Annotated in this window: 105 protein-coding genes, 4 tRNA genes, 1 pseudogene and 1 other annotated feature (1 of these 111 cut by a window edge); of the genes and pseudogenes, 20 read left to right on the top strand and 90 right to left on the bottom strand. The window is 51.1% G+C overall.

Translation table 11 applies throughout. The features are described 5' to 3' along the window. Positions 1-130: 130 nt before the first annotated feature. From NR121_RS11210 to NR121_RS11180, 7 genes are all read right to left on the bottom strand, one after another. Positions 131-988: an ATP-dependent DNA ligase gene (locus NR121_RS11210; RefSeq protein ID WP_062410867.1), complete on the bottom strand. Its 858-nt coding sequence runs from the start codon at positions 986-988 to the stop codon at positions 131-133. Positions 989-1361: 373 nt separating this feature from the next. Continuing rightward, positions 1362-1709, bottom strand: a complete 348-nt coding sequence (locus NR121_RS11205; RefSeq protein ID WP_054820047.1) for a hypothetical protein — start codon at positions 1707-1709, stop codon at positions 1362-1364. Between the two features lie 35 nt (positions 1710-1744). Beyond that, positions 1745-2683, bottom strand: coding sequence for a C40 family peptidase (locus NR121_RS11200; protein WP_160327347.1), 939 nt, complete (start codon positions 2681-2683; stop codon positions 1745-1747). Between the two features lie 255 nt (positions 2684-2938). After that, positions 2939-3529: a TRAP transporter substrate-binding protein DctP gene (dctP, locus tag NR121_RS11195; protein WP_054820049.1), complete on the bottom strand. Its 591-nt coding sequence runs from the start codon at positions 3527-3529 to the stop codon at positions 2939-2941. Between the two features lie 841 nt (positions 3530-4370). Beyond that, positions 4371-5663, bottom strand: coding sequence for an O-antigen ligase family protein (locus NR121_RS11190; RefSeq protein ID WP_335338489.1), 1293 nt, complete (start codon positions 5661-5663; stop codon positions 4371-4373). Between the two features lie 379 nt (positions 5664-6042). Beyond that, positions 6043-6630: an acyltransferase gene (locus tag NR121_RS11185; RefSeq protein WP_235594257.1), complete on the bottom strand. Its 588-nt coding sequence runs from the start codon at positions 6628-6630 to the stop codon at positions 6043-6045. A 227-nt stretch (positions 6631-6857) separates the two neighbouring features. Continuing rightward, complete coding sequence (locus NR121_RS11180) at positions 6858-7031, bottom strand: hypothetical protein (protein WP_160327346.1); 174 nt, start codon at positions 7029-7031, stop codon at positions 6858-6860. Positions 7032-7547: 516 nt separating this feature from the next. Here NR121_RS11180 and NR121_RS11175 point away from each other — a divergent pair. Next, a pseudogene (locus NR121_RS11175) lies at positions 7548-8356 on the top strand (transposase); the annotation flags it as partial. 82 nt (positions 8357-8438) lie between these two features. Here NR121_RS11175 and NR121_RS11170 read toward each other — a convergent pair. Beyond that, positions 8439-8511 (bottom strand) — tRNA-Val (locus tag NR121_RS11170). A gap of 218 nt (positions 8512-8729) precedes the next feature. On the opposite strand from NR121_RS11170, the gene NR121_RS25315 reads away from it, so the two are divergent. Next, on the top strand, positions 8730-8894 hold the full coding sequence (locus NR121_RS25315; protein WP_137671281.1) for a DUF3973 domain-containing protein: 165 nt from the start codon (positions 8730-8732) through the stop codon (positions 8892-8894). Positions 8895-8907: 13 nt separating this feature from the next. Here NR121_RS25315 and NR121_RS11165 read toward each other — a convergent pair whose 3' ends face one another. Next, entirely contained in the window at positions 8908-9156 is a 249-nt protein-coding gene (locus NR121_RS11165) for a hypothetical protein (RefSeq protein WP_054820057.1), read from the bottom strand. Positions 9157-9306: 150 nt separating this feature from the next. Between NR121_RS11165 and NR121_RS11160 the strand changes: the two genes are divergently transcribed. Both NR121_RS11160 and NR121_RS11155 read left to right on the top strand, forming a co-directional pair. Next, positions 9307-9465, top strand: a complete 159-nt coding sequence (locus NR121_RS11160) for a hypothetical protein (protein WP_171006050.1) — start codon at positions 9307-9309, stop codon at positions 9463-9465. 12 nt (positions 9466-9477) lie between these two features. Beyond that, positions 9478-9699 carry a DUF2905 domain-containing protein gene (locus tag NR121_RS11155; protein WP_054820058.1) on the top strand — a complete coding sequence of 74 codons (222 nt, stop codon included), beginning with the start codon at positions 9478-9480 and terminating at the stop codon, positions 9697-9699. A 452-nt stretch (positions 9700-10151) separates the two neighbouring features. On the opposite strand, the gene NR121_RS11145 is transcribed toward NR121_RS11155, so the two are convergent. The 6 genes from NR121_RS11145 to NR121_RS11120 all read right to left on the bottom strand — a co-directional run bounded on the left by NR121_RS11145 (position 10152) and on the right by NR121_RS11120 (position 12390). Beyond that, positions 10152-10547 (bottom strand): VOC family protein, encoded by a 396-nt coding sequence (locus NR121_RS11145; protein ID WP_054820060.1) that lies wholly within the window; start codon positions 10545-10547, stop codon positions 10152-10154. A 196-nt stretch (positions 10548-10743) separates the two neighbouring features. Further along, positions 10744-11130, bottom strand: a complete 387-nt coding sequence (locus NR121_RS11140; RefSeq protein WP_054820061.1) for a spore germination protein GerPE — start codon at positions 11128-11130, stop codon at positions 10744-10746. A gap of 2 nt (positions 11131-11132) precedes the next feature. Next, positions 11133-11312, bottom strand: coding sequence for a hypothetical protein (locus NR121_RS11135; RefSeq protein WP_054820062.1), 180 nt, complete (start codon positions 11310-11312; stop codon positions 11133-11135). Beyond that, the gene (gerPC, locus tag NR121_RS11130) at positions 11290-11916 is read right to left on the bottom strand and encodes a spore germination protein GerPC (protein WP_062407758.1); all 627 of its coding nucleotides are present in this window, start codon (positions 11914-11916) and stop codon (positions 11290-11292) included. Before gerPC ends, NR121_RS11135 begins: the two co-directional genes overlap by 23 nt. A 14-nt stretch (positions 11917-11930) precedes the next feature. After that, on the bottom strand, positions 11931-12149 hold the full coding sequence (locus tag NR121_RS11125) for a spore germination protein GerPB (RefSeq protein WP_054820063.1): 219 nt from the start codon (positions 12147-12149) through the stop codon (positions 11931-11933). A 4-nt stretch (positions 12150-12153) separates the two neighbouring features. Continuing rightward, complete coding sequence (locus NR121_RS11120) at positions 12154-12390, bottom strand: spore germination protein (RefSeq protein WP_054820064.1); 237 nt, start codon at positions 12388-12390, stop codon at positions 12154-12156. Between the two features lie 137 nt (positions 12391-12527). Here NR121_RS11120 and NR121_RS11115 point away from each other — a divergent pair, with 137 nt between their 5' ends. Beyond that, positions 12528-13001: an Hsp20/alpha crystallin family protein gene (locus tag NR121_RS11115; RefSeq protein ID WP_062407754.1), complete on the top strand. Its 474-nt coding sequence runs from the start codon at positions 12528-12530 to the stop codon at positions 12999-13001. Between the two features lie 88 nt (positions 13002-13089). Here NR121_RS11115 and NR121_RS11110 read toward each other — a convergent pair whose 3' ends face one another. The 22 genes from NR121_RS11110 to leuC form a co-directional block, all read right to left on the bottom strand. Continuing rightward, entirely contained in the window at positions 13090-13308 is a 219-nt protein-coding gene (locus NR121_RS11110) for a spore germination protein (RefSeq protein WP_062407752.1), read from the bottom strand. A 143-nt stretch (positions 13309-13451) separates the two neighbouring features. Beyond that, positions 13452-13537 (bottom strand) — tRNA-Leu (locus tag NR121_RS11105). Between the two features lie 11 nt (positions 13538-13548). Further along, positions 13549-13625: transfer RNA gene (locus NR121_RS11100), tRNA-Ile, on the bottom strand. Between the two features lie 9 nt (positions 13626-13634). Continuing rightward, positions 13635-13711, bottom strand: a tRNA-Met gene (locus NR121_RS11095). A gap of 70 nt (positions 13712-13781) precedes the next feature. Next, positions 13782-13946, bottom strand: coding sequence for a hypothetical protein (locus tag NR121_RS11090; RefSeq protein WP_171006049.1), 165 nt, complete (start codon positions 13944-13946; stop codon positions 13782-13784). A 131-nt stretch (positions 13947-14077) separates the two neighbouring features. Continuing rightward, complete coding sequence (locus tag NR121_RS11085) at positions 14078-14632, bottom strand: phosphatidylglycerophosphatase A family protein (protein ID WP_054820066.1); 555 nt, start codon at positions 14630-14632, stop codon at positions 14078-14080. A 472-nt stretch (positions 14633-15104) separates the two neighbouring features. Beyond that, a complete protein-coding gene (locus NR121_RS11080) occupies positions 15105-16832 on the bottom strand; it encodes a hypothetical protein (RefSeq protein WP_145862498.1) in 1728 nt (575 codons plus the stop codon). A 31-nt stretch (positions 16833-16863) separates the two neighbouring features. Beyond that, the gene (locus NR121_RS11075) at positions 16864-18117 is read right to left on the bottom strand and encodes an efflux RND transporter periplasmic adaptor subunit (protein ID WP_062407747.1); all 1254 of its coding nucleotides are present in this window, start codon (positions 18115-18117) and stop codon (positions 16864-16866) included. A gap of 51 nt (positions 18118-18168) precedes the next feature. Further along, positions 18169-21276 carry an efflux RND transporter permease subunit gene (locus NR121_RS11070; protein WP_062407745.1) on the bottom strand — a complete coding sequence of 1036 codons (3108 nt, stop codon included), beginning with the start codon at positions 21274-21276 and terminating at the stop codon, positions 18169-18171. 84 nt (positions 21277-21360) lie between these two features. After that, entirely contained in the window at positions 21361-21870 is a 510-nt protein-coding gene (locus tag NR121_RS11065) for a GbsR/MarR family transcriptional regulator (RefSeq protein ID WP_054819954.1), read from the bottom strand. A 223-nt stretch (positions 21871-22093) separates the two neighbouring features. Beyond that, complete coding sequence (locus NR121_RS11060; RefSeq protein WP_062407743.1) at positions 22094-24262, bottom strand: hypothetical protein; 2169 nt, start codon at positions 24260-24262, stop codon at positions 22094-22096. A gap of 47 nt (positions 24263-24309) precedes the next feature. Next, the gene (locus NR121_RS11055) at positions 24310-25782 is read right to left on the bottom strand and encodes an ABC transporter substrate-binding protein (RefSeq protein ID WP_062407741.1); all 1473 of its coding nucleotides are present in this window, start codon (positions 25780-25782) and stop codon (positions 24310-24312) included. Positions 25783-25820: 38 nt separating this feature from the next. Continuing rightward, a complete protein-coding gene (locus NR121_RS11050; RefSeq protein ID WP_062407739.1) occupies positions 25821-26711 on the bottom strand; it encodes an ABC transporter ATP-binding protein in 891 nt (296 codons plus the stop codon). Positions 26712-26715: 4 nt separating this feature from the next. Further along, on the bottom strand, positions 26716-29652 hold the full coding sequence (locus NR121_RS11045; protein ID WP_062407737.1) for an ABC transporter permease: 2937 nt from the start codon (positions 29650-29652) through the stop codon (positions 26716-26718). Further along, on the bottom strand, positions 29652-30752 hold the full coding sequence (locus NR121_RS11040; protein WP_373864976.1) for an efflux RND transporter periplasmic adaptor subunit: 1101 nt from the start codon (positions 30750-30752) through the stop codon (positions 29652-29654). Before NR121_RS11040 ends, NR121_RS11045 begins: the two co-directional genes overlap by 1 nt. Further along, positions 30712-31566 (bottom strand): ABC transporter ATP-binding protein, encoded by an 855-nt coding sequence (locus NR121_RS11035; protein WP_254611366.1) that lies wholly within the window; start codon positions 31564-31566, stop codon positions 30712-30714. Before NR121_RS11035 ends, NR121_RS11040 begins: the two co-directional genes overlap by 41 nt. 279 nt (positions 31567-31845) lie before the next feature. Then, positions 31846-32526 carry a DnaD domain-containing protein gene (locus tag NR121_RS11030; RefSeq protein WP_054819953.1) on the bottom strand — a complete coding sequence of 227 codons (681 nt, stop codon included), beginning with the start codon at positions 32524-32526 and terminating at the stop codon, positions 31846-31848. Between the two features lie 21 nt (positions 32527-32547). After that, positions 32548-33846, bottom strand: a complete 1299-nt coding sequence (gene asnS, locus NR121_RS11025; RefSeq protein ID WP_137670521.1) for an asparagine--tRNA ligase — start codon at positions 33844-33846, stop codon at positions 32548-32550. Between the two features lie 73 nt (positions 33847-33919). Then, positions 33920-35134: an acetate/propionate family kinase gene (locus tag NR121_RS11020; RefSeq protein ID WP_062407730.1), complete on the bottom strand. Its 1215-nt coding sequence runs from the start codon at positions 35132-35134 to the stop codon at positions 33920-33922. Then, complete coding sequence (locus NR121_RS11015; RefSeq protein WP_054818096.1) at positions 35131-36003, bottom strand: 3-hydroxyacyl-CoA dehydrogenase family protein; 873 nt, start codon at positions 36001-36003, stop codon at positions 35131-35133. Before NR121_RS11015 ends, NR121_RS11020 begins: the two co-directional genes overlap by 4 nt. 394 nt (positions 36004-36397) lie before the next feature. Beyond that, positions 36398-36991 (bottom strand): 3-isopropylmalate dehydratase small subunit, encoded by a 594-nt coding sequence (gene leuD, locus NR121_RS11010; protein ID WP_062407728.1) that lies wholly within the window; start codon positions 36989-36991, stop codon positions 36398-36400. 32 nt (positions 36992-37023) lie between these two features. After that, a complete protein-coding gene (gene leuC, locus NR121_RS11005) occupies positions 37024-38442 on the bottom strand; it encodes a 3-isopropylmalate dehydratase large subunit (protein WP_062407726.1) in 1419 nt (472 codons plus the stop codon). Positions 38443-38574: 132 nt separating this feature from the next. On the opposite strand from leuC, the gene NR121_RS11000 reads away from it, so the two are divergent. After that, on the top strand, positions 38575-39507 hold the full coding sequence (locus NR121_RS11000) for a LysR family transcriptional regulator (protein ID WP_062407725.1): 933 nt from the start codon (positions 38575-38577) through the stop codon (positions 39505-39507). Positions 39508-39607: 100 nt separating this feature from the next. Here the strand turns inward: NR121_RS11000 and NR121_RS10995 are convergent, their stop codons facing one another. The 9 genes from NR121_RS10995 to NR121_RS10955 form a co-directional block, all read right to left on the bottom strand. Further along, on the bottom strand, positions 39608-40963 hold the full coding sequence (locus NR121_RS10995) for an MFS transporter (RefSeq protein WP_062407723.1): 1356 nt from the start codon (positions 40961-40963) through the stop codon (positions 39608-39610). Positions 40964-41076: 113 nt separating this feature from the next. After that, positions 41077-41448 (bottom strand): Rieske (2Fe-2S) protein, encoded by a 372-nt coding sequence (locus NR121_RS10990; RefSeq protein ID WP_054818095.1) that lies wholly within the window; start codon positions 41446-41448, stop codon positions 41077-41079. After that, positions 41448-42578 carry an amidohydrolase family protein gene (locus tag NR121_RS10985; protein ID WP_062407721.1) on the bottom strand — a complete coding sequence of 377 codons (1131 nt, stop codon included), beginning with the start codon at positions 42576-42578 and terminating at the stop codon, positions 41448-41450. Before NR121_RS10985 ends, NR121_RS10990 begins: the two co-directional genes overlap by 1 nt. A gap of 73 nt (positions 42579-42651) precedes the next feature. Further along, complete coding sequence (locus tag NR121_RS10980) at positions 42652-43002, bottom strand: Rieske (2Fe-2S) protein (protein ID WP_054818094.1); 351 nt, start codon at positions 43000-43002, stop codon at positions 42652-42654. Then, positions 42999-44120 (bottom strand): amidohydrolase family protein, encoded by a 1122-nt coding sequence (locus NR121_RS10975; RefSeq protein ID WP_062407719.1) that lies wholly within the window; start codon positions 44118-44120, stop codon positions 42999-43001. Before NR121_RS10975 ends, NR121_RS10980 begins: the two co-directional genes overlap by 4 nt. Before the next feature lie 61 nt (positions 44121-44181). Continuing rightward, the gene (locus tag NR121_RS10970) at positions 44182-45624 is read right to left on the bottom strand and encodes an aldehyde dehydrogenase family protein (RefSeq protein ID WP_256831193.1); all 1443 of its coding nucleotides are present in this window, start codon (positions 45622-45624) and stop codon (positions 44182-44184) included. A gap of 25 nt (positions 45625-45649) precedes the next feature. Then, positions 45650-46816: an iron-containing alcohol dehydrogenase gene (locus NR121_RS10965; protein ID WP_160327345.1), complete on the bottom strand. Its 1167-nt coding sequence runs from the start codon at positions 46814-46816 to the stop codon at positions 45650-45652. 72 nt (positions 46817-46888) lie between these two features. Then, positions 46889-48193, bottom strand: coding sequence for an MFS transporter (locus tag NR121_RS10960; protein WP_256831192.1), 1305 nt, complete (start codon positions 48191-48193; stop codon positions 46889-46891). 249 nt (positions 48194-48442) lie between these two features. Next, positions 48443-49225, bottom strand: coding sequence for an IclR family transcriptional regulator (locus NR121_RS10955; RefSeq protein ID WP_054818089.1), 783 nt, complete (start codon positions 49223-49225; stop codon positions 48443-48445). 508 nt (positions 49226-49733) lie between these two features. Between NR121_RS10955 and NR121_RS10950 the strand changes: the two genes are divergently transcribed. From NR121_RS10950 to NR121_RS10900, 11 genes are all read left to right on the top strand, one after another. After that, the gene (locus tag NR121_RS10950; protein ID WP_054818086.1) at positions 49734-50939 is read left to right on the top strand and encodes a pyridoxal phosphate-dependent aminotransferase; all 1206 of its coding nucleotides are present in this window, start codon (positions 49734-49736) and stop codon (positions 50937-50939) included. 338 nt (positions 50940-51277) lie between these two features. Next, entirely contained in the window at positions 51278-52390 is a 1113-nt protein-coding gene (proB, locus tag NR121_RS10945; RefSeq protein ID WP_062407712.1) for a glutamate 5-kinase, read from the top strand. Between the two features lie 55 nt (positions 52391-52445). Beyond that, entirely contained in the window at positions 52446-53711 is a 1266-nt protein-coding gene (locus NR121_RS10940) for a glutamate-5-semialdehyde dehydrogenase (protein ID WP_201023619.1), read from the top strand. Between the two features lie 50 nt (positions 53712-53761). Then, complete coding sequence (gene proC, locus NR121_RS10935; protein WP_062407707.1) at positions 53762-54631, top strand: pyrroline-5-carboxylate reductase; 870 nt, start codon at positions 53762-53764, stop codon at positions 54629-54631. A gap of 15 nt (positions 54632-54646) precedes the next feature. Then, a complete protein-coding gene (locus NR121_RS10930; RefSeq protein WP_062407706.1) occupies positions 54647-55924 on the top strand; it encodes a 2,3-diketo-5-methylthiopentyl-1-phosphate enolase in 1278 nt (425 codons plus the stop codon). Beyond that, on the top strand, positions 55921-56583 hold the full coding sequence (locus tag NR121_RS10925) for a 2-hydroxy-3-keto-5-methylthiopentenyl-1-phosphate phosphatase (RefSeq protein ID WP_062407705.1): 663 nt from the start codon (positions 55921-55923) through the stop codon (positions 56581-56583). Before NR121_RS10930 ends, NR121_RS10925 begins: the two co-directional genes overlap by 4 nt. Beyond that, on the top strand, positions 56580-57224 hold the full coding sequence (gene mtnB / locus NR121_RS10920) for a methylthioribulose 1-phosphate dehydratase (RefSeq protein ID WP_062407704.1): 645 nt from the start codon (positions 56580-56582) through the stop codon (positions 57222-57224). The genes NR121_RS10925 and mtnB overlap by 4 nt, the downstream gene beginning before the upstream one ends. A 358-nt stretch (positions 57225-57582) precedes the next feature. Continuing rightward, positions 57583-59133 (top strand): spore germination protein, encoded by a 1551-nt coding sequence (locus NR121_RS10915; protein ID WP_375162523.1) that lies wholly within the window; start codon positions 57583-57585, stop codon positions 59131-59133. A gap of 16 nt (positions 59134-59149) precedes the next feature. After that, a complete protein-coding gene (locus NR121_RS10910) occupies positions 59150-60334 on the top strand; it encodes a Ger(x)C family spore germination protein (protein ID WP_062407703.1) in 1185 nt (394 codons plus the stop codon). 6 nt (positions 60335-60340) lie between these two features. Beyond that, the gene (locus NR121_RS10905; protein WP_054818085.1) at positions 60341-60589 is read left to right on the top strand and encodes a hypothetical protein; all 249 of its coding nucleotides are present in this window, start codon (positions 60341-60343) and stop codon (positions 60587-60589) included. A gap of 5 nt (positions 60590-60594) precedes the next feature. Beyond that, positions 60595-61686, top strand: coding sequence for a GerAB/ArcD/ProY family transporter (locus NR121_RS10900; RefSeq protein ID WP_062407702.1), 1092 nt, complete (start codon positions 60595-60597; stop codon positions 61684-61686). 160 nt (positions 61687-61846) lie between these two features. On the opposite strand, the gene pyrE is transcribed toward NR121_RS10900, so the two are convergent. The 7 genes from pyrE to pyrR all read right to left on the bottom strand — a co-directional run bounded on the left by pyrE (position 61847) and on the right by pyrR (position 70579). Next, the gene (gene pyrE / locus NR121_RS10895) at positions 61847-62488 is read right to left on the bottom strand and encodes an orotate phosphoribosyltransferase (protein WP_269465279.1); all 642 of its coding nucleotides are present in this window, start codon (positions 62486-62488) and stop codon (positions 61847-61849) included. Positions 62489-62545: 57 nt separating this feature from the next. Continuing rightward, on the bottom strand, positions 62546-63262 hold the full coding sequence (gene pyrF, locus NR121_RS10890; protein ID WP_054818084.1) for an orotidine-5'-phosphate decarboxylase: 717 nt from the start codon (positions 63260-63262) through the stop codon (positions 62546-62548). Between the two features lie 104 nt (positions 63263-63366). Next, positions 63367-66582: a carbamoyl-phosphate synthase large subunit gene (gene carB / locus NR121_RS10885; protein ID WP_062407700.1), complete on the bottom strand. Its 3216-nt coding sequence runs from the start codon at positions 66580-66582 to the stop codon at positions 63367-63369. Next, on the bottom strand, positions 66569-67747 hold the full coding sequence (locus NR121_RS10880; RefSeq protein ID WP_062407699.1) for a carbamoyl phosphate synthase small subunit: 1179 nt from the start codon (positions 67745-67747) through the stop codon (positions 66569-66571). The genes carB and NR121_RS10880 overlap by 14 nt, the downstream gene beginning before the upstream one ends. Before the next feature lie 56 nt (positions 67748-67803). Further along, positions 67804-69087: a dihydroorotase gene (locus NR121_RS10875; protein ID WP_062407697.1), complete on the bottom strand. Its 1284-nt coding sequence runs from the start codon at positions 69085-69087 to the stop codon at positions 67804-67806. 23 nt (positions 69088-69110) lie between these two features. Next, positions 69111-70016, bottom strand: coding sequence for an aspartate carbamoyltransferase catalytic subunit (locus NR121_RS10870; RefSeq protein ID WP_062407695.1), 906 nt, complete (start codon positions 70014-70016; stop codon positions 69111-69113). Next, entirely contained in the window at positions 70013-70579 is a 567-nt protein-coding gene (pyrR, locus tag NR121_RS10865; RefSeq protein ID WP_054818103.1) for a bifunctional pyr operon transcriptional regulator/uracil phosphoribosyltransferase PyrR, read from the bottom strand. The genes NR121_RS10870 and pyrR overlap by 4 nt, the downstream gene beginning before the upstream one ends. 414 nt (positions 70580-70993) lie before the next feature. On the opposite strand from pyrR, the gene dapD reads away from it, so the two are divergent. Both dapD and NR121_RS10855 read left to right on the top strand, forming a co-directional pair. After that, entirely contained in the window at positions 70994-71707 is a 714-nt protein-coding gene (dapD, locus tag NR121_RS10860; protein WP_256831191.1) for a 2,3,4,5-tetrahydropyridine-2,6-dicarboxylate N-acetyltransferase, read from the top strand. Between the two features lie 96 nt (positions 71708-71803). Beyond that, entirely contained in the window at positions 71804-72952 is a 1149-nt protein-coding gene (locus tag NR121_RS10855) for an N-acetyldiaminopimelate deacetylase (protein WP_054818083.1), read from the top strand. A 46-nt stretch (positions 72953-72998) separates the two neighbouring features. On the opposite strand, the gene NR121_RS10850 is transcribed toward NR121_RS10855, so the two are convergent. The 8 genes from NR121_RS10850 to lspA form a co-directional block, all read right to left on the bottom strand. After that, a complete protein-coding gene (locus NR121_RS10850) occupies positions 72999-73982 on the bottom strand; it encodes a siderophore ABC transporter substrate-binding protein (protein ID WP_054818082.1) in 984 nt (327 codons plus the stop codon). Between the two features lie 108 nt (positions 73983-74090). Continuing rightward, positions 74091-74849, bottom strand: a complete 759-nt coding sequence (locus NR121_RS10845; protein WP_062407692.1) for an iron ABC transporter ATP-binding protein — start codon at positions 74847-74849, stop codon at positions 74091-74093. Continuing rightward, the gene (locus tag NR121_RS10840) at positions 74843-75793 is read right to left on the bottom strand and encodes an iron chelate uptake ABC transporter family permease subunit (RefSeq protein WP_256831190.1); all 951 of its coding nucleotides are present in this window, start codon (positions 75791-75793) and stop codon (positions 74843-74845) included. Before NR121_RS10840 ends, NR121_RS10845 begins: the two co-directional genes overlap by 7 nt. Continuing rightward, a complete protein-coding gene (locus NR121_RS10835; RefSeq protein ID WP_256831189.1) occupies positions 75783-76736 on the bottom strand; it encodes an ABC transporter permease in 954 nt (317 codons plus the stop codon). The genes NR121_RS10840 and NR121_RS10835 overlap by 11 nt, the downstream gene beginning before the upstream one ends. 274 nt (positions 76737-77010) lie before the next feature. After that, a complete protein-coding gene (locus NR121_RS10830; protein WP_256831188.1) occupies positions 77011-78576 on the bottom strand; it encodes an AraC family transcriptional regulator in 1566 nt (521 codons plus the stop codon). A gap of 144 nt (positions 78577-78720) precedes the next feature. Then, positions 78721-79890, bottom strand: a complete 1170-nt coding sequence (locus NR121_RS10825; protein WP_256831187.1) for an aminotransferase A — start codon at positions 79888-79890, stop codon at positions 78721-78723. Between the two features lie 16 nt (positions 79891-79906). Then, entirely contained in the window at positions 79907-80857 is a 951-nt protein-coding gene (locus tag NR121_RS10820) for an RluA family pseudouridine synthase (RefSeq protein ID WP_137670507.1), read from the bottom strand. Between the two features lie 3 nt (positions 80858-80860). After that, positions 80861-81382, bottom strand: coding sequence for a signal peptidase II (gene lspA, locus NR121_RS10815; protein ID WP_074726955.1), 522 nt, complete (start codon positions 81380-81382; stop codon positions 80861-80863). 111 nt (positions 81383-81493) lie between these two features. On the opposite strand from lspA, the gene NR121_RS10810 reads away from it, so the two are divergent. Continuing rightward, positions 81494-82258 (top strand): TraR/DksA C4-type zinc finger protein, encoded by a 765-nt coding sequence (locus tag NR121_RS10810; protein WP_054818079.1) that lies wholly within the window; start codon positions 81494-81496, stop codon positions 82256-82258. Positions 82259-82313: 55 nt separating this feature from the next. On the opposite strand, the gene ileS is transcribed toward NR121_RS10810, so the two are convergent. The 29 genes from ileS to bshC form a co-directional block, all read right to left on the bottom strand. Next, positions 82314-85082 carry an isoleucine--tRNA ligase gene (gene ileS, locus NR121_RS10805; protein WP_256831199.1) on the bottom strand — a complete coding sequence of 923 codons (2769 nt, stop codon included), beginning with the start codon at positions 85080-85082 and terminating at the stop codon, positions 82314-82316. A gap of 56 nt (positions 85083-85138) precedes the next feature. Then, positions 85139-85412 (bottom strand) — a binding site (T-box leader). A gap of 120 nt (positions 85413-85532) precedes the next feature. Then, positions 85533-86012, bottom strand: coding sequence for a DivIVA domain-containing protein (locus tag NR121_RS10800; RefSeq protein ID WP_054818078.1), 480 nt, complete (start codon positions 86010-86012; stop codon positions 85533-85535). A gap of 100 nt (positions 86013-86112) precedes the next feature. Beyond that, complete coding sequence (locus NR121_RS10795; RefSeq protein ID WP_054818077.1) at positions 86113-86892, bottom strand: YlmH family RNA-binding protein; 780 nt, start codon at positions 86890-86892, stop codon at positions 86113-86115. A 45-nt stretch (positions 86893-86937) separates the two neighbouring features. After that, positions 86938-87207: a YggT family protein gene (locus tag NR121_RS10790; protein ID WP_062407672.1), complete on the bottom strand. Its 270-nt coding sequence runs from the start codon at positions 87205-87207 to the stop codon at positions 86938-86940. A 20-nt stretch (positions 87208-87227) separates the two neighbouring features. Further along, on the bottom strand, positions 87228-87650 hold the full coding sequence (locus NR121_RS10785; protein WP_256831186.1) for a cell division protein SepF: 423 nt from the start codon (positions 87648-87650) through the stop codon (positions 87228-87230). Positions 87651-87680: 30 nt separating this feature from the next. Next, on the bottom strand, positions 87681-88364 hold the full coding sequence (locus NR121_RS10780; protein ID WP_256831198.1) for a YggS family pyridoxal phosphate-dependent enzyme: 684 nt from the start codon (positions 88362-88364) through the stop codon (positions 87681-87683). An 83-nt stretch (positions 88365-88447) separates the two neighbouring features. Then, on the bottom strand, positions 88448-89320 hold the full coding sequence (gene pgeF, locus NR121_RS10775) for a peptidoglycan editing factor PgeF (protein ID WP_054818102.1): 873 nt from the start codon (positions 89318-89320) through the stop codon (positions 88448-88450). A gap of 133 nt (positions 89321-89453) precedes the next feature. Beyond that, entirely contained in the window at positions 89454-89753 is a 300-nt protein-coding gene (locus NR121_RS10770; RefSeq protein ID WP_054818101.1) for a YlmC/YmxH family sporulation protein, read from the bottom strand. Between the two features lie 147 nt (positions 89754-89900). Then, a complete protein-coding gene (gene sigG / locus NR121_RS10765) occupies positions 89901-90683 on the bottom strand; it encodes an RNA polymerase sporulation sigma factor SigG (protein WP_054818100.1) in 783 nt (260 codons plus the stop codon). A gap of 171 nt (positions 90684-90854) precedes the next feature. After that, the gene (gene sigE / locus NR121_RS10760; protein WP_062407662.1) at positions 90855-91577 is read right to left on the bottom strand and encodes an RNA polymerase sporulation sigma factor SigE; all 723 of its coding nucleotides are present in this window, start codon (positions 91575-91577) and stop codon (positions 90855-90857) included. 151 nt (positions 91578-91728) lie between these two features. After that, the gene (spoIIGA, locus tag NR121_RS10755; protein WP_054818074.1) at positions 91729-92637 is read right to left on the bottom strand and encodes a sigma-E processing peptidase SpoIIGA; all 909 of its coding nucleotides are present in this window, start codon (positions 92635-92637) and stop codon (positions 91729-91731) included. A 235-nt stretch (positions 92638-92872) separates the two neighbouring features. Next, positions 92873-93997 (bottom strand): cell division protein FtsZ, encoded by a 1125-nt coding sequence (gene ftsZ / locus NR121_RS10750; RefSeq protein ID WP_174350707.1) that lies wholly within the window; start codon positions 93995-93997, stop codon positions 92873-92875. 48 nt (positions 93998-94045) lie between these two features. Further along, a complete protein-coding gene (ftsA, locus tag NR121_RS10745; RefSeq protein ID WP_062407658.1) occupies positions 94046-95290 on the bottom strand; it encodes a cell division protein FtsA in 1245 nt (414 codons plus the stop codon). Positions 95291-95469: 179 nt separating this feature from the next. Continuing rightward, a complete protein-coding gene (locus NR121_RS10740; RefSeq protein ID WP_062407656.1) occupies positions 95470-96264 on the bottom strand; it encodes a cell division protein FtsQ/DivIB in 795 nt (264 codons plus the stop codon). Between the two features lie 102 nt (positions 96265-96366). Further along, entirely contained in the window at positions 96367-97635 is a 1269-nt protein-coding gene (murA, locus tag NR121_RS10735; RefSeq protein ID WP_062407654.1) for a UDP-N-acetylglucosamine 1-carboxyvinyltransferase, read from the bottom strand. A gap of 15 nt (positions 97636-97650) precedes the next feature. Beyond that, positions 97651-98556 carry a UDP-N-acetylmuramate dehydrogenase gene (murB, locus tag NR121_RS10730; RefSeq protein ID WP_054818072.1) on the bottom strand — a complete coding sequence of 302 codons (906 nt, stop codon included), beginning with the start codon at positions 98554-98556 and terminating at the stop codon, positions 97651-97653. A gap of 194 nt (positions 98557-98750) precedes the next feature. After that, entirely contained in the window at positions 98751-99824 is a 1074-nt protein-coding gene (locus NR121_RS10725) for an undecaprenyldiphospho-muramoylpentapeptide beta-N-acetylglucosaminyltransferase (RefSeq protein WP_174350710.1), read from the bottom strand. Positions 99825-99831: 7 nt separating this feature from the next. Further along, on the bottom strand, positions 99832-100929 hold the full coding sequence (spoVE, locus tag NR121_RS10720) for a stage V sporulation protein E (RefSeq protein ID WP_054818071.1): 1098 nt from the start codon (positions 100927-100929) through the stop codon (positions 99832-99834). Positions 100930-101039: 110 nt separating this feature from the next. Next, a complete protein-coding gene (murD, locus tag NR121_RS10715; protein WP_256831197.1) occupies positions 101040-102455 on the bottom strand; it encodes a UDP-N-acetylmuramoyl-L-alanine--D-glutamate ligase in 1416 nt (471 codons plus the stop codon). A 2-nt stretch (positions 102456-102457) separates the two neighbouring features. Beyond that, positions 102458-103420 (bottom strand): phospho-N-acetylmuramoyl-pentapeptide-transferase, encoded by a 963-nt coding sequence (gene mraY / locus NR121_RS10710; protein ID WP_062407650.1) that lies wholly within the window; start codon positions 103418-103420, stop codon positions 102458-102460. A 19-nt stretch (positions 103421-103439) separates the two neighbouring features. Continuing rightward, positions 103440-104954: a UDP-N-acetylmuramoyl-L-alanyl-D-glutamate--2,6-diaminopimelate ligase gene (locus tag NR121_RS10705; RefSeq protein WP_174350711.1), complete on the bottom strand. Its 1515-nt coding sequence runs from the start codon at positions 104952-104954 to the stop codon at positions 103440-103442. A gap of 249 nt (positions 104955-105203) precedes the next feature. Then, positions 105204-107159, bottom strand: coding sequence for a stage V sporulation protein D (locus NR121_RS10700; RefSeq protein WP_174350712.1), 1956 nt, complete (start codon positions 107157-107159; stop codon positions 105204-105206). A gap of 196 nt (positions 107160-107355) precedes the next feature. Then, on the bottom strand, positions 107356-109662 hold the full coding sequence (locus NR121_RS10695; RefSeq protein WP_256831185.1) for a penicillin-binding transpeptidase domain-containing protein: 2307 nt from the start codon (positions 109660-109662) through the stop codon (positions 107356-107358). 29 nt (positions 109663-109691) lie between these two features. After that, entirely contained in the window at positions 109692-110138 is a 447-nt protein-coding gene (gene ftsL / locus NR121_RS10690) for a cell division protein FtsL (protein WP_235594256.1), read from the bottom strand. Between the two features lie 7 nt (positions 110139-110145). Then, complete coding sequence (gene rsmH, locus NR121_RS10685; protein WP_054818070.1) at positions 110146-111102, bottom strand: 16S rRNA (cytosine(1402)-N(4))-methyltransferase RsmH; 957 nt, start codon at positions 111100-111102, stop codon at positions 110146-110148. 36 nt (positions 111103-111138) lie between these two features. Next, positions 111139-111576, bottom strand: a complete 438-nt coding sequence (gene mraZ / locus NR121_RS10680) for a division/cell wall cluster transcriptional repressor MraZ (protein ID WP_054818069.1) — start codon at positions 111574-111576, stop codon at positions 111139-111141. Between the two features lie 122 nt (positions 111577-111698). Beyond that, positions 111699-112727, bottom strand: coding sequence for a DUF4349 domain-containing protein (locus NR121_RS10675; protein ID WP_054818068.1), 1029 nt, complete (start codon positions 112725-112727; stop codon positions 111699-111701). A 229-nt stretch (positions 112728-112956) separates the two neighbouring features. Beyond that, a complete protein-coding gene (locus NR121_RS10670; RefSeq protein ID WP_062407638.1) occupies positions 112957-114222 on the bottom strand; it encodes an adenosylhomocysteinase in 1266 nt (421 codons plus the stop codon). Between the two features lie 40 nt (positions 114223-114262). Then, positions 114263-114453, bottom strand: the 3' portion of a protein-coding gene (bshC, locus tag NR121_RS10665; RefSeq protein ID WP_054818099.1) for a bacillithiol biosynthesis cysteine-adding enzyme BshC. It continues 1447 nt past the right edge of the window; the window shows 191 of its 1638 coding nt (coding positions 1448-1638); its start codon lies beyond the right edge, outside the window — the gene reads right to left on this strand; the stop codon is at positions 114263-114265.

Raw genomic sequence — 114453 nt, 5'->3', positions numbered from 1 at the left:
GGTTTAGAGACTTGCGTTGGGTGTAGATGGAACTAATCTTGTTCAGCAAGCCCTATATAAAAAGATGGGGTACGTTATTCATTATGGCCGGTGATCATGAAAGTAATCTTTAAAACAGATGAAAAGAACATTAAAATTTTAATTCAACCAAGGAAGGCTTCCTTAAAAAACCGTGGCGAGTCCAATGGTAAAATTTTACTTTGGCCTTGATCAAAGGTTGAATATAAACAAATTGATTGTCCTCGCCTGTAATCAGCTGTTGAGTGACATCATAAAACTCCTTCTTCTGCAGCGGGGATATATCGGATTCAATCATCCCGACCGGCCGCTTTCGCCCATGATCTTCCACCTCCGCCAACCAGCCAATGCCCTCTTTTCGATACCCTGTAATCCACACATCCTCGTACTTGTAATTCATGATCTTTAACCAGTCATGAGAGCGCCTGGAAACGTACGGACTGTCTTTTTTCTTGGCAACCATCCCCTGCATGGATTGTTCAACCAACAGATTGTAAAGCTCCTCGCCTCTTTCATTTACTTGAAGTATGATGTGAAACCGCTCATTTGTCACCATAACGGATTCAAGGATAGACCTTCTTTTCATTAATGAAAGATTGCGCAAGTCGCGGCCTTTATGTTGAAGGATATCCCAGACCACATAATGCACCGGACGCTGCTTGGCAAAAAAGTGGATTTTCTCCCGCTTTGTTAACTGCAAACGTTCCATGACAAGCTCGAAATCCGAAGCTCCCGTATCCGGATCAATACAGCAGACCTCGCCGTCAAGAATAACGTCACCTTCCACAGGAACATCATGAAGTTCGGGATACTGGCGTGTACATTCCGTCTGCTCTCTTGTAAACAGCCGTGTTTCATCACCCTTCTTGATCAAGATTAGCCGGTGCCCATCCATTTTCGGTTCGAATATAAAAGCCGGGTCTGAGAAAGGATTGTCTTGAGACTCAAGGAGCATAGGACTAATCAGCATATGCATCACCCGAATCCATTTTATCATGGAAAATTCATTGAATAAGCAGGAAAAAGAAGGAGACCTTAAGGCAGCACAAAATAGAAAAAGGACCCCTTTCGGAGTCCTTTTCAACGGTGAGTGTTTGGTATTTGCCTTGAATCTTTCCATTAGCTCGGGTTTTACACCTCATTCACATCTTGCAGTACGTGTACTACAGTAACGTGTCTTTGGCACACACCTCCGCTTCTATCTCGATTCAACAACAACTTCCACGGTATTGCTCGTTAGATCGCCCAACGGAACCACACCTCTCTTGTCACCGTTAATAGTATGATGTCCAAACCGAAAATCTTTATGCGCATTTTTTTTGCCGCCGCGGCCCCGCCATATTTCATCGATTCAACGGCTCATATCCTAAATAAGCATCCAGCTTTTCTTTGATCAGCTTCATGCCTTCCTTCACCGCTCTTTGTATAAGTAAATTGGTTTTATGCGCCTCATAATCCTCCTGCTCATACTGCACCCTGATCTCCGCATGTTCCCCCTTGACAATGCCTATAATGACCGATACAACTTCCCCGCGCTCATCGGGTCTGCCTGGATTCTCATGCTCGCTGCGGCCTTCCTCGATCATGGAATCCCACGCCAAAACATCTATGCTGCATTTGTAATCATAATCCGGATGCTTAGAATAGGATTTGATGGTGTCGGCTAACTTCACCTTCATCCAGATCTTCATCTTGTCCCCCTTCAACCGTTCCCAAGCTAATCTAGTTAAACAACACGCTTGGCAAACAAAAAACGATTTCTCCAGTATGTATCAAATTCCGTTAACGTAACCCCCGGATCGCCGTAGGTATGAATGATTTGTCCGTTACCCGCATAGATCCCCACATGACCTACCGTTTGGTTGCTGGCAAACCGGCCAGGGGTATAAAAGAACAGGAGATCCCCGGGCTGCAGCTGATTTACGGATACGCTTTGACCAACCTCCGCCTGAGCACGTGAAGACCTGGGAAGCTTGATTCCGAAGTGGCCGTACACATACTGGACGAAGGAAGAGCAATCGAATGTATGTGTACTTTCGTAAGGTCCGGCAGCAAATTGATAGGGCGTTCCTACCAACCCTTCGGCAAAGCGGATCAAGTCATTTTTGTTCACCGAGATTCCTGCTGCTCGTAGGGTTTCCGTTTCAGATTGCTCCAATGGGAATGTGTTTTGCCGGTCGGACAGCCGTCGATCATCGATCGGGGAGAAAATAACCTGCGACCGTTCCCCGTTCCAGTTCACCGGGACTCCGAACAGCGCGGACAACGCCTGTGTAGTTAGATGCGGTTTATGATCAATATATTTGGGGGCCTGCGGCAGTTCGACGGGCATATCACCTGCCATGGCCCGGGTTTGGTTCATGTTGACGGAATAAGCCGCATCCGTGCCGCCCATGGCGAAACAACCGTTGGCGTAATGCAGATCATAATTCATCGATTTCGCCGTTTCCTCCAGCGGCACCCAGACCAGCCCGCCGCTTTCCCTGTATACCGGGACATTGGACAAGGTCGATACGTTGGCTACATACATGGTAGCCGTATGGCCGGTTGGCGTAGGCTCTTGAAGTCCGATATGCTCGGTTTGCCTGTTCGTACAACCTCCCGTAATAAATATTGTCACAATAAAAAGTATGTAAACAACCTGTCGCGCTTTCTTGGATACCATCGCCATAACCGCCTTTTTTTCAATGTTTTTCCGGTAAGTGTTTACCAAGGAAAATAATTTATGCATGAAAAATGACGGCATGAAACAGCAAAGGCCCGCAAGCTTAACTTGCCGGCTTCCATTGTACCACATTCCTTGCCAACCTGCTTAACCGGAGCTTGGCGGACAAGACCGCCCGTCTGGTATATTTTACAACCTACAAGCGGAAGAACCACCTCCTCATGTTCCCAGGCAGGCGGTCCTTCTTTTCCATTCTTATTTGGCAAAATGTTCTTTAATGTGATCAATCCATTCTTTGGAGTCCGGAACTCTGGCGTATAATTTGGTATAAACCTGTTCCGACGCCTCAACGAGCTCTTTATGGAATTCAGGGGGAGCCGAAATTCCCTTTGCATTTAATTTGTCTTCCAAAGCCCGCTTCCCTTCCGCATTCAAATATTCCGTTGCCGCTCGAACATCAGGAAAGAGATAAGGCAGGTCGATCACCGTCATTAACGGCTCTATGCCGGATAAAAATGCGGTAGGCGTAACAAAAATGTGCACGTTGCCCGCGATCACTTGCTGCACCATCTGATCACTGCTGCCCAGCTGGCAGGATGGATAAACCTCCACCTTGAATCGGCCATCCATTTTCGCTTCATGTTTTTGTTTAAATTGCTCCATGCTGTAAGTAATCGGATCATGGCTCGTACAGGAAGTAATCTTGACTACAAGCGGCACCGCATCGTTGGAAGAAGCGCCGGCAGGCTGCGCACCCGGCGTACCGCTGCTTCCGCACGCCGCGATCACAAGAAGTACTGCAGCCAGCACAAGGACACCCCATCGCTGCATCCGTTTTCTTTTCATCTTTTTCCCTCCTGTTCCCGTTATTGTTGGTCAGCCTTATAACATCTTGAAGGGGTCTGTAATGACATTCCCGGTGTCGACCCAAACGCTTTTCACCCGCGTGTATCCAAGTTAGGCAAACCATACGTCACTCCGTGGACAAGACCCAGTCCGGATGTCCTCAAAGGAGCGCAAAATCTTGCGAATGATAAAACGGACAAAGAGACAGATGGACATCCGGACCTCATTACGAAGACACACGATAACATCAGCAAAATAGATTTGGAGCAGGAAGGTGACGAACTCACCCTTTCTTTGTTACGGACAACCGGAGAAATTGAGATTTAAATGAAAAAAGTTCAACCGCCTCAACGAAATGATGATTGAGCGGTTGAACTTTTTTTACCCTATTCGCCGAGTTATGATCAAAATTCGAAATTGATCTTTTATCCATCGATTTGTCTCTGCCCTTAAAGCAGCTTAAATGTTTCTCATGCCTTTCTGCATAAGCTCCCTATTTTGTCATGGTGAGCTGTTTGATACATAATCCGATGACACCAATAAACAAGATGATCCCTATAACATCCCAAATAAATAGTCCCATCGTTCCACCTTCAATCTCATTAATCATTGATTCTATAGTACCATATTTTTCTTTTCATGTCGATTAATCGGATAATTTAAGGACTTTTGTCATATTTAAAAGACCTATAAGATGGCCGTCCTCTTATCATTCATATAAAATCCCAGGGTTTACGGCAGATGACGGGGTAGATCGGAGCATGGTTAACCATGCGTTAGAGGGTTGACATGTTGTACTTGGCTTAGGTGAAGAACGATTTGAAATCCTCTGTAGTCCTTGCTATGCCGAATGGCTTGAGTGCATATCCTTACTCGCTATCTTTGGCACGGAGGAGGAACGACTTCGTTTCATCCTTGGTACATAATCAGCAGAAAGCAGAGCGAGTATTATAAAAAACAGCGTTCCAATACTGCTGTACGCGGTCAATTCGTAGGTGTTCATGTTCAACAATAAGGCCACCAAACAGAGTTTTAACAGTGTTGCTTTTGTTTTGAATAACAAAATCAGAATGACTGATAGAAAAAGAACGAACCCAATCATGCCGGACTCATACAATATTTTGATGAAATTATTGTCGAGCACTCCTGTAATATGACGAATACTTACACCCGCACCAGGGGATAGACCAAAGAGCATGATGGCACCGAATTCGTGAAAAGCGTCCCAAATATTAGAAATCACACTGAAACGATGGCTATAAGACTCATCATCCGTTCGAGCGATACGGGTAACGAAAGATTGCCATATCCCGGTTTGATACAGTACGGCGAATATCGCAACACACAAGAGGCCAAATCTAAATATCAGTTTAAAGCTAATTTTAATCTTGTAAGCTATCAAAAATAGTACGAGCACAATGGTCGTGGCGAAAATGTTTCCGCGCGAGAAACTGGTCAATAGCCCAAAAGAGAGGATGAGGGCACTGATAATATACCATTTTGCCCCCTTCCCACTCCGCCGTAGCTCAACAATCATCCCGAGCGCCATAATGAGCCCAACCATGCAGACCGTTCCAAGTGCCAATGGTTCCCCTTGAAAGCCAAACGAACGGGTGACTCGGTCTCCCGCAGCAAAAAAGCCCCTTTCACGCAATAGATATTCTTCGATCAACAACGGTTGCCGGGTGATAAACTGCGAAATTGCCAAGATGGCATTGAACGTACTCAGAAAAATGACAATTTTTATCATTTTGTTCTTAAAAGACTCATAATTTGTGGTGAGCAAATACACTGCAAAAAACACACCAAAATTCATGATTAGCATAAACACGAGGGAATTGATTCGGAAATATCCTTCCCCCATCACGACGGATAGATAGGACGAAAATAAGATACAGAAAAGGTAAGCCGACATGATCAACACCGGGAATTTAGACAACGCCATTGTTTTTGCCCGAGAGATCATCAAACAAATGAACGAAAGATACATCGCACATAACACCAATACCTTATCCGGCGAGAACGTTCCAATCGGAGTAGATACTTGATAGAACACGGTTGCTTTGCTGTCCGGGATAAGACATACCACCGTGACGAATAAGAATGCGACTAGCGTTAAGGTTTTATTAGGCACCAACAAAACGATTCACTCCCTGGTACATTATGTATCTGTTTTATTTTATATATGGTACATTTTGTATCCTACTTACGAATCAATCATATCACACTTTTCACAAAAATGGGTATATTTTCATATGAATATTTACAAAATTCGGCAGGACTTATTGAACATTAACCTCATACGGGCAATACGCACGCCCTAGTCGGATGTGTGCAAGTGAAACTTTGGTTTGCATCCGACGTAAGAGGTATGATCTTGCAACCACCGCTGCACCTCCGAAAAAAATAAGAACACTCGCCCGTTAACTCCGAGCAGGTGTTCTTATTAGTAAGCCTATGGACTTTATTAGTTAAAGATTGCACACGGGTTTCGTGTGGATCATTAAGTAGTCTTACAACCAGTGTATATTGCTTTTGACTACTTTCGCAGGAACTCCAGCTACAACGGAATTTGGAGGAACATCTCTTGTAACCAGTGCTCCGGCTGCAATAACCGCCCCGTCACCAATAGTTACTCCCTTTAAGATGGTTGCTTTACATCCAATCCAAACCTTATTTCCAATAGTTACAGACGCTGTATCACTATTCCCTTCAATTGAATGATAATCCGTGTCCATTATAGTAACATCCCACGAAATCGCACAATCGCTACCTATTGTAACATTGTCCTTACACATAATTTCTGTTCTGCGATTAATATAAGTACGGTCCCCAATTGAAATAACGGCGTGGTCGGTATCTAGGTAAAAACCTACATTATGGTATAGCAGTACATTATCACCTAAAATCAGCTTAGAATTTTTCCTTGCCGATACTTTTACTTTCCCCGCTACACGCAGAAATTCACCGCATTGTTCCGTTTTTTTCCTAAATAAAAATCCCTTCATTAGCCTGACAATCAACACTGGCAATGATTTTAGGGATTTTTTACTGCTAAAGATATTTTCTTTTTTAGGGTAAATACTTCCGATAGCTGGCATACTCCCACCGCCTCAACCTATGATTATCTATATAAAGTAAATTTTATAGGAATCCGCGTCGATTTTCCACTAATTTTTTCCTTTCATGGTTATAGACTAGACACCGTTTGTACGAATCTTTGCAGAAGACCACTCTTCGCCCTTTTTCCGGGCATAAAAAATACCCCGGATCGGCTCGGGGTTGAGTCTTAATAATATCCCTATAAATCTCCCAATGGTGAAATCCATCACTGTTGCCGTGTCATCAAGGTATAACCCTTTCCTTCACATTCATCGCAATTAATAAAAACGTCTAATGCGCCAGTACCGCCGCAAGCTTTACAAATTATCATGTTTTCCTTGTCGGTGTCAGGTTTCTTACCTATAAACCATTCTACAAACCACTCTTTTATCTTAGTCATAACGCTGCTCCGAGCCAATTGAAAATCCCCCTTGTCATATTACATCTAGAGATTCTCAATCCATTTTAACACCGAGTTGAAAATTTTATATCAATTTGTTATCTAATTATGATCAAATTATTATCAATTTATTACCGAATTTCTTCATCAACAAGCGTGAGGGTAGACATGTTGTTATGTCGCTAAAGATGAGAGAAAACCATAAACGGATAGCTGAGCGTATGGATGGTCAAGCGTGAAGATGTTGGACTGGTATGCTCACATTACACCGTACATGCAGAAGGAAACTGCGGACGCATTCGGGAAATGTTCTTTTCGGCACCAATTGCCATTTGGACGTCTTATGAAAAGTACATAAAAAGCAAAAAAACTTGATTCCTCATTTTCAGGCTGTCGAGAAAGTCTCGATAGCTTTCTTTATACTAAAAAAATTTAATATAGGTAACACATGAACTAGACGGTGAAGAGCATGCTTCGTTCTAATAACGGTAAACAAAATCCTATGAATTTGTATCTATCGAAGATCTCGTTCCTCAAGATCACATGCTTCGCAAGATCGACAAATACATCAGCTTTGAATTCATTAGAGAAAAAGTAAAGCCTCTGTACTGCGAAGATAACGGGAGACCGGCCATTGTTCCTGTGATCCTCTTTAAGATGATCTTTCTCGGCTACTTTTACGGCAATCGTTCGGAGCGGCGCTTAGAACAAGATATTCAAACCAAGCGTATCGTTGGTTTCTTGGTAGTGTTCAAAACTAATTAGCGAAAATTGTTCAAAAGGTCTTGACGGTTACAACAGATCGCGTTCCAGACCACACAACCATTAGTTGGAACCGACGCAAACGGTTCAAGGATACAGCGATCTTCCAAGAGGTGTTCGATGAAATCGTCCTTCAAGCCGTTCAACATCGAATGGTCGGAGGTAGGGTTCTCATCTCAGACTCCACGCATATTAAAGCCAACGCCAACAAACACAAGTTCACGAAACAACAGGTGCTGCAAAACACGAAGGATTACATAGAGGAACTCAACGACGCGGTGGAGGAGGATCGCAAGAATCATGGAAAAAGCTCTAAAACCAAGAGAGGAAGTGATCGAGCATAAGGAAATTAAAGTGAGCAAGACAGATCCCGAAAGTGGCTATATGGTTAGAGAAGGAAAGCCCGAAGGATTTTATTATTTAGACCATCGTACCGTCGATATGAACTACAACATCATTACGGATGTACATGCACTGCTTACGTTGAACGATTGGACCGACAGGTAAAGCGTTTCGGCTTTAAAGTCGAAGCCGTAGCTCTGGATTCGGGTTATTTAACCAATTATCCAAGTAGCTCCTCTATGAAACCACATTATAAATTATCACAAAATAAAAAAGCCCTTGAATATCAAGGACTTTTTGGGATGACCTGTAGTGGGCTCGAACCACTGACCCCCACCCTGTCAAGATGGTGCTCTCCCAGCTGAGCTAACAAGTCATAACATCAAATATTATTTCTGCGTATATAATACCAATCTCATGAGTAAAAGTCAACACTTTTTAGACAGCACTTTTTTTCTTCCGCTCGCCTTTCTATCGTTCCATTTAAATATGAAAAAAATTTAGAAAAATCTATAAAAAAAATGTGTCTTAAATCACAATTTTGGGCATATAATATGTCTATAATTGTCACATCGACGCGAAAGGAGATCATTTATGTACTATTGCATTGCATGTAATAAGGTGCATCCTCCCTTGTCAACAAAGAATGAAATAATTTTTAAGACCGGCTTTCATTACATTAATTCTACTATGTACAGCGCCGGAATATGCAAGGCTGTCCCCGAACCGGAGGAATTGCAAAAATCAGTGACAGCCTAAGCCAGGCAAGCACTCATTCGTTGACGGGAGCTTTCCCGTCTTTTGTATTGTGATTCATCCATACCCGTACGGTTAGTACGATAGTCAAGATCACCAGCCCGGCAAAGCATACAACGCCTGCCGATACATACAGCCAGTCGGAAAGGGTTGGCTGCGGATCCTCCCCGGCACATGCACAGGCCAAGGATGGCTTTACATAGGACATCCCTAACCATAGCAAGGGCAATAGATATATGAACATTTTATACATCTGTCTTTTCATATCGTTCTCCTCTTCTTTTCAAGCGCCAGTACGTTCCTAATAGAGTAGACGGGAGACATCCGACGAAGGTTCCGCATCCAAAAAAGTGGTGTTTTCAACAACCCTTTTCGTGTAAAATAAAGCATATAACCCTTACAGGAGGCAATTTCTATGAAAATTGTGATTTCTGCATCCGAGGCGATGGAAAAGGGAGTATGGATTGAACTGCTCAAGCTTTTCGGCAGAGACAAGGATGAGGATTTTTTGCCTAATGAAGAGTTCATTTTAACAGAAGAACAAGCGGTGCAGTTAAAGCTGATTACAAAATAAGGAGCGGCAAGTATGGATTCGATTCCCAAGCTGTTGATCTGGGGCGGAGTGGTTATGATCGTCGTCGGACTCCTGTGGTCCGTAGGCGGAAAATTTTTGAATCTTGGCCGGCTTCCGGGCGACATTGTCGTGGAGAAAGAGAATGTAAAATTTTATTTTCCGATAGTTACGTGTATTGTGATCAGTGTCGTCTTATCGCTCGGCATGATGGTCATCCGTTGGTTTACAAAATAAGGCGCCCCTTACGGGATGCCTTATGGACATGAAACCTGCTATTTCCGTTTCCCATTCCTTGAACTCCAATCGATGGAGCTATCTTTCGGTTCGGTTATGTTGATATTTTCGTTGCGTACCATCTGAGATAAATCATCGATCGTTTGATCGAGGAGTTCCCCCTTGTGTTTGGAAAATAACCGGCGCCTTTCTTTAAGCAGAATCTCCAGTATCAGTTTTTTTTGACTCTTGCTGAACAGCATAACGTTGTTCACCTAGCTTTTAGTTTTTTTCTCAAACGCCATGCACGGCTTTCCTGAGGATCGCTTTACCAATGCCGAAGGCAGGTCGTTCGTCTTGAATCCGTAGAATCGGCAGCCTCTGGGAAAGCCCGGGTCCCATGTCACATAAAAGTATTTACACAAAAAGCAATTTATTCTCTCTTGAACGGCAGCGTTGTCGTTCTTCATGCATCAACTCGAGCGGGTGGATTGAAAGAATTCGATCCATTCTCCATCCGGTCCGTAGAAGAAGAAATATCTTGAACCGTTAGGCAGTGTCGTAATTTCTTGATCGATGAGCTCAACGTCCATCCGGCTAATCCGGGCCCACTCTTCTTCAATGTCATCGACCGTGAATGCAAGGTGATGCACCTTGCCCTCCTGCGGAAGCCCGTCGTTATAGCCTTGAATCAGTTCCAGCTCCGTTTCGCCAGCCTGTCCGAAGCCGAGGAAAGCAAGCTTGATCACTCCATTCGAATGATCCAGCTTATCTTTCAACTCTAATCCGACCACTTCTTTATAGAATCGAACCGAAGTATCGATGTCCTTTACCATGACACCGACATGTTCTACCTTTCTGCCTGCCAAGTTATTCCGCTCCTCTCTTCATTCATCCTATTCCCATCTATTATATCATAAATCAACATTAGGCTGGAGTCCCGGCGATGCTGTTCACGCCATTTATGAGTCCGCGGCCATATGCTGTTTGGTAGTTTCATCTTCCCGCTTGTTCTGAAACATTACAAAAACAAAAAACAAAGACCCGTTCCCGGGTCTCAAATGTCTACTTTGGCCGTAAGCCGCGGAGCAGCTGCCGGATATGCTTGATTCGGGATTCCGAGCGGATCGATATAATCGATCCAATCTGGACTAAAGAGGATGTGGAAATGGCCAGCACCTCCACATTATTGACATGTATAGCACCTGAAACCTGATGTGTGGACATATGAACTTCACGCGCTTGTCTCGGTACCGGGAGAGGCGCCGAGAAAATCGGGTACGCTTTGAGATTGCCTTCCTTCCCGTGATACGCAGGAATCTCCCGATGAACCGCTAAAGCGAGAGTTACCGGCGAGAAGTCTCCCAGATCCCCTGCATTCAAGGCGGAAGCATAACCGATATTATAAATCATGACCCGGTTTACCACCGAGGTCCTGACCGGGAGCGCCATGCTCATTCCTCCAGAGGCAGCGGTTCGAGAGGCCCGATAATCAGCGACTCCGGCGGGGTATCGAACACACTGGACAAATAGATGACCTGCGTATCGCCTATGAGAAAAACGGACGAACTGGCAACAGCGGTCACCTTCACATTCCCGACGTTAAGCGCCTTATTTTCCACCTTTAGAATCATTCGCAGCGCCCCCCTCTTGATTCATTTTCATTACATACTGCTTCATCGCCAAACGGATATCTCCAATGACTTTATCCGTAATGATCTGCTCCTGCTCCATCGTAAGCACCGCCTGCTTCGGGTCTACCATCGAATCCAAATAATACTCGATCCTCTGTGCGGCTTGCCCTTTTAAATCTCCGATGACAAAATCCGAAAAGTCCTGACCGAACTCCACCCCATACATGGCTTCAAGGTCGGCCAGCTCCTCAGGGCAGGATCGCCGCAAATAATCATAGACCTGTTTCTGAATGCGGGCAAAGGATTCCGATCGGGCTGTATTGGTTCCGATGGCCTGCCCTCCTGCCGTGGCGTCATCCAATGATTGAGCCCCTAAGCCTGTCGGGGACAAGCCTACATTTAATGTGCCTTCCAATGTTTCCACTTTTAATTGGTCGAATTTGTATTCAATCCTTTCGATAGTCACCCCTCGCTGCCCCTTTAGCGAATCCAGTTCTCGTTCAATGAGTTCGATACGTCCCTCCAAATTCCGGATGCGTTCGGTTTGCCACCTCAAATACTCGTTTAACTGATGAAAGTAAGACTCAGGGTAGGATGAATTCATCGAATATTCCTCCGTTAACGGGAAGGTGTAGGAAGAGGCACAAAAGGTACGGCGGACGGAACCGCAAACGTCCCTCCCAATTCAGGAGCAGGTCCGGTAAACCCTCCCGTATTATACAAATTCGCCAAGGCGCGAATCGTTCCGGCTGTTCCGATCTGAACTACGGACGAATTCGTCACCGCGCCGATTCTGAGCTGGTGTATGACGATATTCTGATGAATGGTCAGCTGCATAGAATTAGACGACACCTGCCTTATCCGCCGAGGAAATGTTGGAATCGAATACGTCATTATCATAAGTATTGGTCGAACTGACTACATTGTAGGTTCTTACATTTTCGCCGGTATTAAAAGAACCTGCCCCTGCAAAGGTTTTGGCTATCGTCTTGGGAGCCAATTGGATCGCGTCGCCGATGTGCACTACGGAGCCTGTACCTACACTCACAATCTTAATTGCACCCACGATGGCCGGCATGGCAGCAACACCTTACCCGTTATGGATTTGATTCATTATATGTTCTGATCCCAGAAAGTATGTGTTTTGCTTCGTTATCAAGGTTATCCTTTGCGTTTCACATTCATATACTGAAGCAGTAAGGAGAGTGGATGATCATGGACGAAAACAAAAATAACAACAATTTCTTCGATATAAATTGGAAAAATTTCGAGCAATTTTTTGGCGGGAAGCTGCCTTTTACAGGACCCATGAACCCGGGGAAGGAGAGTGAACCTATGGCATGGGTTGAAAATTATGTAAAGAACGTCATGAAGCAAGCGATGCCGAATATGGATTCCCCTTCACTCAAGCATCATTTTCATACCGAGATTTTTGATACTCACAACAATGTTATTGTGAAAGTCCATGTCCCGGATAAAGCGCAAGCACGCAAGCTGAGGGTTAAGCTGAACCTGAACCAAGTTCGCCTGGAGGGGCTGCCGGACAACAAAACGCAGACCATCCGATTGGCCAGTCTGGTGGTTCCCGAAAGCTGTAAAGCGGTCTATCGAAACGGCATTCTGCAGCTCCACATACGAAAGCAAAGCGCGGAGAACCCTTACCAGGAAATCGATATCCGGTTTACGTAAAATACAAATCAGCGCATCCCGTCCGTTTTCGTTCAGTACGGAGAGATGCGCATCGGACTAACGCTGCATCGCCGGCACGATATGCGGCCTAATTGTTTCCCGCATTATTCGAATCGGCTACATCGGGATCGATCGTATTCGTGAAACTGATCAGCGTAAACGTAGCGCTGAAATCACCAGTATTGCTGCCTCCAGCCCCTGCGTTCGCTTTGGATGTGCTTTTAGGCGTAATTTGCAGGACATCGCCAAATACCAGCTCGCCAGCGTTACCAGTCACTTTAATGGGCGCCAAAATAATCGAAGGCATGGAACCCCTCCTCTTTCATGTGATTATATAAGTATATGAACGAGGGAATGAAAAAACACTCGCCTATAGTAAAAAAATACGAATAAAGGGTTTTGCTTTGGCGATTGCCAAGCAAAACCCTTTATAAAAATCGTTGTAAGAACTGCCGAAGACCGGACTCGAACCGGTACGGTAGTCACCTACCGCAGGATTTTAAGTCCTGTGCGTCTGCCAATTCCGCCACTCCGGCAAGATCTTATTTGGTGGGCCCTGAGGGACTCGAACCCCCGACCAATCGGTTATGAGCCGACCGCTCTAACCAACTGAGCTAAGGGCCCTGGTGTATTTGGTTGCGGGGGCAGGATTTGAACCTGCGGCCTTCGGGTTATGAGCCCGACGAGCTACCGGGCTGCTCCACCCCGCGCTATTGTTTCGCTTACGACAGCGACAAAATTAAATATACACCAAATAAATCGTTGAAGTCAAGCATAAAATTATACCATATACCTTACGCCAAAACGCCCTTTTTTGGATCGAAACACCTCTACCTCCGAAGGACATTCATAACCGTAGATCCACCAGTCTTCTTCCATCCGCTTGGCCAAGCAGCCGGCCTGAAATTTACTGTCGTACAATTTCACCCAATAAATCCAGTTCATTGTCCTCACTCCGCTTGATGTAGATGAAAAATAAAGTTCTGTTAATAGCTTAACCAAAATAAGTTGCCTTATTTTAAGGAAGCCTCTCCAAAATATAACAAGTATAATGAGGCGCGATGCAAGACATGTAGTTAGCTGACCTGCTCTTCCGAATCGGTGCCAGGGTCATGAACAACCATTTCCCGTTCATCGTCATCACGCTTATGATGAGCGATCCTGCTGGAAGCGGATGCGGCTATGCTGGCCACAAGATCGTCGAGAAAGGTATGAACGCCAAAGCCCGCTTTGATATCGAGATTCCGGATGATTCCGACTTTATGCTTATCCAGGTGCCCGAAGGTGGTGAAAGCGATGCTCCCGTAGCCGAACACCAAGCCAATCGCAAGCGTTTCATCACAGCCGAACAGTCCGTCGTCGGATAAAATAATGGATAGAAGCGGCTCGCTCAGCAGCCCTTTCTCCGCCAGTACGTCCAGCTCAATGCCCACCAAGACGGCATGCTGCAGCTCCCGCTTTTGCAAAACCGCATGAACGGACTCTATACACGTCTGCAGCGTTAAGCCGGGATCATAAGACAGCTGGATTTCCCTGACGATCAGAGCGATGTCTTCAATAGTGACTCCGCGTTCTTCCAGCTTCTGATATACCGCGGCTTTGACTTCCTTGCTGTGTACCTGACGTCTCATGGCAATAGCCTCCTTTTCTCCAATAGGATGTCCGTATCATATTATGTAAACGTTTGAATGCTGGTGTGGACGAACTGCTATTTCTGTTATTTTCCATTTTTCTTTTGGATAGATGGACCGGAAGCCATTATAATGTAAGCAAAGGTGGGATTGATATGTTCTATGGCATGCCGTCTTTCCGTCAACCGAAATCCGTGAATTCGCGGACCTTTACCGCAGAAGGTACGATCCCCATTTTCCGTTGCTTAAACCGCATCTTACCCTGCGGGAAAAAGAAGCCTGGGACAAGCCTCCGGCTTCCTTCAGATTCCGCCTCGCGGCGGACACCCTTGCCCTCAGCTACGGTAGGCGCTCGCCAGCCCCCGTTCGGGACTTTCACCCTAGAGATGACGCCCATGCTGGGCGTACACAGCAAGACGAAAGGCGGCCTGTAGAAGGCCGCCTTTCGCCGGAAATGAAATATAAAGTCGGATTATTGCTTGAATACGCCAAGCAGACGTTTACCTTCTGCACCTGTCTCTGTGGTAAACACTTCGTAGATGCGAACGGATAACGGGTAACCAAACTGCTCGGAATTGCCGCTGAAGGTAAAGTTGTTTTCTCCGTTTACAATCCGGTTCGAACCGATGAAAGGAGCGGTTGCCGTTCCGAGTAAACGGTCTAAATTATCATAAAGCTCAAACTGCAAATGAGAGAAGCTCGGATCGATCTGAACCTGCTGCTGACGCTCGATATCAAAGAAAAATTTGGCTTTGTAGGAATGCGTAAGCGTCGTCGAGTTATACAGCGCGCTGATATTCCAGCTGCTTACCTTCACATCGAACGGATAAACACTAAATTGGTTTTGCTCATTTTCGGGTTGAAGCGTCACATTATAAGTTGCGATGGTTGTTTTATACGGAGCTGCCGTCTTGGCGTCCAATACTCGGAGCGCCAGTCCTTTGCCCGTCTCGGAGAATGGCACCGTATACTGGAAGCTGACCGTAATCGACGAATTCGGCAGGACCGAAGGCGTGCTGATGCTCTGCTTGCTGCCGCTGTACTGGTATCCGTCCGCGCTCATGATTTCGGATTGGAAATTCGGTACGGCGATCGGACGGTCGCTCTTGTTCGTCAGCTTAAATTTGGCCGTGACGTTCTTGGAGCCTTCCTCTTTATTCTCATGCATGTTCAGTTCAACGACGGATACTTCCATATCCGGGTGAATCAAGGTGCTCAGGCTGTCAAATTTCATCGGCGCACCGAGCGTGTAAGCCTCATGGTTATTGATGTTTCCTTGGTTCGGAAGCAGAATGTTCAGGCGTCCCACATTGTAGGTCACCTTCTCTCCCGGTCCCCCTGCCCCGCCCTGGGCAAACGACTCGGGAGTCAGAAGGTTTAAGCTGGTGAGTACGGCATCCTGATCAACGGGAATGGAGTAATGGATATATTTTTTTTCTTTCGCTTCCAAGGCAACGATCCCCTGCTCTACCCGGCTGCCGGAGTAAATCTTGCCGTCCGTTTTACCGTCGATAACAAAATCAGGGACGATCTCTCTTTTGTCCGCCGGATTGTAAGCCAAAAGCTGTACGACGTAGAATGTACCCTCCTTGGTCGATTCTTTGTTGATGCCTACCGGTGTATATTGAATCGGAGAGATCACCGACGGAATCACGAAGGAGTCCGACCATTTTTTGACGGCCGCGGGATCCGTAATCGGCGTATCGCTTCCTTTCCACGTTTCTCCTTGAATCGGAGCGGCTGCGATCAGCGTCTCCTTCTTTGGATAGACATACACGTCTACATCCGTCCAGTTGACCTCGGTTAAGCTGACGCTGTCGGTCCGGTCGATAACCGTCATGTAGCTCAGCTCGGTATTGGCTTTCGGTTGAATCGCTTTGGCATTGGAGGCGCTAGGCTGCAGCGTATATTCAATGCCTTCGCTTGTCTTCACGCGAAGCTCGTATTCCGGAACTCTCGTTACGGCATTGCCGTTGTTCTTCATCCGGATGACGACACCCAGACGCGTCCCTTCCTGTACGCGTTCGTTCAATACGCTTTTGACCTCGACATCCAAGACCTGGGTCAATTTGTATGTAACGGCCGTCTGTGCGCTGACGGCGGGTTCTGAAGCCTCGGCCGCTAAAGCGGAGTAACCGGTGCTTATCATCGAGGCGGTAATTACAACAGATGCTACGGTTTTCTTCAGCTTGTGTTTCACTTGGGTTTCCTCCTGTCAAGTCTGATGTCGGTTATTTAGCCAACTGTACTTTTTCTTTGTCCTTTAATTGGTTTTGTCCAGATACGATCAGTTGTTCACCCTCACTGACGCCGGAGAGGACTTCCTGGAATGTATCGTTTACTCGTCCAAGCGACACCTTCCGCTTCTCCACCTGGTCGCCAACGAGAATAAACACAAAGGTTTCTCCGCCTTCACGCACAACACTGAGCGAAGGTACGGTGACAACCATCTGTTCGCTTTCCTCCGTAAGCAGAATTTGTGCCTTCATCCCCGGTTTCAGCTTACGGTCGCCATTGGGAACCTCCAATTCCAGTGTAAACGACTTCGATTGAGAGCTCATCACGTCGGCTAAGTAGCTCACCTTGGCTTTCGTATGATCCAACGTGCCCGGTATATAGAAGGTAAGCTCTGTCTTGCCCCTTACCAGCTTAGCCATTTCTTCCGTCAGCTCCGCCTTGATTTTGATCGGGTCAAGCTGCTGTACCTGGGCCGCACGGAACCCTCCATTCAAGTACATACCGACCTCGATAGGAAGATCCGTCAGTACACCGCTGACGGTGGCCTTCACTTCCATATTCTCGAGGGTGCGGTCGATCTCGCGGATGGATAAGTTCGATGTTTGGACAGCCTGTTCGAGCTGAGCCAACGAATTCGTGCTTTCAAGTGTTTTCAGCTTATTCTGACTGCTCTCCAGATCAAGGCGCAGGTTGTTAAGCTGCGACTCCATTTGCTCCAGCTGGAATTTGGTCACAAGCCCCATATCATAATCGTTGCGCATCTTGTTATAATCTTTTTCCATATCTTTGATGGACTGTTCAAGCTTCTTGATTCCGTTTTGCAGGTCCAGCTTGGAATCCGCCAAATCTTGACGAGCTTTGGCGATTTGCTGTTGAGCCGTGGCCAAAGCGATTTGTGTCTTTTCCTTTTGAATTAATACATCCGTAGGATCAAGCCGGAAAATCACCTCGCCTTTATTCACCATGTCGCCGCGTTTTTTCAGAATTTCCTTTACGTCGCCGCCCGCTTTGGTGACAATATCCATCTGTATGGAAGAGATGACGTCGGCCACTTGTTCCATAGGCTCACTGATTTTTCTCTTCTCGATGGGCGCCGCCCTTACGGTCTTCAATTGGGCTTCCGCCGTATTCGCCGTAGCATCCGCCGGGGGCTGAGAAGAACAACCCGTAAGGAGAGCCGCGCTGATGACAACAGCCCCCGCTATTTTGGTGCTATGTTTGACTGTATGATTCCATGTCCGATTCATTTGTGCCGATTCTCCTTTTCCTTTATCTATCGATACCGATCGCAGGTTGAATTAAGGTGCGACGGATTCTGTCTTCATAGCGACAGCCTGTTTCTTGTTCCGCCTGAACAATCTGCTTACTCGCTGCTTGGCTCCATCCACCAACTCATACATGACAGGCACCACAACCAGAGTCAGGATGGTAGAAGTCGTCAGACCTCCAATCACGACAACGGACAACCCTTTGGAAATAAGCCCTCCCTCAGCTGCTCCAAAGGCCATAGGCAGCATGGCGGTTATCGTAGCTCCGGCAGTCATAATAATCGGGCGAAAACGGCTTACTCCTCCTTCTATCAATGAATCGCGAATGGAATGCCCCGCCTCTACATTTTGCTGAACGCGGTCGACCAATACGATGGCATTCGTAACCACCACCCCGATCAGCATAAGAAATCCGATCAAAGATGTGATATTGATCGTTTCTCCGGTTAGCAAAAGCGCTATAAATCCGCCAATAGCGGCAAGCGGAAGCGAGAACAGGATAACGAATGGCGCGCTTGCGTTCCCAAAGGCGATAACCATGATCAGATAAACGATGCCGATGGCCGCGGCCATGGCAACAACCATATCACTAATCGTTTTTTGGATGTCGTCGCTAACCCCCTGAACTTCGGTCCGTACGCCGTTGGGAAGCTCAATGGTTCGCAGCGCCGCACTCACTTTATTGCTGACGCCGCCTTTGTCCTTGCTTTCGATCGAAGCCGTGATTCTTACATATTGTTCCTGATTTTCACGGGTAATGTTGGCCGGTGAATCGATTTGACGGACTTGAGCCACTTCATTCAAATAGACCGTAGAACCTCTCGGCGTCTTAATCTGGAGTTGGCCAATTTTATCCACCGAGTCTTTGAAATCGTCATCGAGCATGATCTTCGTATTAAATACGGTGTTGTCGAATCTGAGGTCACCGATACTGTCTTTGGACAGCCAGCTTCGGATATTCTCCAGAATTTGCCCGGAAGACAAGTCGTACAAACGCGCTTTGTTTTGATCGACCCTGATCTCCAGCTCCGTTTTTTTATCGCTTAAGCTGTCCTCGATCTCCGTCAGCTCCGGAAATTCGCGCATTTTTTCTTTGACTAATTCGGCTCCGATCATCAGTTGATCCAGATCGTCGCCTTTCAGCATGTAAATAAAATCCGATCCTGTTTGTGCGCCGCCCGATTCCGTCAAATTACCGGTAACCTCGGAGCCTTGCGGCATCATCTCTGCAATCTTGACCTTCATTTCTTCCAAAAGCTGTTTCGTATCGGAAGCTTCGGATGCTTTGGCCATAATCGAGGTTTTATAAGCGATCCTTTCCTCCCCGTAGTCAAAACCGACCATGGTGTTCACATAGGTAAAGGCCGGCTCATTGTTCGGATCCTTGGCGGCCAGAAGCATATTCTCCACTTCCTTAGCCTTTAAATCCATCGTTTCAAAGGACGTCCCGCGCGGCATCTCCATGGAAAACTGCACTTCTTTTGCCGTACTGCTTTCCGGTATAAACTCATATCCCATGAATGGAACCGTTCCGCCAATGGTCAGGATAAACAAAAGAAAGGAAGCAAAAACGGTTTTCTTTGGATTATCAAGGGTCCAGGAAAGAACCTTTTTATATCGGGTCATAAACTTTCCGTTGTTCGGTTCCTCATGGTGTTTAAGCTTCTGGTGGTTCAGTACCAGCAGTTTGGCCAGCATGGGAATGACGGTCAAAGCGACAACCAGCGAAGACAGAAGCGCCACCGCTATTGTAATGGCAAACGGTCTGAACACTTCACCTACGATCCCGCCTACAAAAGCAACCGGAACAAAAACGCCGGCTGTCGCCAAAGTCGACGAGGTGATGGCGGAAGCCACCTGGGATGTCGCATGCTTGATGACCGATTCGTTGCGTTCATGCGTCTTTACCAGTTCACTGTAAATATTCTCGATAACGACGATGCTGTCGTCCACTACCCGGCCTATGGCTATAGTCAGCCCACCCAGGGTCATGATGTTCAAGGTAATATCCAAAGGCACCATAACAAGCAGCGTAATTAAAATGGATAATGGGATAGAGACCAAAACAATGATCGTCATACGAATATTTTTTAAAAACAGCAGGATCATGAGCGAGGCAAACAGAGCACCCAGAACCGCTTTCTCCAACATGCCGTTGATCGACTTTTTGACTTCGTTGGCCTGGTTCATGATCGGGGTGAATTTCACATTAGGAAATTCCTTCTCCCAATTGGCGATCAGACCTTCGACTTTGCTGACAAATTCAACGGTATTCGCGTCTTTCGCTTTATAGAGCGTCAAGCCGATCGAAGGCTCGCCGTTCAATCTGGACAAGAATGTCGACTCGGAAATGGCTTCGACTTTAGCAATGTCCTTCAGCAGTACCGTATTGCCGTCCGTCGTATTGATTTTCATATTTTCAAGAGCATAGATGGAGTTCAAATCGCTTCGGACGCGCACCATTTGCGTATTGCCGTTAATATCAACGGAACCAGCGGGGCTTGTCGTAAGGGCGGCACGGATGCTTTGCGATACCTGAGCCGGGGTCAAGCCGTAGTTAATGAGCGCATTCATATTCAATTTCATATTCAGGGTAGCTTCCTGATTCCCCACGGCGTCCAGCCGGTCGATCCCGTCAAGTGTGCTCAAGGTGGGATCGATGATATCGTTGTAAATCCGATCGAGATCAGACTGATTTACCCCGTTTTGACCGCTCATCGCCAGAAAGTAGACCGGGATCGAGCTAAAGCCGAATTTGGCCACCTTGGGTTCGGAAGCGCCTTGTGGAAGGCTGACATTGGAAAGCATGCCTTCGATATCCCGCTTGGCTTCATCAGGATCCCGCCCGTTTTCCAGCTCGACTTGAATGGTCGAAAAATTGTCAGCGGAGGTCGAAGTAATTTTTTTGAGTCCTTCCAAACCGACGATCGCCTTCTCCAAAGGCTTGGTCACATCCTCCATCACGTCTCTGGGAGGTGCGACATACGTCGTGCTGACAAAAACCATGGGCAGCGAGATATCCGGCATTGTTTCCTGATTAATGGTTACAGCGGCATATCCGCCCCCGACGAACAACATCGCGCAAATGATGATGACGGCTGCGACGTTCTTCATGGAAAAACTCGATAAATGATTCATCTCTCTACTCCTCCATTACGATTGCTGACTACTTAGACGAGTTTTTTTCTGTATCCCCTTCAATAATACACCTGTTATTTCACATTATAGCTGCTCCCTTATCCGAACCCATTCTTCCTCAATGCCTTCGAGCCGCGACATGACCAGCCGATACATCGCCGCGCTCTCAATAAAACGGCGTTTGGTTACTTGAAAAGAAGCTTGCTCTTCCTCCGTCACATTATCGATTTGGGATAAAATCGAAAGTGACTCATCCACCTGCTTTGTGATGGACTCCACTTTATGCCGCATCGTGCGCAGCGTGATCGTACTAAAATCTTCAGCGATGTAATAGTAATCCTTGCGGTCGTTGCCGGTAGGTATTTTCTGGCACATACAGTGCTTCTCCAAAGCGCGGACCTGGACGCTGACAGCTGCCTTCGTCACTCCGAGCTCATCGGCCATTTCCTGCAGACTCAAAGGCTCAGCAGCGAAAAGCAGCAGCGCGAAAATTCTTCCGACCAAGGGACTGAAACCGTCCGTCTCAAAGGAAAGAGACAGATGATTGCTTGCGGCCTGCTTTAGTTCAGCAAAGCTTTGTGGCTTAGAATTCATGATAATCTCCTCGGTTATCTATGTAATTATCGTTAAGAATGTTGTTAACGATATAAACATGATAAACATAAGATATCCTGCAAAACCTGTCAATGCTTTCAAAGCAAAATTAACCAAACGTTCATAATCACCCTGTGTCTTCATATAAAACCGTCCCCGCATTGCAATGATCGGCTGTGTCAGGGACGGCTTAAAGCTTTTTAATACAGATATATAGGAAGATCTATTTTATCGTTTCAAACCATAGGACCTGCTTCGAGGCGAGCAGCTTCTTCTGACCCTTAAAGGAATCGTAGATATTGAGTTTGTAACCCTTCAGAAATTGAACCTGATATATGATTTCGCTGTCCTGCTTCGTTATCTCTACATTCAAATGCTTACCGAGCTGCAGCCTGTCTGCCGCTCCGCTCGAGGAATCTCCTTCAGCCGCTTCTTCAAAAGCAAACTCCTTGGTGAAATTGAGTTTATCCTCGTCGTCTTTGATCTCAATGATTAACTTTCGGCCTTCCATGTTCGAGACGAGCAGCAAATCCTTGGACATCTCATAATCGAACTTCAGCTTCAGCCCCGTCTGATCGATTTGCGGCTTGATATTGCTGAGCGACAGCTTATAAGGAGCCAGATCGATGTCTTTGAAATGATCCTGAACCGTCTGATTTTCCTGAGGGAGCCAGAAGGCCGCCGCATTCACGTAGGCATCCGGCTTTTTGCCGATTTCCGTAAGCTGATCCTCTGTGACCGCATCACCGATCATCACATGCGTTCCGGTGATCGGGAACGTTTTGGGAACGTTGCTGGACAGCATCAAAAGCGCCGTGCCTCCCGGATTGACCTTGCTCTTGATCTCCGTCACGGCTGCGGGATATACGGTTCCGTCCACCGTTTTGATATGGGCGACCAACTGGGCGATATCCGTGAAACGCTTCTCCAGATTTTTCACTTCAAGCATCACCGCAAAGGTATTCGCCGTATCTCCGATGTACGTTCTGATTTCCCGAACCTTATAGCTTGCGCTTCTTCCCACGCTTGTCACATGATGAGCTTCGCCTATGTTGTTATACGTTACGTTCATCAGCTCCGCACGATGTACGAATTCCAGCAAATCGTCCGTCTGCGCCGCTCCTCCGTTTTGGGCATCATCGGCAGCGGTCTTTTCCTGAAGTATCAGCTTCACCTCACCGAATTCGTAGGTATACGGAATTTTGCCGATAAACTGGAACTGCGCCGATGCGCCCGGAGCCAAACCTATCACTTTATCCGTCCTGATCAGCTTCGCCTCCACCTTCACCGCGCCGTCGAGCATAAAGTATCCCGCCATGTCCGGGATCGGCAGCGATTCCGGACCGTTGTTGGAGAGCGTGAATCCGGCGGTCAAAATGTCCTGATCCTCCCAAGGCAAACGCTGCACGGTATTCAGCCGGGCCGTATAGGTTCCCTTTTTGTTCGAAAAGTGATATTCTTTGCCCGTGTCTACACTGTCCGCCTCCGATACCGGAGGCAGCGCAAAATACGCAATCGGCAGGTTCAGCTTCACATCGGCCGCATGCTGAATGATCACCAGCTGCCAGTTCTCCGGCTTCACGGAAACAGGTACGGAGCCGGACAGTTCAATCTCCTTGTCCACCTGCGGATTAATCGTGAGATCCTTGATTCCTTTGGCCTCCAAAGGATACATATATCCTTCGCTTGTGCGAAGCAAATACTGATACCCGGGAACCACCGCGCTTCGGGCGCCAATGTTTTCCATATTCATCACAATCGTGGGCGTATAGTTTTTTTCGTTTTTGCTCAGCAGCACTTTCTTGATGGATGTCTTGACCGGATTGCCGGCAATCTGGATCGTATGAGCCCCGCCTGCTGCCGTTACGATGCTGTAGTTTGCCGGAACGGCCACTTCGCCGATTTTGCGTTCGAAGTTGGTCTGTGAGAAATCCCATTTGATGAATTCGAAAATAAGGTCTTTTAGCCCGGTCGTTTCATTGACGCTGGCATAGAAGCTGATGTCCTGGCTGGACTTTGGTGTGATCCGGTTTTTGTCTTTATCCTGCGGCAGTACACGAACCGAGATTTGATTGCCGGTCTTCGTCTTCAGCCGGACCCAATAATCGATAAACAACAGGTCGCTGGACCCTACGTTGTTGACCGTAACGGTAAACGTTACCGTATTGCCGCCTTGCTCGGGCAGCATAGTCACATTCTTCAACTCAAAAAAATTGCCGCCCCCGATGTCAACCTTGCCCAGCACCGGTGCGCTTCCAATGGAGATCACGGCGTCGCTGCCGGGAGGAGGCGTACCGCCGTCCGCCGCAAAGGCGGGAACGGCGGAGCTGAGCATAAGTGCGGCTGCCAGAAGAAGTATGCATGATTTCGTTCGCTTGGATTTCCGGTTCATCTTCTGCTAACCTCCTTGTTCCATTTCCTTTCGTTAGTCAAGCGGGTTTAACCCAACGTTCTTGGTTCTGGCATACCCGGTTCGCCGTTCGGATTCTCTTTGAGTTTTTGAATCATGGCGTCCCCTTCGGTCTGCCACTGCTTCAATGCTTCACGGACCTGAAGCTTGCCTTCCATCACTTGTTGAAGCTTCTGATAGCCTATGCTCTGCACCTCATACAATCTCGGATTTTTGAGATAAAGCTTTGTGTCTTCGAACGGTACCGGCATTAATGAAGTGAATGCTTGTTGATTGTAGTCCAACCCGTCCTTTGTCTTGATATATTTTTGCCGGGAAACGATATTATGCGAGCTGCCGGCCTTCAACCGTGCCCAATCCTCACCGTTAATAAACTTCAGGAACTTCCATGCTTCCTCGGGATCCTGCGCTTTGGCGTTGATCGACATAATACCATCCATCCCGATAAATCCGCCTGTATCCGGCGCTTCCGGGTGAACGGGCAGCGTGACGACATCCCATTCGAACGGAGAAAAGCCTTGAATCCGATCCGCATTCTTCATCACATCGATGATGCGGTCAAGCTCGCCATAGTTAATGATCGCCATCGCTACGCGTCCCGAAAGGAAATCGTCATGCTGGAACGGATTATAGTTTTCATTCGGACCTATGCTCCCGTTCATTTTGGACATATCCAGCGGACCGGGAACAAGCTTTTCCGTGTGGATTTGCAGCATCGTTTTCCATGCGTTCTCCCATTGGTCCGAATCGACCGTCATTTTCTCACCATTGTCGTCAAACATTCTCAGCCGTAAAGGCGCCGTGTAAAGCTGTGTCGCATACGACATGTCCCCGCCCATATTGTAAGTCGAAAATGAGAATCCGTACTTCCGGTTCTCCCCTTCTCCCTTGGCCAACCGGCGGGCCAAATCAAACGTTTGCTCCCAGGTCATTTTATCCGTCGGATACTGCACTCCCGCTTCGTCGAACAACCTTTTGTTATAGATGACGGCAGAAGAATTGAATGTCGGCGCCAACGCATAGATTTTACCTTCACCGACCTTTTTGATGCCCTCGATCACCGCCGGGACGATATCGCTGATATCGAATTTGTCCTTTGTAATCAAAGGATCAAGCTGCGTCAGCAAGTTATTGCTGATCAAGTCAGGCAGCTGCTCATACTGGGTCATGACGATATCCGGCGGATTGTCGCCCTGCATCAATTCCTTCAGCTTCTCCAGCGGATCCTGGGGCTTTTCGTTGGGGTCCGGTCGGCCATACATGTAGCGGTCGTCCATGGCCGAGATGATTTCAATCTTCACATTCGGATTGGCAAATTCATAAAGCTCGGTAAACCGCTGGCGAAAATATTCATCGTTCGCGCTATAGCCCATCGTCGTGGCGATGCGCAGTGTGCGCTCCGTGTTGTCCGATGTGTTCGGACTCGTACAAGCTGCAAGTACAGGTGTCATCATACCGACGCTGACCGACAGCGCCGCCGTTCTTTTGATCCATTTGTTCATTTTTGAAAACCCTCCGATTTTATGGTTTTAAATGTACTTTAATGCAGCTTTACAGCGGTCTCATCCAATGTTTTGGGCGTTTTGATGATAATCTTCTCCCCGTCAAATTCCATGGACGCCTTGCTTTCGATTCCCAGCGCCTGCAAATACGCTCTCGGTATTTGCAGCCGTCCGGCCCGGTCCAGCACCACGTATTCCTCGTGAACATCGTGAATCGTCCCGCCGCCTGCGGCAGCTTGATCCAGGTTCGGATTCCGCTTGATGAACTCGGTGCTCGTCATTCCGTCACGGATCGCAACCACGCGGTCCACCTTGCCGGCCAGCGCCATATCATGCGTTACGAGCACAATGGTAACGCCCATCTCCGTATTGAAGCGGCGGAAGATGTCCATGATCATATCCGACGTCTTCGTATCGACGGAGCCCGTCGGCTCGTCGGCAAGGAGCAGGGACGGCCGGTTAGCCAGCGCTATGGCGATCGCCACGCGCTGCTGCTCGCCTCCGGAGAGCTGCTGCAGCTTGTTGTTCAGCCTATCCTTGAGACCGACCCATTCCAGAAGCTGTGCAGCGTAATGCCGGTCATATTTCCCGCTCAGCATCATCGGCATCTCCACATTCTCAAGCGCCGTCAAATACGGCACCAGATTACGGGCATTGTTCTGCCAGATGAATCCAACGGTATTGCGCTTATATTGGACCAGCTCTTCATCCGTAATTTTGAGCAGGTTCCATTCTCCCACGCGAACTTGCCCGGCTGAAGGACGGTCAAGGCCGCCCAGGATGTTCAGAAGCGTAGATTTGCCGCTCCCGCTGTTGCCGATAATCGCCATCATTTCGCCTTGGTCTACCGAAATATTAAGCCCCTGCAGCGCAACGACTTCAATTTCGTCGCTCTTATATATTTTGACGAGACCTTCGCAATGAATCACTACATCATTTCTCCTCTCCCAGCTTCACGGCCTGATGGACACGCAAGCGCCTGATATGAAGGAACAGCAGGCCCGCACCGGTCAGCATCATGACGGCTACGACGACATAGAGCTGATCGGTATCTCTGGCATCGAATACCACACGAAACGGAGGCACCTGCATTTTGACATTCTCTGCCGTCTGGAGGAAAGGCAGGAACAGGTAGCTCGTCAATTTACCGATGCTTAAGCCCAGAACAATCGCCAAGCCTGCGGTAAACGTCTGCTCAAGCAGCAGCATGCCTGTCAATTGACGTTTCGATAATCCCATCGCCCGCAATACGCCGAACTGGACCACCCGGCTGGACAAATTGAAAAACCAGTACAAGATGTAGCCAATCAGTGAAACGAGCACCGAGACGAGGAAGCCAAGGCTCAAAATACCGAATACCCCTCCGCGGGCCGGATGCCTTTTTTGAGAGATCAGCTCGTTGCGGACGTCCTTGACGCTGGCGATGTCGACTTTCTTTTCCCTGAGCGCTTCGATCAACGGCGTGACCTTGGCTCCGTCTTTCATCTTCAGCCAAACCTCATAAGGCGTTACCGGAGCCTGATCATAAATGTACTCCAGATTGGCGATCATAAACGGCGTCTGCTCCGGATATTGACTCGGCCAGTAAGGGACGGCGGCAACGACGACGAATTCCACCGGTTGGCCGGATATCGTAATATTCATTAAATCGCCCGGCTTGATCTGATGCTTCTCGGCAAACGTTGTCGGAATAATGACCGCTTGCTCGTATTGTCCGAGCAGATTCAAGTAATGGTTGGGATGCACAGAAAACAAATCTTTACGGAACCAGGCCACCTCCGCAAAATCGACGTTATCGATTCCCATCAGCATGCCCTGGCCGAGCGATTTGCCGGAAACGACAACGTTGCTTTTTGCCAGCAGGACACGTGCCGCATGCTCCACGCCTTCCAGCTGGCGGAACACCTCAAACGGCGGTTCGATATAGCGCATTGTCGGCGGAGGTCCTCCCGTGCCGCCTCCGGGACCGCCCGGTTGTCCGGGACTGCCCGGGCCTTGACCCGGATTCGAACCCCCGGGGCTTTGCGGGTTACCTCCCGCGCTGCCTCCGGGATTGCCCTGGCCTTGACCTTGACCGTTTCCCGGATTCGGGGCTTGAGGCGGCGTTTCGGCGACAGCCTGCCAATCCGCTTTCATCACCACATCTGTCCCGTAGGCATACAAAATCCGGTCCGTCGAGTTCAGATCGATCGTCCTCGCCGCCGAAGCGTTGTACACCCCAAGACCCAGTGTCAGGATCAGCAGAAGCATCAGGGGATAATAGGCCGTTGACGAACGGGACAGCTGCGTCAGCGTTAAGTACATCGGAACGGGCAGAACCCGCTTGCCGAGCCAATTGCAGAAACGGAGCAGCCACGGAAAGATACGCAGAAAAAACAGCCCAAGCCCGATAATCGATAATGCCGGAATGAAAAACAGCAGCGGATGCACCTGCAGCTGATCCGTCGTCATCCCTGTCTGTGCGAACAATTCCTGGCGCTGGCCGAACAAGTAATACCCATATCCGACCAGACACAGCAGCAGCACATCAAGGAACCATTTTTGCCAGAACGGCTTTTTGTCAGAGCGCGCCAATTGTTGTTTATGGCTGACAATCGAGGCTCTGGCATAAATGACGGCCGGAATCACGCTGGCCATCAAAGCAATGACCACGGCGGCTAACCCGTAGAGCAGCGCTTCTTCAGATAGGCCGACCGGAACGGCCTCCCGGTCCACAAAGGTAAGAAAACCGCTGGATGAACCTATGCTTTTGGCCATAAACCACCCGAGCATAGGACCGATGATGATAGCTGCTCCTCCGAGCAGCAGCCCCTCCAGCAGATAGATCCATATAATTTGTCTCGTGCTCCCGCCCCGGCTTCGAATGACCGCAATGACGGTTCGCTGCCGGTCAAGAGACTGTCTGGCATTCATTACGATGTAATAGAATACCATCGCAATCATGGGAGCGGCTAAAGTGAACAGCAGGATCTGCAGCTGCAGGCTTTGTACTTTAAATTCCTGCAGCAGAGGGATAAACGATACGTCCACCCGGGTATCCTTCAGCTTCTGGTACAGCGTAATGTCGAGCCGCTCCAGCTTGCGCTGCAGCGAAGAGAGCTGGCTCGTTTTGATTTCCTGCAAATCAAAAGCGTAATACCAGTTCGCCAGGTTGAGCGGAATTTTTTTCTTCGTCAAGAGCTCGTCGTTAAACCCGGTTTCGCTCATAAAAAAGGTCGTGATGAGCCCTTCTATTCCTTGAAACCAATACGGATCAGCATCATTCTTCGGCTTGAATATGCCCACGATCTTTACTTTCAGCGGGGCGATGCCGAGTCCCCCGGAAATCGGATAATGAAATACATCGCCGACGCGCATGTCCCCCCGGAACATGGCTTCCTCATGGATAACGACTTCGATAACGCCGTCTTGCGGCTGTTCCGAGAACCAATTCCCCTGCGTCAGCTCGACCTCTTCCTTGAGTCCGCTCTGTGCCATCAGGGTCATCTGCCTTCTCTTGCTCGGATCCACTTTTGACGGATCGTCAGGGGTAAGCTGCGAACCGCGTATGGACAAACTGCGAACGTACGCGTCCGCCGGGAAACCGATTTCTTGCGGCAGTTCTTCTTTGATATAGGCATCGACATCGGCAAATGCAGACAGATCCGCCCGGTCATTGCCGGAGGCTTGATAGCGGATCAAGACCGAACCGGCGGACATTCCTTGGCTTTTCTCTTTCAGCGTTGCAGCGACGACCCGCTTGAGCGAACCGTCCGAATACATGGGAATGCTCGTGGTAAACGCAACAGCCATAATGAGGCCGGCTAAGGTGCTGAGCGTAAGCCAGCGCGTATTCCACATTTTGCGGAATAAAAAACGAAGCATTGCCATCAGCGTCCCACTACTTTCTGCCCGGGCGTAAGACCTTTCACAATCTCCACATCGGTCGACGTCTGCTGGCCGATTTCCACATCGACTTCCCTTTTACTGCCCTGGTCATCCACAACCTGTACGTAGTTTCGGCCGGCATACGAGCGAAGGGCGGCAAGCGGAATGACAACCGCATTCTCCTTGCGCTGCGTAATGACCGATACGCTGAGCGGTGTGCCCCGATTCAGGTTTTCCGGGAACGGATCCAATTGGATGATCATATAGTTTTCGATCGAATCAGGCTGCCTGCCCTGACCGTCGCCGGGAAAGCCGCCGCCCCCGCTGCCGTCATCGGCTTTCGGATTCGGAAGCTGCAGTACTTTTCCTTTGTGCTGACCGGCCGAGTTAATATCTACAATGGCCTCCATGCCGACCGCCACTTTCTTCAAGTCTTCCCCGCTGAGCGTGGCCGCTACCGTCAGCTGGGACAAGTCGGCGATGGTTGCTACCGCATCATAAGCTTTAGCCGTATCCCCTTTCTTCAGATAAACCGATACGATCGTGCCGGAGAACGGGGCCGTAAGCTTTGCGCCCGCAATGGTTTTCTCCAGTTCAATCAGCTCTTCGCGCTTCAGCTCAAAATCGATCTTCGCCTGCTCCAACTGTTCCGCGCTCATCTCGTCGGCCTTGCGCAGCATCTCAATCATGGTCAGCTCGTCTTTGCGCGTCTGAAGCCGTTTCTGCTTCAGCTGGCTTTCAAGCTCCGTGACATCCAGTTCGGCGATCAATTGGCCTTGTGTCACCTGGTCTCCGGCCTTTACGGCAACATTTTTGATGCGGCGGCTGTTCTCATCGGTAAAATACAAGTCTTCTTCCACCGTGGCCATCAGCTTCCCGGAGCCGCGCACCTTCGTTTCCAGCGTATCCGTCTTCACCACATACTCCGGTTTTTTGGAAAGCTGGGGCGGCTTGACGATGGGTACGATTTCTTCCTCCTCTTCTTTTGGCAAAAGCGAGCAACCCGAAGAAACGGCCAACGATGCCGCCATGCATACGAGCAGGAAAGGCTTTCCCCCTTTTTTAACTATTGATAAACTTCCCATCCACCATTTCGAATACACGGTCGGCAACCTCCATTATTGTCGGATCATGCGTTGTCATGCAGATCGTCATGCGTTCCGTTCGGATGATGTCCCGAAAAACGGTCATGACCTGAGCTCCCATTTGCGAATCCAGCTCTGCAGTCGGCTCGTCAGCCAGCAGCAGACTGGGTTTATGAGCTATCGCTTTGGCAATGGCTACGCGCTGCTGCTCTCCCCCGGAGAGCTCGAACGGCCGGTGATGCATCCGTTTGCCCAGACCTACAAGCTCCAAACAGTGAGCCACGCGCGCCTTCCATTCGGATCTTGGCCGACCGGCCATCCGCAGCGACAGCTCTACATTCTCCCAAGCCGATAACAGAGGCATTAATGCAAATGACTGGAAAATGAATCCAATTTCAGTTTTTCTTATGTACGTCCGCCGATCGTCGCTGCATTGATGAATCCAATGCTCCTTGAACCGGATCTCCCCCCGGTTAGGCAGATCCAGCCCCCCGATCAAATTCAGAAGCGTGGTTTTGCCCGAGCCGGATCTTCCCTTCAGCATGACAAGCTGTGTGGGAAACAGCTCCATGTCAATTCCCTTCAACACATGCAGTTCATGTCCTCCCACTGAAAAAGAACGTTCCACACCGGTTACGGTGAGGAGCGGTTTGCTCGTATCGATAACCGGTTCATGCTCCGAAGGATCGTCCATCAGGGCCTGTGCCGAAGAGGCGCTCTCCGCTTCCGCCTGCGCTTGCCCCCCGCGTAAGTCCTGCGGTGCCGGTGGAACTTCAGGAAGCGGCTTCCTGTGCATCCCGTCTTGATGTCGTCTGCGCAGCCATCGAATCATATGGGCCCTCCTTCCGGTTATGGATTTGTCTATAATCTGCCAGAAAGTGTAACTACCATCCATTTAGACGTAGATGTTCAAAGAAAGGTTACAAAAAGATCATTATTTTTTAAAATTTTTTTCCATAATACGACCTCTTCCTCCGATTCCTCTTTAGAAATAGGTGATCTTCATCCCTCCGCTGCAATACAAAAAAATCCCTCAAAGGGGAGGACACTCTTGGTCCTTCCCTTTGAGGGATTTCATGAACAGCCCGGGACAACCCCTGCTGTCTCTTGGTTAACGTGCACGGAATTTCTGGGAATGCTCCTTCGCCTGTTCTACGGTTTTGATCCGGTTTCGCTGCCATTCCAGAAGAATCCGGTCGATATAACGAAAATGTACCTTTCCTGCGAATACCGCTTCCTTCAGCCCGGCAAGAATAAGCTCCTCGGGATATCCGTCCTTATCCATCCAACCCGAGATCGACTCCAGCTCCATCGGGGTAAGCGGACGCCCGAACTCTTTTTCGAAGATGGTAAAGATATCCTTTTTGCCGGATGCGTCTGCACCCGCTTGCCTGCGCAAGGCCGCGCGTTCCTCCAGCAGCTCTTCCAGGCGGCACTCCGCCAGCCGCTCCATCAGCGGCTGCCAATTATATTTCTCGCTGTGAACCGCAGATAACGGATCCGTCTCCTCGTCAATCCTCAGCAGCCCTTCCTTCAGCAGCTTTTGCAGGACGGCAATGACCCTCTCCTGCGGGATCGACATGCGCGACTGGATCTCCTCGAACGTCGGAAAATCCTTGTTTTCCTTTTGCTTGAAAGCCATAACGTGAAGAATCAGCATGACATCCTGCTCCTGCAGCCGAAGCTGCGTGTAATACCGGAGCAGCCAATAAGGAACATTCACGTTCCCCTCCTGCCAGCCCGCGAGCAGCACGGACGGCAGCTCCTTCGTATCTTGTTCGCTCCTTCTCATGCAAGCCCTTCCTTTCGGATATTACGGGTATAAACGGTACAGCAGCCGCGGGAACGGAATCGTCTCGCGAACGTGGTCGAGACCGCATATCCAGGCCACTGTGCGCTCCAGCCCCAGACCGAAGCCGGAATGCGGCACCGATCCGTACTTGCGCAGGTCGAGATACCACTGATACGCTTCCTTCGACAGCTCGTGCTGCTGAAACCTTTGCTCCAGCAGCTCCGGATCGTCGATCCGCTGGCTGCCGCCGATAATTTCCCCATATCCTTCCGGCGCGATCAAATCTGCGCACAGCACCACTTCAGGCCGTGCAGGATCCGGCTTCATGTAGAACGCCTTAATGTCCGTCGGATAATGAGTAATAAACACCGGCTTATGATATTGTTGGGCTATCGCCGTTTCGTGGGGAGCGCCGAAGTCTTCCCCCCATTGGATTTCATGGCCGTTCTCCTGCAGAAATTTAACCGCCTCGTCGTATGTAATGCGCGGAAAAGGAGCCTCGATGCCCTCCAGCCTGGATACGTCCCTCCCCAGCACCTCAAGCTCCCTGCGGCAGTGCTCCAGCACCGACTTCACAATGTAGGCGACAAATTGCTCCTGTATTTCAAGGTTTTCCTCATGCGTGAAGAAGGCCATCTCCGGCTCGATCATCCAGAACTCGATCAAATGACGGCGCGTCTTGGACTTCTCCGCCCTAAACGTTGGCCCGAACGAATAAACCCTGCCGAGCGCCATGGCCGCAGCCTCCATGTAGAGCTGGCCGCTCTGGGTCAGGAATGCATCCTCATCGAAATATTTGGTATGGAACAAGCTCGTCGTCCCTTCCGCCGAAGAAGGCGTCAGGATCGGCGGGTCGACCAGATGAAAGCCCCGCTCATCGAAAAACTGCTGCACCGCCCGGATGATTTGCGCCCGAATCACCAGAATCGCGCGCTGCCGCGGAGAACGGATCCACAGGTGGCGGTGATCCATCAGAAAATCGACCCCGTGCTCCTTGGGTGTAATCGGATAATCGCTTGTGAGCTGAATGATCTCCACTCCCGTAACCGTCAGCTCGTAGCCGCCCTTGCTGCGGGCATCTTCACGCACTACGCCCGTGATGTACAAGGAGCTCTCCTGCGTAAGCTTGCCCGTATCCTCCCATACCTGCTCATCCACTTCGTTTTTTACAACCACGCCTTGAATAAAACCGGAACCGTCGCGCAGCTGCAAAAAACGGATTTTCCCACTGGATCGGCTATTGTGCAGCCAGCATCCGATCGTAACGGTTTCGTTCACATGCTGATCCACGTCCCGGATCATACATAAATTGCGGCTCATGAAACCATCCTCCCCCGTATTTCGTTATGTAGCATTTATCAATGAACAGACGTTCGGTATTCGCCTTATCTCATTATTCTACATCATTGCGGTGTAAAATCAAACGGTATGTATCCCTGGCGATGACGAGTTCTTCATTGGTGGGAATGACCAGCGCCTTTACCTTGGACTCCGGCGCCGTGATTTCCCGTTCCCCGGACTCCTTGCGTTCGTTCGCTTGCTCATCCAGCTCGATCCCGAGGAAACTCAAATTCCGGCAAACCGCAGCCCGGAGCATCGCAGAATTCTCTCCCACACCAGCAGTAAACACAACGGCATCCAACCCATTCATTGCGGCGGCATAAGCGCCGATATATTTGCGCAGCCGGTATTCGTACATTTCGAACGCCAGCGACGCATTGCGGTCTCCCGTTTTTATCGCCTGCTCGATCTCCCTCATGTCGCTTCCGATGCCCGAGATCGCCATGAGCCCGCTGTGCCGGTTCAACATCGAACTCACTTCCGCCAGCGTCAGATCTTCTTTGCTCATCGTAACCGGCACGATCGCCGGATCGATGTCACCGCTGCGGGTACCCATCATCAGCCCCTCCAGCGGCGTCATCCCCATGCTCGTATCCATCGAGCGGCCGCCCAAGATGGCTGCGCAGCTGGCGCCGTTGCCGATATGACAGGTAACGAGCTTCAATTCCTTCAGCGGACGGCCCAGAAAAGCCGCGGCCCGTTCGCTCACATAGGCGTGGGACATGCCGTGAAAGCCGTAACGGCGGATTTTGTGTTTTTTATAGAGCACCATCGGAATCGGGTACAAATAAGAGGTCGGCGGCATCGTCTGATGAAACGCCGTATCGAAGACAACGGCCTGCGGGATATCGGGCATATTCGCTTCCACGGCCTGGATCCCCAGTATATGCGCCGGGTTATGCAGCGGAGCCAAGTCGAACAGGCGTTTGATTTCGCGTTTGACTTCCTCGTCCACCAAAACGGAGCCGGAAAACGACTCCCCCCCATGCACAACCCTGTGCCCGACCGCTTCAATTTGATCCACGGACTGGAGGATGCCATGAACCGGATGAACAAGAATATCCATCACTTTGCGAAAGGCTGTCGTATGCTCCAATATTTCCCGTACTTCCCGGATTTCCTGTTTTCCTGCAGGTTCAAAGTGTAAAATCGCCGATTCCATCCCTATGCGTTCCACTTTGCCCTTAGCGAGCACGGTTTCATCCTTCATTTGATATAATTGAAACTTCAGCGACGAGCTGCCTGCATTAACGACTAGAATGATCATAGCCGGTCACCGTCCTTATCGTAGCGGAAAAAACCTTGTCCCGTTTTCGTTCCGAGCTGCCCGGCCCGCACCATTTGCTTCAGCAGTACAGACGGCCGGTATTTCACATCCCCGAATTCCCGAAACATGCGTTCCATAGAGGCAAGCACCGAATCCAGACCGAACCGGTCGGCCATCTCCAGCGGACCGTAATGGAAATCATATCCGATCCGCATAGCCGTATCAATATCCTCTGCAGAGGCCACCCGCTCGGAAAGCACATGCATCGCCTCGTTGATCAGCACGCAGAATAGCCTCGTCGTCACAAAGCCCGGAGATTCATATACTTGAATCCCGCGTTTTTGAATCGTCTCTTCCACAAACTGCTTCGTGCGGACGAAGGTGTCATCACTCGTTTTCAGCGCTCTTATAATTTCCACCAGCTGGATTTTCGATGCCGGATATAGAAAATGAAGGCCGATCACCCGCTCGGGTGCTTTGGTTTCCGCCGCCAGCTCCGTCAGACTTAACGTAGACGTGTTGCTGGCCAGAATGATGTTTGGAGGACACACATCGTCAAGCTGCCGGAAAAGCTGCTTCTTGAGCTCCAAATCCTCATTGATCGACTCGATGACCAAATCGCACTCCATCATTCGGTGCACATACGTTTCTTTTTGTATCTTCGATAATATCATCTTCTTTTCCGCGGCGGTGATCGCCCATTTTTCCAGCTGCTTATCCAAACTCATTTCGATTTGCTCCATCGCTTGCAGCAGCTTTTCCGGCGTGCGGTCGATCAGCACCACATCAAGCCCTTTGCCGGCGAGCATTTCGGCAATGCCCTGCCCCATCGTGCCCGCGCCGACGATCCCGATTTTGTTGAAAATCATGGCCCTCACCCCTTTATGTATACTACAAATGCTATTATATACATTGGAAGATGGAAATAAAAAACATGCTCCTGCTATTGTTGATTCTTGACCAATAGAAAACCGCCTACGGATAAGGCGGCTCATCAACTATCGTGCCCAATCAACACGATCGCGTATTTGTCATCGCATTTTTCTTTGATAGAAAACTCTTGACCAAAGAAAAATGGCATTACCTATCAATAAGATTGTAAATTCCCACCCTGTTTTACCTTTAGTAAAAAATCTTCATTCGTTTCCTGATCTCCCTAATGTTATTTTCTTCAATAAGAAATCATTCGGCAAACAACAAAATGGACAGCAAAAAAGCTGCTGAGCATATTCTCTCAACAGCTTTTTCATTTGCAAAAATGGCTTATAAGGCTTGGTGAGCCGCTTCATAGGCTGCAATCTTGTCTTCATGCTGCAGCGTCAGGCCGATATCATCGAGCCCCTGCAGCAGGAATTGGCGGCGATGCTCATCCAGATCGAAGCTGATGGAGAGACCTTGGCCGTCCTTAATCGTTTTGTTCTCCAGATCAACGCTCAATTTGTAGCCTTCATTCGCTGCCGTACGCTGGAACAGTTCCTCGACCTGCTCTTCGCTCAGCTTGATCGGCAGAATGCCGTTCTTAAAGCAGTTATTGTAGAAAATGTCGGCAAACGACGGTGCGATGATGACTTTAAAACCATAGTCCTGAATCGCCCATGGCGCATGCTCACGGGAAGAGCCGCAGCCGAAGTTGGCGCGGGAAAGCAGTATCGAAGCGCCCTGATAGCGGGGCAGGTTCAGACTGAATTCCGGAATGACGGCGCCCTGCTCGTCAAAGCGCCACTCATAGAATAAAAATTGACCGAAGCCGGAGCGCTCGATGCGCTTCAGAAATTGCTTGGGAATAATAGCGTCGGTATCCACATTCACGCGGTCCACCGGACCGACCAGGCCTGTATGCTGTTTAAAAGCTTCCATGTCGTTAACTCCTCACATGAGAATGATTGATTTTAAGCTTCTTGCTTCACTTTAAATTTCCAATCGCGCACATCCGTGAAATGTCCTTTGATTGCAGCCGCTGCCGCCATTGCCGGAGATACGAGGTGCGTACGTCCGCCGCGGCCTTGACGGCCTTCGAAGTTCCGGTTGGAGGTCGATGCGCAGCGCTGACCCGGTTGAAGCACGTCAGGGTTCATCGCCAGACACATGCTGCAGCCCGCATCACGCCACTCAAAACCGGCTTCGGTAAAGATTTTGTCGAGTCCTTCTTTTTCCGCCTGTGCTTTCACGCGGCCTGAACCCGGCACTACGATGGCGGTAACGTTCGGAGCCACCTTGTAGCCCTGAGCCACTTCCGCAGCCGCACGCAGGTCCTCGATCCGGCCGTTCGTACAGGAGCCGATAAACACATAATCGATAGCGATCTCCGTCATCGGTGTTCCCGGTGTGAGCGCCATGTATTCCAGCGCTTTCTCGGCGGCTTTACGCTCATTTTCCGTTGGAAAATCAGCAGGGTTCGGCACGCTGGCCGTAATATCCGTACCCATGCCCGGGCTTGTACCCCAGGTGACTTGAGGAATCAGGCTGTCCGCGTCGAATTCCACTACGCGATCGTAAACAGCTCCCTCGTCCGTAACCAGCTGCTTCCACCGGGCAACCGCTTGATCGAACGCTTCGCCTTTCGGTACATAGTCGCGGCCGCGCAGGTATTCGAACGTCGTTTCGTCCGGAGCGATCAAACCGGCTCTTGCTCCGGCTTCGATGGACATGTTGCAGACCGTCATACGTTCTTCCATGGACAAGCCGCGGATCGCTTCGCCCGTGTACTCAATGACATAGCCGGTAGCGAAGTCCGTGCCGTATTTGGCGATAACGCCGAGAATCAAGTCCTTCGCCGTGACGCCCGGTCTCAGCTTGCCGTTGATGCGCACTTCCAGCGTCTTGGGTTTTGCCTGCTGCAAGCATTGCGTTGCGAGCACGTGCTCCACTTCGCTGGTTCCGATTCCGAATGCCAGCGCGCCGAACGCACCGTGCGTGGACGTATGGCTGTCGCCGCACACGATCGTTTTGCCCGGATGCGTCAGTCCCACTTCAGGACCCATAACGTGTACAACGCCTTGATCGATGTGGTTCAGGTCAAACAGCTTCACGCCGAAATCAGCACAGTTCTTGGCAAGCGTGTCGATCTGCTGCTTGGAGATCGGATCGGTAATGTTGAAACGGTCTTTCGTCGGGACGTTGTGATCCATTGTCGCGAACGTCAGATCCGGACGGCGCACTTTGCGGCCGGCCATGCGAAGACCTTCGAACGCTTGCGGGGAAGTCACTTCGTGAACCAAATGAAGATCGATGTAAATAATGCTTGGTTTGCCCGGTTCCGAATGAATGACATGGTTATCCCAAATTTTTTCGATAATTGTTTTTGCCATCGGTTCCACCTCAATATAATATGATGCATCCTATGCGTAATATCGTACCATTTCCATCTTCATTGATCCAAGATATAATATCTATAAGATTGATAGTTTTTGATTATAAGCAATCGTAAAGGAGCGGTGATGATGGAGCTTCGACAACTGCAATACGCACTGCAAATCGCCATAGACAAAAACTTTTCCAGGGCCGCCGAAAAGCTGCATATCGCCCAGCCCTCGCTCAGCCAACAGCTGTCCAAACTGGAGAAAGAAATCGGCGTCCTTTTGTTTCAGAGAACCACGAACTCCGTGGAAGCCACTTATGCCGGAACCCTGTTTGTCGAGAAGGCGCAAAAAATACTCGACATGGTCGAGCAACTCAAAAAAGAGATGGAGGACATCTCCCAAATGCGCAAAGGCAGGCTGGTCGTCGGCAGCCTGCCCATTACGGGCGCCCATGTGCTGCCCTTGGTGCTGCCGGCGTTCCAGGCGCGCTATCCGGAGATCGATATCGTCCTTGTGGAGGAGACGACGACCAATCTGGAGCAGCTGACCGCAAGCGGGCAGGCCGATATTAGCCTCCTGTCGCTGCCGCTTATCGATGAAACGCTCGACTATGAAGCCGTGATCGAAGAGGAAATTGTGCTGACCGTTCCGAAGACGCATCCGTTAGCCCAATACAGCGCCGATGGACAGGCCAAAGCGGTTGATATCGCCGAACTGAGGAACGAACCTTTCATTACGCTGAAAAAAGGACAGGGCTTCCGCCAAATTACGCTCGATTTGTGTCAGCAGGCCGGATTTACTCCCAACATCGTGTTCGAGAGCAGCAATATCGAAACCGTTCAATCCCTTGCAGCCGCAGGGATGGGTATTGCTTTCGTGCCGCTTATGGTGTCCCGGGGACGACATAGCGAGTTCGCGCCGGCTTACCTGCCGCTGACGATCCGGCCCACGCGGACTCTGGTGATCGCTTACCGCAAAGGCAGATATTTATCGAAAGCCGTCACTGCTTTCATGGAGACGTTCCGCGATGTCATGAACAAGGAGAATGCAAACAACCGGTCAGATCAGACCTGACCGGTTGAACCTTTTTCCTATGCAGCCCCGTATGATCCTTGCAGTTCGGCGCGGTGATGATGAGTATCGACAGGTTAACCTGTCGCCTGCAGCAAGTCCGCTAACTCTTCTGCACTTCACCCTGCGCGATCAGAATAAACTCTTGTTCTGTACTTTCAATTTCGTTGCTCTCAAAAGCAAGATCTTTCGTTTCTCGCGTGTTGAATATCGCAAAAAGAGACAGTAATCCGATCACCATCATGTAGACCGCAACGGGCACCCAGGAATTGTTAAAACCGTTCATCAGCGCCGTAGCAATCAGAGGAGCGGTGCCTCCAGCCAATGCAGCCCCTAATTGATAGCCGACGGTTACGCCCGTGTACCGAACGTTCGTACTGAAAATTTCGGAAAAAAGCGTCCCCAGCACAGCCGTAACCGGAGCCCACAAGATGCCTAATCCGATGATGGTCGCAATCGTTAACCACAGCGTCGAGCCCAGCGAAAGAATATAGAAATATGGGAACGCATACAAAACAATGGCAACGATTCCCCAGATGAACAAGGGTTTTCGTCCCACTTTATCGGAAAAAGCCCCCATAAAAGGAATCGCGATGGTTGTAATTAACGTTCCGATGGTCACTGCATTCAGCACCGGTGTAGCTGTGAATCCCAGATGCCCCGTGGCGTAGGAAATAATGAACGTCGAGAAAATATAAAACGGAGCCGTTTCTCCGGCTTTGAGACCCACGGCAATGAGCACGGATTTCCAATGGTAACGGAACGTGTCGACAATCGGAACCTTGGCTATGTTTCCGCTTTCTTTGGCTTCCTTAAACGCGGGTGTTTCATCGATCCCCTTCCGGATCCATAACCCGAGCAGAACGAGCACGGCGCTTAAAATAAACGGCACACGCCAGCCCCATGCCAAAAATTGGTTTTCAGGCAGGGCAGTCATCAGCGTAATCGATATTGTACCGAGAAGCAGGCCGATGGTAACCCCCATTTGCGGCACGCTTCCAAAGAAACCCCTTTTTCCTTTAGGCGCATACTCGACCGCGAGCAGCAAGGCGCCGCCCCATTCTCCTCCGATGCCAAGCCCCTGTATAAGCCTTAAGGTAATAAGCAAAATCGGAGCCCATACGCCAATCGTTTCATACGAAGGAAGCAAACCGATTAAAACCGTGGCGCCTCCCATCAATCCTAATGTGAGAACAAGCGTTTTTTTTCGTCCGATTTTATCCCCTATATGGCTGAAGATGACGCCGCCCAGCGGGCGAATAAAGAACGGAAGGGCAAACGAGGTGTAAGCGAGCATCAAACCCACGACAGGATCGATCGTAGGGAAAAATATTTTATTGAATACAAGTGCTGCAAGCGTTCCATAGAGAAAATAATCGTACCACTCGATCGAGCTTCCGATCAAACTCGCCACAAGTGCCTTGGTCGATGTTTTTTTTGATTCTTGCTTTTGCTGCATGAATATTTCCCCCATTTAGACTACCCGTGATCCCGATCGATCACGGGCAGTCTATGATTTAAATTCACTTCGCGCATTTAGTCAAAGTCAAGCCGGCTTTATGGTCATCGCTGTTACAGATGGATGTATACCTCATTGTCTTCAATGGATACATCGTAGCGCTCGACGGTTACTTCATAGCTCTTCGTTCTCATCTTAGGATCCACGATCATGCAGCCCGTTTTAATGTCGAATTCCCATTGGTGCCATGGGCATCTTACAATCTCGCCGTCACGTTCGTATTCAAAGTGGCCAGGACCCGTAGAGGTAATATATGCTGCCGTAAGGCCGGCGCAAAGAGCCGCTCCCTGATGCGGGCAAGTGTTGCGGATGGCATAAAATTGCCCCGCGATGTTATAAACACCGATGCTTCGGCCATTCGCTTCAACGATCTTTTTCTTTCCTTCAGGAATTTCCGATGCCTTGCCAACCAGAAAAACAGACATCACTTTGCACCTTCCTTTCGAGCTCCTCTTGCCGGCAGACCATATAGATCAGCTGCATTCTGATAAAAAATTTTCTCCCATAATGAATCTTCCAACTTGGGAAACGCTCTCACAGGCGAGTCAAAATCCCAGTGCGGGTAATCCGTGCAGAACATTAAGACCTCGTCGGCATAAACGGCGTTCATCATTTGGGTAAACGTCTCCGGATTCGGCGTCGGCTCAAGCGGCTGCGAGGACACTCGCACATTGCTGCGGAAATATTCGCTCGGTTTTTTCTTCACCCATGGCGTTTGGAAGCGCAGCGCTTTCCAATCCTCGTCCAGCTTCCATAAATATGGCGCAAGCCAAAACACGCCTGCCTCCTGAAGAACGACCTTTAAGGTCGGGAATTTTTCGAAAACGCCTTCATAGATAAAGCTCGCCAGGTGCGCCGCCATCACCATCGGTCTGCTGGCCCGATACTCGGGGTAATAGCTGACGTAACCGGCGCCGGTATTCGGCCCGTTAATGCCGACCCCTTCCATCAGGACATGAATCGTAAAAGGAAGATTATGCTCGACGCAGGCTTCGTAAATCGGATGGTAGTACCTGTGCCCGTACGGTTTTTCAGCCCCGCTGGACACAATGACTTGAACCATATCCGGATGAGAACCGACACGGCGAATTTCTTTTGCGGACTGCAGCGGATCCTGCTTAGGAATAAATACGGACCCTTTCAGCCTGCTGTCCTTTGCAAGCCAATGCTCCAATGTGTATTCATTAATCGCGGTGCTGATCGCAGCGGCGTAATCGAGATCGGGGGAAGCCTGGCACGAGTAATCGCTGCCGGTTAATATCCCATACTCGATTTGATACGGATCCAACAGCTGTTCTCTCATGAAATTCAGGTCGCTTCCGGGAAAGCCTCCGCCAGGAGGAACAGAGTCGGCCATCTGGCCCACTTTAATTCCCCCGTTCAGATATAAAGAGCCCGGGAGCCGCCACCCCCACAAATCGATTTGATCACGGTAAGCCCGGGGCAAATACTGCTTGATCACATCAAGTGGGGTATAATTATGAATGTCGACATCAATAATGCTGCGCTTCATTTTGATTTTAGGCTCTGCAGGTTTCACTTCATTTACTGCCATAATGATCTCACTCCTTAGGTTAATCTGGCCGGCCCAAATTTATTGGTCCGGCCCAAGTTATTTGTCCGGCAATTTAAACGTGCACCACAATTCTGTCCTCTTCAACGGAAACATCGTATACCTTTACCCTGTACCTGTCCGGATCGACGAGCGACGCTCCTGTCTTTACATTGAATTCCCATCCATGCCAAGGACAAACCAGAATTTCTCCTTCCATACCGTAAATGTATTCATGCGGTTTGGAAGTCAACGTGGTTCCCGAAAAATGGCCTTTGCACAGCTCCGCCTGTTCATGCGGGCACACATTGCGAATGGCATGATAACGCTCGCCATCGTAATAAATCCCGATGCTTCGCCCTTCAATGCTGATGATCTTGCATGTTCCGACTGCGATCTCTCCGACTTCCGCTGCAACGTGCTTCATCCTGTCAGGCCACCTTCTTCCTCTACGGAATAGCTGTCCGTCAGCCCATACAGTTCGGCAGCGTTCTCAAAGGCTATACGGCGGCGCAGCTCCTCCGGCAGTTTTTGGAGGACGAAGGTTGGAGTGTCATTGTCCCAATGTGGGTAATCGGTTGCAAACATGACGGTTTTCTCCGCCCGCATCATGCTGAGCATTTGGATGAGCTCCTGATTGCTCGGCTCCTCGATAGGCTGTGTTGTAAAGCGGCAATGTTCAATGATATATTCGCTTGGTTTCTTTTTCAGCCACGGAACTTCGCTGCGCATGGCCCTGAAATTTTTGTCCATTCTCCACATCAGATGCGGCACCCATGCCAAGCCTCCCTCAATGAAGGCGATTTTCAGGGTTGGGAAGGTTTCAAATACACCCTCGCAAACAATACTGTTGATCTGCGACATATGATGGATCGCCAAAATATTATGGCGTTCAAAATTCGTTGTCGGATAACCCGCTGCCGAAATGGGAGGATTGATCCCGTCTCCTTCGCCGCCGCCGTGGAACGCAACGACCAGATTGTTGCGCACAGCCGCTTCATATATTGGATAATAACGGCGCTGCCCGTAAGGTTCTCTTGACGAGACGGCCATAATCACTTGAACGACTTTCGGATGCGAACCGAGACGGTCGATTTCCTTTGCCGCCAGGAGCGGATCCTGGGTAGCTACAAGGATCGAGGCCAGCCAACGATCGTCCGTCGGAATCCATGTGTCGAGCGTATAGTCATTGAATGCCGAGGCCACAGCCGCCGCGTAATCCGGGTTATTGTGAGCGGAGATCGTAAGCAGGCTGCCCGTAAGAATCGCTTTGCTGATATTGTAGCGGTCAAGCGCATCGGATATGGCATATTCCGGGTCTGAACCGGCAGGCAATCCGTTGCCCGGCGACGCATCCCTGCGGGACAATGGAATGGGTTTAAAAATTGTTATGGGCAGCGAAGCCTCGGGAGCGCTCAACCGGGGCCACCATACCCTGGGAAGATAAGGCTTTAAGTCGTCATAACTTTTTAAGGTTTGGTGAAAATCGCAATCAATAATCCCATGCTTTAACGACTTTTTTGATTTTGCATTGGCGGTAATCATGCGGTTCATCCTTCCTTATTCATTAAGTTTTAATAAACAATGAAATGATTTCGGGGACGTATTACAACCGGTCCTTATAAACGGTCTTCACCTGCGTATAGAATTCAATCGCCGTCTTGCCCTGTTCCCGCGAACCTGTGCTTGAATTCTTGCAGCCGCCGAACGGAACCTGCGGCTCCGCGCCCGCCGTTTCCGAATTGACATGCACAATCCCCGCTTCGATGTCTTCGACAAATCGCTCCGCCAGCGTCAGGTTGTTGGTGCAGATCGCCGCACTCAAGCCAAATTCCGTATCGTTGGCGAGCTCGATCGCTTCATCGTAATTTTTCGCCTTAAACAGCGCGATCACTGGACCGAATATTTCTTCGCGCGCAATTCGCGCATCTCTCGATACATTTTCGAATACGGTCGGCAGCACATAAAATCCGTTTGCAAGCGACGGGTCCGTTGGCCGTTCGCCTCCGCAGAGCAATGTCGCTTCCGCCTTCCCCGCTTCGATCAGCTCCAATACGCCGTCAAGCTGCGATTGGGATACGGCAGGGCCGATGAAGGTGTCCGCATCCAACGGATTGCCCACTTTCAACTGCTTCGTACGTTCGACCAGCCGGTCGCGGAAGACTTCATATATGCCTTCCTCCACAATAACGCGGCTTGTTGCCGTACATTTTTGTCCGGTGGATCTAAATGCCCCGCTAATCGCGATGTCCACCGCTTTCTCCAAGTCGGCATCGGCCAGCACCACAAGCGGATTTTTGCCCCCCATCTCCAATTGGACCTTCTTGCCCGAAGCTACGGCTTGATTCTGAATCTGATGGCCGACCTGGTTGGAGCCTGTAAACGAAATCGCTTTGATATGCGGATTCTCAACCAAAGCCGTACCAATGACGGATCCTCTGCCAAATACGCAATTGACGACGCCTGCGGGCAGTCCCGCTTCATCAAGTGCACTGATGATATGGTAAACGCATTTCGGAGTAATGTCCGCCGGTTTAATCACCACGGTATTCCCGTAAATGAGGGCCGGCGCCATCTTCCACATCGGAATCGCAATCGGAAAATTCCAAGGGGTTATCAATCCGACAGGGCCTACCGGAACACGTGTCGTATACAAGAAGGTTTCCGCATTGACGGAAGGGATCACTTCACCGATCGGCTGCCGGGCTTCCGCCGCATAATATTCCAGAATACTGATCGCACGCCGCGTCTCGCCAATGCCCTCTGCCAATGTTTTTCCTTCTTCCAGCGAGAGGTCACGGCCTACTTCCTCGACTTTTTCGTTCAAAATGGCTGCTGCTTTGATCAAATAGGATGCCCGTTGTTGAAATGAAAGCTTCTTCCATGAAGAAAATGCCTTCTTTGCCGCGGCCGCCGCCTCCTGCACATCTTCCGCCGAACTTGACGGGAATTCTCCCAAAACCTCCTGATTATGCGGACTCAAGTTCAATTTGTAATCTCCTGAAGCCGGTTCTTTCCATTGCCCGTTAATGTAGTTTAAATAACGCATAGTTTCTCCTCCTCTAAATTATCTCTCACTCGATAAATCCCAGCGGGCTGTCCCCGGAAAACGATTTTTTGTAGATTTGCTCTACATCGCTTATGCTTACCCTTCTTGGATTGATAGCGACATTTCCGCTTTTGAAGGTGTCCTCGATCATGCCGGGGATCAGTTCTTCATTCACTCCAAGTGCTTTAAACGATTTGGGAATGCCAAGCTGATGGTTTAATTTGATAACCTCCTTTACTCCCTCCACGGCGGCCGCCATTTCATTTTCCTGCGGCGAGATCCCCAAGGCGTTGGCCGCCAGCGCATACGCATGCGGATTGCCGACCAAATTAAAAGACATCACATAGGGCAATAAAACGGCATTGGCTACACCATGCGGAATCCCCGCAAAACCGCTGACAGGGTGCGACATGGCGTGAACCAGGCCTAAACGCGATACGGTAAAGGCGATGCCTGCCAATGTGCTGGCATACAGCATCCGGCCAAGATCGGTAATGTTTCCGTTGGCCGCCGCAGGCCTCAAGGATTTGCCGATCAGACGGATCGCCTCCAAAGCGCAGGAATCCCCATACCAATTTTGAATGTTATTCGTTAAAGCTTCGATGGCATGAGTCAATGCATCCATACCGGTAGAAGCAACCAGATGAGGAGGAAGACTAAGCAGCAAATTCGGATCTAATATAGCCACTTTCGGGATGATGTAGGATGATATAATGGGCTTCTTGAAATGATTCTCATCTGTGACTACCGTTACATTCGTTACTTCCGACCCCGTCCCGCATGTTGTCGGTACAGTAATCAACGGCGGAAGCTGATTTTTAATCTGGTCTATTCCCGTATAGCTCATGATGGGTTCCGAATTGGTAACCAGGACTCCGGCCGCTTTGGCGGTATCAATGGAGCTTCCGCCACCCACAGCCAAAATGCCGTCGCATTGTTCAGAAAAATAAAATTCCTTTGCCTGCTCCACACACGCTATATTGGGATCGGGCAGTACCCTGTCATATATCGCAAACTGTATATGGCTGTCGGCCAAGCTTTGAGTCATGTTCTCCAGCAAACCGGACTGAATGACTCCTTTATCCGTAACAATCATGACTCGTTTGCACTTTAGTGAATCGAATTCACTACCTATACGCGTACTGCTGCCTATTCCAAATTCAATTCTGACCGGTAAAAAAACGGAAGACAAGATCATCCACTCCTTTTTGATTTCAATCCGATTATTTTTTTATATATTTAGGTAAATCGAATCCGGTGGTGCTTATAAGTCCAAATTTTTCCCTTCGCGTATGGCAAAAAGCGAAATAAGAGAAATGATACAGGCGGCGACAATGTATAAAGCTACCGGTACCCAGGAATCATTGAAAGCATTAAGCAGTGCAAGCGCAACCATCGGCGTTGTACCTCCGAACACTGCGGCACCCAACTGATTCCCGACAGAAATGCCCGTATAACGTATATTCGTGCTGAAAATCTCGGAGAACATCGTTCCCATCACAGCCTCCAGCGGGGCCCATATAATGCCGATCGCGATAATCGTCGCTACGGTCAACCATATGGCAGACTGCAGCGATAGCAAATAAAAATACGGGAAGGCAAACAGCAGCATCGCGATGGTTCCGCCAATGTAAAGCGGCTTTCTGCCGACTTTATCCGAAAGTTTCCCCATCAAAGGGATCATGAATATGGTTACCAGATTGGCAATGGCTACGGCATTAAGAACAGTAGACGTTTGATACCCCAGATACCCCGTAGCGTAAGCGATTACAAAAGTGGCAAAAATATAATAGGGCGATGTTTCAACAAATTTGGCGCCGGCAGTAATGAACACGGATTTCCAGTGATACCGGAACGTATCCACCAGCGGCATCTTGGCGATATCGCCGCTCTCTTTTGCTTCCTGGAAAACCGGCGTCTCTTCGATGCCTTTACGAATCCAAAGACCTACAATAATCAATACAGCGCTAAGGATAAAAGGCAGCCTCCAGCCCCATGAGAGAAATTGTTCCTCCGGCAGATTGCTTAACAGCGAGATGGCAACAGTTCCCAGAAGCATTCCGACGGGTACGCCCAGCTGCGGGATACTCCCGAAGAACCCGCGGTTCTTTTTGGATGAATATTCTACGGCCAACAGTACGGAACCGCCCCACCCCCCGCCGATCCCAAGGCCCTGGCACAATCTCAAAAAGACGAGCAGGATAGGAGCCCAAATCCCGATAGCATTATAATCCGGCAATAAACCGATCAGTACGGTTGCTCCGCCCATCAGCATTAAAGTTAACATCAGCGTCTTTTTTCTACCGATTTTATCGCCGATATGACTAAATACAATACCTCCTAAGGGACGAATGAAAAACGAGAGCCCGAACGACATATAGGCCAGCAGTAAGCCTACTATGGGATCATCGCTGGGAAAATACAGTTTATTAAATACCAATGCAGCCATGGAACCGTAAAGAAAAAAATCAAACCACTCGATGGAGCTTCCAACCATACTTGCCAACAATGCTCTGTTTGCTTTTTTCTTATTTATCTCCGGTGGAGCTGCAATTTGAACTTGAGCCATTGTATCCCCCGCTTTAGCAAGTGATTTTTTCTATCAAAGTTCTATCCGCCTTTATAATATAACGCTTTCAATAACTCGAAAAACAGGCATGCTGCACCGCTGAACACACGTTAAAAAAACATGCTGCCATTCAATTTTTTCCGTTGGTGTGATAAACTTAATGATGGAGGTGCATCTTTTCAAATGGGAGTTTGGTCGCTTGCCATTTATTATGAAAAGATCCCTCTTTTTTTGTCCAAAGCGCCGTCGTCAGCTTGTCACTTCCATTGGAGCGTATCCCAATTTGGCTGATACCTTGGAAGTCGTTTCAAGCAAATGCTTTACCAATTCTTTTTCTTTGGACATGATTCGAATGGTTGGCGCACAGATGCTGATCGCCGCCGCTATCGAGCCATTTCTGGAAAACACCGGGGCGGATAGGCACGAAATCCCGTTTTCGAAAGTTTCATACGAAAGATAGTAGCCCAGCTTCCGGATTTGCGCCAGCTCCAGCCGGAAAATATTGGGGTCCACCGTGGTGTGCGAAGTATACGGCTCCAGTTTGGTCGTCGATAAATAATGCTCCACCTTTGCTTCATCGCTGAAAGCCAGCAAGACTTTTCCGAGTGCCGTGGAATACGGCGGCGACGTTAATGACAAGTGAAACTGCAACCGTAAGGATGAATCATTCGAAACGACCCGATCCAGCAGCACGACAACATTGGCATCCAGTACACCTAAGTGAACGAGTTCATTCGTAACTTTAGCCAATTCTACCAATGAAGGATGGGTCACCTTGCGAATATCCAACCGCTTTTCGAAGGCATATCCCAATTCAAGGCAGGCCAAGCCCAGCTGGTAATTTCCTGTACTGGAATCCTGGGTAATAAATTGCTTCTCCTTTAAGCCATCCAATATTTTTAACAAGTAGCTTTTTCGGATTTTTAAAAGCTCCGACATTTCAACCAAAGAAAGCTCGCTTTTATCTTTAAAAGCCAGCAGGATGTCTAAAGCATGAGCTACGTTGCCGTAGGAGCTTTTTGCAGTCTCCATTTGATTTCACCTCCTCTTTTTGGTAAATTCCGTTCACTAAACTGATTTTATTATCAAAAGGAAAAAAAATCAATACTTTTTAATCGATACCATAGTATGTTTTTCCGCGAACCATGATTCCGTCCGCCATGAATTCAGCACATATATATCCGGCACAGGCTCCGCAGCAAAGTCAGTCCGCTGTTTTGACCTTACTTTAATTAGTGAATGATATTTACTAAAAAAGACGATTCCCTTCTCTTCTCCGATCATGTTTCCTGCTGTTCGCCGCATTCCTGCCAACGTTTCGTGTATCCTGAACGGGAAGATCGCAGAAACATGCCGTCAGCCGACCGGTTATATCATTTTTTATTTCATTTTTCGTCCTTTTCCTTCATGGTTTTGCAAACCTTCTGTACCTGCAGGTTTTTTCATGTTACATTAGTTTTATCCGCCTTTCATCTATATGAAGCGCAGGATCATTTTGCGTTTGCGAACCATTTTTGAACCCATTGGAGTGACCTTTCGAATGAATAATGCAGCCCAAAGCGCCGTCAGCGCTTTTCCGATTCAACCTGCGCAGCGTCTTGTTGACCTGCCCACACAGTTTTTCGCCAAGCTCGTGCGCAAAGCGAACGAACAAACCGCTGCGGGCCATGACGTTATTAATTTGGGACAGGGTAATCCTGACCGTCCAACCCCTCCTCATATTGTGAAAGCATTGCAGGAAGCTGCGGAAAATCCGCTGTACCACCGCTATCCCCCCTTTAACGGCTATTTGTTTTTAAAAGAAGCCGTAGCCAAGCGGTACAGGGAGGATTACGGCGTCGAGCTCGACCCGGAAAAGGAAGTGGCGATTTTGTTCGGCGGCAAAACCGGGCTTGTCGAGATCGCGCAGTGCCTGCTGAACCCCGGAGACGTATGTCTTGTTCCCGATCCCGGATATCCCGATTACTGGTCCGGCGTCGCGCTGTCCGGAGCCCGTATGGCCTTCATGCCGCTGCGCGAAGCGAACGCTTTTCTTCCGGACTACAGTGCGCTGTCTTCCGATGAGATCAACAAAGCGAAACTGATGTTTATCAACTACCCGAATAATCCGACGGGCGTAACCGCTCCCGCTTCCTTTTATAAGGAAACCGTCGATTTCGCCGCCAGGAACGGCATTGTAGTGGCCAGCGACTTTGCATACGGCGCCATCGGCTTCGACGGACAGCAGCCGATCAGCTTCCTGCAGACTCCGGGGGCCAAAGAAGTAGGCATCGAATTCTACACGCTCTCCAAAACGTACAACATGGCCGGCTGGCGCGTCGGCTTCTGTCTGGGCAATGCCGAGGTCGTCCGGATGATCAATTTGATCCAGGACCATTATTACTGCAGTCTGTTCGGCGGCATCCAGGAAGCGGCGTCCGTGGCGCTGACCGGCCCTCAGGATTGCGTAAAGGAGCTTGTCTCGGTCTACCAGAGCCGCAGAGACGCCCTGTTCGGAGCGCTCGACAGCATCGGCTGGAAAGCAAACCGTTCGCAAGGATCTTTCTTTACGTGGCTGCCCGTTCCCAAAGGGTATTCTTCCGAATCGCTGGCCGACATGCTGCTGGACAAAGCGAAGATCGTCGTCGCACCGGGCGTCGGCTTTGGAGAACACGGGGAAGGCTATGTCCGTCTTGGCCTGCTCAGCACGGAGGCCAGACTCAAGGAAGCGATAGCACGCATCCAAGCGCTCGGTTTGTTCGGATAATCCGGCCGGCGGCCGGGCGGCCGCGCTTCCCGCCTTTACAAACCTTACCACGCATGTTATTCTTAAATGAAAAGCAAACGTTATGACGGGACTAGTAGGAAGCCCCCTGCACGTCCAGAGAGTAAATTCCGATGGCTGCGAGAATTTACCGTGGAGCCTTCCGAACCCGCCCCTGAACTGCCAACGAAGAGTTGGACGGCACTCCCTGCCGTTACCGGGGACGGAGACGGATGATTTTTCATCAAGTAAGGTGGTACCGCGGAAGTAGAGGCTTTCGTCCTTAGCAGGACGGGGCCTTTTTGTATTGATAAGACAAAGTAAGGAAAAGAGTGATCCAGATGCAGCAAACGATTGTAGTCAAAATCGGCAGCAGCTCGCTCACCTCCGATGAAGGCGGTTTGAACCAAGCCAAAATCCGTTTTTTTGCCGCGGAGCTTGCTCAGCTCCGCAGACAAGGGTATGCTGTGCTGCTTGTTACTTCAGGCGCAGTGGCGGCAGGCTTTCGGGAAATGGGCTATACCGTACGTCCCAAGCTGCTGCACGAGAAGCAGGCTTCCGCTTCCGTCGGCCAGGCGCTGCTTATGCAGGCCTACCAAGCGGCTTTCGGGCAGCATGAGATCCGTGTCGGACAAATCCTGCTGACCCGCTCCGATTTTGTAAGCCGTAAACGAATCCATAACGCTCAGATGACGATAGAGGAATTGTTGCGGCACGGCATCCTGCCAATTATCAACGAGAATGATACCGTCTCCGTCGACGAGCTCAAATTCGGCGACAACGACACCCTGTCCGCGCTGGTAGCCAATCTCGTCCGTGCCCGCAGGCTGGTGATCATCACCGATACCGACGGACTGTATACGGCAGACCCGCGCAAGAACGCCGGGGCCAAACGGATCGACCGCGTATCTGAGATTGACGAGGAAGTGTACAGCATCGCCGGCGACTCCGGCTCCATGGTCGGAACCGGCGGCATGCGCTCCAAGGTCGAGGCGGCCCGGATTGCGATGCGCGGCGGCGTACCCGTATTCGTCGGGCGCGTCGCAGACCCGGGCGATATGCTGCTTGTCGTTGAAGGAACGGGTAAGGGCACTTACTTTGATACGAGCGCGCACAATCTCCCGATGAAAAAGCAGTGGCTCGGTTTTCACTCTCAGCCGCACGGCAAGGTTATCGTGGACGAAGGCGCGGAGATTGCCCTGGTAACGCGCGGCAAAAGCCTGCTCCCGGCAGGCGTCAAGGAAGTTATAGGCGACTTTCATCCCGGCGACGTCATTGAAGTGGCCGGACCTACGCTCCGGACGATCGGCCGCGGTGTCGTGAACTATGCCGCATGGCAGCTTCAAGCCGTCCGGGGTCTCAGCACCGAAGAAGTCCAAAAAAGAATTGACGTTTCCCGGATCGAAGTCATTCACCGGGACGAATGGATTACGCTCTCTACAGCGGTCAAATGAACGGTGCCGTTCATTCATCAATCGTATCCTAAAGGAGATGGTCATCGTGACGAACATGGATCAAACTTTAGCTCCCAGCGAAGTGGTCGAGAAGGCCAGGCTTGCAAAGCAAGCCGCGCCGAAGCTGAATCTGTTGACAACGGAGCAAAAAAACAACGCCTTGCTGCGCATGGCGGATGCCCTGGTGCAGGAAGCCGATTCGATCATTGCCGCCAATGCGGAAGATTTGCATCGCGGAAGGGAGAGCGGTATCACCACGTCCCTTCTCGACAGGCTGGCGCTGAACGTCCAGCGCATCGAAGCCATGGCCGAAGGCTTGCGGCAGGTCGTGGCGCTGCCCGACCCGATTGGCGATACGCTGGAGGAGTTCGAACGTCCGAACGGCTTGAAGATCCGCAAGGTGCGGGTGCCGATCGGCGTCATCGGGATGATCTATGAAGCCCGTCCTAACGTTACGGTCGACGCCGCGGGCTTGTGCCTGAAAACCGGTAACGCGGTTGTGCTGCGCGGCGGCTCATCCGCCCTTTACTCTAACAAACGTATAGTGGAGGTTCTTCACGCCGCGCTGGCCCAAACGGATGTCCCTACGGATGCGCTGCAGCTGATCATGGATCCAAGCCGTTCTTCCGTCGACGAAATGCTGAAGCTCAACGGTCTGCTCGATGTGCTGATTCCACGGGGCGGGGCCTCGCTGATTCAAAATGTAGTGAAAAACGCCACTGTACCGGTCATCGAAACCGGAGCCGGCATCTGTCACACCTTCATTGACGAAAGCGCGCAGCCGGATATGGCTCTTCAGATCGCCATTAATGCCAAGGTTCAGCGTCCTTCGGTTTGCAACGCGATGGAGACGCTGCTGGTGCACCGCAAATTCGCCGAGCGTCATCTTGGAATCATTGGAGAACAGTTTACACAGCATCGGGTGGAACTGCGCGGCAACGAGGCCGCACGGAAGCTTGTGCCGTCCATCGCGGCCGCTTCCGATAAAGACTGGGATACCGAATATAATGATTACATCCTCAATGTGAGGGTTGTCGACAGCCTTGACGAAGCGCTGGAGCATATCCGCCGCCACGGCACGATGCACTCGGAGTGTATCGTCACCGAGAATGCCGCCAACGCGGAACGCTTCCTCACGGAAGTGGATGCGGCCGCCGTCTATCATAATGCCTCCACCCGATTCACCGATGGCTTTGAATTCGGCTTCGGCGCAGAGATCGGCATCAGCACGCAGAAGCTGCATGCCCGTGGTCCAATGGGCTTGCCGGCCTTGACCTCAAGCAAATTCCGCATTGTCGGAAACGGACAAATCCGTGGATAAGAGCATGCCTTTGGCCTCTCTTTTTTCCACGCAGTAAAGGAGTAACCCAGATGACCTCATCCTTGTCTCATATGAAATTCACGTTTATCGGCGCCGGCTCGATGGCCGAAGCGATCATTCGCGGACTGATCACCAAAGGCGGCGTGCACGGTGAAAATATTTTTGTCATCAACCGCTCTAACCGCGCCCGGCTCGAAGAGCTCCGCGAGCGTTACGGCATCCGCAGTTCCGTCAACGAATTGGAAAAAGACGACGCCATCCGAACGGGGCATATCGTCGTTCTGGCCTTTAAACCGAAAGATGCCCTTGAGGGTCTGTCCAAGATCAAGCATCTGATAAGGCCCGAGCAGCTGCTTGTATCCGTCATCGCCGGCCTGACGATCGATACCATGCAAACACTGCTCGACGCAGCGGATTACTCTATCGTCAGAACCATGCCGAATACGTCGAGCACCATCGGCCTCGGGGTGACCGGAATGAGCTTTTCCCCGAATGTCACGCCGGCAGGCCGTCAGCTTGCCGTCCAAATGTTTGAATCGGCCGGCATCGTATCCACTGTGGAAGAGCCGCTGCTTGACACAATTACCGGTGTTTCCGGGAGCGGACCGGCTTACATTTATTATATGATGGAAGCCATGATCCAGGGCGGCGTTCAGGGAGGGCTTGAACCTGAAGAAGCGCGGCGGCTTGTCGTTCAAACGGTCCTTGGCGCTGCCAGTATGGTACAGGCCACCGGGGAAGATCCTGCCGATTTGCGCCGGAAGGTCACTTCGCCTAACGGGACGACTCAGGCCGCGCTGGAGACGCTTGATCGTCACGGATTCCCGGAAGCGGTCGCGAAGGCCGTGCTCCGCGCCGCCGAACGCGCCGGTGAGCTGGGTGCGGCGATCAGCGCCTCCGTCACTTCCCAAACCAAGTAAAGTAGGTGTCATGCAATGAATGTGGAAACCCATGGCGCATATTGCGTAGCGACCTATCGCTGCTACGACGAAAAAGCCGATTTTCATAAGAAAGCGGCTGGCATCGCCGTCGGATTAACCGTCGGAAGCTGGACAGACCTGCCGCAAGCGCGCAAGGCCGAAATGGAAAAGCATTTGGGCCGCGTAGTTCGCGTGGAGGTTCATGAGCCTGCGGCCGGAGAGTCCGCATCCGAAAGATACGCCGATATTCAAATCGCTTATCCCGATATCAATTTCAGCCGCGACATCCCTGCCCTGCTCGTCACGGTATTCGGCAAGCTGTCGATGGACGGCCGCATCAAGCTGATCGATCTCTCGTTCTCCGAAGCTTTCTTATCCGCCTTTCCCGGGCCGAGATACGGTATTCAGGGCGTCCGCGACCTGCTCGGTATTCACGACCGGCCGCTGTTAATGAGCATTTTCAAATCGGTCATCGGCCACGATCTTCCGGCCCTGCGCGAGCAGTTCCTGCAGCAGGCCTTAGGCGGCGTCGATTTGATTAAGGACGACGAAATCCTGTTCGAGAACCCGCTAACCCCGATCGAGCGGCGTGTGGAGGCCTGCATGCAGGCCGCGGCGGAAGCACAGAAAGCAACCGGGCAAAAGCTGCTGTATGCCGTCAATCTGACAGGCCCGACCTTCGGTTTGATTGAGCAGGCCCGTAAAGCCATCGATGCCGGGGCGAATGCGCTGCTCTTCAACGTACTGGCTTACGGCTTCGATGCCTTGGCCGAGTTAAGCCGGCATCCGGATATCCGCGTGCCGATTATGGCCCACCCGGCTATGGCAGGAGCGTTCTACCCGTCTCCATATCACGGGATCGCAGCCAGCGTTCTGCTCGGCAAGCTGATGCGGCTGGCAGGAGCGGATCTCGTCTTGTTCCCCTCCCCTTACGGCTCGGTCGTGATGCCGCGGGAAGAGAATATGGCGATCAAAGAAGCGCTGCTGACCACAGACGCATCGGCATATGCCTTGTCCGCAAACGGACAAGCCCCGCTGGCGCAGAGCTTTCCTGTTCCGTCTGCGGGCATTCACCCCGGACTCGTGCCTCTGATCCTCAAGGATTTCGGCGATCAAGTCGTCGTCAATGCCGGAGGCGGAGTCCATGGGCATCCGATGGGCGCCGCGGCGGGAGGCCGCGCCTTCCGTCAAGCCATCGCCGGCTGCCTGGCTGGCAGACCGCTTCGCGAATATGCGGCTGACGGGCACGCGGAGCTGCAAGCGGCGATCGACGCCTGGGGGATCAAGGAATGAGCAAAAATCGGATTATTTTTTGCGATTTCGACGGAACCATCACGGTGAACGACAACATTGTAGCGATCATGAAGCATTTTCAGCCTCCGGGCTGGGACGCGCTCGTGGATCAGGTGATTCACAAAAAGATATCGATTCGCGAAGGCGTCGGGCGCATGTTCGCCCTGCTCCCCACTTCGATGCATCAGGAAGTTGTAGATTATGCCATAGGCAACGTAACGATCCGCGCCGGATTTCGGGAGCTGCTTGAATACTGCAGCCGCGAGGACGTGCATTTTCTGGTGACCAGCGGCGGAATCGACTTTTTTGTCTACCCCGTTCTGTCGCAGTTCCCGATCCCGCAGGAGAACATTTACTGCAACGGCAGCGACTTCAGCGGATCGCATATTCGGATCGAATGGCCGCATGCCTGCGACGAGCATTGCGCAAACGACTGCGGCATGTGCAAGACGACCATCATCCGTCAATATCCTGCCGAGTCATACGAGCGCATTTTGATCGGAGACAGCGTCACCGATTTTGAAGGGGCCAAGCTCGCGGACATCGTCTTTGCCCGCGCGCATTTGGTGCAGCTCTGCAAGGAGCTGAACTTGAATTATTACCCCTTTGAAAATTTTTTCGATGTCATTAAGCAGCTTGAGGAGATGAGAACACGTTGAGTTTCGACGCCATTCGTTTAGAAGAAAAGCAGCAGGCGTTTGCCGAGCTTCGCGAAGTCAAAACGATTTTTGCCGAGCGGGGATGGTTTCCGGGCACAAGCGGCAATTTGTCCATTCGCACGGGTGAGTTCTCCCCGGATCAGTTCGCTTTTGCAATCACCTCCAGCGGAAAAGACAAGTCCGTCCATACCCCCTCCGATTACTTGCTGGTGGACCAGAACGGCAAGCCGATGGAAGCGACCGGGTTGAAGCCGTCTGCGGAGACGCTGATCCACTGTGAAATTTACCGTGCGACCGGGTGCGGCGCCATTTTTCATGTACATACGGTATTCAATAACCTGGTGTCCGAGCTGTACGGAGAGCACGGCAGCGTACCTGTAGACGGCGTAGAACTGATCAAGGCGTTCAACATTTGGGAAGAGGAAGCGCAAATCGAAATTCCGATTCTGCCCAACTACGCCGACATTCCGAGCATTGCCAAGCTTGTAAAAGGAGCGATTGTCCCCCGTATTCCCGGTATCCTGCTGCGTAAGCACGGAATTTATGCCTGGGGAGCGAACGCCTTCGAAGCGAAGCGGCATCTCGAAGCATTCGAATTCCTGTTCGAATATGCTTACCGCCTTGCTCTGCTCAAAAAATAACGGATACCGCAAAAAACTCCAATTAATCAACACTGAAATGCACCCCTTAGAATAGACATTGGAACCCCCCCTTCGGGTTATTCCGATTCTTTCTAGGGGTGTATTTTTATGACGATCAAAGGTCATAAGTTTAAGCTTGATCCGGAATCCAAAATCTCTACAGCGATAATAAACGCGGGTAAAAAAATGTGCGTTAATTCCAAGTATTTGCATATTTGGATCATGAACGAACCATACTAGGAAAAACAAGAATGAGAACAGTGGTATTTCGCTCTTGGCGGTTTTATCCACTGACCACCAGACTGAATTTTCCACGAGAGGGGATTGTTATGGGTAAAAAAAAACGTTCTTGAATCGTCTGCTGCGTTCTGATCGGCAACAGTCTGCAAATGCCGGATTGCAAGACAAAGATCCGAAAACCCAAACCGGATTTTCCGAACATCTGGACGAAAACCTTCAACTGCTTCAGAGCATTTATGCGAATTGTTCCGACGTCATTTTTCACGACTTTTTCATTGGCGATCAAACCAAAGCCGTGCTTATTTACATCGAAGGTCTTACTCATGTCGAAGAGGTCGATCAGCATGTACTCGCGCCGCTCCAGCAGGAATTCCCTCTGGAGCATACCCTTTCGAACATTCGAAAGAAAATTGCCGTCTCATCCATCAAACCTGTGAAAACCGTCGCTGATGCCATTGAAGAAATATCCGGCGGGAATCCCGTCCTGCTCATGGATCGGGAAGGCCAAGGATTGTCGGTCGGATTGTCCAAGTGGGATAAACGTTCAATTGAAGAGCCTACGGCCGAGTCGGTTTTACGGGGACCAAGAGAAGGATTCATCGAATCGCTAAGGACCAATACGACTTTGCTGCGGCGGAAAGTAAGAAGTCCGAATTTGAAAATCAAAGCGATGAACATCGGAACCTATTCCGTAACGCCGATCGCCATTGCCTATATCGAGGGAATTGCAGCTCCCGCATTAGTCGAGGAAATGATGAGCCGGTTACGGCGGATTGAGATCGACGGCATGTTGGCAAGCGTGTATATCGAGGAATTTATTGAAGACAATCCTTATTCCCCTTTCCCTCAGCTTCTTTCGACGGAACGGCCTGATGTGGCAAGCGCCTACTTGCTGGAAGGGCATGTCGCCGTCTTGGTCGACGGAACCCCCAGTGTGCTGGTCGCTCCGGTGACGTTTTTATCCATGCTGCAATCACCTGAAGATTATTATGAGCGATACGTTGTGGGTACGGCGATCCGTTGGCTGCGTTATTTGTTTTTTTCCATCTCTTTGCTGGGGCCATCCATTTACGTCGCCGTCATTACGTTTCACCAGGAAATGATTCCGCCCTCCCTTCTGTTAACCATGGTGAAATCGCGTGAACAAGTACCGTTTCCCGCTATTGCGGAGGCCTTGCTGATGGAATCCATGTTTGAAGCGCTGCGGGAGGCCGGCGCCAGACTCCCCAAGCAGATCGGTACAGCCGTCAGCATTGTCGGGGCGCTTGTCATCGGTCAAGCGGCTATTGCAGCCGGAATCGTCTCCGCTCCGATGGTGATGGTTGTGGCCATCACGGGGATCGCTTCATTTATGGCTCCCCGGTTCACCGTTGGAATTGCCGTCAGGCTGCTTCGTTTCCCCATGATGTTCCTTGCAGGGTTCCTGGGAGTCCTTGGTGTGATCCTGGGGGTGATTGTCATTTTGAATCATCTTCTCACTCTTCGTTCTTTTGGGGTGCCTTATTTGTCGCCTCTGGCTCCGTTGAAAGGTCGCGATTTAAAAGATGTCCTTTGGCGGGCTCCGCGTTGGATGATGAACACGCGCCAGCACTTGACCGGAGAATGGAACGAATATCGGCAGCCCCCCGGGCAACGGCCAAATCCAGCCAAAGGGGATGAAGAGGGATAATCGGAAGGGGATTTTCATGCGTACAACAAAACGAAAAAGCGTTTTTGTCCTCTTTTTCCTTTCTATTCATGCACTATGGCTTTCCGGCTGTTGGGACCGTACGGAAGTGAACAATTTGGCGATCATTACAGCTGTCGGTTTGGATTGGACGGAAGATCGCCAATTGGAGCTGTCTGTCAAAATATATCTTACGTCACCTTCATCTTCTCAACAGATGGGAGGGTTCTCCGCCGATAGCGGGGGGACCGGACTGTCGATCGTACGATCGGTGAAAGGACTGACCATGGCGGCTTCGGTTGCCCAATTGCAGCAAGTGCTCACCCGCAAAGTGTTTTGGGGGCAGGCCGAGGTGCTCATTATTGGGGAAAGATTGGCGAAAGAAGGACTTGCCGAACCGATGGAATTTTTTACGCGTCACCCCTCTCCGAGGGAACGCATACAAGTATTCATCAGCAAAGGGTCGGCGAAAGATGTGCTGCAGCTTGACCCCCCTATTGAACGCTCAATTGCCAAAGGGCTGCGGTCAATGGCCGAGTCGCGAATCGGACTGAATATCACGATGAAAGATCTGATGCAAATGATGGCCGGCAGAGCCAGGGCGGCCGTCATTCCATTGGTGGAAATCAAACCGAAACAAGGAATGCAGGAGGCGTTCCCGTTTCTGAATGGAACGGGCATATTAAAAAACGGGAAAATGGTCGGGCGTATGAACGACAGCACAACCCGGGGGATCTTGTGGCTGAGAAACGAAATAAAAAGGGCTACCACGACCATTTCCCCGAAAAACGCCAAAGGCTATGTTTCCTTCCAACTGCTGAGGAGCCATACGGAATTGATTCCGCATATTCATGGGGACGACTGGAGCATCACCGTCCGAATTGACACCCAGGACGACATCATTGAAAATACAACGGGCCTGGATCTTGCCGATCCAAAGTATATCAAAGAGCTGGAAACCGAATTGGCGACCGGTATTGAGCATCGTGTGCACATGGCCCTGACACAAGCGCAGAAAGAAATGAAAGCCGACATATTCGGTTTTGCCGATGCTTTTTACCGCAATTATCCAAAAGAATGGAATCGAAACAAGAATCGCTGGGACGACATCTACCCAAATCTGAAAGTCATGCTGGAGACGGAGCCTAAAATATACAGACCGGGAATGACAGGCAAAAACATTTTCAAGTCGAAACAGGAGTGAGAAAAAATGGAATGGGTGAAGGTCTTGGGAATCGCAGCGGTTTTGGTTTGTATGACCCTGTATGAATGGCCAAGGATGAAAAGGCAAATGAAAAAAGAAAAAACCGCCTTTGCCGCACTAACCGTTTTGGGAGGAATTCTGGCTTGTTTGCTCGTTTTCTATCCGGAAACGCCAGGGCCCACACAATGCATTGACGCCATGTACAAACCGCTGGTAAACGTTGTAGAGAAATGGACTATGGAAAGGAGCGAATGAGAAGGATGCCCGAAAAAACGAGAATTTCCCCCTTACAATTGGGAATGATGATGTATTTGGCCACCACCCCTACCGCGATTCTCACCGCCCCCACGATTACGTACATATTTGCGAAACAGGATCTGTGGATTTCCCCGATATGGGCTTTTAGCGGGTTGATTGCCGTTTATGTCGCGCTGCGGCTCCATAACATGTATCCCGGCCTAAATATTAGCCAAGCAAGCGAACGCATCGTCACCCGGTTGCTCGGAAAAATCATAGGGATCATGTTCTCGTTCTTTTATTTGTATCTCAACGGAATTATCGTACGGGAATACGGCGAATTCGTGGTCGGCGCATTTCTGCTCAACACCCCGCTCATCGTGGTGTCGGGCAGCATGGTTCTGGTATGTGCCATAACCGTACGCGGAGGCGTGGAAATTGTGGGAAGGTTTTCCGAGCTCTTGCTTCCCGTTTTTATCGCCTTTTTTTTACTCATCATTGTTCCGATCATTCCTGATCTGCGTTTTTCAAACATGCTTCCGATCATGGGAGAAGGGATCAGGCCTTCGATCGAGGGGGCTTTCGTCCTGCAAACCTGGTTTGCCGAATTGATCACTGTATCGTTTTTTCTTCCTTATGTAGCTGATCAAAGAAAGGCGAAAACAAGCATCTCGATTACCTTTTTAATAATCATACTGACACTGGTTGTGTCCAATCTGTCGACCCTGCTCCTTCTGGGGGATTTAACAGGCAGTTTTACTTATCCCTTTCTGATCCTTGCGAGGTACATTGACCTGGCCGAGTTTCTCACCCATTTGGAATCGCTGTACATGGCCATTTGGGTGTTGGGCGCGTTTGTGAAAATCTGTGTATTTTTTTATGTGGCCGTTCTTGTCACCTCCCAATGGATGAACCTGTCCGATTATCGACCGCTTGTGTTCCCGTTAGGCTTTCTGTTAGTTTTGTTGAGCATGTGGGTAGCACCCAATTTTCAGGAATTGACGCATGCGATAGCCACGTCCGTAACCCTTTCTGTTTTGACTATGTTCGTGATCGTTCCCTGGCTGCTGTTCTGCATGGCATGGGTGAGAAATCGATTGTTGTCCTGGAGGTAACCCCCCATACCTGACACCGTAAAGATGACGCCCATGCTGCGCACATACTAAACAAGCTGACGCCGGTTATATACCGACGTCAGCTCGCTGCCCAGGTATTTTTCAATGTCCACTACACTAATAAGGGCTTAAAACAGCTGGGTCACCTGGAGTTTTATGCTTATTTCCCGTATTCCGCAGGATTGCTCCGCCATGCTTTAAGCGCCTGCAGGTCCTGCTCCCGGATGCTGCCCGCCTTCAGCGCAACGTCCAGCAGCGTCGTATAATTCGTCAGTGTTTCAAAAGGAATGCCGGCACCTTCGAAGGCTTCTTTTGCCTTGTCGAATTGGTAGGAGAAAATGCCAAGCACGCCAAGCGCCTGTGCCCCGGCGTCGTTCATGGCCAGCGCCACTTTCAGCGAGCTGCCGCCCGTGGAAATCAAATCCTCAATGACGACTGTTTTTTGACCCGGCTTAATGGAGCCTTCGATCAGATTTTCCTTGCCATGCCCCTTGGCCTTATCGCGGACATAAACCATCGGCAGATTCAGCTTCTGGGCCACCCAAGCGGCGTGAGGAATTCCTCCGGTCGCCGCTCCTGCAATGACTTCCACATCCGGGAAGTTGTCGCGGATCAGCGAAACGAATCCTTCTGCAATCCGCTCACGAATTTCAGGGTAAGAAATCGTCAGGCGGTTGTCGCAATAGATCGGAGATTTCAGTCCCGATGTCCAGGTGAACGGCTGATTCGGACGGAGCGCTACGGCTCCGATCGCAAGCAGGTCCGAAGCAATACGTTCTGCCAGCTCATGGTTTGTACGAATGGGTTGCACGCTTAGATCATTCCTCTCCATTTGTTCTTTATATGGTCGGACTTCTCCCTATACGGAGGCCAGAATCGCTTCCAGCGCTCCTCTGGGGTCCGGCGACGCTGTGATCGGGCGACCGATAACGATGAAATCCGTTCCTTGTGCAAAGGCCTCTGCAGGCGTCATCACACGAGACTGATCTCCGATATCCGCGCCTGCAGGACGGATTCCGGGCGTAACGGTCATAAAATCGGGTCCGCATGTCTCTTTGATCCGAACCACTTCCAACGGGGAAGCCACGACTCCGTTCAAGCCGGCCGTCCGGGCCAGCTTGGCATAACGCAGGACGGCATCCTCCACCGTACCTGCGATACCGATCTCCTCATTCATCACCGCAAGGCTTGTGCTCGTCAATTGAGTCACCGCGATTACTGCGGGTCTGTTGCCCGCTTGAAGCCCTTTGTCTACCCCTTCCAACGCCGCTTCCATCATGGTCCTGCCGCCTGCCGCATGCACGTTGAACATGTCCACACCGAGCCTCGTAATGCTTTCCGCGCCGCCCTTGACCGTATTTGGAATATCGTGCATCTTGAGGTCCAAAAACACATGGTAGCCTTGATCCTTGAGCTTTTGGACAAAGGAAGGGCCTGCGCTGTAAAATAGCTGCATGCCCACCTTCATATAGCAAGGAATGCCGGCAAGCGAGCTCACCAGCGCTTCCGCCTGTTGGGCATGGGCATAATCGAGCGCAACCATGATTCGCTCTGCCTTATTCTTGTCAAACGCCATGTTCCCCGCCTCCTGTTCAAGAATGAAGCTGTTTTTTAGCCCAATCAAGGGATTAGCACAGCATCCCCGCAGTCAGCGGGACACTGTGCTAATTCCGGATGGTGTCAGGCTTGAGACACCGGCATAGCCGTGGATTGGAAGTAGATGGACTCCAGCACATGCAGCAGCGCGCTTACCGTATCAAGCGACGTCATACACACCACGCCGTTCTCTACCGCCTCGCGGCGGATACGGAATCCGTCGCGCTCCGGCGTTTTGCCTTTGGTCAGCGTGTTGACCACAAAGTGCGCTTCCCCGTTACGAATCAGATCCAGAATGTTCGGCGAGCCTTCGCTCAGCTTGTTCACACGGGTCACCTTCAGCCCGGCGGCCTCAAGCGCCTTCGCGGTTCCGCCCGTAGCCACAATCCGATAGCCGAGCCGTTCGAAGGAGCGGAGGATGGCCGTTGCTTCTTCTTTATCCTTATCGGCGATCGTCGCAATAATCGCGCCGGTCGGCGGAACCTTCATGCCGGAGCCGATCAAGCCTTTATACAGGGCTTTGGCGAACGTTTTGTCACGGCCCATCACTTCACCGGTCGATTTCATCTCCGGTCCTAGCGTCGTGTCTACGCGGCGCAGTTTGGCAAAGGAGAACACCGGTACCTTCACCGATACATAATCATCCTCCGGCCACAATCCGGTTTGATAGCCCATATCGGCCAGCTTCTCGCCCATGATGACGCGAGTCGCCACGTTGGCCATCGGAATATTCGTTACTTTGCTCAAGAACGGCACCGTCCTCGAGGAACGCGGGTTAACCTCGATCACATAGACTTCGCCTTGATAGATGACGAACTGAATATTGACAAGCCCGACAACGTTTAAGCCTCTGGCAATCTTGGTGGTGATCTCGATAATTTTTTGCTTCAGCTCTTCGGAAACCGTCTGCGGAGGATATACCGCAATCGAGTCGCCCGAGTGAACGCCCGCTCTTTCGACATGCTCCATGATGCCTGGAATCAGTACGGTTTCTTTGTCGCAGATCGCGTCGACTTCCACTTCTTTGCCGAGCATGTACCGGTCGATCAGAACCGGATGCTCCGGATTGATTTTAACCGCATATTCCATATAGCTCAGCAGCTCTTCGTCGGAGTACACGATTTCCATCGCACGGCCGCCAAGCACATAGGACGGGCGCACGAGCACCGGATAACCGAATTTCGATGCCATGCCCACCGCCTGGTCGACGGAGGTTACCGTACCGCCGGGAGGCTGCGCGATCTCCAGCGAGCGCAGAAGCGCCTCGAACTTTTTGCGGTCTTCCGCCGCATCGATGCTTTCCAGATCGGTACCCAGAATGCGCACGCCGGCTTTGGCCAGCGGAGCCGCCAGGTTAATCGCGGTTTGACCGCCGAACTGAACGATCACGCCGATCGGCTGCTCGCGCTCGATCACGTTCATCACGTCTTCAAAGAACAACGGCTCGAAATACAGACGGTCGGAGGTATTAAAGTCCGTCGATACGGTTTCGGGATTGTTGTTAATGATGACCGCTTCATAGCCTGCTTTCTGGATCGCCCATACGGCATGCACGGTCGAGTAGTCGAACTCGATGCCTTGGCCGATCCGGATCGGACCGGAGCCCAGAACGACGACCTTTTGCTTCGTCGTCTCTTTCACTTCGTCTTCCGTTTCGTAGGTCGAGTAGTAGTAAGGTGTCGTCGCTTCGAACTCGGCCGCGCACGTATCCACCATTTTGTATACCGGCTTGATATTCAGGCCGAGACGGTAAGCGCGAACGTCCGCTTCCTTCGTCAGATTCAGTCCTTGGTCCGCCTGGCTTCTGATCTCCGCGATCGCGCGGTCCGTAAAGCCTTTGCGCTTCGCTTCGCGCAGCAGCTCTTCCGAAAGCTCAGGCTGCAGCAGCTCGGCTTCGAATTGGATCAAGCCTTCCAGCTTGTGCAGGAACCACCAGTCCACCTTCGTAAGATCATGCAGCTGCTGTACGGTGTAGCCGCGGCGCAGCGCCTCCGCGATCAGGAAGATACGCTCATCGTCGGGCTTCGCCAGGCGCTGATCCAGCACCTCTTTATCCAGCTTGTCGGTGTCCTTCAAATAAAGGCGGTGTACGCCGATTTCCAGGGAACGGATCGCTTTATGAATCGATTCTTCGAACGTCCGGCCAATCGCCATAACCTCACCCGTAGCTTTCATCTGCGTACCGAGCTTCCGGTTGGCCGACGTGAACTTATCGAACGGCCAGCGGGGGATTTTGGATACGATATAGTCGAGCGTCGGCTCAAAGCAAGCATAGGTTTGTCCCGTTACCGGGTTCACGATTTCGTCCAGCGTGTAGCCCACGGCAATTTTGGCCGCCATTTTGGCAATCGGATAGCCGGTCGCTTTGGACGCAAGCGCGGACGAGCGGCTAACCCGGGGATTGACTTCGATCACATAGTATTGATAGCTGTGCGGGTCAAGCGCAAACTGTACGTTGCATCCGCCTTCGATATTCAGGGCGCGGATGATTTTGAGCGATGCCGAGCGGAGCATTTGGTACTCGCGGTCGGAGAGCGTTTGGCTCGGCGCCACGACGATGCTGTCGCCGGTATGTACGCCTACCGGGTCGAAGTTCTCCATGTTGCAGACGACAATACAGTTGTCGTTCGCATCACGCATGACTTCATACTCCACTTCTTTCATGCCCGCGATGCTTTTCTCAATCAGACATTGGCCGATCGGGCTGTAGCGAATGCCGGAGGATACCGTCTCGACGAGTTCCTCCTCGTTCGCGCAAATTCCGCCGCCCGTACCGCCTAGCGTGTAGGCCGGACGTACGATGATCGGATAGCCGATATCGTTCGCGAAATCAACGGCTTCCTCCACGGTCGTAACAATCGTGCTGTCCGGCACCGGCTGTTCCAGCTCGCGCATCAGATCACGGAACAAGTCGCGGTCCTCGGCCTTCTCGATGGCCGTCAGCTGCGTTCCGAGCAGCTTTACGTTCTCGCGCTCCAGCACGCCTGCGCGCGCCAGCTCCACAGCCATGTTGAGGCCCGTTTGGCCGCCCAGCGTCGGCAGCAGGCCGTCCGGCCGCTCCTGACGAATGATTTGAGTGACAAAATCAAGCGTAATGGGTTCGATATATACTTTGTCGGCCATGTTGGTGTCGGTCATGATGGTGGCCGGGTTACTGTTGATAAGGACAACTTCATAACCCTCTTCTTTCAGCGCCTGACAAGCCTGCGTACCGGCATAGTCGAACTCGGCCGCTTGTCCGATCACGATCGGCCCGGAGCCGATCACAAGTATTTTCTTGAGGTCATTATTTCTCGGCATAGTGCAGTTCTCCTTTCGATGCGGAAGCGGATTTGGCGCCGCCCGCCTGATAAGCCGCTGCAATTTGCGCCTGGCGCGGTACCGGCGGATGGTTCTTCTTATGTTCACGGATCATGTCCAGAAAATCGTCGAACAGATAGCTGGAGTCAAACGGTCCGGGAGCCGCCTCCGGATGATACTGCACGGAGAAGACCGGATGCTTTTTATGACGCAGGCCTTCGATCGTACGGTCGTTGTTGTTGATATGCGTCACTTCCAGGTCCGTACCGCTGATGGAATCTTCCTTTACCGTATATCCATGGTTTTGTGAAGTAATGTAGCACCGGCCGGACTTCAAATCCTTAACCGGATGGTTCCCGCCGCGATGCCCGAACTTGAGCTTTTCGGTGTCGGCTCCGCTGGCCAGCGCGATGAGCTGATGACCCAGACAGATGCCGAAAATCGGAAACTGTCCGATCAGCTCGGAAATCATCTGGACGGCATGCGGTACATCCTTCGGATTTCCGGGGCCGTTGGACAGCATAATGCCGTCCGGCGCGAGGCGGCGGATTTGATCGGCTGTCGTGTCCTGCGGCACCACGACCACATCGCAGCCGCGCTTGGTCAGGTCGCGCAGAATGCCGCTCTTCGAACCGAAGTCTACAAGCACGATACGTTCTTTCGTCCCCGGTGCGCTGTACACGCTTTTGGTGGATACGCGGGATACCTGATCGGTCATCAACGGTGCGACTTTCAACTGCTCCAGCAGCTCTTCCACACGCTTGTTGGATGTCGTCAAAATGCCCTTCATTGCGCCATGATGACGGATACGGCGGGTCAGCATCCGCGTATCGATGCCGCTGATTCCGGGAATGCCGTATTCCTTAAGCAGGCTGTCGATCGTATATTCCGCTCTCCAGTTGCTCGGCACTGCTTCATGCTCACGGACGACAAATCCATGAACATACGGGCGAATCGATTCGAAATCGTCCCGCGTAATGCCGTAGTTGCCGATCAGCGGATAGGTCATCGTCACGATCTGTCCGCAATAGGACGGATCGGAAAGAACCTCTTGATATCCTGTAATCCCTGTATTAAAAACGACCTCGCCTACCGAGTCGCCGGTGCTTCCGAATGCTTTACCGGTAAACAGCGTACCGTCTTCCAACAACAATCTAGCCTGCATGTCTGGTCAACTCCTTCATTCTGCTGTGTTCGTAAGTACTTGTAAACCCATAAACCTTACTCCGACCAAACCACTTTGCCTTCCACCATGGTCATCGCCGGCCAGCCCTTAAGCTTCCAGCCGGTAAACGGGGTGTTGCGGCCCTTGGATTCAAATTCCGCAGGGTTCACTTCCTTCTCCGTCTCCAAATCGATCAGCGTCAGGTCCGCCGTCCGGCCGGCCTCCAATATGCCCCAAGGCAGTCCGAACACTTCCGCCGGAAGCCTGGTCATCTTGTCCACCAGGAACTGCAGCGTCCATTCGCCTGTCGCTACGAACTTCGTATAAAGAAGCGGAAAGGCTGTTTCAAAGCCGACGATACCGAACGGCGCCAGCTGCAGCCCGCGCGCCTTTTCTTCTTCGCTGTGCGGAGCGTGGTCGGTTACCACGATATCGATCGTACCGTCCACGAGGCCCTCGATACAAGCCCGCACGTCACGAGGCGTACGCAGCGGAGGATTCATCTTCCAATTGGCGTCCATGCTGTCCGGAATGTCTTCGTCGGAGAGCAGCAGATGGTGCGGACAAACCTCCGCCGTTACTTTGATGCCGATCTGCTTGGCTTGACGGATCAAGCGAACGGATTGCTCCGTGCTCACATGGCATACGTGGTAATGAACCCCTGTCGCTTCGGCCAGAAGAATATCGCGGCCCACATGAATGGCTTCCGATTCGTTCGGAATGCCCTTCAGCCCGTGCTTGCGAGCGAACGCTCCCTCGCTTACGGCCGCTCCCTCCACCAGGGTGTTGTCCTCGCAATGCGCGATGATCGGCATTCCGATCGAAGCCGCTTTGGCCATGGCGTCCTTCATCATCTGAGCGCTTTGTACCCCGACCCCGTCGTCGGTGAAGCCGATCGCGCCAGCCGCTTTCAGCGCTTCGAAATCCGTCAGCTCACGGCCCAGCTCATTTTTCGTGATGCAGGCATAAGGCAGTACGCGCACAACCCCTTCGGTTTCAGCCTTGTTCAGCACGTATTTCAGCGTTTCCACCGTGTCGGTCACCGGCCGCGTATTCGGCATGCAGGCAATGGTCGTAAAACCGCCCCGCGCCGCCGAACGCGTTCCTGTCGCAATCGTTTCTTTATACTCAAAGCCCGGTTCACGCAAATGCACGTGCATGTCGATCAGCCCGGGCGCGAGAAACTTGCCTTGCGCGTCGATGACCGTATGCCCTGAGGTGTCAGGCGCCGTACCTGCTTCTATGATGCGCTCAATTTGATTTCCTTCCACAAGAACATGCTTTGCCGCCAGTTCATTGCCGCCATTCAGTACTGCAGCGTTCAGAATCCAGATTCCCATCGGTACCTCCGCATCGTGTATTTTCAACTTAAAGCCCGCTCGATCACAGCCATCCGAATCGGTACGCCGTGGCTCATTTGCGTGAAGATTTTCGATTTATCGCATTCGACCAGTTCGTCGTCGATTTCTACGTTCCGATTCACCGGAGCGGGGTGCATGATGATCGCATGCGGCGCCAGCTTGGCCGCCCGCTCCACAGTCAGCCCGTAAGCGGCGCGGTATTCTTCAGCCGATCGGAACAGAGAGCCTTCATGTCGCTCCAGCTGTACTCTGAGCATCATGACCACATCGGCCTTCAGCGCTTCGTCGATCGTGGTGTAAGGCGCATATTCCGCCAATTCGGCGGCCTGCATTTCTGCAGGAGCGCAGAAGCTTACTCTGGCCCCGAGCGTCCGGAGCGCCCACAGGTTCGAGCGCGCCACCCGGCTGTGCCGAATATCTCCGATAATCGCTACATGAAGCCCGCTGATGTGGCCAAAATGTTTGCGCATCGTGTACAGGTCGAGCAGAGCCTGCGTCGGATGCTCGTTATTGCCGTCGCCGGCATTGATCAGAGGCACTTTAATTTTCTGTGCCAGCTCGGCAAGAAGGCCGTTCGGCTTCATCCGGATCACGCCCGCGTCGATCCCCATCGACTCCAGGGTCCGCACCGTATCGTATATCGACTCGCCTTTTTGCACGCTGGAGACGGCGGCCGTGAAATTCAGCACTTCGGCTCCAAGCCGTTTTTCTGCTACTTCAAAGGAGAAGCGCGTTCTCGTGCTGTTCTCAAAAAACATATTGGCTACAAAGCGTCCCTGCAGATGGTTCGATACCTTCACCGGGTACTCCTCCCAGTAGGACGCCCGGTCCAAAATGGACGTGAGCTCCGTAGCGCTTAGCCCCTTAGTGCCGAGAAGATGCTTATGCGTGTGTACCTGCAGTGTCATTCTTTTGGCCCCCTCTGCCCCGTAATTACGACTTGATCGATTCCATCCACTTCCTTCAGCTCCACATCGATGTTCTCCAGCCGGGAGGTGGGGATGTTCTTGCCGACATAGTCCGGCCGAATCGGAAGCTCCCTGTGTCCGCGGTCCACCAGCACCGCAAGCTGAATCATTTGCGGCCGGCCCAGATCCATCAGCGCATCCATCGCCGCTCTGACGGTCCGGCCCGTATATAGTACATCATCAAACAAAATCAGCTTTTTATTACGAATCTCCAGTTGATCCGGAACCGACTCCGCCGCCGCGGCATCCTCACCGCCGCCCGCCGCTTTGCTCCGGTCATCCCGGTACCTGGTCACGTCGACCTCGCCAACGGGAACGGGAACGCCCTCGATTTCCCGAATTCGCTCAGCCACTCTGGCAGCCAAGTGTATTCCGCGCGTTCGAATCCCGATGAGCATACAGTTCTCGAAGCCTTTGTTTCTTTCCAAAATCTCGTGAGCGATCCGCGTCAACGCCCGCCGAATGGCGGTCTCATCCATTAGCACATGCTCGGTCTGCTGCATCTGCAGGGCAACCTCCTCCACCTGAGCTTTTTGAAATCGGTCGTGAGACGAAAAAAACCTTGCCGATAAGGCAAGGTATATGCACAAGAACAGAACTCAGCCTCCGGATGCGGGTATACTTCACCCGAATTTATCTGCCGCAGCGCGCTCCGGATAGACCGTTCATATTCATCGTTCACCTTGCCAGCCTCACGGGACTGAAATTAAAGGTGCTATTCAGTTAAAAAGAATTATCCCACGTTCGACATCGCTTGTCAATAGACCGCGAATCTTCGTTCCGAAGCATTCCCTAAAGATTGCGGGAAGCGGTCATTTTATGCTATAAAAGATGTAGTTCACTATCAACCCGAACTTTGGTGACGGATATCGCCCATCGTTCACGGTACTATACATAGAGGAGTTGGAAATGTAGCTATGTCGATTGAAATGAATACAGAAGAAGTTATTAATCTTATTAAAACGAGCAAGAAAAAGACCCCGGTTAAAGTATACTTGAAAGGCGACCTCGAGTCGATTTCCTTTGGCGAAAACGTTCAAACGTTTATTACAGGCAAAACCGGCGTCATCTTCGGAGACTGGGCGGAGATTCAAAGCGTGCTTGATGCGAACTCCTCCAAAATCCAGGATTATGTGGTCGAGAACGACCGCCGCAACTCGGCTGTACCGCTGCTGGACTTGAAGGGCATCAATGCCCGCATCGAACCAGGCGCCGTGATCCGCGATATGGTCGGCATCGGCGATAACGCCATCATCATGATGGGCGCAGTGATCAACATCGGAGCTTCCATCGGCGCAGGCACGATGATCGACATGGGCGCCGTCATCGGCGGCCGCGTGAAAATCGGCAGCATGTGCCACATCGGCGCAGGCGCCGTCCTTGCCGGCGTCATCGAGCCGCCTTCTGCGCAGCCGGTTGTCATCGAGGATGACGTGCTGGTCGGCGCCAATGCCGTTATTCTCGAAGGCGTGCGCGTAGGCAAAGGCTCGGTTGTTGCCGCAGGCGCCGTCGTCGTAGAAGACGTTCCGGAATACAGCGTCGTTGCCGGTACGCCAGCCCGCGTCATCAAAAAGGTGGACGACAAAACGAAGTCCAAAACCGAAATTTTGAAGGATTTGCGCAATCTGTAAATCGGTCGAATTCAGGCTCGGCGTCGCGACGCCGGGTCTTTCTATTAGTATCAGCCTTTGTCAAGGTCCGCCAAAGTAAAGGAGGTTAACCCCACCGTGAGCGTCACTGCCACTCCAAGCCGTTATGTGAAACTGCGCCGCGACCTGCATCAGATTCCCGAAACGGGCTTTCAAGAGTTCAAGACGCAGCAGTACTTGCTTGACTATATCTCCACCCTTCCGCAGGAACATATTGAAATCCGCACGTGGAAGACAGGCGTCCTGGTCAATGTCCGGGGCACGCAGCCGCAAAAAAGGCTCGGCTACCGGGCAGATATGGACGGCCTGCCGATCCAGGAGGATACTGGCTACGATTTCCGTTCCAAGCACCCCGGCTACATGCACGCCTGCGGTCATGATCTGCACATGGCAATCGGACTCGGTATCCTGACGCATTTTGCAAGCCACCCCGTCCAAGACCATCTGACGTTTATCTTCCAGCCGGCTGAAGAGGGTCCCGGAGGCGCCAAACCGATGCTCGAAAGCGAGGAACTGAAGGATTGGATGCCGGATGAAATTTTCGCTCTGCATATTGCACCCGAATATCCGGTGGGAACGATTGCCACAAAGCCCGGCATTCTGTTCGCCAACACCTCCGAGCTGTTCATCGATTTGACCGGCAAAGGAGGCCATGCGGCGTTTCCGCACAACGCCAACGACATGGTGATCGCCGCCTGCCAGCTGGTGGGCCAACTACAGACGGTCATCGCACGAAACGTGAATCCGTTGGATTCAGCGGTAATCACCATCGGCAAAATCGACGGCGGCACGAAGCAGAACATTATCGCCGAGAAGGCGCGTCTGGAAGGAACCATCCGTACGCTGTCGGCGGACACGATGACCCTGGTCAAGTCCCGCATCGAAGCCTTAGTCCATGGGTTGGAAACGGCATTTGCCTGTCAGGCTCATATCGACTACGGCTCCAATTACCTGCAGGTGTACAACGAGGAAAAGATCACCAGCGAGTTTATGCAGTGGGTACGCGAAACGCAGCAGTCTTATCACATCGACCTTATCGAGTGTAAAGAAGCCATGACCGGTGAAGATTTCGGTTATTTTCTGGAATCTATTCCCGGCTTCATGTTTTGGCTGGGCGTGGGCACGCCATACGGCCTGCATCATGCCAAGATCGAGCCTGATGAACGCTCGATCGATCTGGCTATCGGCCTCATGACTCGTTACCTGACCTGGAAATCGAATCGTTAAAATAAGGAAAAACCGAGAAGGGCCACGCCCCTCTCGGTTTTTTTCCTTATTTTAAGCCAGCTTCCACTTCTTTAGCCATTTCCGCTACCGATATTAACCCGCCGCCGGAAAGATACCAATAGTTAGGATCCAGATAAACGATCGTTCCGTTTTGGTAAGCTTTGGTCTTTTTCACCAGCTCATTTTCAATCACCTGCTTGGCCGGCGATTCGTTGCCGACAGCGGCATCCCGGTCAATCACAAACAGGTAGTCCGGATTTTTTTCAACGATAAATTCGAAGGAAATGCTTTGGCCGTGAGTGGAAACTTCAATATTTTTCTCCACAGGAGCAAACCCGAGCACATCATGAATAAGACCAAACCGGGAACCCGGTCCATAAGCGCTGACTTTCCCGCCGGTAACCAAAACGATTAAACCGTTTTTACCGCTTGCCGTTGCTTTTTCCTTGACATTATTGATCGTAGCGTCAATTTTGGCAAGCTCTTCCTCGACAGCGGAGGCTTTATCGAAAATCGATCCCAGCAACGTCATATTTTGCTTGAAGGACTCCATATATTTGGCGTTATCCACGCCTACAAAAATCGTTGGACCAATCTTCGACAGCTCTTGATAAGCCTCGGATTGTCTGCCGGAAATGATAATTAAGTCCGGACCAATCTGATTGATTTTTTCAAAGTCAGGCTCTTTCAAACTGCCTACATTCACATATTTTGCATCCTGATATTTGGACAGATAAGGAGGAATGTTCGCTTGAGGTACGCCTGTCACTTGAACCCCCAGCTTGTCTAAAGTATCTAAAGTGCCAAAGTCAAAAACAACGACTTTCTGAGGATTTTTCTTGACCTTGGTTTCGCCCAGCTGGTGCTTGATCGTCAATTCTTCATCAACCTTCGGTGCCGGGGCTCCATCGGAGCTGCCGTTAGAAAGGTTTGCAGCCGTATCGGTCGTTCCGCCGCCCGTCGTACCGCACGCGGTAAAAACAACGGCCAGCAGCACGGTCAAGAAAATCAAAGAAAGCTTTTTACTCATTCATGTCACTCTCCTAAACAAATGGTTTTATGAATTACATTGATGATGCTTCAACATGGGACTCATGATGAATACCACCAAAATAATGCCTGAAAAATACCGGATCGATTAAGCAAAATAAACACAAATTTTATTCTGGTTGATATCCTCTATGTGAATATCCATGTCATAGACTTCTTTCAATACCGACGGATGGATGATGTCATCCGTATCTCCCACTTTAACGACCTTCCCGTCTTTAAGAGCGACGATGTAGTCGGAATAGCAGGAGGCAAAATTGATGTCATGGATGACCAGAACAATGGTTTTGCCCAGTTCGTCTACCATTCTTCTCAACACTTTCATAATTTGAACGGAATGCTTCATATCCAGATTGTTCAGCGGTTCATCCAAAAGGATATATTCTGTATTTTGGGCGATGACCATCGCAATAAACGCCCTTTGCCTTTGCCCGCCGCTTAATTGATCAAGATATTTATGCTGTATATCCTCCAGCTCCATATAACGGATCGCCTCATCGACATACTCCAGATCCTCCTTGGACAGCTTTCCTTGGGAATAGGGGAAGCGTCCGAATGAAACCAATTCTCTGATCGTCAAACGGATATTGATATGGTTGGATTGTTTCAAGATCGATATTTTCTTGGCGAGCTCGCCGCTCTTCCAGCGGCCGATTTCCTGACCGTCAATGAAAATTTCTCCGCGATCCTTCGGAATCAGACGGCTGATCATGGACAAGACCGTGCTTTTTCCCGCTCCGTTAGGTCCGATTAAAGAAGTGATCCTCCCTTTGGGGATGCTGATACAAACATCGTCGACCACCGATTTATTGCCGTATTGTTTAGATACTTCCCTTACTTCTACCACGACTTATTCTCCTTCAATAGAAGATAAATAAAGTAAACGCCGCCTATGAAATTGATAATCACGCTTAACGTCGTAGAGAAGGTGAATACCCTCTCGACAATCAATTGACCTCCTACCAAGGCAATCACGCTAACGAGAATGGAGCCTGAAATCAGATAGGTATGCCTGTACGTTTGTATAAATTGATGGACGATATTCACAACCAGCAAGCCCAGGAATGTGATCGGGCCGACTAAAGCGGTCGAAATGGAGATCAGCACGGCTACGATGATCAGCAGTCTTTTGACAACCAGATCGTAGGGAATCCCCAAATTGACGGCATGCTCTTTGCCTAGCGACAGTACATCCAGGAACTTGGCATATTTCATAAAATAAACGGCTGTCGCCAAGACCACCAGGAACGAGATCAAAAGAAGATCCGTATTGATATTATTGAAGCTGGCAAACATCCGGTCCTGCACCACCATAAACTCATTGGGATCGATGAGCATTTCCATGAATGACGAAAGGTTCGAAAATAGCGTCCCGAATATAAACCCGACCAGCAGCAAAAAATAGATGTGCTGCCCTTCTTTTCTGAACAGAAATTTATACAAGACTCCCGCAAACAGGATCATCGCCCCGACCGAGATGAGGAATTGAACGTTGCTGTTCATCATCGTGAGCGTCGTCGCGCCGAACAAATAAACCACAGAAGTTTGAACCAACAGATATAACGAATCCAACCCGATCATAGAAGGCGTCAATATCCGGTTGTTGGTGATCGTTTGAAATACCACCGTAGAAAAAGCGATGGCAGCGCCAGTCAGCATAATCGCAAGAATCTTTTTGAGCCTTCGGGGAAGGACATAATCCCAATTGGATCCGGCATCGATGAATAAATACAAGATTACTAACAGGACCGCAGCCATTGCCAGAAAACCAAGCTTGCCTCTATAAGCCATGTGCCTTTCTCCTCTTGAGTAAATAAAGAAAAATACCGCTTCCGATCACGCCGACCGTAAGGCCTATGGAAATTTCATACGGATAAATAATGACCCGGCCGAGGATGTCGCAAAATAATACAAACACAGCTCCCAATAAAGCGGTATGAGAAAGGTTTTTTTTCAGATGATCTCCCTGATAAATCGTCACGATGTTAGGGATAATGAGACCCAGGAACGGTAACATGCCGACCGTAAGCAGCACGACAGAGGATACGGCCGCTACAATGATCAAGCCTATGTATACCACCTGTTTGTAATTCAGTCCCAAATTGACGGAAAATTCCTCACCCATCCCCGCAATCGTAAACCGGTTGGCGAACAAATAAGCGATGACCACCAACGGAACACTGATATACAACAGCTCATAGCGCCCCGTCATCATCATGGAAAAATCCCCGTGAAGCCATGTGGAAATACTTTGAATGAGATCATGCTTATAGGCAAAAAACGTAGTGATCGAGCCCAAAATATTTCCAAACATAAGGCCAACAAGAGGGATGAATATCGTATCCTTCATCTTCACTTTGTCTAAAATTTTCATGAACATCAGCGTTCCGAGCAGCGCAAAAACAAAAGCGACAAGCATCTTTTGCAAAGGAGTGGCTGAAGAAAAAATCAGCATGGACACCAGTATGCCTAATCGGGCCGCGTCCATCGTTCCGGCTGTCGTCGGGGATACGAATTTGTTTTGAGTCAGCTGCTGCATAATCAGACCAATGATGCTCATGCTGGCACCTGCGATAATAATACTTATTAACCGGGGCAGCCTGCTGTCCATCAGGATGTGGGCTTGGTCCTCGGATAAATGGAATATATCCAGGATCGAGATGTTCTTAACCCCGATAAATACGGATGTGACGGATAAGACGACGAGAGCGAGCAGTAAGTATCTTTTTTTCATAACGGTTCCTTACTCGATAAATTAGGATTACGCGCTTTAAAATCAATAAAGATAATCATTCTCAATTTGATCCCAAAAAAAATGATGCTGAGCGGTCACCGTCATCATGGAACGGCTGCCTATTGCAATTTTTCGCTGCCCTCCCTATAAAAAGCATCATAACAAGCACGTATGCAATCGATGATTACAAGTGATAATGATTATCACTTTTTCTATTTTACATAAATTCTCCTCAACATGAATGGATATTTCTTCTTTGGAGTATGGATTTTCCTCATTTCCCCGAGGTTAGCAGCAGTTGATTAACGGTTTGATCAAGCAAGCTTTCGTGCATGGAAGGATTGTACAACAAGGGTTCAACATAACGTATAAAAAGACAGTGCTTCTTCTTCCCGTTCCGTTTAAGCCGCCGCCATTCTTCCTCCAGCTTTGCACAGTAATCGTCTGAAGCCGTGGACGGCACCAAAAACAGGACATTATTGCAATCCAGCGACGCCACCTCGCCAAGCGTCATGACTTCATGAAAGTTGACCTTATTGGCCTGGGCAGGCGGCGTAACCTGCAGCTCGTCGTAAAACAGATCTCTCATTTTTTTGTGCTGCATACCAAACACGCGAAACTGTTCCTCGAACGAACCGACCAATAAAAAGGGTTCGTCCCCCAACTGCCGGCGAATATGAAATTTTGCGTTTTCCACCTTCATATCAAAATAAGCCAGCCACCGCTCGGCAACGGTTGACAGACCCAGAATCCCGCTGATTTTCAGCAGCCGCTCCTTCCAGGACATCCCTTTCCAATGAAGCATGACGACCGGGGCGATTTTGCATAATCTCCGGTACAAATCTTCCGGTACGGGAGAGCAAAAAATAAGCTCAGGCCTGCAGCTTTCGATTTGGTGCAAATATTTCTCCGGGTGATCCGACCAGCCTCTTCTTAACGTAAGCTTCGGTGTAATACCAAGAACGGATAAATCGCCCTGAAATACCGGAGATAAATTGGCAATGCGTATTTTGGCGCACGCGGCATATTCCGTCGGCGACATCCCCATATGCTTTTTAAACACCCTGCTAAAGTATAATTCATCGGAATAACCGACGGAGTGCGCCACTTCCATGACCGATGACGGCGTATTCGCCAGCAGGCATAGCGAGGCATTCAATCGGATCGTGGTCATGAATTTGTGCGGGGTGAGCCCTGTATGCCTCCTGAAAGACTGATAAAATCGATTGGGGCTTACCCCCGACAGACGGGCGATCTCTTCAATATCCATCGGCGTATTATAGTGTTCAAGCATATACCGTTTGGTCTGTTCCACGTAATCGGTCAGAACGTCATCCACTGCCCCCGGCTTTTGAATATAGGTCATCAATGAGGAAACCATTGCGTATAAATGCGATTGCAGCTGGTAGAACAGCACCGGCTCATCGTCACCGCAGTCACTCATGAAATCTTGAATCCAATGGCGGATTTGCGGCATCCTAAAGCTGTATAAGTGAAATTCATCCGAAGGCCTGAAAGGTCGGGCCGATGGCGCCGGTATGGATAAGCGGCTCCAATCCCATTCAAACCGGATTATGATGACTTGGGAAGCCGCAGCTCCCCGATTCTCAATCGTACACTGGCAGTGCGGAGGAATGAAAAATAATTCCCCGCTCCACACTTTGCCTGACCGGCGTCTGCTCTCCGATTCCAGAGTCACCTTCAAGCTTTCCTGCATGACGAAGCCGAAAATTGATACATGATCGGCAGACAGCTCTATGTTTTGCAGACTGTCCAGTTTAAACTCCTCTGTCCCCATATAATGCAGAGAAGACTTACGAACAGGTTGTACAGGTCTCAAAGGCTTCACTCCTTGACAGTCAGAATGGCTTGATTCTTATGAAAATGATTATCATCTTCAATTATATCAAAAAAATACCCCGCCACAACACTCTTTCAGTGTATCGCGGGGCTTCTTATCAACATTGTTAAATGATGTTCATTTTTATCTGCCTTGCTGCTTAACGAACTTTTCCAGCCGTTCCATCCCCTGTTCCAATACTTCCATGCTGTATGCATAGGAAATACGGACATATCCTTCGCCATAAATGGAAAAGGCATCGCCGGGTACAACAGCCACTCGCTGCTCTTCCAGCAGCTTCATTGTGAAGTCCATGGATGACAACCCGAACCGCTCGATGGAAGGAAATAAATAAAAAGCTCCCTCCGGTCTGTCCAACTCAAACCCCATGCCAATCAGCCGGTCATACACATAATCGCGCCGCTTCCGGTATTCTTCTTTCATCGGCTGCGCATCGTCCATTCCCGAGGTCAACGCCTCTACCGCGGCATACTGGCTGATCGAACTGGCGCAGGTGACATTATATTGATGCACTTTGACCATGTGCTGCGACAAATAAGCGGGCGCCAGCGTGAAGCCGATCCGCCAGCCGGTCATCGAATGCGATTTGGACAATCCGTTGATCACGATCGTTTTGTCCCGCATGCCCGGCAAAGCGGCAATCGACCGATGAGGCGCGTCGTAAATCAGCTCGCTGTAGATTTCATCGGATATGACGAAAATATCCCGCTGCGCAAGCAGCCGCGCCATCTCCGACAGCTCCGTTTCCGACAGGACGCGACCTGTAGGATTGGACGGATAGCACAAGATGATGCATCTCGTCTTCCCGGTGATATGCGGCTCCAGCAGCTCCGCCGTCAGCTTGAAGCCGTTGGCCCGTGTATCCACGTATACGGGAACGCCCCCGCACAGGCGAACCAATGGCTCATATCCCGGATAAATCGGTCCGGGCAGAATCACCTCGCTGCCTTCGTCCAGAATCGTACGCAGCGTAATATCGAGCGCTTGACTTGCGCCCGTAGTTATAATGACTTCATCCGCCGCACCGTACGTTAACCCGTACTTTTTCTCGATAAAAGCGCTGGCTGCCTGTCTCAGCTCCAGAATACCCGGATTAGGGGTATAAGTGGTCCGGTGGTCTGTAATAGCTTGCTCGGCAGACCGCAAAATATGCTCCGGCGTCGGAAAATCGGGCTGGCCGATCGTGAGTGTGATCGCATCCTTATAGGTCGCCACCAGATTGGATATTTTGCGGATGCCGGATATTTGAATGTCCTTGACTCTCGGATTAACTAGACGCTCTAAATGCTCCATGTCCGTTTCTCTTCCTCTACCTTGTTTTTAATACTTCGAGTACGCTCACCATATCCTCCGGCATCGGAGCTTCAAACTGCAGTGATTCTCCCGTCCGCGGATGCTCGAAACCAAGCACGGCGGCATGAAGCGCCTGGCCTTCCATATGGACTCCCCTGCTTTTCGACGGGCCGTAAACCGGATCGCCCACCAGCGGGTGGCCGATAAATTTCATATGTACCCGAATCTGGTGCGTCCTCCCCGTTTCCAGCTTCAGCTCGAGCAGGGTGTAATCCTTGAAACGTTCGATGACGGCAAAATGAGTGACCGCATGCTTGCTGTTTCGTTCCGTAACCGTGTACAGCTTGCGATCCTTCGGATCGCGGCCGATCGGAGCATCCACCGTACCATTATCATGGGGCACGTTCCCATGAACAAGCGCCAAGTATTTGCGGTTCACCGTATGAGCCTTCAGCTGCTCGGCAAGACTATTGTGGGCCAGATCATTCTTGGCCGCCATCAACAGCCCCGACGTATCTTTATCGATGCGATGAACGATCCCCGGACGCATGATGCCGTTAATACCAGACAAATCCTTGCAGTGGTAGAGCAGCGCATTCACCAGCGTCCCTCCCGGATGTCCCGGTGCCGGGTGCACAACCATCCCGCGCGGCTTATTGACCACAATCACATCGGAATCTTCGTAGACGACCTCAATCGGAATGGCCTCCGGCGCCAACTCCAGCTCCTCAGGCTCCGGCATCATCAGCACAACGGTATCTCCATCCGACAATTTATAATTGGGCTTTACGGTCTTTCCATTGACGGTGACATGTCCGTCTTTGACCCACTGCTGCACCTGTGTACGGGATACTTCTTCCTCCAATACTTCCGTCAGGAACTTATCAATTCTTTCTCCCGCTTCTTCAGGCTCGGCAATCCATTCAAACCGGTTGTCCGAGGATTCACGTTCTTCCCCTATGCTCATGATTTACGCATCTCCGCCTTCCGTATTGCTTTGTGCATTTTGTTTGCTTTCCTGACGCCAGCTGATGAACGAATCTACGAAAATCAGTACAACGCCGATGACAATGGCCATATCGGCCACATTAAAAATCGGATAAGTATAATCTACAGGAGTACCGAACCAGTTAAATTGAAACCGGAACATCAAAAAGTCAACCACTTCACCGAATAACGCCCGATCGATAAAATTGCCAAGTGCGCCGCCAAGCAGCAGGCTCAAAGCAAACGGGAGCAGCTTTTTGCCTTCCTTTACCGTTTTTTGCAGGTACCAGATCACTCCTACGGCAACACCGATCGTGATCACAATAAAAAACCAGCGCTGATCCTGCAAAATGCCAAAGGCGGCGCCGCGGTTCCGATGTGACGTGATCTGAAAAAACTCGCCGATGACTGAACGAACTTCTCCCAGCGCCATTTGGCTGACAATGATCCATTTGGTTGCCTGATCCAGCAGCAGCACGATCAATGCGTAGATGTAATATTTCAACGTACCAGCTCCTTTATCCGTTTCCGTGCTAACAACGATTCCCTTGCCTAAGAACAGCCGGAACCGTGAAAAATAACGTTACTTGCGATTGTGTAAAAAGGAGGCTACTCAATGACGAGCGGACCCGTACCATCCCATTCGCTTACAGCGCAGCAGCTTCAGGAATTGACGAACACGCTGCGTGAAGAGAAGCATTGGCTCGAAGAGCATTTGCAAGACGGCGAACATTTCGGTTTGGGCAACGAGATGCGTGTCCAAACCGGTGATCTGTCCACCAATGACAACCATCCCGCCGATTTGGGCACCGAGATGTTCGAACGCGGCAAAGACATTGCGCTGCTCGAGAACGCCGAGCGTCATCTGTCCGACATCAAAGAGGCGCTTCAACGTATTCAGGACGGCACTTACGGGGTATGCCGAACATGCGGCGCGCCGATTCCGTTCGAACGTCTGCAGGCGGTCCCGACAGCAGCGTACTGCGTCGATCACGTACCGGATCCGCACGCGTCCGACCGTCGTCCGGCAGAGGAGGAGCTGCTGGCTCCGCCTTTCGGACGCACCAGCCTTGACGAGCTTTCCAAAGAGAATTCATTCGACGGCGAGGACGCCTGGCAAATTGTAGAAAGCTGGGGCTCGTCCAACTCTCCGGCCATGGCCGAGAACCCGAATGAAGCGGACAGCTATAACGAAATGGAAATCGAGGCCGATGAAGCCGTCGGCTATGTGGAACCGTTCGAAAGCTTTTTGGCCACCGACATGTACGGTCAGCATGTCACTGTTGTCCGCAATAAAGCTTATAAAGATTATATGCGAAGCGGTGAAGGCTATGGGCTGCTTGAGCCGGATCGAACCCTGGAGGACGAGGATAAGTCCTAGAAATAACGAGCTTATCCTTGGGTTTGATTCCCTCGGATCAGCTCGTTGATCTGTTTTACGCTTCTACACCCGACTCCAAAACTTCGGCACAACGTTTGCAAAGCGAAGGATGCGTTTCATGATGGCCGACTTCCGGCGTGACGATCCAGCAGCGTTCGCACTTCTCGCCTTCCGCTACGGAAATGCTCACCGACATGCCTTTATAGGCATGAGCGTCCTCCGGAATCGCAGCGCCGGCCTCATGCACATGTACGGCCGATACGATAAACAGCAGATCCAGCCGGTCGAAGCCGCTCAAAAACTGCTGCGTCTCCTGATCCGGGTACAAATGAACCGCCGCGCTGAGCGAATTTCCAATCAGCTTAGCCTTACGGGCCTCCTCAAGCGACTTCAGCACGTCGTCGCGCAGTTCCGTGAACTTCTCCCACTTCTCTTCCAGCTGGCCGTCAAACAAGCTTCTGTCCACCTGCGGAAGCTCTGCGATTTGTACGCTGGGCAGCTCTATTCCGGGGATATAGTTCCAAACCTCATCGGCCGTATGCGGCAAAATCGGTGCGATCAATTTAGTTATTGCCGTGAGGGCATCATATAATACGGTTTGTGCCGCTCTTCTTTGCGGATCCTTCGGCGCGCTCGCATACAGACGATCCTTCAGAATATCGAGATAGAAGGCGCTCATCTCCACCGCGCAGAAATGGTGCACAGCCTGATAGACCACATGGAATTCATAGTTGTCGTATGCTTCGATGACACGTTCTGCCATCCGGTGCAATCGCACCAGCGCATAACGGTCCAGCTCGTTCATTTGATCCACGCTTACCCGGTCTGTCGCCGGGTTGAAATCATATAGATTCCCGAGCAAGAACCGGAGCGTATTACGGATTTTGCGGTATCCTTCGGAAATTTGGTTCAGGATGTTATCCGAGATGCGCACGTCCGACTGGTAATCCGTAGACGATACCCACAAACGCAAAATGTCGGCGCCCAGCTTATTCGATACCTGGTTCGGATCTACCGTGTTGCCCAGCGATTTGGACATTTTGCGGCCTTCTCCATCCAGCGTAAAGCCATGGCTCAAAATTCCTTTGTACGGTGCAGAGCCCTTGACCGCCACCGAGGTAATCAACGAAGAGTTGAACCAGCCGCGGTATTGGTCCGAGCCTTCCAGGTACAGATCCGCAGGCCACTGCAGCTCTTCGCGCGTTTCCAGTACAGCGGAATGGCTTGAACCGGAATCGAACCAGACATCCATAATGTCGGTTTCCTTGCGGAAATGATCGTGCCCGCATTTCGAACATACGGTCCCGTCCGGAAGCAGCTGTTTCTCATCCTTCAAGAACCAGGCATTGGAGCCTTCCCGTTCAAAAATCAATGCCACATGCTCAATCGTCGCTTCGCTGACCAGGGGCTCGCTGCAGCTCCGGCAGTAGAAAATCGGGATCGGAACGCCCCAGGCGCGCTGCCGTGAAATACACCAGTCTCCACGGTCGGCAATCATGTTATGCAGGCGGGTTTCCCCCCACTCCGGCGTCCATTTGAGTCTTTTGATTTCATCCAGCATGGCCTGGCGGAATCCGTCGACAGACGCAAACCACTGTTCCGTAGCACGGAAAATCACCGGTTTTTTCGTCCGCCAATCGTGCGGATATTGGTGCTGGATCGTGGTCATATGAAGCAGATGCCCGGATTCCTGCAGCTTCTCCGTGATGATCTTATTTCCTTTTTCATAAAACAGCCCTTCAAAGCCCGGGGCCTCCGAAGTAAAATGCCCCTGATCATCTACAGGACAAAGCACGCCGAGGTTGTATTTTTGCCCGATCACAAAGTCGTCCTCGCCGTGGCCCGGCGCCGTGTGCACACATCCGGTACCGGCATCTAGCGTTACGTGCTCGCCAACCATCACAAGTGAAGTACGGTCATAAAACGGATGCTTGCAGAGTACATATTCCAGCTCGCTTCCCTTTAGGGTGGACAATACCTTAACATCGGTCCAGCCGATTTCCTTGGAGACAGCTTCCAGAAGTCCTTGGGCCAGCACATATTTTTTGCCGCCGGTTTCCACCAGAGCATAATCGAAATCCGGGTGAAGGCTGATCCCCAGGTTAGCGGGAAGTGTCCATGGCGTTGTGGTCCAGATGACGATGGACGCATCCTCCGGAAGCTTGCCCTTACCGTCCTTCACTTCAAAAGCAACATAGATCGAAGTGGACGTTTTGTCTTTGTACTCGATTTCAGCTTCCGCCAGGGCGCTTTCGGACGACGGAGACCAATAGACCGGCTTCAGCCCTTTATAGATATAGCCTTTATTCACCATTCCGCCGAAAACGCGGATTTGCTGCGCCTCATACTTCGGCTGAAGCGTGATGTAAGGGTTGTTCCAATCCCCGCGGATCGAAAGACGCTTGAACTGGGCCTTTTGCTTTTCAACCCATTCCAAGGCATACGCTTTACAGTAGTCCCGGAATTCGGGCACGCTCATCTTCTTCCGGTCAACCTTGCCGCTGTTGGCAATCGCCTGCTCGATCGGCAGCCCATGCGTATCCCAGCCGGGCACGTAAGGAGCGTCATAGCCCTGCATCGTTTTGAAGCGGACGATAATATCCTTGATGATCTTGTTTAACGCATGACCTATATGAATATCGCCGTTCGCATACGGCGGGCCGTCGTGCAGTATAAACTTCGGTTTGCCTTTACGGCTCTCCTGAACCATACGATAAATGTCCATTTCTTCCCAGCGCTGCTGCATCTTCGGTTCGGCCTGCGGCAGATTTCCGCGCATCGGAAAATCGGTCTGCAGCAGGTTCAATGTTTTGCCATAATCCATTGCCATTGCACCATTCACTCCTTACTTGATATAAACGCAAAAAAGACTTCTTATCCCTTAGGGACGAGAAGTCTCGCGGTACCACCCAAATTAAGACACAAACGAATACAGGGCGATCGCTTGACCATTCAAGCCAGCCAACCTGCCCTTTCACCGAAGCGTCTTCGCTCCATGATCGATAACGGGATCAGCCGATGCTCTTTACTTCTAATCGGTTCAAGAGATGCTCATGGGTGATATTCCTTCGCCGCCAAAGTCCGGGCTCGCACCAACCCCCGGTTCGCTGACATCAGCTTGACGCCAAGTACTCGTCCCAATCATCGCTTTCACTCATGTTCACTTATAGAGTGGAGTATAGCGGAAATCAGCGGCGGCGTCAACATCCGAGTGCAGCTCCGGTCAAAAACAGGCATGAACCCGGGTGCAGCCGTATATGTCACTGGCTTTGCTTTATGGCTGCTCTACTTCCATGCGTTCGAGAGAAGTCCAGTCTTCTTTGCTGAGCAGTTCCAGCTGCGCCTCAATCAGCGTGCGGAAACGCGTGCGATAAATCGACGCCTGTTTTTTCAGCTCCTCGGTTTCCATGGCGATTTTGCGTGTCTTCGAGAGGGCTTCGTTGATGATGCGGTCTGCATTCTTCTCCGCTTCCTTAAGGATCAGCTGCGCTTCCTTCTTCGCATTCGTCTTGACTTCATCGGCCGCTTCCTGCGCGACGATGATGGTCTTGCTTAACGTTTCTTCAATGTTGGCAAAATGATCCAGCCGTTCTTGAATCGCGTTCAGCTGATTCTGCAATTCTTTATTTTCACGGATTAACACTTCATAATCCTTGATCACCTGATCCAAAAACTCATTGACTTCATCCTCATCATAACCGCGAAATGACCGTTTGAATTCCTTATTATGTATGTCGAGCGGGGTTAAAGCCATTGTTGCACCTCCTGCAAATTTAGCAACCAACCTAATCACGTATTGCTATATTCGACAATTGACTGCAATTTCCTGCAATCGCAAACAAAAAAAAATCGGCTTAAGCATACTTGCCGATTTTCACGCGGTACCTTCCCTTTTTGGTCACACCCTCGACCTCAAGCAGCTTGAAGCGTCCGAAGCCCTGAAGAGATACGACATCCCCTTGTTTTAGCGGCTTGCTCGGATCTTCCACCTGCTTCCAGTTAACCTTGCACCGCCCCGCTTTAATCGGGATCAGCACTTTGGCGCGACTCAACCGGTATACATCACTGACAATACCGTCCAGGCGCAGTGAAGCGACCGACAGGCTCATCTCGTCCAGCTTGACCTCTGTGCTGATAAGACGGTCCAAAGGCAGCAGCTCGGTTTGCACATGCACACGATGGACAGCGTTCAGGTTCAGCCGGATATAATCGGCGACCTCGGCGGCGGCGAGAAAATGGCAGCCGTCCGGTCGGACATAGATGTCGCCCACCTTATCGCGCTTGATGCCAAGCCCTAAGATCGCTCCCATATAGTCCCCGTGATCGAGCTGCTGCAGCTTCTCGTCGGGCGAAGTCACTCCGATCAGGCAAATGCCCATGTCTTCGTCGTCCAATACGCGGTAATCCGGAGCGATGAATGCCCGTTTGCGCTCGGCGCCGGGATGGCCTCCGTCAAAGCGCACGTGAACATCTGCACTCCGGTTCACCAGCGACGTAACGATAAATGCCTGGCGCGGGTCCAAAAAATCGGTAAGTTTGACAGCGTGCTGCTCCGCCCGCTCCACCCATTCGGCCGCTTTGTCCACAAACCGGTGTTCATCCGGATGGAAGTGGGCATAAATATGTTCATTCATTCGTCAAAATCTCCTTCGTCTCCATGCACCGTTCCGCCCGATGGCTTAAAAAATAGCGGACACGATCGCGACAATCCCTTCGCCAACGAACCGGAGTGCAATCAGCGCCACGATCGGAGAAATATCGATCATCCCGCCAATGGGCGGAATAAAGCGGCGGAAGATGCTCAAATACGGCTCGCACAGCTTTCCCAGAAATTCTCCGATAAAGCTTTCCCGCGCATTCGGCAGCCAGGAGAGCAGAACATAGGCGATGAGTACGTATTGGTAGATATCGACCAGAGTGCGTATGTAACCCTCAATCAAGCTGTTCACCTCGTTTTGTTTAGTGGGGGCTATCCTTCGTCATGATTCATGGTTTCCGAGATCGAACCGTGAATTTCTACGGTATCCGGAGTACACAAAAAGATGTTGGGGCCAATTTTCGATATCGAGCCGCTCAGTGCGTACACGGTTCCGCTCAAAAAATCGACGATCCGGGTCGCCTGGTCCGGACGAACGCGATGCAAATTGACCACCACCGGACGCCGGTAGCGCAAATGATCGGCAATTTCCTGCGTCTCTTCATAGGTGCGCGGCTCGTTCAGCACGACCCGGACATTTTTTTGCGAGTGAATGCTCACAACGTTCCCCTTATGTTTACGTGTATCCTGCGCCGGGGTTTCAACTTCTTCATGCTGTTCTACGATACGTTCGCGCTCCACTACTTCTTCTTCCTGCAAACCGATTAAATTCATGAATTTGTTCATGACGCCCATGTCCACTCCTCCTTCGTATTTCTTACAGCCTCACTCTTTTCCCACCAGAATAGAACCGAGACGCACCCAAGTCGCCCCTTCTTCAACCGCGACTTCAAAGTCGTTGGACATCCCCATCGATAGGTGACCGACTTCGTAATCGAGCAATCCTTCCCGATTCAGTCGATCGCGCCACTCTCTTAACCCCCGGAATACGGGACGGGTTTGCTCCGGCTCCGTCTCATAAGGCGCCATTGTCATTAAACCTGCAATTCGGATATGGCGATATTCGCGAATTTCTTTGACGAAGTCGAACAGCGCTTCCGGCTCCAGACCGTATTTGGTTTCTTCCCCGGAGACGTTAAGCTGGATGAAGCACGGCATCTCCATTCCCAGGGAAGCCGCTTTCTTTTCTATTTCTTTGGCAAGCGACAGCCTGTCCAATGAATGAATGTAGGCGAACCGGCCGACAACATCCTTGACTTTATTCGTTTGCAGATGGCCTATGAAATGCCAAGTCCCCCGATCGCCGAAAGCTTCCCATTTGGCCGCGGCATCCTGCCAGCGGTTTTCTCCGATATCGGTCAGCCCTTGCTGCAGAACCTGCCCCGTTGCAGCCAGCGACACGTACTTGGTGACGGCGATGATCCTCACCTCTTGCGGATCTCTTCCCGCCCGCGTGCACGCCGCAGCAATCTTTCCTTTTACCTCGTTTAAGCGAGCTTGCAATTCCAATGTCATTGTAAAGATTCACCTACCTCCCGGCTTGCGTCAAGCGTGAGTTCAAAAGCCCCGAATGGGAAGATCCTCAAACCGGCTTATTCCCGCAAACCGATCCATGCGGCCATGCGGCCCGTTGACCCGCCATTCTTGCGGTGCGAGTAAAACAGATCGAGCCGACAGCTTGTGCATAAACCACTTATTTCGATATTTGATGGCAAAATTCCTGCTTTTATCATAATTTGTCGGTTTATTTGTTGCAAGTTTAAATTATATTTTCCGTTCGGTTTTCGGGTATACAGCGGAGGGACTTCCCCTATGGCTTCATCTTTGTACCTCAACCCCGGCTCTCCGATCACTTTGTCCATCCGCACAATGACTGCATCGTCCACTTCATAGCAGCACATGCCAATGGAAGGCCCGATGGCCGCCTTCAGCTCGCGGGGCTTTGTGCCATATGCGGCGCTCATCGCCTCAGTAACGGCCTTGGCAATCTCCAGCGCCGTCCCTTTCCAGCCCGCATGAGCCAATCCTACAGCCTTATGTACCGGATCATAAAAGTACAGCGGCACACAATCGGCAAAAAGTGCATGCAGGTAAACTCCCGACTCGTTGGTGATAAAGCCGTCTTTGTCCTGTAGCGCTCCTTCTCTGGAATCATGGCCCGCTCCACGCTGCCGCCTCGTTACCACTTGGACCTCTTTGCCGTGCACCTGCTCTGCGTAGGTACAGGACTCAAAAGGCACGGCAAGCGCTCCGGCCAGCCGTCTGCGGTTCTCCACCACATCCTCCGGAGCATCCGCCACATGGAGCCCGCAATTCAAGCTATCATAATCCCCCCGGCTGACTCCGCCGATCCGTGTCGTAAATCCGGCGGTCAGCCTGGGATTTAAGCGCATAAAACCGGTAAGCAGCAGCAGTCCGCAGCCATTATCGGCCTTGACAAGTTCGAAAGGCTCCGACGTTTGCATCAACATCCATCCCCCTGCTGTCAGAATATTAACAAGTATACACGAAACGGAAAAAAAGAACATCCTGTCCTGCTGTCAGCCGGGACAGGAATCCTTCAAACCAGTTTCCTAAGCCTCCACGATCCGGTTCCGTTTAATCGCGGTGCTGCCGATAATATTCATAAGCAAAATTCGTCTCGTCATGCCGGCGGTAGCTTGGAATATCCTCCAGCTTGACCAGTACGACATCCATTCCGATCTTCACAATGTTTTCCCACGGTATGATCACATCCCCGCCGCCGCTAAGCAGGCCGAAAAAACGCGTTCCGCTCGGCACCACGACGGCATCAATCCGGCCATGCCACAAATCGAGCTCCAGGTCGCTGATCTGCCCCAGCTTTTTGCCGTCTACAATATTGATGACATCCTTCATTTGAAGGTCGGATATTTTCATGCTGTTATCCACCACCGTGAAGACTTGGTTATTTGAACCAGCCTTTTTTACTATATATATGAGAAACCTCTGCAAAATACCTTACCGGCACAAAAAAAGACCGTTCCCTTCAATCGGGGCAGGTCGGATTTTCGATCGAAAGTCATTTTAGTTTTTAACGTGCTTTTGCATTTGCGAGATCGCCGACTTCTCCAGCCGCGATACTTGCGCCTGAGAAATGCCGATCTCGTCGGCCACCTCCATCTGGGTCTTCCCGTCGAAAAAACGCATGGACAATATCATCTTCTCACGGTCATTGAGCTTGTGCAGCGCCTCCCGAAGCGCGATGCCTTCGATCCAGGAAACGTCTTTATTGCGGTCATCGCTGATTTGGTCCATGACATAGATCGGATCGCCGCCGTCATGGTAGATCGGTTCGAACAACGATACCGGATCCTGAATAGCATCAAGCGCGAATACCACATCCTCCTTCGGTACGTTCAGCACCTCGGAAATTTCATATATCGTCGGTTCGCGCGAATTTTGATTCGTAAGCTGATCCCTTACCTGCAGCGCTTTATAAGCGATGTCACGCAAGGACCGGGAAACTCGAATCGGGTTGTTGTCCCGTAAATAACGGCGAATTTCACCGATAATCATCGGTACCGCATACGTTGAAAACTTCACATTTTGGCTCAAATCAAAATTATCAATCGCCTTCATCAGTCCAATACATCCTACTTGAAACAGATCGTCGACAAATTCCCCGCGGTTATTGAAGCGCTGAATCACACTCAGCACCAGCCTGAGGTTGCCGTTGACTAATTTCTCTCTTGCAGATCGTTCATGATTCGTTTGCAGCTGAACGAAAAGTTCACGCATTTCCGCATTGGTCAAAACCGGAAGCTTAGCCGTATCGACGCCGCATATTTCGACTTTGTTTCGGGTCACCGCGATTACCTCCCAAGGAGAAACATTACTGTTAATTATCTCCTGGGGACGCATTTTTATGCGCAAGCCTACGACCTCCCGACGCGCCTGCGGGGAACACCAAATCGACCAAAGTCATATCCCGCAAGGAAGATTTCGCTTTCACGGAAAACGAAAAATTTTTTTACCAGTTTACACCATTTTGTTGAATTCTTTGCGCAGCCGCTTAATAATGCGTTTTTCCAAACGGGAAATATAGGACTGTGAAATGCCCAGCATATCCGCTACATCCTTTTGTGTCTTTTCCTGGCCGTCCTGCAAACCAAAACGCAGCTCCATGATGATCCGCTCCCGTTCCGACAGCTTATCGAGCGCTTTATGCAGCAGCTTACGGTCTACCTGCTCCTCGATATTGCGGTAGATCGTATCGTTCTCGGTTCCAAGCACATCGGACAGCAGCAGTTCATTGCCATCCCAATCGATATTCAAAGGCTCGTCGAACGACACCTCCGTACGGATCTTGCTGTTGCGGCGCAGGTACATTAAAATTTCATTCTCGATACAGCGGGATGCATAGGTGGCCAATTTAATCTTTTTTTCCGGGTCGAACGTATTTACGGCCTTAATCAAACCAATCGCACCGATCGATACGAGGTCTTCAATGTTAATCCCGGTATTCTCAAATTTGCGTGCGATGTAAACCACGAGCCGGAGATTTCGTTCAATCAGCATCCCTCGTATGGCCGCATCACCGGACGGAAGCTTCTCCAGCAAATATTCTTCCTCTTCGCGGGTAAGCGGGGGCGGAAGCGCTTCGCTTCCTCCGATGTAGTATATTTCTTCTCCCTTTAACCCCAGCAGCAGCAAAAGACGGAAATACGCGATCTGCATCATCAGCTTCCACTTGACTAACATATTAAACCTTCCTCCTACCCTGAATGTCTTCTCAGGTTGGCCGTCCCGCTCATCTGTGCATTCGTCTGGTGTTTCCGAGCGATATGGCCACCTAATCGGTACAGTTGATTTATGCGGACCGGGCGAGAACCGGGACGACCGTTCCTGAAAATCAAGGCCGGTCAATTTCCATAAGCGCAGGATGAATGATGGCTTGATAGGCATTGTCTGAGCTGAGCCTCCCGCCGTCCAGACCGATCAAAACCTTCGTCGCCTCGATCTGTTTGCCTTCAGTTGTGATGACGACCCGATCCGGTTTGATCGCCAGCATAAATTGCGTACTGCGGTTCACCCCCCGATAAGGGACCAGCCGAAGCCGATCCTGCCATATAAAAGGCTCCGTTCCGATCAACGAAACCAATTGATCGACTTCCGCACGCCGGATTTTGGCCATCCACGTTTCCGGCAAGTGCTCTCCCCATTGTGCGGCCTCCATCACCATTACAGGCGTCTTGGTTAAGGGGTCGTACAGCTGATTTCCCGTATCAATCAGTCCGGTACAGCTGGAAGCATAATCGTCGATATGTACATCCACTTTCACTGTAAACGCCGCCAGCTCCTGCTTCCGCCTGAGCGCCTGCGTCACCTGCCGATAAATCCATACGGTAAAAGGGATCGAAAACAGCAGCAGCGGGAGCGTCACCTTGAGATCACGGCTGATCAAAATCCCTTGCACAAATTCGCCCGACGATTGCCAAAAGTACACACACCCGACAACCCCGCCGGCCGCAGCAAAATTAATAAGGTAAAAGGCTCCGAGATTTCTGACAAAATGCTGTAATCCTCCAAATCCGAATGCCGTGAGCAGCATCAGCAAGGACAACACAAACTTGACCGCAAACGTGTATAAGAACGATAACGGCGGGAAAAACAGCAGGATGGCGTAGCTGCCGCCGATCGCCGCGGAAAGCGCGAGTCTCCACCAGCGAAAGCTGAGCTTGCGCGACCAGGCTGTCGTCCATAGCAAAATGCCGTCAATCAACACGTTAAACAGGAAAATGACATCGATATACACGATCATTTCCCGTAACCTCCTGCCATCTGCCCCTTCTCCGTCGCGAATGAGACAAGTATATAGCAATCCTATTCCAAAGTCTGTCTAAACATGCCGATAGCGGGTGACTTTTTTTGTCGTATAGCGGAAGGGTATGAAAAGTTCGCCAGGAGAAAGCAAGAGCTTGGTGTAGTCACGCTGGAATAAAAAAAGCCGCCTCTTATGCAGAGGCGACTGCTCGTTAGTACCTGAAATATTGAATTTACTTATCAAAACCGCCCCGGTTGCGATTACGCAGGAAAGCGGGAATATCCAACTGATCTCCGGAGGGTTGTCCTCCGAAAGGCCGAAGATTACCCAATCGGGAATCCGACGGTTCCTGTTGAACATTGCCCGTTCCGGCAGGCTTTCTTGCGCCGGGATTTGCCGCAGGCTTGTCCTCGAAGCCGGTGGCAATCACCGTTACCATAATCTCATCCTTCAGGGATTCATCGATGACGGCGCCAAAAATCATGTTGACCTCCATATCGGAAGCGGACGCTACGATATCGGCCGCTTCATTCACTTCATACAGCGACAGGTTGATCCCGCCGGTAATGTTCATCAGCACGCCGCGCGCGCCGTCAATGGAGGTCTCCAGCAGCGGGGAACAGATTGCTTTCTTTGCCGCTTCAGCCGCACGGTTTTCGCCCGTGGCCACGCCGATCCCCATCAACGCGGAGCCGCGCTCCGTCATGATCGTCTTCACGTCAGCAAAGTCCAGGTTAATCAGACCGGGAACTGCGATCAAGTCGGAGATCCCTTGAACCCCTTGACGGAGCACGTTATCCGCTTCGCGGAACGCTTCCAGCATCGGAGTCTTCTTATCGACAATTTCAAGCAGACGGTCATTCGGAATAACGATCAGCGTATCGACCTTTTCTTTCAAGGCCGCGATCCCCTGTTCCGCCTGTATGTGCCGTTTGCGCCCTTCAAACGTAAAGGGTCTGGTAACGACACCTACGGTTAAAGCGCCGCATTCTTTAGCGATTTCGGCAATGACCGGCGCTGCGCCGGTTCCCGTGCCGCCGCCCATTCCGGCTGTAACGAACACCATATCGGAACCCTTCAGGGCGTTCAAAATCAGTTCGCGCGATTCCTCCGCCGCTTTCTTGCCTACCTCGGGATTCGCTCCCGCTCCGAGACCGCGCGTCAGCTTATCCCCGATCTGCAGCCTTTGCTCCGATTTGGCAAGATGCAGAGCCTGAGCGTCCGTATTGACGGTAATAAACTCGACGCCCCTCACTCCGTTGTCGATCATTCGGTTGACGGCATTACTGCCGCCGCCGCCGACGCCAATGACTTTTATTTTCGCTAACTGGTCCATGTCCATGTCAAATTCAAACATACTAGCGTCTTCCCCCTCATTAGGCTTTCATCGTGCAAGCTTTTTCGATCATATAAATTCGCTTAACCAGTTTTTAAACCGTTCCATGGCCGATGGCTTTTGCTCTTGACCGGAAGACGTCTTTTTGCTGACCAGCTTTTTCACGCCGGTGTTTTGTTTGGAGCCGCGCAAATATTTGGATGCGTATTGAATAATCCCTACTCCGCTTGTAAATGCGGGATCCCGAACGCCGATATAATCCGGAACGGCGATTCGGACAGACGATGCCAGCTCCAATTGCGCGACAGCCAGCACCCCGGGCAAAGAAACGGTCCCGCCGGACAATACATACCCGCCCGGCAAATCACTGAATCCCAGCCTTAGCACTTCCATCTTTATCAAATGAAATATTTCCTGTACGCGCGGTTCGATAATATTCGCCAAATCGACCTGTGAGTACTCCTTGTCCACATTGCTGCCGAGACGGTTCACTTTGAACACTTGATCATCAGCCGCATGTTCCACCATGGCGCATCCAAATTTCTGCTTGATTTTCTCGGCGATATCCGCTTGCGTCCTGAGCCCGTATGCAATGTCATTGGTGATATACTCGCCGCCGATCGGAAGCGTGGTTGTCGCAACCAAATTATTTTCATTAAACACAGCAATGGTGGTTGCTCCCGCACCGATATCCACCAATGCGGTGCCAATCGCCTTCTCATCCTTGGACAAAGCCAGATGGCCTGCGGCCAGCGATAAAAGCACCAAGCCGGCTACCTTCAGACCGGACTTCTCAACAACGCGGAGCAAATTATGAATGGCTGTTTTGGTGCCGGTTATAATCGTCGCTTCCACTTCCAGCCTTACGCCGATCATGCTTCTGGGATCATGAATTTGATCCGTGCCATCCACCACGTATTGATTGGGGACAACACCGATAATTTCCCTCTCGGGAGCCAAAGGAATGACCCTGGCGGCTTGAATGACACGTTCTATGTCATCATCCCCGATTTCACGGTCTTCATTTGACACGGCCACGACGCCATGACTGGACTGCAAAGAGATATGATTGCCGGAAATACCAACATACACTTCCGCTATTTGAATGCCCACCATCCGCTCCGCATGATCCACCGCACTTCGAATCGATTGCACCGTTTGGTCGATATCAACGATTGCTCCCTTGCGGATTCCCTGCGAGTCGGCAGATCCAACTCCAATTATATTAATGGTGCCGTTAACGACTTCCCCAATAATAGCACGAACTTTGGATGTACCGATGTCCAAACTAACAATGATGTCATTGCTGCTCAACCTGTGGCACCTCCTGTGATATGTAATGTAAACGAGCCTTGGCCAGCAAACCTCCTGTAGTTATTCCACACAGCTCGTTCGTTTCCTCTTTTTCTCGCAATTTTTTTCGGAATAAGCGCATAAAATATACCATAATTACAATTCTATCATTTTTTTGTAAGGTTGAGTAGCCGGATTTTTCAATTATTGGCTTGAAGCCGGGTATTGGCGTCTCCCTCTTTTCTGCCCTGTTCGAACGGTAAAGGCGTGTGGGAATCGGCTTCCAATAACCTCAATACTCCGCCTGATTGGTTATTTTCTTTTAAATTAGCAATATACGTGTTTAAATGTATGATTTTTTCCGGCAGATATCCTATCGTGGTCTGAACTTCGAATTGCGAGCGGGTATACATCTTAATTTTGTCCGGATACGATGAGCTCGGGTCAGGCTTGATTTCCGATACGTCGGCAAAATAAGCAGCGGACAGCTTGGACATCGTTAGGCAAAGCTGGGTCTTGAGCGGATCATCCTTGCCCCAGCCCGTTAACAACGGCTTGTCCGGCACAAATCCCTGAAGCGTCACCGGAACCACGCTGGCATCCGCAAGCAGCGCTTCGATGCGGCCGTCCTCACCGATTTGATAGGCCACCCTCGGGTATTCCTTTATTTCGATCAAAATCCGCCCGGGAAAATGCTTGGACACCTGCACGGATTCTATCATTCTTAAGGCTTTGACCTTCTCTGCAATCCCGCTGGAAGAGACAGAGAAAAAATGGTCCCCCGGCTTTACCGCGGCGGCTGCCTTGACGTCTTCCGCAGACACAAGCTCTTGCCCTTGAACTTCGATTTCCGTAATCTGGCTCAGCGATGATTGAAAGAACAGCACGAGAAGCAGCGTAATGAAGAAAACGAAAAGAAACAGAAGCAGCCTTTTGCTGCTGCGGTTTCTCGGTGCAGGTTTTTTGATGACCGGAAGCCTGTCTTCTGAAGTCATGGAAATCCTCCCGAGCTCAGGAATAATATGTAAACCGCTGAATTCCCTTCCCGCAGGGGAAAAGGGATATTTCAACGGTTATGGTCATATGGATGAATATAGCTACTCCGCCCTAACGGGAGTAATCCGTTCAATACTGGCGCCCAAAGCGCTCAGCATGTGCTCGATATGCTCATATCCGCGATCGATATGGTGAATCTGCTCGATGATCGTCGTTCCTTGGGCGGCAAGGCCTGCAATGACCAGTGCGGCGCCCGCACGCAGATCGGTTGCCTCTACCGTGGCCCCGTACAACCTCGACACCCCGCGGATAAACGCCGCATTCAGATCCACCCGAATATCCGCACCCATGCGCGAAAGCTCATCGACATGCTTGAATCTGCCCTCAAACACGGTTTCTTTTATAATGCTGGCGCCGTCCGCCAAGCTCAACAGTACCATAATTTGCGACTGCAGATCCGTCGGGAATGAAGGATAAGGAGAAGTGACGACCCACCCTACGGCTTTGGGCCGGGCTTTGGCACATATGTTCATTATATCACCGTTAATCGTGATTTGAACACCTGCCCTCTTCAATACGTGAATCGCGGAGGTCAGATGAGAGGGATTTACCCTCTCCAACGTGACGTTGCCTTTTGTAACCGCAGCGGCAATCATCAGCGTTCCGGTTACGATTCGGTCAGGGATAATCCGATAAGAACAAGGAATCAATTCGCGAACGCCTTCAATCGTAATCGTATCGGTACCTGCGCCGATAATTTTGGCGCCCATGGCATTCAAAAAATTTTGCAGATCCTGGATTTCGGGCTCTCTGGCCGCATTGGTGATCGTGGTCATTCCACGAGCCGTCACGGCGGCCATCATAATGTTCTCCGTAGCCCCTACGCTCGGATAATCGAGCACGATCTCCGCGCCCTCAAGCTCATCGACCGTGCAAACGATTTTGTTGCCGCTCTCCTCAATGCTTGCCCCCATGGCAGCCAATCCCTGCAAATGCAGATCGATCTTTCGTTCTCCGATGGCACAGCCTCCGGGTTGATAAAGCTCCACTTTCCCCAGACGGGACAGCATCGGACCCATAAGGAAAATAGAAGACCTCATCTGGCTCATCAGGCTCTCGGGAATGTGAAACTGATGAACGCCATGTGTGTTCACAATGACAGCATCGCCCTTAAGCTCGGCTTGACAGCCGAGGGCACGCAAAATACCCAACATAACATGGATATCGGACAAATCGGGCACATTTTGAATCATTATTGTACCTTTTGCCATGATGCTTGCCGCAAGTATGGGCAGTGCAGCGTTCTTTGCGCCGTGAATTCTGATGGCTCCCGATAGAGGTTTCCCGCCTTCGATAACCAACTTTTCCAAAGTCCCACCTCCGATTTACCGCTCACCCACCACCAATACTTCAGGTACAAGACGAACTCCGAACCGCTCCGAAACGGCATTTCGCACTTGTTCGATCAGGGTGAGCACGTCGTGGGCTGTCGCTTGCCCGGTGTTGACAATGAAGTTGGCGTGCAGTGGCGATACTTGGGCGTCACCGACCCTTAAGCCCTTGAGTCCGGCCTCTTCAATCAGCTTTGCGGCATGATGCCCTTCCGGGTTACGAAATACGCTTCCCGCGCAGGCAAGCTGAAGCGGCTGCGTTCTCAGCCGCCTGTCTTTATAGGCTGCCATGGCCGCTGCGACCTCCTTCCGGTCCCCATAGCTAAGCTTAAAGACAGCTTCCGTCACAATCCCCGGATTCGTGTGCAGAATCGAATGCCGGTAAGCATACGCCAAATCATCTTTTTGCATCGTCACCAACTCCCCTGTCGGGAGCAGCACTTCAACCCGCTGTAAAATGCGCGACACATCCGACCCATGCGCCCCGGCGTTCATGTAAACGGCGCCTCCCACGGTTCCCGGAATACCTCCGGCAAACTCCAACCCGGTCAATCCTTGCTTGCCTGCCATGACCGACAGTTTGATGAACGAATATGCGCCGCCGGCAAAGGCGTACTCTCCTTCGAAACGCACGGTCTCCAGCGCATGCCCCAGTTTGATCACGACCCCCCGGATGCCTTTATCGGTTACAAGCAGATTAGAGCCTCGGCCGAGCGCAATCCATGGGATATCGTGCTGATGGAGCAGCTTAACGGCGCTGATCAATCGGCTTTTGTCCTGCGGAATGAGCAGAACATCGGCCGGACCGCCGATTTTCCATGTGGTATAAGGGGCAAGCGGTTCGTTCAATCGAACTTCACCATACGATCCTTTCAGCAATTCTGTTATGACCTGTTGCATGGGAAAACCTCCTTCACAGAACGACAAGACGATGGGCTTCCGGTACATCCCCGGAAGCACGAGAGCCTCAGGCCATGCGCCTCTTTTGTCTTTTATCGCACATTGCGGCATGCGGCTTCGTCAGGTGTCTGTCACGGTTATAGTGTAGTTTATGTGAATCACTGCAGAGTGTGACAAATGCCCAGGCAAATTTGTCATGCTTCAGGCAACCGGCAAGCTTCGATCAGCTCTACAATCCTTTGAGTCCCGTTGCCGAAGGGGTTGCCGGACATTTGCTCTTGTATGCGGACGCGTTCTTCATAAAGATCGGAGACGGCGGATACTAACGTTTGCGGGGAAAGGTTTTCCTCATAAAGCACTTTGCTGTAACCCATCTTACGGAAAGATTCCGCATTCAATATCTGGTCTCCCCGGCTGGCCTCGCGGGACAGCGGGATCAGAAGCATAGGCTTGCGGAGCGCCAAAAACTCAAAGATGGAAGTAGATCCCGCCCGGGAGATGACCAAGTCCGCACAAGCCAGCAAATCGGGCAGCTCGTCTTTCACATATTCGAACTGCCGGTAACCCGGCACCCCGTCCAGGGAAGGATCGGCGTTGCCTTTACCGCAGATATGGATGATTTGAAATTGTGTGAGCAGCGTCTCCAGCGTTGCTCTGAGCGCTTCGTTAATCCGCTTGGATCCCAGACTGCCGCCCATCATGAGCAATACAGGCTTATTAGAGTGAAAATCACACATTTGAAGTCCACGGGAAGCTTGGCCCTGCAAAATTTGTTCGCGAATCGGCAGTCCGGTGCATACGGCTTTGCGGCTGCGAATATGCTTAAGCGTCTCGGGAAAGGTAACGCAAATGCGAGAAGCAAATGGCAGGGAAATTTTGTTGGCGAGCCCCGGCGTCAGGTCCGACTCGTGGCAGATCACGGGAATGCCATTCAGCCTGCATGCCAGAATGACCGGAACGGTCACGAATCCCCCTTTGGAAAATACAATATGAGGCTTGATTTTTCGAAGCAGACGATAGGCTTGCCCAATGCCCAGAAGCACTTTAAACGGATCTTTCGCATTCTTCAGATCGAAATAGCGCCTGAGCTTTCCGGAAGCGATATGATGGAACGGAATGCCCTCGTGATCGATGATTTCTTTTTCAATACCGTCACGGGAACCTATATATTCAATCTCCCACCCCTGCTTGCGCAGCTCAGCCATCACCGCCAAATTTGGCGTGACATGGCCGGCCGTTCCGCCGCCGGTGAAGACGATTTTTTTCATGTCAGGATCACCTCGAAAACCGGGAAATGTTAAGCAATACACCGATCGAGGTCAGCATCAGCGTAAGTGATGAGCCTCCGGCGCTAATAAGCGGAAGCGTGATGCCCGTGACGGGGAACATGCCGATGACGACGCCGATGTTGATAATCACCTGTACGGCAATCATCCCGACGATACCGGCAGCCAGCAAGCTGCCGAACGTATCCGGAGCCGTGATAGCCGTACGCATGCCGCGCCACAAAAGCAGTATGAACAGGGCAAGTACGAACGTTCCCCCGATAAAGCCGAGCTCTTCGGCGATAATAGAGAAAATAAAGTCGGTCTGCGGCTCGGGCAGATAGCTGTACTTTTGCCGGCTCATGCCCAGTCCGAGGCCGACTAGACCGCCCGGACCGATCGCATACAGCGATTGAATCGCCTGATAGCCCGCTCCGAGCGGGTCCTGCCACGGGTCCAGAAAAGCCGTAATCCGCTTCAAACGATAAGGCGCCGCAGCGATCAAACCGACCAGGCCGAGAACCCCGACAAGACCGAGATAAGATAAATGAACAAGGCGCGCTCCCGCCGTATAAATAATCAAAAGCGAGGCTCCCACCAGCACAGCGCCGGTGCCAAGGTCCGGCTGCAGCATGATCAGGCCGAAGGCTAGTCCTACAAGCCCGAGCGGAGGAAGCAAGCCTTTGCCGAACAGCGTAATCGTGTTTTGTTTTTCGGAAAGCCAGTTGGACAAAAAAATGATCATGCCGATTTTCATAAATTCGGAGGGTTGAATCCCGAACGATCCGATGCCAAGCCAGCTGCGCGCGCCGCCGCGAACCACGCCAATGCCCGGAATAAGCACCGCTACAAGTAAAATGAAGCAAATGATAAGCACGAGTTTGGCATACTTTTTCCAGATCCAGTAATCTGTGTTCATTGTAAAAACCATGGCCATAATGCCTAAGGCTGCGAACAGCGCCTGCCTCTTCAAGTAATAGAAGGCATCGCCGAATTCCCGAAACGCCAGCACTGCGCTGGCACTGTACACCATGACCACGCCGATTCCGAGCAGGAGCAGCGTGGAGCCCAGCATCAACATGTCCGGAGCCGACCGTGCTTTAACCATAACCGCCCACACCTCTAACCTTGAGTTTGATGGGAGCGTCTGTCCTCAACAGCCTGCAGCCGCGGCATTTGCCGTCTTTTTAGGCGGCGGCAAGCTTGTTTACTCCCTCTTTACAGGTTATGCACGGTCTGCTTAAACATTCTTCCCCTTTCCTCGTAAGAAGGAAACATGTCCCAGCTGGCGCAAGCCGGGGACAGCAGCACCACATCACCCGGCTTTGCCATGGCAAAAGCGGCTCTCACCGCTTCTGCAACCGTATCCTGCAATTCCTTAGCAGTATCGACGGTTTTGATCCGGCTCATGCCTGCAAGCCGGGCCACGCGGGCGATTTTTTCCTTTGTTTCCCCCAGGACGACCAGTCCTTTCACCTCCTGCTGAAATGCGGGAAGCAGTTCCATGTAATCGGATCCCCGGTCGAGTCCGCCGGCAATCAGGATAATGTCTTGAGAGAATGACTCGATGCTTTTGATCGTTGCCGTCGGATTGGTTGCCTTGGAGTCATTGTAAAATAAAACTTCATCCTTCAGAGCCACATACTCCAGACGGTGCTCCACCCCGCGGAATTCTTTCAATACCCGGGCAATAACGTCCGTCCGCACGCCGGAAACGAGCGCCATACAGCTGGCGGCGAGCGCATTCTCCACGTTGTGCTTGCCGGGGATGCCCAGCTCCCTGACGGCAATAACGGGATGCTCCGCGCCATCATGATCGCGGTAAACGATCATGCTATCCGCGTCTTCCCCCGTGCCGAACGGAGGCGACACATACATGCCGTAAGAAAGCTCCGATCTGACCGAAAATGGAAACACCCGGGATTTGATTTCCCCGGCCGCCTTCCGGCATACGGCATCGTCCCAATTCAGCACCGCAGTGTCTTCCTCGGTTTGATTCGCAAACAGCTTCGTTTTGGAAAAAACATAATCTTCCATGGTATCGTGGTAATCCAGATGAGTTTCATATACGTTAAGCAAACAGCCGATGCGGGGCCGGAAGCTGCGAGTGCCCTTCAATTGAAAGCTGCTGAGCTCAACGACCATCCAGTTGTCTGCCTCGGCCTCCAGAGCCGCCTCCGTCAGAGCGCGGCCGATATTGCCGGCAACAATCGGCTTCAAGCCGCCGGCTTCCAGCATCAGTCCGGTCAAGGTCGTTGTGGTGGTCTTGCCGTTAGAGCCCGTAATACCAATGATGGGAGCCTTACAAATATGATGGGCTACTTCGACCTCGGTAACGACTTCGATACCAAGCGCAGCCGCCTTCTTCAATGGTTCGATCGTGTATGGGATGCCCGGATTTTTCACGATGAGCGAAATCCCCTCATGAATCAGCCCCGCCGGGTGACCCCCGCAAACAACAGAAATACCCAGAGCCTCCAACTCATCGGCTTCAGGGCATAGTTTGCGTTCCTTTTTATCATTAACCGTCACCAAAGCTCCCTTGTCGTGAAACAGCTTTGCAGCAGCGACGCCGCTGCGCGCAAGGCCCAATATGACCACCTGGCGGCCGCAATAATTCTGCGGATGCTCCATCATTACAACACCTCGTTAATATATAGTCCGACGCCTGCAAGAATCAGACCGGCCGTCCAAAAGGAGATCACCACGCGCCACTCCGACCAGCCTGCAAGCTCGAAGTGATGGTGGATCGGGCTCATTTTGAACACTCGTTTTCCCCTCGTTTTAAAGGAGACGACCTGAATGATAACCGATAGTACTTCGACGACAAATACGCCGCCGATCAAGGCCAGCAGTATTTCCCCTTTGGTCAGGATCGCTACCGCGGCGAGCCCGCCGCCTATACCGAGCGAACCGGTATCCCCCATGAACACTTTGGCCGGATGAGCGTTAAACACGAGAAAGCCCAGCACCGCGCCTACCATGGCGGCGGAGAAAATCGCAATGTTCGGCTGCGAGTTGTTTAAGGCAATCACCGCGTAGGCCCCAAAAGCAATGGCGCTGGTACCGGCCAATAGTCCGTCCAAACCATCCGTGAAATTCACCGCATTGGACGTGCCCAGCATCAGAAACACCACAAAAGGAAAATAAAGCCACCCGGCGTCAAAAGAAAAGTCGACGTAAGGAATGCGTATTTCGGTGCTGTGCCCGGACTGTACGAGCAAAAAACAAACGATGCCCGATAAAACCAGCTGCCCAAGCAGCTTTTGCCTGGCGGTAAGCCCTAACGAACGCTTAAACAATATTTTAATGTAGTCGTCCAGAAAACCGATTAATCCGTAGCCAAGCGCAGCAACCAGAAGAATGACGGTTTCGAGGTTTTTTTCCCCGAATCGAAGCACGGCAACCGCCAGCGCCAGCATAATGATGATCCCGCCCATCGTCGGCGTGCCTGCTTTTTTCAAGTGTCCCTGCGGCCCTTCCGTACGAATCTGCTGCCCGAATTTGAGCCTGCGGAGCAGCGGAATGAATAGAGGCCCCATAATGACAGCAAGTAAAAAAGCCACGCCGAGCGTGATCAACACAATATTAAAATCCACGCGTTATCCCCCCAATTGCTTAAACCCCATCGCTTCCCGATGAACGAAAGCGATTCATGATTGCTTCTTTGGCTACCTTGCGGTCGTCAAAAGGATGCTTGACGCCCATGATGTCCTGATACGTTTCGTGTCCCTTCCCCGCAATCAAGATGCAGTCGCCCGGAGCTGCGCGATCGACTGCTTTTTGAATCGCTTCTCTGCGGTCGGCAACCAGCTCGTAGCGGCCGGGGTCATACCCTGCGGTACGAAGTCCCGGAACAATGTCCTGAAGAATGCGCTCCGGGTCCTCGGTACGCGGATTGTCGGAAGTGACGAATACATAATCCGCATACTTGGCCGCCACGCCACCCATCAGGGGACGTTTGGCGCGGTCGCGGTCTCCTCCGCAGCCAAAAACGCAGTATACCTTGCCTTCGGCAAATTGACGAATCGTCGAAAGGGCGTTCTCCAGACCGTCAGGGGTATGCGCATAGTCGACAAGAACAAGAAACTCCTGTCCGGCATTCACTATCTCCATCCGGCCTTCAACCGAATCCACCCGGCCGAGGCTGTCGGCAATCCTTGCAAGCTCAATCCCCTCCGCAAGCGCGCAAGCGATGGCTGCAAGCGCATTGTATACATTAAATCGCCCGACAAGCCGCATGCTCACCTCGGCGCTTCCGCGAAACGTTGCACATTTGAACCGTGTACCTTTCGAAGAAATTTCGATCGCTTCAGCTCTCACATCCGCAGACGGATCCTCGATTCCATAAGTTATGATTTGTGCGGCAGTCAGCCTCGCATAATCCTTCGATGCAGGATCGTCCGCATTGAGCACGGCGAACCTGTTTTGGTTCGGATCATCGGAAAATTCATTGCCGAGACGGGAGAAAAGCAGTCCTTTGGCCGCCTTGTACTGTTCCATGGTATGGTGAAAGTCCAGATGATCCTGGGTTAAATTCGTGAAAATGCCCGTACGGAAACGACATCCTTTGACCCGGCCCAATTCCAGTCCGTGCGAGGAAGCTTCCATGATACAATAATCCGTTCCTTCGTTCACCATCTCACGTAAAATCCGCTGAAGCTCCACTGCTTCCTGCGTATTCGTCATCGCATTTGGAATATATCGGGAACCGATCTTGACATGAATGTTGCCCATCAGTCCGGTTCGAAACCCTTGATCGCTCAAGATTTTTTCCAGCAAGTAAGTTGTTGTTGTTTTACCGTTGGTCCCCGTGATCCCGATCAGCTTCAGCTCGCGGCTCGGATAACCGTAATAATGGTTCGCAAGCACCGCCATCGCATATCGCGCATCCTTTACGATCAACACGGGAACGCCTAGCTGCATCTCCCGCTCGGCAACCAAGGCAACAGCTCCCCGCTCAACCGCTTTCCCCGCATAATCGTGTCCGTCTACGGCAAATCCCGGGATGCAGATAAACAAATCGCCAGGGTTCACCTTGCGGGAATCCGTCTGCAATCCGGTAATATTGATGCGGTCATCGCCAACGAGGCGGCTCACCGCAAGCTGAGAAGCGAGTTCCTTCAGTTGCATCAAGCGTCCTCCTCCGTTTATGCACATGGTATCTATTATGGACAAAAAAATGTGCCGTGAAAAGCCCCTTTTGAAAAAAGGCACGGGGGACGGCGAACTTTTGTTCAAGGCGTATGAAAGCGGCCGGACATAACAGACTCCAAGGCTGTTAAATCGACCTTACGTACAGACCGGGCGAGCGGATCGGACGCTCAAGTCTTCTCCACTCGCAGATTCAGCATCTCCCAAGCCGGTTCTGCCGGGGCAGCGCTATTGAACTTGCGGTCTGGCCCCTCCATCGGGCACCGGCTGCGTATCCGACAAATAGATCCGGATCGTAGAGCCTTGTTCGATCCTAGTACCGGGCTTCGGCACTTGGTTGATCACCGTGCGGCCGACGCCGGATTTGGCAAGTTGGAAATTCATATTGAGATCTTCGTAGATATCAGTAAGGGTCATGCCGACCAGATTCGGCACTTCCACAATTCTTTTGTCTCCGTATACGTATTTGCGTTCCATTTGATCCTTCCGCGGCGGAATTTTCATATATTGAAGCGTATCCTGCATGATATTCTTAACCAGCGGAGCAGCAATCAAACCGCCGAATTGGATTCCCTGCGGATTATCCACGGCCGCATAAATGACGACCTTCGGATCGTCTGCAGGAGCGAATCCGATGAAGGAAACAATATGCTCACTGGAGGAATAGCGCCCATTGATGACCTTTTGTGCCGTTCCCGTTTTCCCGCCTACGCGATAACCGTCGACAAATGCATTCCGCCCCGTACCGTTGGCCACAACGCTCTCCAACGTTTCGCGCACCATCCTGGAGGTTTCCGGAGAGATCACCTGACGGATCAGTTCCGGGTTCACGGTCTCGACCACGTCGCCTGTTTCAGGCTTATACCAGGCTTTGGCAACATGCGGCTTAAACAGCCTGCCGCCGTTAATGGCTGCGGATACCGCCGAGATTTGCTGAATCGGCGTGACCGAGACGCCCTGCCCGAACGAGGTCGTCGCAAGCTCCACAGGGCCGACACGTGAAGGCTTAAACAAAATGCCATTCTCTTCGCCGCCAAGATCGATACCGGTTTTTTTACCGAAGCCGAAATTGTAGATATAATCAAACAGCTTCTCCTTGCCCAGCCGCTGCCCCATGACCACAAAGCCGGGGTTGCAGGAGTTTTCGACCACTTGAAGGAAGGTCTCGCTTCCATGTCCGCCCCGCTTCCAGCAGCGAAGCCTTGCCCCGGCGACCTCAATCGCGCCGGGATCGTGAAACCCTTCGGTCAGGCTTATTTTTTTCTCCTCCAGGGCAGCTGCCAAAGTGATAATCTTAAACGTCGACCCCGGTTCGTAAGTCATCCAGATCGGAAGATTCCGGTTGTAATTCTCCACCGGATAATTTTTATAATTGCCGGGCTCAAAGCCGGGTCTCGAACCCATGGCCAAAATTTCTCCATTGTTCGGATCCATCGCAATGGCAATGACATGATTCGGCTGGTACTTCACCATGGCTTGATCGAGCTCCCGCTCCATGATGGATTGGATATGGCTGTCGATCGTAAGCTGCAGGTTCATACCGGCCAGCGGCTCTTTGTACTCATCCGTCGACCCCGGCATCAGCTTGCCGGCCGCATCGGACAAATACGATATGCTTCCGTCGATCCCTGTCAATCTGTTGTCATATTTCAATTCTATGCCTGTCAAGCCTTGATTATAATCGCCCGTAAATCCAAGCACATGGGCAGCCAGGCCGCCGAAAGGATAGTACCTCTTGTTGTCCTCGGTCACCCAGATGCCGGGAAGCTGCAAATCGCGAATCTCATCCGCTTTTTCTATCGTAATCTTTCGTCCGCCCGGCTTAATGTATACACTGGCTTTCCGGACTGTAATTTGTTTGTATACCGTTTCCTCGCTGATTTGAAGAACCGCGGCCAGTTTGGCGGCCGTTGCTTTCGGATCTTTAATTTGCGCCGGTACGGCAACAACGGTCGGTGAACTGACGTTGTAAGCCAGGCGATCCCCGTTGCGGTCTAGAATCTCTCCCCGTTTGGCCGTCACCTTGATATCCCTTCTCCAGGAATCCTCCGCTTTGTCCGACAGCTCCGGACCTACCCAAATCTGCACATACGCGAGCCGCACCACCAGCGCCAAGAAAAGAAACGTGCCGACGATCAGTGCGGCGAATAGACGTCGACGAACCGTTACGTTCGATGCCCTCATGCCCGTTTTTTCCCCCTCCCGAAATGCTGCAGCCGTTACGGCGTTACAGCCGCCGTCAGCTGTCAACAGTGCTGCAACCTTTACAACGCTTCTTCCACGTTGTCCGTTGTAAACAAAAATCGTTTCATAATCATCCCTATTCAGGACAACCAGGGGTTAGAACAAGCTGTCGCGGCGGTGCGGCATGATATGCGGATTAATTGCCGTGGGGGGCCGAGGGTGCGGACTCCTCTTTATTTTCTTTATTTTCGGCACCATTCTCAGCGCCGTCATGGTTCGGGTTGGTTTGCGGTTTCTCCGATTCGGCATTCTCCTCCGTCTCACCGTAAGGATGGAGCCGCAGGTGCAGCACCCGGTCTTCCCCGGCGCCCTCCAACGTCTGGCTCGTTACATATCCTTCTCCCTCGGATTGACATCGCAGCTTGAGGAAGGAGCAGAGTCCGATCGCATCGCGAAGCGATTTGCCGGTCATGTCCGGTACCGGAACATCTTTCGTCTCCTGCATCATTACATACATTCGCTGCAAGCCTCCGATTTCGGTGCCAGGGGCGGGATATTGTGCAATCACGCCGGCTCCTTGGCCGATCGCCGCTACTGAAATGCCGAATTTGTCCATCGTCTTCCGGGCTTGATCAAGCGACAGGCTTGTCAAATCGGGAACAGCGGCAAGCATCTTCTGTTCCGCCGCTTGAGCGTGCTGTTGAGCCGCCGTATTCGGCGCGATGCCCATATAACGCAAGGTTTGCGAGACGATTTCCTTGAACGCCGGGGCCGCTACATCCCCTCCAAGATGGTAGTTTCCCCCCAGGTCCGGTTCGTCGACGATAATGGTAACCAGAATTTGCGGATTTTCAAGCGGTGCATACCCGGCAAACGAAATCACCCATTTGCCTTCGGCATACCCTTTCTGACCCGGAATAACCTTATTCGCCGTACCTGTCTTACCGGCTATGCGATAGCCGTCGATATAAGCTTTTCTTCCCGTACCTATCGATTGGTCGGCTACAACCTGCTCCAGATATTCACCGACCTGCTTGGCCGTGTTTTCCGAAACGACTCTGCGGATTTCCTTGGGTTCGAATTTTTTTATAATTTCTCCCGTTTCCGGGTTATAAATTTCTTTGATCAAATGAGGCCACATCAATTTGCCGCCATTGGCAATGGCCGCATAGGCCGCCGTCTGCTGTATCGCCGTAGCCGTCAGCCCTTGACCGTAAGTAGCTGTGGCAAATTCCGCCGGATAACGCATATTTACGATTCCGGCGACTTCTCCGGCAATGTCCACACCGGTCTTTGCGCCGAAACCGAACTTTTCGATATACGCCCGAAGCTTATCCTGCCCGAGCTTCTCATACCCCAGCTTGACAAATGCGACATTACTGGACCGCTTCAAGCCTTCGAGATAGGATATTTGTCCCCAGCCCGAGACGTTGTGGTCATGCAGCCTCCGACCCGGAACGGCAATCGAACCGGATTGATAGGTTTCATTCGGATTGAAAATGCCTTCCTCCACCGCTGCGGCGAGCGTGACCAGCTTGAAGGTCGATCCCGGTTCGTATTGGGAAGCTACCGCATGATTGACAAAATCGCTTTGCCGCTTTGCTTCCCAATATTTATTGGGGTTGAACGAAGGCATATTGGCCAATCCGAGAATTTCCATGGTATGGGGATCGACCGCGATCGCCGTCACGCTTTTCGGACGCCATTTTTCGTACACTTTTTGGATGGCGCTCTCCATATAAAACTGGATGTTTTTGTCCAGCGTCAGCCTCACGTTGTCTCCGTTGACGGCCGGCTGGTAATTTCTCTGGGAATGGGGCAGCTCCACGCCGTAGCGATCTTTCTCATAGCTCAGCCATCCGGATTCGCCTTTTAGATATTCATCCAGCTGGGATTCCAAACCCATGATCGGTTTGCCATCTTTATCCATGTAGCCGAGCAGATGAGCCGCCAGACCTCCGGACGGATAAAACCGTTTGCTCTCGGGCAGCAATAGAATGCCCAGGCTTTTTTTCGTATTCAGCTTCTGTTGAAGCTCCTTCTCGAGCGCTTTGATTTTATCGGCAATCTCCGCATCGATCTTCCAGCCTTCATTCCGAATTTCCACTTGGGTATAATAGGAACCGTCATCTCTCTTCTGATTGATCCGGGTACGGATTTTATCCGCAAGCGCCGCCAAAGCGCCGGAATCATCCGAATTGCCCAAAATTTCAGATAGTCCCTGAACGATTTCGTTCTCGATGCCCTTATCATGAATGATTTTCGGATTCAGCGCCAGCGTATAGGCGGGCGAATCCTCCGCAAGCACTTTATCATTGCGGTCCAAAATCGTGCCACGTACCGGCCTGAGCTCCTTGTCTGTCGCCCACATCATTTTTGCGTCCGACAGCAATTCCGCCCCCTGGACCACTTGAACCCAATACAATCGGGTAACCAGGACAACAAAAAGGAGGGTGAAGGCCCCTCCAATAATTAACGACCGCAACTTTACTTTTCTAGTCATCGGCTGCTCCCCCCTATTCGAATAGCAGATCAGGGTTGATCCTTTGATTTGTTCGTATTTGCGGCTATACCTTGAGAAGATACGGACGATGTACCCGTTTTGGCATTGCCGGACGGCTTGACCTGGTTGTCTCCGGGAACTCCGTAACCGAGTTTTTTGGCTTCCTCTTCCAGCCTTCTCGGATCAGACAATCCATCCACCCGCTGCTTCAAAATACTGTTCTCCGCTTCCAGTCTACTGATTTTCTGTTCAATGGACTTGATGTCCGCATTCATCTCATAGATCAGTGCATATCTCCAGATAATCAATCCCGCCACCACTACGCAAATGAGGACGGTGAATAAATAAAGAAGCTTCTCCTGCAGCGGCAGCGCCTTGCTCCGGTAAACGACTTTCTTCGTTTCCCTGATCTTCACTTTGGGCTGCGTTTTTTGTTCTGTCGCTAAATTCCCATGCATGTAGGCTGGCAACGTCATCTCCCCCTTAAGAAGGTAATTTTTCAGCTATTCTCAGCTTTGCCGAACGCGCTCGCGGGTTCTCTTCAAGCTCTTTTGCGCCGGCTTCAATCGGTTTGCGGTTAATCAACTTGACAATACCTGCGGGGTTGCATACGCACAATGGAAAATCCGGCGGACATGTGCATTTCCCTACGTATTTGGCAAACGTTTGTTTGCAGATTCGATCTTCGAGCGAATGAAACGTAATGACTGCCACTCTGCCTCCCGGAGCCAGACAGCGAATCGTTTGCTCGAGCGCTTCTTCAAAGGCTCCGAGCTCGTCGTTAACGGCAATGCGCAGCGCCTGAAAGCTCCGTTTGGCCGGATGAGGCCCTGTGCGGCGCGCGGCTGCAGGGATAGCTTCCTTAATCAGCTCGACCAAGCGGCCAGTCGTTTCGATCGGCGCTTCGGCCCTCGCAGCAGCGATTTTGGCAGCGATTCTTCTGGCAAACTTCTCCTCGCCATATTCGAATAGAATGTCGGCGATTTCCTGCTCAGACCATTCATTGACAATATCTTTGGCCGTTAACGGCGATGTCCGGTCCATCCGCATATCCAGCTCGGCATCATGGTTGTAGCTAAATCCTCTGTCCGCCTCGTCAAGCTGAGGCGATGAAACGCCCAAATCAAACAGTATGCCGTCCACCTGGGGGCGGCCGTCTTTTAACGCCCGGGGGATACGTTTCAATTCCCGTTCAAGATAACGGAAATTACTCCGCACCAGCTTTACCTTGTCCACCGCTCCGGCCAGACGCTGCCGGGCATGATCCAGCGCCGCATCATCCTGATCGAATGCGATAAGCAATCCCTCCGGACCCAATCGCGAGGCGATCTCCAAACTGTGCCCCGCACCGCCGAGCGTACAATCAACATATACGCCGTCCGGTTTGATATGCAGACCTTCCACTGCTTCGTTCTTTAGTACGGTTACGTGATGAAACATGCGCTTGATTCCTCCTGAGGCGTCCGTAAACACGAATTACAAATCAAAGTTAAAGTCGACCAATTTTTCAGCAATCTCATTAAAGGATTCCTCGGACTCCTGGAAATAGTTTTCCCAAATCGGCTTGCTCCAAATCTCCACCCGATTGGAAACGCCGATCACAACGCAATCCTTGTCCAGCTTGGCATGTTCAATCAAATTGTTCGGCAGATTTACTCTGCCCTGCTTGTCCAGCTCACACTCGGTGGCGCCGGAAAAAAAGAATCGGGTAAAGGCACGGGCATCGGACTTCATGAGCGAAAGCGATTTGAGCTTTTGCTCCAGCACCGCCCATTCCTGCATAGGGTATACAAACAAGCATTGGTCCAGGCCGCGAGTGACGATAAACGATGTTCCGAGGGCTTCACGAAATTTCGCCGGCACGATCATGCGGCCTTTCTCATCGATGGTATGTTGAAACTCCCCCATGAACACCACTCGCCACCCCCTTTTCCACCACTTTACCCCACTTCTCACCACTTTCAGTATAATATTTCGCCATGTTAACAAAAAATCCTGCTCCGTCATCAGACGATCGCAGGATTTTTTTAAACCCATTATTCGTTTTTCGGTTCCTGAAGCTGATTATGTTCGGAAAGTCTGGCACGAATCTCCTCCAGCCTGGCCTTTCGCCGCCGCCTCATAAGATAAACGGGAACAATAGCCAAAGCAAGAAGAAGCAGAACAGGCAGTGCCCCTGCTACGATAACAATCACCCATTGGAACAGGAAACCAAGCATCGTTGCCGTTCCGTTCAGCGCAGCTGCCGCACGCTCCATCAGAGGGCCGCGCTCCTGTGCCTTGATCGCTTCCGCAGAACCGATCTTTTGCGTAATCCGAAGTTCGATGGTCGAATAGGCCACGTTTTGCTCCAGGTATCTCATTCTTCCCTGGATGCGCTCGATCTCCTCCTGCACCTTGCCCAGCTCGTTGGAAAAAGCGACCAATTCATCTGTTTTCTCCGCCTTTTCCATAAAAGCGACCAAACGTCCTTCCATCACCTGCTTCGCCTTTAACCGGGCCGTCAAATCGACGTACTCTTCGGTGACATCCTGGCCCTGCATGTTTTTTTGCATGCTTGGGTTGATTTTCTCCAGAAGATCGAGCAACGATTGAAATCCGTTTGCAGGTACTTTAATGGTAAAAATCCCGTACTTTTCCGACGAAGACGTATTTTCGTTGAATTGCAGAATATACGCGCCCGACTGTTTGACTGCCTCCTGCACCCGGGACTCCGCTTCTTCATAATTCTCCACCTGCATAACCAAATTGGCGGTGTAAATAATCTTGCGGCTAAACGGCTCCGCCGCCAGTGCCGTTTCCGCCGCAGGGCCGCCGGCTTCCTGACCTTCCGAAGCCCTCCCGGCCGTATTGGCCTGACTGTCCGCAACCGCGCCCGGGCTTGCTTTCGCATCAGCGGCCTGGTTGTGGCCGGAAGCCGCCGACGATGACGATGCCGCTGGATCATTCGAAGCGCTGCAGCCTGCCAGTAAAGCTGCCAAAACTACGCTTAACGCCATCCCTCGCCATAAACGGTTCCAGCTTGTTCGAGCCATCCTTCCCAACCATTCCTTTTCGCTTCGCATGAAAGATCCCCCTTGTTTTTTTATCTTCGTACGCTTCGCTGAAAAACCGATGGTGTTAATGATATGACGCAGGGGATGGCGAGGTTGTTGCAGAAGAATGGAAATATTTATCCTGATTAGCAGATGTTTGGAGGGGGCGGATGTTTGGGTAAGGGTTCGTTTGGCGGCAATGCAAAAAAATCCCCCTGCGCTGAGGCAGGGGGAAGTACGGTTTTGAAAAGCTGGAATATTAATGCTCCGCCCAGCTATCCAAATAGCTTTTTTGCTCCTCGGTCAGCGAATCGATCCCGATGCCCAAGGATGCAAGCTTGAAGCGTGCCACTTGCTCATCCAGTTCATAAGGCACATTCACCACTTTATTGCCGATCTGCTTGTAGTTATCGTTTACGTATTTCAGAGACATGGCCTGCAGCGCAAAGGTCATATCCATGATTTCTGCCGGGTGACCGTCGCCAGCCGCCAGGTTGACCAACCGGCCTTCCGCCAGCACATAAAATTTGCGCCCGTCCTTCATCGTATACTCCTCGATGTTGCGGCGAACCGTCCGCTTGGAGACGGAAAGCTCCTCCAGCTCCACTTTATTTACTTCAACGTCAAAGTGTCCGGCATTGGACAAAATCGCTCCGTCCTTCATTACCTTGTAGTGCTCTCCGCGGATCACGTCCCGGTTGCCCGTTACGGTGACGAAATAGTCGCCCACTTTGGCGGCTTCCAGCATCGGCATGACGGCAAAGCCGTCCATATAGGCTTCCACCGCTTTAATGGCATCAACTTCTGTAACGATGACGTTGGCGCCAAGTCCTTTTGCCCGCATCGCCACACCTTTACCGCACCAGCCGTAGCCCACAACGACAACCGTTTTACCCGCAACCACCAGATTCGTCGTCCGGTTGATGCCATCCCATACCGATTGCCCGGTACCGTATCGGTTATCGAACAAATATTTGCAGAACGCATCGTTGACAGCCACCATCGGGAACTGCAGCTGTCCTTCTTTTTCAAGAGACTTCAAACGAAGAATGCCTGTCGTTGTTTCTTCCGCGCCGCCGCGTATGTTCTTCAGCAGGTCTTTGCGTTCGGAGTGCAGAATCGTAACCAGGTCGCCTCCGTCGTCGATGATGAGGTCCGGTTCGGTTTCCAGCGTTTTGATCAGCAGCTCCTTATATTCCTTCGGATCCGGGTTGTATTTGGCAAATACCGTGATGCCGTCCTCGACCAGTGCGGCGCACACATCATCCTGCGTCGAAAGCGGATTGCTGCCGCAAATCGTTACATCCGCTCCTCCGGCCTGCACTACTTTGGCGAGATAGGCGGTTTTAGCCTCCAGATGAAGCGAGATGGCCACTTTCAACCCTTTAAACGGCTGCTCTTTCTCAAACTGCTCCCGAATGCGGTTTAATACTGGCATATGGGCATTCACCCAATCAATTTTCAAATGCCCCTCAGGCGCTAGCGCGATATCGCGAATCACGCTTTTTTCAATCGTACTTTTCATGAGCAGCTCCTCCTTGATATATCGTCGAATGGATGATTCTCTACATATAACATATATAATGCTTTCCGTCTATGGTTACCGGCAGCTCCAGCAGCTCCTTCAGCCAGCCGTCACCGTATTTATTCAAATAAGCGGATATGTTATACACTCTTTCCTGCGGTTTGCCGCCAGGCGCAATCGTAAGACCGATCCGCTGGAAATGCCGCAGTCCCGACTCATTCTGGGAACGCA

Source organism: Paenibacillus sp. Pae15 (assembly GCF_024519685.1).
In the GTDB taxonomy this organism is placed as follows: domain Bacteria; phylum Bacillota; class Bacilli; order Paenibacillales; family NBRC-103111; genus Paenibacillus_G; species Paenibacillus_G naphthalenovorans.
This window is presented reverse-complemented; position numbering and strand designations above follow the sequence as displayed.

What these genes read in the sequence shown, in the direction of transcription:
- NR121_RS10695 (WP_256831185.1), bottom strand. Translation starts at nt 109,662, where the DNA reads ATGACTAGAAAAGTAAAGTTGCGGTCGTTAATTATTGGAGGGGCCTTC.
- dctP (WP_054820049.1), bottom strand. Translation starts at nt 3,529, where the DNA reads ATGAAAAGAAAACGGATGCAGCGATGGGGTGTCCTTGTGCTGGCTGCA.
- NR121_RS11020 (WP_062407730.1), bottom strand. Translation starts at nt 35,134, where the DNA reads ATGATCATTCTAGTCGTTAATGCAGGCAGCTCGTCGCTGAAGTTTCAA.
- NR121_RS11075 (WP_062407747.1), bottom strand. Translation starts at nt 18,117, where the DNA reads ATGAATCGGACATGGAATCATACAGTCAAACATAGCACCAAAATAGCG.
- NR121_RS11210 (WP_062410867.1), bottom strand. Translation starts at nt 988, where the DNA reads ATGCTGATTAGTCCTATGCTCCTTGAGTCTCAAGACAATCCTTTCTCA.
- murD (WP_256831197.1), bottom strand. Translation starts at nt 102,455, where the DNA reads ATGGAGCATCCGCAGAATTATTGCGGCCGCCAGGTGGTCATATTGGGC.
- carB (WP_062407700.1), bottom strand. Translation starts at nt 66,582, where the DNA reads ATGCCGAGAAATAATGACCTCAAGAAAATACTTGTGATCGGCTCCGGG.
- NR121_RS10900 (WP_062407702.1), top strand. Translation starts at nt 60,595, where the DNA reads ATGCCCGAAAAAACGAGAATTTCCCCCTTACAATTGGGAATGATGATG.
- sigE (WP_062407662.1), bottom strand. Translation starts at nt 91,577, where the DNA reads ATGTTAGTCAAGTGGAAGCTGATGATGCAGATCGCGTATTTCCGTCTT.
- NR121_RS11070 (WP_062407745.1), bottom strand. Translation starts at nt 21,276, where the DNA reads ATGAATCATTTATCGAGTTTTTCCATGAAGAACGTCGCAGCCGTCATC.
- NR121_RS10700 (WP_174350712.1), bottom strand. Translation starts at nt 107,159, where the DNA reads ATGAGGGCATCGAACGTAACGGTTCGTCGACGTCTATTCGCCGCACTG.
- NR121_RS11060 (WP_062407743.1), bottom strand. Translation starts at nt 24,262, where the DNA reads ATGAACCGGAAATCCAAGCGAACGAAATCATGCATACTTCTTCTGGCA.
- NR121_RS11090 (WP_171006049.1), bottom strand. Translation starts at nt 13,946, where the DNA reads ATGAACTGGATTTATTGGGTGAAATTGTACGACAGTAAATTTCAGGCC.
- proC (WP_062407707.1), top strand. Translation starts at nt 53,762, where the DNA reads ATGACCTCATCCTTGTCTCATATGAAATTCACGTTTATCGGCGCCGGC.
- murB (WP_054818072.1), bottom strand. Translation starts at nt 98,556, where the DNA reads ATGCAACAGGTCATAACAGAATTGCTGAAAGGATCGTATGGTGAAGTT.
- NR121_RS10930 (WP_062407706.1), top strand. Translation starts at nt 54,647, where the DNA reads ATGAATGTGGAAACCCATGGCGCATATTGCGTAGCGACCTATCGCTGC.
- NR121_RS10950 (WP_054818086.1), top strand. Translation starts at nt 49,734, where the DNA reads ATGAATAATGCAGCCCAAAGCGCCGTCAGCGCTTTTCCGATTCAACCT.
- NR121_RS11065 (WP_054819954.1), bottom strand. Translation starts at nt 21,870, where the DNA reads ATGAATTCTAAGCCACAAAGCTTTGCTGAACTAAAGCAGGCCGCAAGC.
- NR121_RS10835 (WP_256831189.1), bottom strand. Translation starts at nt 76,736, where the DNA reads ATGAAAAAAAGATACTTACTGCTCGCTCTCGTCGTCTTATCCGTCACA.
- NR121_RS10880 (WP_062407699.1), bottom strand. Translation starts at nt 67,747, where the DNA reads ATGCAGGCTAGATTGTTGTTGGAAGACGGTACGCTGTTTACCGGTAAA.
- NR121_RS10820 (WP_137670507.1), bottom strand. Translation starts at nt 80,857, where the DNA reads ATGAGCATAGGGGAAGAACGTGAATCCTCGGACAACCGGTTTGAATGG.
- NR121_RS10800 (WP_054818078.1), bottom strand. Translation starts at nt 86,012, where the DNA reads ATGGCTTTAACCCCGCTCGACATACATAATAAGGAATTCAAACGGTCA.
- ileS (WP_256831199.1), bottom strand. Translation starts at nt 85,082, where the DNA reads ATGGATTATGGCAAAACATTGAACCTGCTGCAGACCGATTTTCCGATG.
- ftsZ (WP_174350707.1), bottom strand. Translation starts at nt 93,997, where the DNA reads ATGTTTGAATTTGACATGGACATGGACCAGTTAGCGAAAATAAAAGTC.
- NR121_RS10940 (WP_201023619.1), top strand. Translation starts at nt 52,446, where the DNA reads ATGGATCAAACTTTAGCTCCCAGCGAAGTGGTCGAGAAGGCCAGGCTT.
- NR121_RS10910 (WP_062407703.1), top strand. Translation starts at nt 59,150, where the DNA reads ATGCGTACAACAAAACGAAAAAGCGTTTTTGTCCTCTTTTTCCTTTCT.
- spoVE (WP_054818071.1), bottom strand. Translation starts at nt 100,929, where the DNA reads ATGGTTAAAGCACGGTCGGCTCCGGACATGTTGATGCTGGGCTCCACG.
- rsmH (WP_054818070.1), bottom strand. Translation starts at nt 111,102, where the DNA reads ATGTTTCATCACGTAACCGTACTAAAGAACGAAGCAGTGGAAGGTCTG.
- NR121_RS11045 (WP_062407737.1), bottom strand. Translation starts at nt 29,652, where the DNA reads ATGGCAATGCTTCGTTTTTTATTCCGCAAAATGTGGAATACGCGCTGG.
- pyrR (WP_054818103.1), bottom strand. Translation starts at nt 70,579, where the DNA reads ATGCAGCAGACCGAGCATGTGCTAATGGATGAGACCGCCATTCGGCGG.
- pyrF (WP_054818084.1), bottom strand. Translation starts at nt 63,262, where the DNA reads ATGGCGTTTGACAAGAATAAGGCAGAGCGAATCATGGTTGCGCTCGAT.
- asnS (WP_137670521.1), bottom strand. Translation starts at nt 33,846, where the DNA reads ATGAGCCGCAATTTATGTATGATCCGGGACGTGGATCAGCATGTGAAC.
- NR121_RS11205 (WP_054820047.1), bottom strand. Translation starts at nt 1,709, where the DNA reads ATGAAGATCTGGATGAAGGTGAAGTTAGCCGACACCATCAAATCCTAT.
- NR121_RS11185 (WP_235594257.1), bottom strand. Translation starts at nt 6,630, where the DNA reads ATGCCAGCTATCGGAAGTATTTACCCTAAAAAAGAAAATATCTTTAGC.
- ftsL (WP_235594256.1), bottom strand. Translation starts at nt 110,138, where the DNA reads ATGACGTTGCCAGCCTACATGCATGGGAATTTAGCGACAGAACAAAAA.
- proB (WP_062407712.1), top strand. Translation starts at nt 51,278, where the DNA reads ATGCAGCAAACGATTGTAGTCAAAATCGGCAGCAGCTCGCTCACCTCC.
- NR121_RS10990 (WP_054818095.1), bottom strand. Translation starts at nt 41,448, where the DNA reads ATGTCTGTTTTTCTGGTTGGCAAGGCATCGGAAATTCCTGAAGGAAAG.
- NR121_RS10870 (WP_062407695.1), bottom strand. Translation starts at nt 70,016, where the DNA reads ATGACACTGCAGGTACACACGCATAAGCATCTTCTCGGCACTAAGGGG.
- NR121_RS10985 (WP_062407721.1), bottom strand. Translation starts at nt 42,578, where the DNA reads ATGGCAGTAAATGAAGTGAAACCTGCAGAGCCTAAAATCAAAATGAAG.
- NR121_RS11085 (WP_054820066.1), bottom strand. Translation starts at nt 14,632, where the DNA reads ATGAGACGTCAGGTACACAGCAAGGAAGTCAAAGCCGCGGTATATCAG.
- NR121_RS10970 (WP_256831193.1), bottom strand. Translation starts at nt 45,624, where the DNA reads ATGCGTTATTTAAACTACATTAACGGGCAATGGAAAGAACCGGCTTCA.
- NR121_RS10785 (WP_256831186.1), bottom strand. Translation starts at nt 87,650, where the DNA reads ATGGGCGTCATGAACAAATTCATGAATTTAATCGGTTTGCAGGAAGAA.
- NR121_RS10675 (WP_054818068.1), bottom strand. Translation starts at nt 112,727, where the DNA reads ATGCGAAGCGAAAAGGAATGGTTGGGAAGGATGGCTCGAACAAGCTGG.
- dapD (WP_256831191.1), top strand. Translation starts at nt 70,994, where the DNA reads ATGTCGATTGAAATGAATACAGAAGAAGTTATTAATCTTATTAAAACG.
- NR121_RS11155 (WP_054820058.1), top strand. Translation starts at nt 9,478, where the DNA reads ATGGATTCGATTCCCAAGCTGTTGATCTGGGGCGGAGTGGTTATGATC.
- NR121_RS11120 (WP_054820064.1), bottom strand. Translation starts at nt 12,390, where the DNA reads ATGCCGGCCATCGTGGGTGCAATTAAGATTGTGAGTGTAGGTACAGGC.
- NR121_RS11160 (WP_171006050.1), top strand. Translation starts at nt 9,307, where the DNA reads ATGAAAATTGTGATTTCTGCATCCGAGGCGATGGAAAAGGGAGTATGG.
- NR121_RS11110 (WP_062407752.1), bottom strand. Translation starts at nt 13,308, where the DNA reads ATGCCTTCGATTATTTTGGCGCCCATTAAAGTGACTGGTAACGCTGGC.
- NR121_RS11165 (WP_054820057.1), bottom strand. Translation starts at nt 9,156, where the DNA reads ATGAAAAGACAGATGTATAAAATGTTCATATATCTATTGCCCTTGCTA.
- leuD (WP_062407728.1), bottom strand. Translation starts at nt 36,991, where the DNA reads ATGGAAGCTTTTAAACAGCATACAGGCCTGGTCGGTCCGGTGGACCGC.
- NR121_RS11135 (WP_054820062.1), bottom strand. Translation starts at nt 11,312, where the DNA reads ATGATTCTAAAGGTGGAAAATAAGGCGCTTAACGTCGGGAATGTGAAG.
- NR121_RS10850 (WP_054818082.1), bottom strand. Translation starts at nt 73,982, where the DNA reads ATGAGTAAAAAGCTTTCTTTGATTTTCTTGACCGTGCTGCTGGCCGTT.
- NR121_RS11015 (WP_054818096.1), bottom strand. Translation starts at nt 36,003, where the DNA reads ATGATTTTCAACAAAATCGGGATCGTCGGCGCGGGCACGATGGGGCAG.
- NR121_RS11115 (WP_062407754.1), top strand. Translation starts at nt 12,528, where the DNA reads ATGGACGAAAACAAAAATAACAACAATTTCTTCGATATAAATTGGAAA.
- NR121_RS11140 (WP_054820061.1), bottom strand. Translation starts at nt 11,130, where the DNA reads ATGGCGCTCCCGGTCAGGACCTCGGTGGTAAACCGGGTCATGATTTAT.
- leuC (WP_062407726.1), bottom strand. Translation starts at nt 38,442, where the DNA reads ATGGCAAAAACAATTATCGAAAAAATTTGGGATAACCATGTCATTCAT.
- NR121_RS11035 (WP_254611366.1), bottom strand. Translation starts at nt 31,566, where the DNA reads ATGATTCGATGGCTGCGCAGACGACATCAAGACGGGATGCACAGGAAG.
- NR121_RS10975 (WP_062407719.1), bottom strand. Translation starts at nt 44,120, where the DNA reads ATGATTACCGCCAATGCAAAATCAAAAAAGTCGTTAAAGCATGGGATT.
- NR121_RS10825 (WP_256831187.1), bottom strand. Translation starts at nt 79,890, where the DNA reads ATGGAGCATTTAGAGCGTCTAGTTAATCCGAGAGTCAAGGACATTCAA.
- NR121_RS10980 (WP_054818094.1), bottom strand. Translation starts at nt 43,002, where the DNA reads ATGAAGCACGTTGCAGCGGAAGTCGGAGAGATCGCAGTCGGAACATGC.
- NR121_RS10995 (WP_062407723.1), bottom strand. Translation starts at nt 40,963, where the DNA reads ATGCAGCAAAAGCAAGAATCAAAAAAAACATCGACCAAGGCACTTGTG.
- NR121_RS10740 (WP_062407656.1), bottom strand. Translation starts at nt 96,264, where the DNA reads ATGACTTCAGAAGACAGGCTTCCGGTCATCAAAAAACCTGCACCGAGA.
- NR121_RS10725 (WP_174350710.1), bottom strand. Translation starts at nt 99,824, where the DNA reads ATGAAAAAAATCGTCTTCACCGGCGGCGGAACGGCCGGCCATGTCACG.
- NR121_RS10960 (WP_256831192.1), bottom strand. Translation starts at nt 48,193, where the DNA reads ATGGCTCAAGTTCAAATTGCAGCTCCACCGGAGATAAATAAGAAAAAA.
- NR121_RS25315 (WP_137671281.1), top strand. Translation starts at nt 8,730, where the DNA reads ATGTACTATTGCATTGCATGTAATAAGGTGCATCCTCCCTTGTCAACA.
- NR121_RS11030 (WP_054819953.1), bottom strand. Translation starts at nt 32,526, where the DNA reads ATGAGAAGGAGCGAACAAGATACGAAGGAGCTGCCGTCCGTGCTGCTC.
- NR121_RS10705 (WP_174350711.1), bottom strand. Translation starts at nt 104,954, where the DNA reads ATGCAACTGAAGGAACTCGCTTCTCAGCTTGCGGTGAGCCGCCTCGTT.
- NR121_RS10810 (WP_054818079.1), top strand. Translation starts at nt 81,494, where the DNA reads ATGACGAGCGGACCCGTACCATCCCATTCGCTTACAGCGCAGCAGCTT.
- NR121_RS10670 (WP_062407638.1), bottom strand. Translation starts at nt 114,222, where the DNA reads ATGAAAAGTACGATTGAAAAAAGCGTGATTCGCGATATCGCGCTAGCG.
- NR121_RS10840 (WP_256831190.1), bottom strand. Translation starts at nt 75,793, where the DNA reads ATGGCTTATAGAGGCAAGCTTGGTTTTCTGGCAATGGCTGCGGTCCTG.
- NR121_RS10770 (WP_054818101.1), bottom strand. Translation starts at nt 89,753, where the DNA reads ATGAAAATATCCGACCTTCAAATGAAGGATGTCATCAATATTGTAGAC.
- NR121_RS10925 (WP_062407705.1), top strand. Translation starts at nt 55,921, where the DNA reads ATGAGCAAAAATCGGATTATTTTTTGCGATTTCGACGGAACCATCACG.
- spoIIGA (WP_054818074.1), bottom strand. Translation starts at nt 92,637, where the DNA reads ATGATCGTGTATATCGATGTCATTTTCCTGTTTAACGTGTTGATTGAC.
- NR121_RS11125 (WP_054820063.1), bottom strand. Translation starts at nt 12,149, where the DNA reads ATGCAGCTGACCATTCATCAGAATATCGTCATACACCAGCTCAGAATC.
- NR121_RS10955 (WP_054818089.1), bottom strand. Translation starts at nt 49,225, where the DNA reads ATGGAGACTGCAAAAAGCTCCTACGGCAACGTAGCTCATGCTTTAGAC.
- NR121_RS10875 (WP_062407697.1), bottom strand. Translation starts at nt 69,087, where the DNA reads ATGGGAATCTGGATTCTGAACGCTGCAGTACTGAATGGCGGCAATGAA.
- NR121_RS10905 (WP_054818085.1), top strand. Translation starts at nt 60,341, where the DNA reads ATGGAATGGGTGAAGGTCTTGGGAATCGCAGCGGTTTTGGTTTGTATG.
- NR121_RS11200 (WP_160327347.1), bottom strand. Translation starts at nt 2,683, where the DNA reads ATGGTATCCAAGAAAGCGCGACAGGTTGTTTACATACTTTTTATTGTG.
- gerPC (WP_062407758.1), bottom strand. Translation starts at nt 11,916, where the DNA reads ATGAATTCATCCTACCCTGAGTCTTACTTTCATCAGTTAAACGAGTAT.
- pgeF (WP_054818102.1), bottom strand. Translation starts at nt 89,320, where the DNA reads ATGCAAACGTCGGAGCCTTTCGAACTTGTCAAGGCCGATAATGGCTGC.
- NR121_RS11180 (WP_160327346.1), bottom strand. Translation starts at nt 7,031, where the DNA reads ATGACTAAGATAAAAGAGTGGTTTGTAGAATGGTTTATAGGTAAGAAA.
- NR121_RS11055 (WP_062407741.1), bottom strand. Translation starts at nt 25,782, where the DNA reads ATGAACAAATGGATCAAAAGAACGGCGGCGCTGTCGGTCAGCGTCGGT.
- NR121_RS10795 (WP_054818077.1), bottom strand. Translation starts at nt 86,892, where the DNA reads ATGAATGAACATATTTATGCCCACTTCCATCCGGATGAACACCGGTTT.
- NR121_RS11000 (WP_062407725.1), top strand. Translation starts at nt 38,575, where the DNA reads ATGGAGCTTCGACAACTGCAATACGCACTGCAAATCGCCATAGACAAA.